This window comes from Streptomyces auratus, assembly GCF_050433025.1.
Classification (GTDB): Bacteria; Actinomycetota; Actinomycetes; order Streptomycetales; family Streptomycetaceae; genus Streptomyces; species Streptomyces sioyaensis.
Genome location: NZ_JBNGCB010000001.1, coordinates 4,078,676 through 4,192,316, shown reverse-complemented (window position 1 = coordinate 4,192,316; position 113,641 = coordinate 4,078,676). Strand labels below are relative to the sequence as shown.

The following is a 113,641-nucleotide window of genomic DNA, read 5'->3' as shown; positions in this document are numbered from 1 at the left end:
CGCCGTCGCACAGCACCGCATTGGCCGCCGGGTTGCCGCCCGAGCCGTGGAAGTCCGAGAACGCCGCGGTCTGGTTCACATAGACCCCGCCGGTCAGATTCAGCGACAGCTGGGCGCACTCCTCCAGACAGGCCTCCTCCACCAGCTGCTCGACCTCGGCGGAGGTGGTGTACGCGCCGACCGTCATGGCGCCCTTGTCGCGGACCGTGCGCCGCAGCAGATCCACCGCGTCGGCCGCGGAATCGACGGCCACCGCGAAGGACACCGGGCCGAAGCACTCCGACAGATAGGCCGCCTCGTCATCCGGCTTGGCCCCGTCCAGCTTGACGATCACCGGGGTGCGGACCGTGGCCCCGGGGAATTCGGGGTTGGCCACCTCGCGGGAGGCCAGCGCCACCTCCCCGATCCCGGCCGCCGCATCGATCCGCTCCTTGACCTGCGGATTGACGAGGGCGCCCAGCAGGGCGTTGGCCCGCGCATCATCGCCCAGCAGTCCGCTCACCGCGGCCGCGAGATCGCTGACGACCTCGTCGTACGACTTGGGCCCGGAGTCCGTGGTGATGCCCTCGCGCGGGATCAGCAGATTCTGCGGGGTGGTGCACATCTGGCCGCTGTAGAGCGACAGCGAGAAGGCGAGGTTGCCGAGCATGCCCTTGTAGTCGTCGGTGGAGTCGATGACGACGGTGTTGACGCCGGCCTTCTCCGTGAAGACCTGCGCCTGCCGGGCATGCGTCTCCAGCCACTCGCCGAAGGCGGTCGAACCGGTGTAGTCGATGATGCGGACCTCGGGGCGGACGGCCAGGGTCTTGGCCAGGCCCTCCCCCGGCTTGTCCACGGCCAGGCACACCAGATCGGCGGGGAAGCCGGCGTCTTCGAGCACCTCGCGGGCCACCTTGACGGTCAACGCCAGCGGCAGCACGGCCCGCGGATGGGGCTTGACCAGCACCGGGTTGCCGGTGGCCAGGGAGGCGAACAGGCCCGGATAGCCGTTCCACGTCGGGAAGGTGTTGCAGCCGATCACCAGGGCGACGCCGCGCGGCACGGGCGTGAAGCTCTTGCTCAGCTCCAGCGGATCGCGCTTGCCCTGCGGCTTGGACCACGGCGCCTGCTGCGGGGTGCGGACCTGCTCGGCGTACGCATACGCCACCGCCTCCAGGCCGCGGTCCTGGGCATGCGGCCCGCCCGCCTGGAACGCCATCATGAAGGCCTGCCCGCTGGTGTGCATCACGGCCTGGGCGAACTCATGGGTGCGCGCGCTGATCCGGGCCAGGATCTCCAGGCACACCGCCGCCCGCGCCTCGGGGCCGGCGTCCCGCCAGACCGGGAGCGCGGCGCGCATGGCCGGCAGCAGGACCTCCGCATCCGGATGCGGATAGGTGATGCCCAGCTCCGGTCCGTACGGGGAGACCTCCCCGCCCGTCCAGTCGTCGGTGCCGGGCTGGTCGAGCTCGAACCGCTTGCCGCGCAGCGCCTCGAAGGCGGCCAGCCCGTCGGGTGCGGCGGTCTCGCCGTACGCCTTCGGGTGCTCGGGGTGCGGGGACCAGTACGCGCGGGTGCTGATCGCTTCCAGCGTCCGGTCGAGGGTCGGGCGGTGCTTCTCGATCAACTGCGCTGCGGTCATTTCGGCGGCCATCGAAGACCAACTCCTCGTCGAGCCGGGCGGAGAGTGGACAGGGGCTGGGTGCGCACAGGGCAACGGAGTTAGAGTAACCGAACGATCGGTCGGGGCAAGAGGGCCCGGCCCGCCTGTGGAAAAGTCGGTCGGGGAGGATCAGCTGGCATGACGGCAATCGGGACCAGCAACACCGTGGCAGTGGTGGGTACCGGCACCATGGGACAGGGAATTGCGCAGGTGGCGCTGGTCGCCGGCCATCGCGTACGGCTCTATGACACGGCCCCTGGGCGCGCCGGGCAGGCCGCCGGGGCGATCGTGCGGCGGCTGGACCGCCTCGTCGAAAAGGGCCGGATCTCTGCGGCCGGCCGGGACGCCGCCGCCGGCCGGCTCTCCCCCGCCGCGGAGCTCGCGGAACTGGCCGACGCGTCGCTGGTCATCGAGGCGATCCTGGAACAACTCCCCGCCAAACAGGAGCTGTTCACCGCCCTGGAGGGCATCGTGGCGGTGGACTGCCTGCTGGCCACCAACACCTCCTCGCTGTCCGTGACGGCCGTCGCGGGACGGCTGCGCCACCCCGGCCGCTGCGTGGGGCTGCACTTCTTCAACCCCGCGCCGCTGCTGCCCCTGGTCGAGGTGGTCAGCGGCTTCGCCACCGACGAGACGGCCGCCGCCACCGCGTACGACACCGCCGCGGCCTGGGGAAAGAAGCCGGTGCGCTGCGCCGACACCCCGGGGTTCCTCGTCAACCGCATCGCCCGCCCCTTCTACGCCGAGGCCCTGCGTGCCTACGAGGAGCGGACCGCCGACCCCGCCACCGTCGATGCGGTGCTGCGCGACGGCACCGGTTTCAAGATGGGGCCCTTCGAGCTGACCGACCTCATCGGGCAGGACGTGAACGAGGCGGTCACCCACTCCGTGTGGAACGCCTTCTTCCAGGACCCGAAGTTCGCGCCCTCGCTGGCGCAGCGCCGACTGGTGGAGTCCGGACTGCACGGCCGCAAGTCGGGGCGCGGCTGGTTCGACTACGCCGAGGGCGCCCGCCGGCCCGCGCCGCAGACCGCCGGCCCCTGCCCGGCACCGGGGTCCGTCGCCCTGCACGCGACGCTGCCCGGCCCGGCGGCGGTGCTGCCGGAGCTGATCGAGGAAGCGGGCATCAAGATCACCCGGGACGGCGCGCTGTCCGGGCCGGAGGGCGTGATCGGGCTGCCCGGCGGAGCCTGTCTGGCGCTCACCAACGGTCGTCCGGCGACGACCCGGGCCGACGGCAGGTACATCCGCTTCGATCTGTCGCTCGACTACCGGGCCGCGACCTGGATCGCCCTGGCCGCCTCGGCGGACGCCTCCGAGGCGGACCTCGCGGAGGCCGTGGGGCTCTTCCAGGCGCTCGGCAAACAGGTCAGCGTGATCGACGACGTGCCCGGCATGATCGCCGCGCGGACGATCGCAATGATCATCGACTTCGCCGTGGACGCGGCGGCCCGGGGGGTGGCGACCTCCGAGGACATCGACACCGCCATGCGGTTGGGCGTGAACTATCCCGGCGGCCCTCTGGAGTGGGCCGAGCGGCTTGGCGCCCGGTGGGTGTGGGATCTGCTGGACGCGATGTATCACCACAACGCCGGCGGACGCTATGCACCGTCCTGGGCGCTGAGGCGCCGTGCGGACCTCGAGGAGTAGGTGCTCTAATCATGACCATGGCCAAGCGCGACACCTATACGCCCGATTCGCTGCTCGCGGTCGCCGTCGAGGTGTTCATCGAGCGCGGCTACGACGGCACCTCCATGGAGCACCTCTCCAAGGCGGCCGGCATCTCGAAGTCCTCGATCTACCACCATGTGCGCAGCAAGGAAGAGCTGCTGCGCCGCGCCATAAGCCGCGCCCTGGACGGGCTCTTCGGTGTGCTGGAGGAGCCGGGCGCGCTCCAGGGGCGGGCGATCGAGCGGCTGGAGCACGTCACCCGGCGGGTGGCCGAGGTGCTGATGGACGAACTCCCCTATGTGACGCTGCTGTTGCGGGTGCGGGGAAATACGGACACCGAGCGGTGGGCCATGGAACGCCGCCGGGAGTTCGACCACGAGGTGTCCGATCTGCTCAAGCGGGCCGCCGCCGACGGCGACCTGCGGGACGACGTGGACATCCGGCTGGCCACCAGGCTGCTCTTCGGCATGATCAACTCGATTGTGGAGTGGTACCGGCCGGGGCGCGGCGGCGCGGCGAGTCGTGACGAGGTCGCCGACGCCGTGGTGCGTACGGCTTTCGCGGGGCTGCGCAAGCCCTGAGGCGCCCGCCGGGCCTCCCCCGGCCCGCCGGGCAGGCCCCCGGCGGGGTCAGTCTCCCTCGGGCCCGAGGTCGGTCTCCTCGAAGACCAGCAGCGTGCGGGTGCTGAGCACTTCCGGGATCGACTGGATCCGGGTGAGAACAAGCTCCCGCAGTTCACGGTTGTCCTTGGTGTGGACCAGCAGCAGTACATCGAAATCGCCGCTGACCAGCGCGATGTGGGTGGCTCCGGGCAGCGCGGTGAGCTGCTTGCGCACGGTGCGCCAGGAGTTCTGCACGATCTTCAGCGTGATGTACGCGGAGGCGCCCTGACCTGCGCGTTCCTGGTCGACCAGGGCGCTGAAGCCGCGGATCACGCCGTCGTCCAGCAGCCGGTTGATCCGTGCGTAGGCGTTGGCGCGCGAGACATGCACCCGCTCGGCCACGGAGCGTATCGAGGCGCGTCCATCGGTCTGCAGCATGCGCAGGATCGAGCGGTCGATGGTGTCCAGTGGGCGCGCGGGCGGGACGGGCGCGGCGCCGTCCGTCGGCGGCTGCCCGCCGGACGGTGTCTGCGCACCGGAATTGGCCATCTGTTCGTCCGGCATGTGCTCCCGCCTCCCCTTTGTGGACGCCCTGCCTTCATCTCAAGCTGTGGAGAACCGTTTGTCCACAGGCTGAACCCACCCGTAGCCAAAATGCATCAGCGACCGAACAATCGGTAGGGCAGGGTGAACCCGCCCTGACCGAATGCATCCTGCCCACCCGCCGTGTGCCCACCACCCCCATGAGGCGCATCGCGCCACCCCTTCGATCCGAGGAGGTGCTCGACATGACGGTCCTTGAGCAGCCCGGCAGCAGCAGGAACACGAGCAGCCTGGCCGGCCCGCCGCCTTCCTGGCGGCCGCGCACCGACCCCGCGCCTCTCCTGCCCGACGCGGAGCCGTACCGCCTCCTGGGGACGGACGCCGCCGCCCGGCTCGACTCCGGACTGCTGACCCGGCTGTACGCCCAGCTGGTGCGCGGCCGCCGGTACAACGCGCAGGCCACGGCCCTGACCCGGCAGGGACGCCTGGCGGTTTATCCGTCCTCCACGGGACAGGAGGCCTGCGAGGTCGCCGCGGCGCTGGCCCTCGAAGAGCGGGACTGGCTCTTCCCGAGCTACCGCGACACCCTCGCCGCAGTGGTCCGCGGCCTCGACCCCGTCCAGGCGCTGACCCTGCTGCGCGGCGACTGGCACAGCGGCTACGACCCGCACGAACACCGCATCGCCCCCCTGTGCACCCCGCTCGCCACCCAGCTCCCGCACGCCGTGGGCCTGGCGCACGCCGCCCGGCTCAAGGGCGACGAGGTGGTGGCGCTGGCGATGGTCGGCGACGGCGGCACGAGCGAGGGCGACTTCCACGAGGCGCTGAATTTCGCGGCCCTCTGGCAGGCGCCGGTGGTCTTCCTCGTCCAGAACAACGGCTTCGCGATCTCCGTGCCGCTCGCCAAGCAGACCGCCGCACCGTCCCTCGCCCACAAGGCGGTCGGCTACGGCATGCCGGGCCGCCTGGTCGACGGCAATGACGCACCCGCGATGCACGAGGTGCTCACCGAGGCCGTGCAGCGGGCCCGCCGGGGCGGCGGCCCCACCCTGGTCGAGGCCGTCACCTACCGCATCGAGGCGCACACCAACGCCGACGACGCCACCCGCTACCGCAGCGAGGCCGAGGTCGAGACCTGGCGGGCACACGACCCGATAGCCCTCCTGGAGCGTGAGCTCGCATCCCGCGATCTGCTGACCGACGCATTCGTCGGCGACACCCGGGAGAGCGCCGAGCAGCTGGCGGCCGATCTCCGGGAGCGGATGAACGCCGACCCGGAGCTGGACCCGATGGACCTGTTCACCCACGTATTCGCCGAGCAGACCAGCCAACTGCGTGCCCAGGCCGCCCAGTTGCGCGCCGAGCTGGACGCCGAGGGCGCCGGACACACCGAGGACGCGGCGGGTGCCGGCGGCGGTGCCGAGGAGGCCAGGCCATGACGACCACCGTTCCGGCGATCACGCGCAAGCCCGCCACCATGGCGCAGGCGCTGACCCGCGCCATGCGCGACGCGATGGCCGACGATCCGTCCGTCCACGTCATGGGCGAGGACGTCGGCACCCTGGGCGGCGTCTTCCGGGTCACCGACGGCCTCGCTAAGGAATTCGGCGAGGACCGCTGCACGGACACCGCGCTCGCCGAGGCCGGCATCCTGGGCACCGCCGTCGGCATGGCGATGTACGGGCTGCGGCCGGTCGTCGAGATGCAGTTCGACGCGTTCGCCTACCCGGCGTTCGAGCAGCTGATCAGCCATGTCGCCCGGATGCGCAACCGCACCCGCGGGGCCCTGACGATGCCGCTGACCATCCGCGTCCCTTACGGCGGCGGGATCGGCGGGGTCGAGCACCACAGCGACTCCTCCGAGGCGTACTACCTCGCCACTCCGGGCCTCCAGGTCGTCACGCCGGCGACCGTCGAGGACGCTTACGGGTTGCTGCGGGCCGCCATCGCCTCCGACGACCCCGTCGTCTTCCTGGAGCCCAAGCGGCTGTATTGGTCGAAGGCCGACTGGTCGCCCGATGCACCCACCGAGGTCGCCCCGCTGGGGCGCGCCGCGGTCCGGCGCCGCGGCAGCAGCGCCACCCTCATCACGTACGGCCCGTCGCTCCCGGTCTGCATGGAGGCCGCCGAGGCTGCCCGGGCCGAGGGCTGGGACCTGGAAGTGGTCGATCTGCGCTCGCTGATGCCGTTCGACGACGACACCGTCTGCGCCTCGGTGCGGCGCACCGGGCGGGCCGTGGTCGTCCATGAGTCCAACGGGTTCGGCGGTCCCGGCGGGGAGATCGCCGCACGGATCACCGAGCGCTGTTTCCACCACCTGGAGGCGCCGGTGCTGCGCGTCGCCGGGTTCGACATCCCCTATCCGCCCCCCATGCTGGAGCGGCACCATCTGCCGGGCGTGGACCGGATCCTGGACACCGTCGCCCGCCTCCAGTGGGAGTCGGACTGGACCGCCGGAGGTGGTGAGTGATGGCCGTGGTCCGTGAATTCACCCTGCCCGACCTGGGGGAGGGCCTCACCGAGGCGACGATCGTCCACTGGCTGGTCGAGGTCGGCGAGGTGGTGGCCATCGACCAGCCGGTGGTGGAGGTCGAGACCGCCAAGGCGATGGTGGAGGTGCCCTGCCCCTACGGAGGGGTGGTGACCGCCCGCTTCGGCGAGGAGGGGGCGGAAGTCCCGGTGGGCGCACCGCTGGTGACGGTCGCGGTGGGGGCGGTTCCGGACGATCTGGCGGGAGCCGTCCCCGGTGCGGAGCCGGGCTCCGGGACGGGTGCCCAGGGCGGTGCGCCCGAGGCGGCCGCGACGCCCGCTTCGTCCGCGGAGGAGGCGGATTCCGGGTCCGGGAACGTGCTCGTCGGGTACGGCACCGGCGCGGCGGCGGCGCGGCGGCGCCGGATCCGTCCTGGGGGAGCGAGCCCCATGGGCGGAGCGCAGCGGCCGCCCGGAGGGGCGGCGAACGGACCGGCCGGGGCCGCAGCGGCCGATCATGCGCCAGGTGGCTCGGGCGGGGCGCACGCCGAGCCGGCCGCCGTGGGAGCGGCCGGTACCACCGGCGCGGACGGGGCCGCCGGAGCCGGGGCGGAGGAGGCCGGCAGCCGTACGGTGGCCGTCATCTCCCCGCTTGTGCGCCGGATAGCGCGGGAAAACGGTCTGGATCTGAGTGAGGTGACGGGCTCCGGACGCGATGGGCTGATTCTGCGTACGGATGTGGAGTGCGCGATCCGGGAGCTGCGGGAGCGGGAGCTGCCGCGGGTCGTGCCCCTCCCCGGGGCTGTGCCGCCTGCCGTGCCCACCCCCGGGGCCGCGAGGCCCACCGGGGCGGCGGCCGGGGCCGGTGCCCTGCCGGAGGAGGAGCGGATCCCGCTGAAGGGGATGGTCGGTGCGGCCGCGGAGAAGTTCAGCCGCAGCCGCCGGGAGATCCCCGAGGCGACCTGCTGGGTGGACGCCGATGCCACCGAACTCCTCGCCGCCCGCAGGGCGATGAATGTGCCGGGCGCCCCCAAGGTGTCGCTGCTCGCCCTGCTGGCCCGGATCTGTACGGCCGCCCTCGCGCGCTTTCCCCAGCTCAACGCCACTGTCGACACCAAGGCCCAGGAGATCGTGCGGCTGCCCGCCGTCCATCTGGGCTTCGCGGCGCAGACCGAGCGCGGCCTGGTGGTGCCGGTGGTACGGGACGCGCATGCCCGTACGGTCGAGGATTTGTCCGCGGAGATCGCCCGGCTCACCGAAACCGCCCGGGCAGGCGGACTCTCCCTGGCCGAGCTGACACACGGCACCTTCACCCTCAACAACTACGGCGTCTTCGGCGTCGACGGCTCCACGCCGATCATCAATCACCCGGAGGCGGCGATGCTCGGCGTCGGCCGGATAGCCGCCAAACCCTGGGTGCACGAAGGCGAGTTGGCTGTCCGGCAGGTCGTGCAGCTCTCGCTCACCTTCGATCACCGGGTGTGCGACGGCGGCACGGCAGGCGGCTTCCTGCGGTTCGTGGCCGACTGCGTGGAACAGCCCGCACTGCTGATACGGACGTTGTGACCGGCGCGCGGCCGGCGAGGGCGAGCCGGCCGGCAACGGCGGGACCCGGTGGCAACGGCGGGACCGGTGGCAACGGCGGGACTGCCGACACCCGCGAGCTTGCCGGCACCCGCGAGCTTGCCCGCAACCACGAGCTTGCCCGCAACCACGAGCCGACCCGCAACGGCGAGCCCACCGCCAGCCGCCGCTGTGGCACAGCCGACACCCGCCGCAGCCCCGGCAGCGGTGTGATCCCCGTAGCCCTGGCGATACTCAAGGGGTGAACGACCACACCGACTACGACGCCATCGTGCTGGCCGGAGGTGCGGCCCGGCGGCTCGGCGGGGCGGACAAGCCCGCGCTGTCCGTCGGTGGCCGGCCCCTCCTGGACCGGGTGCTCGCGGCCTGCTCCGATGCGGCGAGCACCGTCGTCGTCGGCCCCGGCCGCCCGACCGCGCGGCCCGTCGTCCATGCCCTGGAGGACCCGCCCGGCGGCGGTCCGCTCGCCGCGCTGGAAGCCGGACTGCGGCACACCACCGCCCCGGTGGTGCTGGTCCTCTCCGCCGACCTCCCCTTCCTGACCGCAGCGACCGTGCACCGCCTCCTGGCGGCGGTGACGGCAGGCGGCCCCGGGCCGGGCGGGGGTGCCGCGCCGCGCGACGGGGCGATGCTCCGGGACGCCTCGGGGCGGGACCAGCCGCTGGTGGCGGCCTATCGGTCCGGGCCGCTGCGCCGGGAGCTGGCGCGGTTGCGGGCCGTGCACGGCACCCCGGCCGGTCTGCCGCTGCGTGCGCTGGGGGCCGAGTTGGTGCTCGAACGGGTCCCGGACGCCCGGTCCACGGCCTCCTTCGACTGCGACACCTGGGAAGACATCAACGCGGCACGCGCCCGTATCAGGGAGCATGGCACCGTGCTGGACGAATGGATCACCGCAGTCAAGGCCGAACTGGGCATCGAGCTCGATGTCGACACGGCAGCGCTTCTCGACCTCGCGCGGGACGCGGCGCACGGCGTCGCCCGCCCGGCCGCCCCGCTGACGACCTTTCTGATCGGCTATGCGGCGGGCCAACAGGGCCGGGACGTGCAGGAGCTGATGGACCGGGCCGCCGCTCTGGCGAACCGCTGGGCGGCGGAGGCCGAGGAGTCCGGGGGCGCGGCCCGGTCCGGCGGTGCCACCGGTGACGACGCGAAGCCCGCGGAATGAACGACGGACAGCCGGGCGGCACGGGGGGCGAGCCGGCGGGCGCCACCCCGGACGAGGGGCGCGGCCGCAGCGGCGACGCCTTCGACGATGCGCTCGCGCTGGTCAACGGCCCCGGGCAGCCGCGCGTACGCCCCGGCGCCGAGGCCGCGACCGTCCGGGCGCCGTACGCCGCCCGCGGGGCCGCGGCCGGCGAAGGCGGTGACGCCCCCTACACGCCCGGCGACCCCTACACGCCCGGCGACCCCTACACGCCCGACGACCCGTTCGTGCCCGGCGACCCCTTCGCCTCCGACGGCCCGGGTGCGCCCGGAAACCGCTCCGGCCCCACCGGCCCGGCCGGCGCCGACGATCCTCCGCCGACCCCGGCGCCCGGCCCCCGCCCCACCCCGGCCGCCGTCCCCTGGCACGTCGCCAGGGACATCGCCCGGCGCGCCGTGACCGAGCCGCCCGCGCCCCTGACCTCGGCGCTCGGCACCGCGCTCGGCCGTACGCTCGCCGCCCCGCTCACCGCACTGACCGACCTGCCGTCCTTCGACACCTCGGCGATGGACGGCTGGGCGGTCGCCGGCCCCGGCCCCTGGCGCCTCGACCACCCCGCCGACACCCCCGAGGCCGGCTCCCCGCCCGGCATCCTCGCCGGTCACGCCTCCACCGACGTGCTCCTCGACGGCCACGCGGTCGCGATCGCCACCGGCGCACGCATCCCGTCCGGCGCCACCGCCGTCCTGCGCAGCGAACACGGCGAGGTCCGTGCGCCGAGCGGCGGCGGGCGGCGGCTGTACGCACCGCAGCCGGTGCCGCCCGGTCAGGACATCCGTCCGCGCGGCCAGGAGTGCCGCCGCGGCGACCAGCTGCTGCCGGCCGGCGCCCTGGTGACCCCCGCCGTCCTCGGCCTGGCCGCGGCGGCCGGCTATGACGAGCTGACCGCCCGTCCCCGTCCGCGCGCCGAAGTCTTCGTCCTGGGCGACGAGTTGCTGGACCACGGACTGCCCCAGGAGGGCCGGATCCGTGATGCGCTCGGCCCGATGCTCGTCCCCTGGCTGCATGCGCTGGGCGTCGAGACGCCCGCGGCGCGCCATCTGGCCGATGACGCCGACACCTTGTACGCCGCTCTCGCGGATTCCACCGCCGACGTGGTGATCACCACCGGCGGCACCGCGTCGGGCCCCGTCGACCATGTGCACCCCACCTTGCGCGGGCTGGGCGCCGAGGTGCTGGTGGACGGTGTGGAGGTGCGCCCCGGGCATCCCATGCTGCTCGCCCGTCTGGCCCCGGGCCGGCACCTCGTCGGTCTGCCGGGCAACCCCCTCGCGGCGGTTTCCGGGCTGTGCACGCTCGCCGAGCCGCTGCTGTGCGCGCTTGCCGGCCGCCGCCCCGCCCCGCCGTACCGCGTGCCGCTGGCCGCTCCCGTCCACGGGCATCCGCACGACACCCGGCTCGTTCCGGTGGCCTACCGCGACGACGAACGGCAGGGCCTGATGGCGGCGCCGCTCCACTTCCGCGGCCCTGCCATGCTGCGCGGGATCGCCGCCGCTGATGCGCTGGCGGTCGTTCCGCCCGGCGGTGCGAAGCGCGGCAACGAGCTCGAACTCCTGGAACTGCCCTGGCCGGCGGGCTGGTCGGCGGGCTGGGCACCGGATGCGCCGACGGACTGGAGCGCCTCGGGGGAGCTGTAGGCCCGCCGCCACCGCGGGCCGCGGATGCGCCCGCGTCGTCCGGCCCGGCGGGTCAGTCGCTCGGCACCGCCTGCCGGATGGTGATCACGCGGTCGGTGAGCTCCAGCGTTGCGGCCTGCGGGTCGGTGTAATCCAGCAGCCGGTGCCCCCGTACGACCGCAAGCGAAGGAGCGGGAATCTGCCGGCCCTGCGGCGCGGTTGCTGCTCGTCGCTCATCCGACCGTCTCTTCCTGAACGGCCCGATCTGCGGCGGTCTGTGAGGGGGACATGGCTCCCATGCTCCGTGCTGCGGAGGACCGTGCGCACACTGCGGACACCGGAGCGGCGGCGGACGAGGGCGCTGCGCGGCCGGGGGTGCCCGATGTGCCGGACGCGGACCGGACCGGGCTCTGTGCAGGTGGGAAGCCCGGCCCGGTGGTGATCCGCGGGCCCCGCACCGTCGCCCCGTGCGCGGACGGCGAGTAGCCTCGCGCCCATGCGAGCGATCACTATCCCGGAGCCCGGTGGCCCCGAAGCACTTGTTCGGGCGGACGTGCCCGATCCGCAGCCCGCTGAGGGCGAGGTCCTGATCGAGGTCGCGGCCAGCGCCGTGAACCGCGCGGACCTGCTCCAGCGTCAGGGCTTCTACGACCCGCCGCCCGGCTCCTCCCCGTACCCCGGCCTGGAGTGCTCGGGGCGGATCACCGCGCTCGGCCCCGGTGTGCACGGCTGGGCCGTCGGCGACGAGGTGTGCGCGCTGCTCGCGGGCGGCGGATACGCCGAGCAGGTCGCCGTCCCGGCCGGGCAGGTGCTGCCGGTGCCGGCCGGCCTGGATCTGGTCACGGCCGCCGCGCTGCCCGAGGTGACCTGCACGGTCTGGTCGAACGTCTTCATGATCGCGCACCTGCGGCCCGGCGAGACCCTGCTGGTCCACGGCGGCGCCAGCGGCATCGGCACGATGGCGATCCAGCTGGCCAAGGCCGTCGGCGCACGGGTCGCGGTCACCGCGGGCGGCCCCGAAAAGCTGGCGCGCTGCGCCGAGTTGGGCGCCGACATCCTCATCGACTACCGCGAGCAGGACTTCGTCCAGGAGATCCGCAAGGCCACCGACGGCGCGGGCGCGGATGTCATCCTCGACATCATCGGCGCGAAGTATCTGCAGCGGAACGTCAAGGCGCTGGCGGTCAGCGGACGGCTGGCGATCATCGGGCTGCAGGGCGGGGTGAAGGCGGAGCTGAATCTCGCCGCTCTGATGGCCAAGCGCGCCGCGATCACCGGCGCCGGGCTGCGTGCCCGCCCGCTGAACGAGAAGGCGGCCATCGTCGCCGCCGTACGGGAGCATGTCTGGCCGCTGATCGCCAACGGTCAGGTCCGGCCGATCGTGGACCGCACGCTCCCGATGGCGGAGGCCGCCGAGGCGCACCGCATCGTGGAGGCGAGTGCGCATGTCGGCAAGGTCGTGCTGACCGTCTGAGTCTCCCGGCCCCCGCGCTCGGCCCTCCGGCAGCCGCCCGGCCTGCGCCCGCCCCTCCCGCATGCCCGACGAGTAACCCGCCTGATATGTCTGAGATGCCGTGAATCTCATCACATGTGACGCTGGACGGGTCACTCGACGGCTCGGCACGGGAGGGGCACCGTGGTCGCTCCAGGATTCCGTTCGCGCATTGCCACCGGTCTGTTGGTGGCTTCCGTCGTCCTGCCCGTTCCCTTGGGCGCCACCTCCGCGGTGGCTGCGGACCGACGGGCCACTCCGGTCGACCGCCCGTCGAATCTCGCCCGCCCGGACGATCAACGCGACGACTACGGCCGGGACGACTACGGAACCGGCGACTTCGGGCTGGACGATTACGGCGCCGACGATCTGACACCCGGCTCCTCGCCGGCCGACGGGCGGGGTACGGGCCGGGCGCACCCCGGGCACTCCGGGGCGGCCGCGCGGGTCCCCGGGCTGCCGGACCGCTTCCCGGGCCCGCCGTACGCCCTTCCGGGCTTCCCGCACCGGCCTCCGCATCATCACTTCGGTGGACATCGCGGGCACGGAGAGTGGCGCCACCACCACCATCACAGGTTCGGCCCCGATTTCATCGGGCAGATCCCGCCGTTCGGCCTCCCGGGCCCCGAGGGCAGGGGCAGGGATTTCCACTGGCGGGGGCATCATGGGCCGCCCGGTCCGGGAGGTCCGCCCGGTGCCGACCGTGGGCACTCCCTGCCCGGCCGGCACTCGGCGCGGAAGCATTCCAAGCCCGCGGGGTCCGCATCCCATGCGGGAGCCATCCCGGCAGGATCGTCCGCCTCGCACCGCCACAACGTCGCAGATCGGCGGGCCGTGCGCTCCTATGACGTACTGCCGCCGCTTCCGTCCGCCGCCCCGAAGAAGGACGGTTCCGTACCGGACGGCGCGGACGGCGAAGCGACGGAGCGCCCCTACGCCATGGAAACGCCAGCAGCCCCGGTGGAGCGGGTCCTGCCGATGGGTGCCGGTCTTGCGCTCACCGGTCTGGGGCTGGCCTTCTTCGCCCTTCGGCTGCGCCGCAGCTGAAGTCCGACGGTTTCACGTGAAACAGCCGGGAATCCCTTGTTTCACGTGAAACCGCGGCAGCAGGATCCCCCCGGAAGGGTGGATCACGTTCTTCAGGGGGCACCACCGTTCATAACCCCTGGTGCGAGAGAATGGCGGCATGGATATGCCGATGAACGAACGGTCGCAGGAGAACCCGCACGTCCTGGTTGTCGGCCCGGACGGCATGGCGCTCGGCAGCGCCGGCTCCAGTGGCGGGGACAACGACGAAGAGTCCCGCGAGACGCCGGTGACGGACATGGTCGAACAGCCTGCGAAGGTCATGCGCATCGGCAGCATGATCAAGCAGCTGCTGGAAGAGGTGAAGGCCGCGCCTCTCGACGAGGCGAGCCGGGTCCGTCTCAAGGAGATCCACTCCAGCTCGGTCAAGGAGCTGGAGGACGGGTTGGCGCCCGAGCTGGTCGAGGAGCTGGAGCGGCTGTCGCTGCCCTTCACCAATGAGTCGGTGCCGACGGATGCGGAGTTGCGGATCGCCCAGGCTCAGCTGGTGGGCTGGCTGGAGGGCCTCTTCCACGGCATCCAGACCGCGCTGTTCGCCCAGCAGATGGCGGCTCGTGCCCAGCTGGAGTCGATGCGCCGTGCGCTGCCGCCCGGTGTCTCGGCGATGGACGGCGAGGAGGGCCACCCCGGTCAGGGCAGCGCCCGCTCGGGTCCGTATCTCTAGGGAATTCCCAGAATCGTCGGCCGGGTCGCCGGCGCACCGCATACACAGACAGAAGGGGCCGGCACGCACTGCGCGTGCCGGCCCCTCTGTCAGGTACTCGAGGCCCGTGGGCCGGTTGTCGTCAGCCGCTGCGGCCGGTCGAGACGGTCAGATCGATGGTCTCGCTCTTGCTCGGGTACCACCAGCTGATGGCGGCCGGGCTCTGATCCGTGACGGTGTTCTTGCCCCAGATCGAGCTGTCCTCTTCCTTGACGATCTTGTATTTCCAGCCGGCCGCCTCGATGCACTTCTTCACCGAGTCCAGGTTCTTGAAGCGGAACGACGGGACGAGGATCTTGCCCTTGTCGCTGTAGCTCTTGGTCGGGCTGGTGCACTCGGACGTCAGGATCGTCGCCGTCTTGTCCTCGGGCCGGACGCTCTCGGTGGGCGAGGAGTACGACGAGTACGTCGGGGTCGGGGTCACGTCCCCGCCGTTGTCGTCGCTGGAGCCGGCGCTCAGACCGATACCGATCGCGATCGCGGTGACCACGACCACTCCGGTGATCGCCGAGACGACGATCACCGCGGAGTTGCCCTTCCGGCCGCCGGGACCGCCGGCCGACTGCATCGAGGCCGTGACGGGCGGGGGCGGAGGCGGCGGGGTGTACGCCTGCGGGGGCGGGAACCCGCCCGCGTTGAACGGTGCCGGGCCGGGAGCAGGCGTGGGCGTCGGATAGGCGTTGTTCGGCGGCGGCGGGGGTGTCGACGGCCCGAACCCGGCCGCCTGGGTCGGCTGATACGGCTGCTGCACGCTCGGCGGGGCCGGAGTGTGCGGGGCGCCGGAAGCGGTGGGGAAGACCGCGGAGGAGACCGACGAGCCGCTGGTGCGCGCCGCCGGGCCCCCGCTGATGATCAGCGGCGTCGCGCCGGACTGCCCGGACCCGACGATGCGCAGGCATTCGTCCCGCATCGCCTCTGCGGTGGGGAACCGCTCATTGGGGTTCTTCTTCAGCGCTCGGGCCACCAGCGCGTCCACGGCCGCCGGCAGCGAGCTGTTGATGCTCGACGGGACCGGGGGCTCTTCCTGGACGTGCGCGTAGGCGATGGCGAGCGGGGAGTCCGCGTCGAAGGGCAGCTGGCCGGTCACCAGCTCGAAGAGCATGATGCCGACCGAGTAGAGGTCGGAGCGGGCGTCCACACCGCGGCCCAGCGCCTGCTCGGGCGAGAGGTACTGCGGGGTGCCGACGACCATGCCGGTCTGCGTCATCGACGTCACGCCGGACTGCATGGCCCGGGCGATGCCGAAGTCCATGACCTTGACGACACCGCGCTTGTTCAGCATCACGTTGCCGGGCTTGATGTCCCGGTGGACCAGGCCCATCTCGTGGCTGACCTCGAGCGCGGCCAGCACATCGGCCGTGATCTTCAGGGCTTTTTCCGTCGGCATCGCGCCATGTTGCGCAACGTCGGTGTCCAGGTCGGAGCGCAGCGGCTGACCTGCGACGTACTCCATGACGATGTACGGCACCATGCCGCCGTCGAGCTCGTCCTCACCGGAGTCGAAGACCGAAACGATGTTGGTGTGCGTGAGCTTCGCCACGGACTGGGCCTCACGGCGGAAGCGCTCACGGAAGGCCTGCTCGCGGCCGAGCTCGGTGTGCAGGGTCTTGATCGCGACCTCGCGGTCGAGCACGCTGTCGTAGGCGAGGTGCACGGAGGCCATGCCGCCCGCACCGAGAAGATCACGAAGCTGGTAACGTCCCCCGCCGACCGAACGGCCCTCGTATTGGCCCTGAGCGCCGTCCTGGCTCATCGTTCCGCTTCCCCCTACGCGCGCACTATCCCGTACGGATAGTGATCAAAATCTGGAATTCCGCAGCCAAGTCTGCCGCAGGCCCTGGACACGTCAAGCTGTGTGCCCGTTCCGTGACCAGATACGCAAGATCGCGTCACAGCCCACAGACGATTTCGGCACCGGATCGTCCCTGGTGAACTTGCCCCCATTGGCTTCCGGCAGGTTTGCTGGTCGGTCCACGACGGACCGGTGGGTGCCGCGGAACCTGTAGCGTGCTCTAGCGAAGACCGATGACCTTACCGCTCTCATGCGGATCGATTCGACGGCGAGGACCGATGGCACCGACGCAGAGCCCCCAGGGCCCGTCCGATCCTGACGCCACCGGCTCCAATATCCCCGACGCACCGGAGATGTGGGGCAACGGCGGGCTGGTCGGCGACGGCCGCTACCGGCTCACGCGACGGCTCGGCCGCGGCGGTATGGCGGAGGTGTTCGCGGCCGAGGACGTACGGCTCGGCCGCACCGTCGCCGTGAAGCTGCTGCGCGCAGACCTCGCCGAGGACCCGGTCTCCAAGGCCCGCTTCACGCGGGAGGCACAGTCCGTGGCCGGGCTGAACCACCACGCGGTGGTCGCGGTCTACGACTCGGGTGAGGATCTGGTCGGCGGCAACACCGTGCCGTACATCGTGATGGAGCTGGTCGAGGGCCACACCATCCGCGATCTGCTGCTCAACGCCGACGCCCCGCCGGCCGACCAGGCGCTGATCATCGTCTCGGGGGTGCTGGAGGCGCTGGCCTACAGCCACCAGCACGGCATCGTGCACCGTGACATCAAGCCCGCGAACGTGATCATCACCAACAGCGGCGCCGTCAAGGTCATGGACTTCGGCATCGCCCGTGCCCTGCACGGCGCCCAGTCCACGATGACCCAGACCGGCATGGTCATGGGGACGCCCCAGTACCTCTCCCCGGAGCAGGCGCTCGGCAAGACCGTCGACACCCGCTCCGACCTCTACGCCACCGGCTGTCTGCTCTACGAGCTCCTCACGCTGCGGCCGCCGTTCACCGGCGAGACCCCGCTGTCGGTGGTCTACCAGCATGTGCAGGACATGCCGGTGGCGCCGTCCGAGGTCGCCGACGCGGTGCCGCCGGAGCTGGACGGCCTGGTGATGCGGTCGCTGGCCAAGGACCCCGACGACCGGTTCCAGTCTGCCGAGGAGATGCGCGGCCTGGTCCAGTACTCGCTGCAGATGCTGCACGAGCAGGGCGGTCACACGGGCACCTGGAACACCGGCCCGGTCGGCATGCACGAGGGCGGTCTCGGCCCGGCCATGGGCACCGCGGCCACCACGGCGCTGCCGCACCCCGACGCCGGCCAGACCACGGCGCAGCCGATCCTCACGTCCGGTAGGCGCGACGACGACGGCGGCTTCGACGGCGGCCCCCGTCCGGCCAGGGGCGGCCGCGGCAAGATCTGGCTGATCGCGGCGCTCGCGGTGATCGCGATCGCGGTGGGTGTGGCCTTCGCGCTGCAGAACACCAGCGGCCAGGACAAGAAGAAGGACACCCCGACGACGCAGTCCCCGTCGCCGTCCAAGGACGACAAGACGAGCGAGCCGCCGACGGAGGAGCCGAGCACGCCGCAGACCGAGCCCGGCACCACGGGCGGTGACGGCGGCACGTACAGCGAGCCGCCGACCCAGGAGCCCAGCACGCCGGAGACGTCCGAGCCGCCCACCTCCGAGCCGCCGACGTCGGAGCCGCCCACCTCCGAGCCGCCCACAGACTCCACCGGCGGGACGGCGGACGGCGGGACCGCCAATGGCGGGACCGCGGACGGCGGCACCACCGACGGGGGTACCACCGACGGTGGAACGACCACCGGAACGGACAGCGGGACTACGGCCGGCAGCGGCACGGACGCCGGCTCGACGCTCGGCCCGGCCGGCTGACGGGCCCCGCCGCGGTTCAGCGGGTGAACGCGTTCCGTACGGCCCGGTACTCGCGGGTCCACCACACGGCCAGTGCGGCCGCCGCCGGGAACTGGGCATCGGTGCGGCGGTCGCCGAGCTGGTAGCGCCAGGTGAGCATCCAGAAGTCGTTCAGCCGCTCCCACCACACCCGGTGGACGGCAGCGGCGAGCTCCTCGGCGCCGGCCCCGCAGGCGCTGCGGTAGGCGCCCGCGTACGCCGCCACCTTGGCCAGGTCCAGCGTCCCGCAGGGGCGTACGAAGAAGATCGCGGCGGCGCGTACCGCCTCTTCGGCGCGTGGCTGCACGCCCAGCCGGTCCCAGTCGACGATCGCGGTCGGCTCCGCGCCGCGGTAGAGGACGTTCAGCGGATGGAAGTCGCCGTGCACCCAGCCCGTCGGGGGCTCCGCGCCGGGCGCCGGGCGGTGGTGTGCCTGCTCGGCCAGCAGCGCCCGGCGCTCCAGCAGACGGTGTTCGGCGAGTTCGTCGAAGCTGGTGCGCGGACGGGCGCCGCGGGCCAGGGCCAGCAGCTCCTCGATCGTCTCGAAGGTCCGCTCCGGGTCGGCGCCGGCGTCCGCGCAGGGCAGCCGGGGCGGATGCGGTTCGTCGGCCATGGCCTGCTCCAGGGCGGTGTGGACCAGCCCGAGCAGCGAGCCCAGCCGCCAGGACTGGCCGCGGGTCAGCGCCGCGCCGCCGAGGTGCCGGCCCTCGACCCAGGGGTGCAGGGCGTAGCAGCGGCCGTCGAGGACGGTGACGGTGCGGCCGTCCGCGTCGGCGAGGGGCGGGACGACCGGCAGGCCGAGCGCGGCGAGCCGGCGGGTGGCGCGGTGCTGACGGGTGAGGGCGGCGCGGTCGCCGTCGAGGTGGTGCTTCAGGAAGTAGCGGCCGCGGGTGGTGGCGAGGAAGTAGCCGTGGTTGAGCAGGCCCTCGGCGACGGGCTCACAGGACAGCGGCGCGCCGGCGTCGGTGTAGTGGCGGAGCAGGGCTCCGAGGGTGTCTTTGTCGGGCGTCGCCGCCGTCCGGACTACAGATGAGCGCAGCACCCGCCAGATGTTAGATCAACTGCGTGCGTCGCAGTGTGCGCGGCGGAGAGCCTCACACAGAGTGCGCACCTCGGAAGGCCGGCACATCGGTGAGGTAGTGCATGGTCACGAACTCCGGCTCGATGCGCAGGAAGACGGGGGCGTAGGGGGCGCCGTCGGCCAGCCGGGGGGAGCGCCCGAAGAGTTCCCGCTCGACGGGGGTGGGCTCGACGACCCGGGCGGTGCCGGTGAACTGCACCGACCAGGTGTCGTCCTCGCCGCTGTTGACGTTGTCGGCCTCGTAGGCGACCACGCTGCCGTCCAGGGCCTGGTGGTAGTCGTAGCCCTGGTGCAGCCGCAGCACCAGCCGTCCGTCGAGGACGAGGTGCCGGGCGACGGTGGTGAAGGGCAGTGCCCGCCGACTGGCAGAGACGCGCCCGTACGGCGTGCGGCTCAGCAGCTCGATGGCACGGTAGTTGTCGGTGGGCATGGCACCACCTTGCCGGGCGGATCCGGTCGGCACGTAGGGGCCAGCAGCCCCGGGCCGCGGGGCCGATGGTCCTGAATCACCATGAGCCGGGCGGGGCGTATCCGCCACCCCCTTGGCCGCTCAGTGTCGTTCGGCCTGCATCCGCGCGACATAGGCGGCGGCCTGGGAACGCCGTTCCATGCCGAGCTTGGACAGCAGGCTGGAGACATAATTCTTGATCGTTTTCTCGGCGAGGTGCAGCCTTTCGCCGATGGCGCGATTGGTCAGGCCTTCGCCGATCAGATCGAGAATCCGGCGTTCCTGGTCGGTGAGGTTCGCCAGCCGGTCGTCACCCTTGGTGGCGGTGCCGTCGCGCAGCCGCTCCAGTACCCGGGCGGTGGCCACCGGGTCGAGCAGGGACTTGCCGGCCGCCACGTCGCGCACCGCGGAGAGGAGTTCGTTGCCCCGAATGGCCTTGAGGACATATCCGGCCGCACCGGCCATGATCGCATCGAAAAGGGCTTCATCGTCCGCGAAGGAGGTGAGCATCAGGCATTTGATGTCCTCATCCTGTGAACGGATCTCGCGGCAGACCTCGACACCGCTCCCGTCGGGCAGCCGGACATCGAGCACCGCCACGTCCGGGCGGGTCGCAGGGATCCTGACCAGGGCATCTGCGGCGGTACCGGCCTCGCCGACCACCTCGATGTCGTCCTCGACCGAGAGCATTTCGTGGACGCCACGCCGGACAACTTCGTGGTCATCGAGCAGGAATACCGTGATTTTTCCGTCTTCGCGCACCTTCCCAGTCTCACACATCAACTCTTCCCGTGCTCCAGGTCACCGATATAACGTGCCGTTGTCCCGGCGGCCTGCAACGCTGTGACCAGGAGTTGTTCCAAGCCTTAGTGATTTACTTGGAAATCCAAGCAAAATCGCAGGTCAGCGCCGTTTCCACTTCGGCTTTGACAATGGGTAACGTGCAATGAGCAGGCCACTGTCCGGGAGCTTTGTTCCACCCGGATCCGGCCGCGATCGCACACACCCCGTGCGCCGTATCGGATACCGGGTGAGCCGCAATACGGCCACCGGCGGACCCCGGGGGCCGGACAGACGGAGGAGCAGCACGTGACCGTGGAAGGCACTGCGCAGCGGAAAAACACCCGCGGCAGCAGCAAGCGCACCACCGCCGCAAAGGCGACGTCGGCCAAGAAGGCGTCCCCGGCCAAGGCCCGGAACTCCGGCCGGCCCGAGCAGGCGGAGCAGGATCAGCTCGTACAACTGCTGACCCCCGAAGGGAAGCGGGTCGAGCACCCCGATTACTCGATCGACCTGTCCCCCGACGAGCTGCGCGGGCTCTACCGCGACATGGTGCTGACGCGAAAGTTCGACGCCGAGGCGACCACCCTCCAGCGCCAGGGCGAACTGGGCCTGTGGGCCTCGCTGCTGGGCCAGGAGGCCGCTCAGATCGGCTCCGGGCGCGCGCTGCGCGACGACGACTATGTCTTCCCGACCTACCGGGAGCACGGCGTGGCATGGTGCCGCGGCGTCGACCCGACGAATCTGCTGGGTATGTTCCGGGGCGTCAATCACGGCGGCTGGGATCCCAGCACCAACAACTTCCACCTCTACACCATCGTCATCGGTTCGCAGACGCTGCACGCGACCGGCTATGCGATGGGGGTGCAGAAGGACGGCGCGGATTCCGCGGTCATTGCGTATTTCGGTGACGGTGCCTCCAGCCAGGGCGATGTCGCGGAATCCTTCACCTTCTCCGCGGTCTACAACGCCCCGGTCGTGTTCTTCTGCCAGAACAACCAGTGGGCGATTTCCGAGCCCACCGAGAAGCAGACCCGGGTGCCGCTCTACCAGCGCGCCCGCGGCTTCGGATTCCCCGGCGTACGGGTCGACGGCAATGACGTCCTGGCCTGTCTGGCGGTGACCCGGGCGGCGCTGGAGCGGGCGCGCACCGGCCAGGGCCCGATGCTCATCGAGGCGTTCACCTACCGCATGGGCGCGCACACCACCTCCGACGACCCGACGAAGTACCGGGCGGACGAGGAGCGGGCGGCCTGGGAGGCCAAGGACCCGATCCTGCGGCTGCGGACGTACCTGGAGGCCGAGGGCATCGTCGACGAGGCGTACCTCGCCTCGATCGACGAGGAGCGCGAGGCCCTGGGCAAGCGGGTCCGCGACGCCGTCCGTGCCATGCCCGACCCGGACGACATGGCGATCTTCGAGAATGTCTATGCCGATGGGCATGCGCTCGTCGATGAGGAGCGCGCACAGTTCGCCGCCTACCAGGCGTCGTTCGTCGATGCCGACGCCGCGGAGGGGAACTGATCATGGCCGTCTTCGAGAAGATCACCATTGCCAAGGCGATCAATGAATCGCTGCGCGCCTCCATGGAGGCCGACCCCAAGGTCCTCGTCATGGGCGAGGACGTCGGCAAGCTCGGCGGCGTCTTCCGCGTCACCGACGGCCTGCAGAAGGACTTCGGCGAGGACCGGGTGATCGACACCCCGCTCGCCGAGTCCGGCATCGTCGGCACCGCGATCGGCATGGCACTGCGCGGCTATCGCCCGGTCGTCGAGATCCAGTTCGACGGCTTCGTCTTCCCCGCCTACGACCAGATCGTCACCCAGCTCGCGAAGATGCACGCCCGCGCGCTGGGCAAGGTCAAGGTGCCGGTCGTCATCCGCATCCCGTACGCGGGCGGCATCGGCGCGGTCGAGCACCACTCCGAGTCCCCCGAGGCGCTGTTCGCGCATGTCGCGGGCCTCAAGATCGTCACCCCCTCGAACTCCTCCGATGCCTACTGGATGCTTCAGCAGGCCATCGCGGGCGACGACCCGGTCATCTACTTCGAGCCCAAGCGCCGCTACCACGACAAGTCGCGGCTGGACACCGAGTCGATCCCGGACCCGCTGCACAAGGCCCGGGTCGCCCAGAACGGTTCCGACCTCACGCTGGCCGCCTACGGCCCGATGGTGAAGGTCTGCCTGGACGTCGCCAAGGTCGCGGCCGAGGAGGGCAGGTCGGTCGAGGTCGTCGACCTGCGCTCGCTCTCCCCGATCGACTTCGACACCGTGCAGTCGTCGGTGCAGAAGACCGGCCGGCTGGTCGTCGTCCACGAGGCCCCGGTCTTCTTCGGCGCAGGTGCCGAGATCGCCGCCCGGATCACCGAGCGGTGCTTCTACCACCTGGAGGCTCCGGTCCTGCGGGTCGGCGGTTTCCACTCCCCGTACCCGCCCTCCCGTCTGGAGGACGAGTACCTTCCGGGGCTGGACCGGGTGCTCGACGCCGTTGACCGTGCGTTGGCGTACTAAGGGTTTGAGGAGAGTTCGTGACCATGACTGCAAGTCCAGCCCGCGCTCAGCGCTTCCGCGAGTTCAAGATGCCCGACGTGGGCGAGGGGCTCACCGAGGCCGAGATCCTCAAGTGGTACGTCCAGCCGGGCGACACCGTCACCGACGGCCAGGTCGTCTGTGAGGTCGAGACCGCCAAGGCCGCCGTCGAACTGCCCATTCCCTACGACGGGGTGGTGCACGAGCTGAACTTCGGCGAGGGCGTCACCGTCGACGTCGGCACCGTCATCATCTCGGTGGACACCGACCCCGGAGCCGGGCCCGCCGCGGCGCCGTCGGCAGGCGCGCCGCAGGAAGCCGCCCCGGCCGCCGAGGAGGAGGCCGAGCCGCAGGGCCGTCAGGCGGTGCTGGTCGGCTACGGTGCCGCGCCGTCCTCGACCAAGCGCCGGGCCCGCAAGCCGCAACCCGCGGTGCCGGCCCAGCCGGAGTCCGCGAGCGCCGCGCTCCAGGCGGAGCTGAACGGGCGGGCCACGCCCACGCCGATGATCACCCCGGTGCCCGTGCCCGCCGCGCCTGCCGCCCCCGTGGCTGCTGCGACCGCCGGCCGTCCGCTGGCCAAGCCGCCAGTGCGCAAGCTCGCCAAGGACCTCGGCATCGACCTGGCGACGATCGCCCCGACCGGGCCGGACGGCATCATCACCCGCGAGGACGTGCATGCGGCGGCCGCTCCGGCAGCGGCGGCGGCCCCGGTCGGCGCCCCGGTGCCGGTGGCCGCGGCCCCGGCGGAGCCCGGCACCGTCGACACCGCCGCACGCGAGCGGCGGGTACCGGTCAAGGGCGTACGCAAGGCCACCGCGCAGGCCATGGTCGCCAGCGCCTTCACCGCGCCGCACGTCACGGAGTTCATCACCGTCGATGTGACCCGCACGATGAAGCTCGTCCAGGAGCTCAAGCAGGATCCGGACATGGCGGGGCTGCGGGTCAACCCCCTGCTGCTCGTCGCCAAGGCCTTCCTGGTCGCCCTCAGGCGCCACCCGGAGGTCAATGCGGCCTGGGACGAGGCGCATCAGGAGATCGTCTACAAGGACTACGTCAACCTCGGGATCGCGGCGGCCACCCCGCGCGGGCTGATCGTCCCGAACATCAAGGACGCCGGGTCCAAGACGCTTCCCCAACTCGCCGCGGACCTGGGCGAGCTGATCGCCACCGCCCGTGAGGGCAAGACCTCCCCGGCGGCGATGTCCGGCGGCACGGTCACCATCACCAACGTCGGCGTCTTCGGCGTCGACACCGGTACGCCGATCCTCAATCCGGGGGAGTCGGCGATCCTCGCCTTCGGCGCGGTCAAGCTCCAGCCGTGGGTCCACAAGGGCAAGGTGAAGGCGCGACAGGTCACCACCCTCGCGCTGTCCTTCGACCACCGCCTCATCGACGGTGAGCTGGGCTCCAAGCTGCTCGCGGATGTGGCGGCGGTGCTGGAACGGCCCAAGCGGCTGATCACCTGGGGATGACCCGGGATGCGGAGCCGGGCGGTGCGAGGCGGCGTTTCACGTGAAACGCCGCCTCGCACCCGCCCCGGCCCCGTGGACGAACGTCCGCTCGCGGTCCCCGCACCCCCGCTCCGGCCGTACGTCAGCGGGTACGCCGGATACCGGCAGGCCGGGCTGCCGCCGGGCCGGCACCGTGGGCTCCCCTCGCCCCGGCTGACCCTGATCTTCACTCTCGATGAGCCGCTCACGCTGGCCGGCCACCCCGACCCGGCGCAGGCACCGGGCACCTACGGCGCCCTCCTGGGCGGTCTGCACACCCGCCCTGCGCTGATCACCCACGAGGGCCGTCAGTCCGGCATCCAACTCGGCCTGCACCCGCTGGGCGCCCGCGCCGTGCTGGGGCTGCCGGCCGGCGAGCTGGCGGACATCGACCTTCCCGCGGAAGCGGTCCTCGGACGGCAGGGCGTGGAGGTGGGCGAGCGGCTGCGGGCGGCCCGCAGCTGGCCGGAGCGGTTCGCGCTGCTGGACACGTATCTGCTCGGCCGGCTGTCCCCGGAGGCGGGCGGCTCCGGTCCCGGGCCGGCTCCCGAGGTCGTCCGTGCCTGGCGGCTGCTGGCGCGGTCAGGGGGCGCCGCACCGGTGGCGACGCTCGCCACCGAGGTCGGCTGGAGCACCCGCCATCTGACCGCGCGCTTCCGGCAGGAGACCGGTCTGACGCCCAAGGCCGCCGCCCGGGTCCTCCGGTTCGACCGGGCGCGCCGGCTGCTCGGTGCTGCCGCCGACCGGGGTACCCCACCGCTGCTGGCCGATCTGGCCATCCGCTGCGGTTACTTCGACCAGGCCCATCTGGCCCGGGAGTTCCGTGCGCTGGCCGGCTGTCCGCCCAGCCAATGGCTCGCCGAGGAGTTCCGAAACGTCCAAGCCCCGGGGGAAGCGTTCGAGGAAGGCTGAGGTCAGCGGCCCGCCGGGGGCCGCCCACCCGATCCAGGAGGTCTGGCGATCATGTCCGACACCACACCCGCACCCCAGGTATGGCCGACGCTGCGGGCCCGCGATGCCCGTGCGCTGATCCGGTTCCTGGCCGATGCGTTCGGTTTCGAGGAGACCGTGGTCATCCCTGGGGAGGGCGGGCGCGTCGAGCACGCCCAGCTCTCCTGGCCGGAAGGCGGCGGCATCATGCTCGGCTCCGTCAGGGACGAGAAGGAGGATCGCTGGCCGCTGCAGCCGGGAACCTTCGGGGCCTATGTCGTCACCGACCGGCCCGACGAGCTGTATGCCCGCGCCACGGCGGCCGGCGCGGAGATCACCGATGAGCTGACCGTCACGGACTACGGCTCACGGGGCTTCGGCGCCCGCGATCCCGAGGGCAACCGCTGGTCGTTCGGTACCTATCGCGGCGAGCCGCGGGCGGTGTAGCGAGCGGTACGGGCCGGTGGTCAGCCGCGGATGAGCTGCACCGCGCGGCTGAAGTGCCCTACCGGGCCGTCCTGGCCGGAATCGTCGGCGCGCGCGGCACCGCGGGTCAGGGCGACACCGGCCCACAGGCCGGCCACGATCAATGCCACGACGACGGTGTTCCGCGTGCGGCGGCCGGCGTTCGTCCTGGGCTGCATGGTCCACTCCCCTTGGCTGTCGGAGCCTCCCCGGCTCTCCTCTATTCACCCATGGAATGCGGGCCGATCCGTACGCGGCAGGTACGGACTCTCGTCAGTCTTTAGGTGGACCCGACATCCGCCTGAGGTCGGTCCTCAGGTCGGCTCCGGGCCGCCGTCCGGCAGGCTCCGAGCCTGCCGGGGGGAGACCCCTCCCGTCCGGCGGCCGCGGGTGTGCCGTCCGCCTCGGCGCAGATAACGCTCTTATCAGGGCATTTGGAGCCGACCATGTCCGTATCGCGGACCGAGGTGTCGCACGTATACCTGTTGTATCTATCCTGTGCGCATGCCCTCCGCATCCACACCCACCGCCCCTGCCCGGGAGTCCGCCACCAGACAGCCGCCCGCCGCCGAGCGCGTCTATGCGCATATCAAGGACGCCGTCCTGGACCGCCGCTACGAGGGCGGGATGCTGCTCACCGAGGGCGAGCTGGCCGAGGCCGTGGGGGTGTCACGGACGCCGGTGCGGGAGGCGCTGCTGCGGCTGGAGGTCGAGGGGCTGATCAAGCTCTACCCGAAGAAGGGCGCGCTGGTGCTGCCGGTCTCCGCGCAGGAGATCGCCGATGTCGTCGAGACCCGGCTGCTGGTCGAGAAGCACGCCGCGGCCAAGGCGGTGCCCGCGACCGAGGCACTGATCGGCGAGCTGACCGAGCTGCTGGAGACGATGCGGGAGCAGGCGGCGTCCGGCGATCTGGCCGCCGTCTCCGTCACCGACCGCGCCTTCCACGCCGCCATCGTGCGCAGCGCCGGCAACCAGATCCTGGACCGTCTCTACGACCAACTGCGCGACCGTCAGCTGCGGATGGGTGTCGCGGTGATGCATGCCCACCCGGACCGGATCGCCAAGAACATCGCCGAGCACGGGGAGATCCTCGAAGCGCTGCGGGCCGGGGACGCGGATGCCGCGACCGACGTCGTGCAGCGCCACGTCAGCTGGGTCCGTCACCTCGCACAGGGCGAGGCGCGGTGAGCGCCGGACCGGGACGTGCGGACGGCGGCGGCAGCTCTGGCATAGGTGGCGGCTGCGCCCGGCTGCTGCCCACCGACCCGCCCGGCGGTCCCAAGGCGATGGCCGTCTGGGGTATCGGCGTCGCGGTCTACTTCGTCGCCATCACCTACCGCACCAGCCTCGGGGTGGCCGGCCTGGACGCCGCCGAGCGCTTCCACATCAACGCCTCGGCGCTGTCGACCTTCTCCCTCCTGCAGCTGCTGGTGTATGCGGGGATGCAGATCCCCGTCGGCCTGCTGGTCGACCGGCTCGGGCCCAAGAAGGTGCTGACCCTCGGGGTGGTGCTCTACACCGTCGGCCAGTTCGGCTTCGCGCTCTCCTCGTCGTACGGCATGGCGCTCGGCTCCCGTGCGCTGCTCGGCTGCGGGGATGCGATGACGTTCATCAGCGTGCTGCGGCTGGGCTCCCAGTGGTTCCCGGCCCGCCGCGGCCCGATGATCGCGCAGATCGCCGCGCTGGTCGGTATGGCGGGCAACCTGGTCTCGACCCTCGTGCTCGCCCGGTTCCTGCACAGCTTCGGCTGGACCCCGACCTTCGTCGCCAGCGCCGCCGGCGGCATCGTCGTGCTGATCGTGCTGCTGCTCTTCCTCAAGGACCGCCCCGAGGGCTTCGCCTCGCCGCCCCCTTCCGCCCAGCACACCGGCCCGGGGTTCGTCCGCCGGCAGATCGTCGAGTCCTGGCGCGAGCCCGGCACCCGGCTGGGCATGTGGGTGCACTTCACCACCCAGTTCCCCGCGATGGTGTTCCTGCTGCTCTGGGGCCTGCCGTTCCTCGTCGAGGCACAGGGGCTGTCCCGTGGCACCGCCGGTGAACTGCTCACCCTGGTGGTGCTCTCCAACATGGCGGTGGGCCTGATCTACGGCCAGGTCATCGCCCGCCACCACGCGGCCCGTACGCCACTGGCTCTGGGCACGGTCCTCGCCACGGCGCTGATGTGGGCGATCGTCCTGTGCTGGCCGGGCGCTCATGCGCCGATGGGGCTGCTGATCGTGCTGTGCGCGGTGCTGGGTGCCTGCGGTCCCGCCTCGATGATCGGCTTTGACTTCGCGCGCCCCGCCAATCCGCCCGAGCGTCTGGGCACCGCCTCCGGCATCGTCAACATGGGCGGCTTCACCGCCTCGATGACGACCCTGTTCGCCATCGGGGTCCTGCTGGACGCCACCGGTGACAACTACCGGATCGCCTTTGCCTCGATCTTCGTCGTGGAGGCGCTCGGTGTCTCGCAGATGCTGCGGCTGCGCCGGCGGGCGGTACGACGCGAGCGCGAACGGCTGGTGGTCAGCCGGGTGGAGGCGGTGCACGTTCCGGCGTGACGCCGGGCGCCCAACTGGCCGTCGGGCGGGCCCGTTTCACGTGAAACGGACAGCGCAGTTTCACGTGAAACGGCTCACTCCGGGATCCACTCCCCGTTCGCCGACCGGGCGGGGTGAGGGGGTCGGCCGGGTTTTTGCCCGGCCCGTCGCCGCTACGGCGTGACGGCGAAGTTGTCCAGGATCGCCTCGGCCAGCTCACGGTCACCGTCGATCTTGACCTGCTCGGCGATGGCCGCCGCACGGACCCGGCCACAGGCCAGCTGGTGGAAGGCGTCCCAGTCCAGGGCGAACGTCACGGTCGGGCCGAGCGAGACGCTGCCGTCGATCGTGGCGTTGCCCTGGGCGTCGATACGGACCGTGCGCAGAAACTCCAGCGGTCCGCTGACGTCGAAGACCACCGCCGCATCGGCCGGAGCCTGGGCCCTCTTCGCGACGATGCCGGGCAGTGCTTTCACCAGCAGATCGCGTGTCACATGCGCGCCGGGGGAGTCGAGGTTGCCGGGCTTGCCGAGGGCCCGGCGCAGGTCCTGCTCATGCACCCAGACATCGAACGCCCGCTGCTGCAGCACGAATTCCAGCGAACGGTCCTCACCGAGCGGGCTGTGCACCACGGCGTCCGGCTGACGGGACTCGTTGCGCAGCTGCCGGGAGCGGCGGATGACGGTGTATTCGAGCTCGCTGAGCATCTCCGGCGCGGTGTGGTGCCGGCGGACGTCGACCTGCACCTCCATACGCCGCGCCGACTCGCTGCGTACGTGGTAGAGGTCGCGCGGCAGTGTGTGGATCGGCCGCGGGTCGCCCAGCATTTCGCATTCCAGGCCGATGACATGGGAGACGACATCGCGCACGGACCATCCTGGCAGGCCCGTCGCCCTGCTCCACTCGCCCTCGACGAGCGGAGTCACCAGCTCGGTTATCGCTTCTATGGAGTGAGTCCAGGCATCGATGGAGGACTGAAGGCTGGGATGGACGGTCACGGGACCCCTCGGACGGTTCGTACGCGGGCTGCTGTCTGTGCAGTTAAGTTACGCTGCGCACGGGCACCCCGGCAGTGCTTTCGGGTGACCATCGTAGGCCGATGTCTCCCGGCCGCAGAGGGGTGTGGCGCGGGGGCGGAACGCCCGCTTCTCAGTCCTCGCCGCGCTCCCGCTCCGCCAGCCGGATCACGCAGACCGCCACGGCGATGAGCAGCGCCGGATCCGCATCCTCCCGCACGACGTTGACCGCATAGGTGTCGCGCACGGTCAGCCAGCGCCGTGAGATCTCGGCGAGCAGCTCCCCCTCGTACTCGACCGCGAACTCCCGGTCGAGGATCTTTCCGCTGACGTCCAGTTCGGTGCCGTCCACCAGCTCGACGCGATAGTGGTTGCGCAGCAGCGAGAGCCGCTTGCGCCTGATCGTGGCCAGCGCCTTGTCGTCCCGCTCGATGGTCATCGTGTCGCGCAGGCTGAGCATCTTCTTGCGGATGGTGATCAGCACGCGCCGCTCCGGGTCCTTCAGCTCGAAGGTTTCCCGCAGCCGCAGCGCCTTCCCGTCCACGAGAAAGGCGTGCCGCCCGTGCTCGTCCTCGATCCAGTAGTCGTCACCGATGCCGAAAATGCGGTCACGGACCAGGTACTTACGCGAGTGCGGGGCCGGCTCCCCGGGAGATTGCAGCATGGGTGACGTGTTCCCCCCGGGACCTGCGGAATGTGCACGCACCGGAGTGACGTTGAATGTCCACATGGCTTCACGTGCACGCGTTCGCGCCCCCGAGCTGATCGGCAAGGGCGGCTGGCTGAACACCGGCAACAAGGATCTGACCCTCTCCGACCTGCGCGGACGCATTGTCGTCCTGGATTTCTGGACCTTTTGCTGTGTGAACTGTCTGCATGTCCTGGACGAGCTGCGGGCGCTGGAGGAGCGCCACCGCGACACGGTCGTGATCGTCGGGGTGCACTCCCCGAAGTTCGTGCACGAGGCCGAGCATCAGGCGGTCGTGGACGCCGTGGAGCGCTATGGCGTGGAGCACCCGGTCCTCGATGACCCCGAGCTCGCCACGTGGAAGCAGTACGCGGTCAGGGCCTGGCCGACGCTCGTGGTGATCGACCCCGAGGGTTATGTCGTCGCCCAGCATGCCGGCGAGGGCCATGCGCACGCGATCGAGAAACTGGTCGAGGAGCTGGAGGCCGAGCACGCGGCGAAGGGCACGCTGCGCCGCGGCGACGGCCCGTACGTACCGCCGGAACCGGTCGCCACCGATCTGCGCTTCCCCGGCAAGGCGGTCCGGCTGCCGCACGGCAGCTTCCTGGTCTCGGACACCACGCGCCATCAGCTGGTGGAGCTGGCGGCGGACGGTGAGCAGGTGCTGCGCCGCATCGGATCCGGGGAGCGCGGGCTGACCCCGGACTCCTTCAACGAGCCGCAGGGACTGGCGCTGCTGCCCGACGGCACGGTGGCCGTGGCGGACACGGTCAACCACGCCATCCGGGTCTTCGACCCCGAGAGCGGCGCGCTGGAGACGGTGGCCGGCACCGGCACGCAGTGGTGGCAGGGCTCGCCGACCTCGGGCCCGGCCCGCGAGGTGGCGCTCTCCTCGCCGTGGGACCTCGCCTGGTGGCAGGACCGGCTGTGGATCGCGATGGCCGGCGTGCACCAGCTGTGGACCTACGACCCGGCCACCGGCACGGTCGAGGTGGCGGCCGGCACCACCAACGAGGGCCTGGTGGACGGCCCGGCCGCCGAGGCCTGGTTCGCCCAGCCGTCCGGGCTCGCGGCGGCCGGCGAGCGGCTGTGGCTGGCCGACTCCGAGACCAGCGCGGTCCGCTGGGTGGAGCCCGACGGGACGGGCGACGGCTACGTCGTCCGTACCGCCGTCGGCACCGGCCTCTTCGACTTCGGGCACCGCGACGGCGCCGCCGGGCAGGCGCTGCTCCAGCACCCGCTGGGCGTGACCGCGCTGCCCGACGGCTCGGTGGCCATCGCGGACACCTACAACCACGCGCTGCGCCGCTTCGACCCCGCGAGCGGTGAGGTGACGACGCTGGCGACGGATCTGCGGGAGCCGTCCGCAGCGGTGCTCGTCGACGACGACATCGTGGTCGTGGAGTCGGCCCGGCACCGGCTGACCCGGCTGCGGCTGCCCGAGGAGGCGGTCCGGGTCGAGGCGGTGGCGCACCACACCCAGCGCGCGGCCACCCGGGTCGCCCCGGGCGCACTGCGGCTGGAGGTGGTCTTCCAGGCTCCCGCGGGTCAGAAGCTCGACACCCGCTACGGCCCGTCGACGCGGCTGCTGGTCAGCGCGACGCCGCCGGAGCTGCTCGCCGAGGGCGCGGGCGCGGGCACTGACCTCGCCCGTGACCTGGTGCTCGCGGACGGCGTGAGCGAGGGGGTGCTGCATGTCTCGGCGATGGCCGCGTCCTGCGACGACGCCCCGGACATCGAGTACCCCGCCTGCCATGTGCACCAGCAGGACTGGGGCGTTCCGGTCGAGATCGCCGAGGGTGGGGCGGCCCGGCTCGGGCTGGTCCTCGCGGGGCTGGACGCGGAGTAGACGCAGGAGCGCCCGGGCCCGGTGGACGGGCCCGGGCGCTCTGCCGGTCGCTGTGGTGCCGGGCTACTTCCCGACGCCGGCTGCCAGTTGAGCCCCGTGGATGCTCGACGTCCAGTTGGTGACCTTGGTCTTGCCGACGGAGAGGTGCAGCCGCTTCTCCGCGAAGTTGACGGTGACCGGCCCGTGGGTGACGGAGCTCGCCGAGACGCCCATGAAGTCGATGGCCACCGACTTCTGCTCGGTGCCCTTGGTGGCCGCGGAGTTGGTGGGGATGACCGCGTAGGCGTAGCCGTGGGCGGGCACGGTGAGGCGGGTGCCGTCGAGGTGACCGGGCGTGCCCTGCAGCAGCGGCAGCGGGCTCTTGGCGTTGTTGAAGCGCAGCAGCGGGGCGTTGTACAGCTTGCAGTCGCGGCTGGTGGTGTTCTTGAACTTCACCGTGACATGGCTGTCGGGGCCGCTCTGCTGGGAGAACGTGACCTTGTACGTGCTCGGGAAGCAGTCGGGCACCCGCCGCGATGCCGCCGCCCCCGCTCCCGCCGCGGCCGCACCGCCACCGATGATCCTGCGCTTCTTGCTCTTGGAAGACGAGGAGGACGACTTCTTCGATGTCTTCGACTTCTTCGACGAGTGGCTGTTGCAGCCGGTCAGCGCGAGCGAACCGGCCAGTCCGAGCGCCAGTGCGGCATACGCGGCGGAGCGGTGGCGGGAGCGGCGTGCGGTCATGGGTGGTTCCCCCAGTGGATTGCTGCAGTGTCAGCGAGGCGCGTGTGTCATGGCACGGCCACGATATCCACTGCCGGGGGATGCGCCAGGGCCGGTTCGTCGGCCGCCCGGGCGATCTGGCGCCATAGCAGGTCAGATGGGGCGCCGACGGTGTGAAAAGGCCTCGAAGAGGGGGTGAAGATCAGCGGGGAGCACGGACCGGGCGGAGTCCGTGCGGCACAGGTGGCTTCGCCCCTGGACAGCGAGACGCCCAGCCTTGGCGACCAGAGGAACCATGGTGAGCGGCACCGCTGGTCGCCAGGGCCGAGGCCGTTACCTGAGATAGATCCGCAGGCCGAAGTCGTTGCCTCGGTGCCAGCCGGTGCTGATCTTCGGGCTGCCGTGGGTCTCGTTGCCCCAGCCGTAGAAGTGCTCCCAGGTCACGTCGTCGCCGTACCAGTGGTTGTAGTCGGTCTCCGCGTACGCCTGGACGGCCTTGCCGTCGTGCTTGGTGTCCCACAGGTAAAAGGCGCCGGAGGCGTAGGACTTGCCGTTGACCTTCCTCGTGCACTCCATGTACTTGGCAGCGCCGCCGGTGATGTGGATCTCCTTCCAGCGGGAGCAGTGGTTGGCCGTGGTTCCCACGTTCCCGACGGACGGTGCCGACGGGGAGGCCGGTGCGGCGGTCGCGGCCGGTACGGCGGCAAGGCTGCCCGCCAGGGCCAGGCCGGCGGCTGCGAGGGCGATGCGCTTGCGTGACAGCACGGTGAGTCCTTTCCGTCGCGGCCGGCGGGCGGTCCCCCCGTTGGGTCCCCGTGGTCCGTCGGCGCAACACCACGGTGCCCGGCCGCCCCGGCCTGCCCCAACGTTCTCCGGGCAAGTGACGTCCTCCTGGGATCCCACCCCGGTGACCTGCTAAGACGTCGCCAAGGGTGGGACAGGGCGGGACGGCTCCGCGGGATGTTCCGGTGTCAGGCGCGCGCGTGCAAGGCCACTTGGCTCACATGCCTGAAACCTCGGAGGCACCTGAGATGACCGAGTTCGCCATGAACGCGGGCAATGCGGCCGCGAACTCGTGCGCGCGAGGGGCACTTCCGCTCCCCTGCGGCGGAAGTGCCCCTCGCGTCACGAACCGGGTGGGACCGGATCAGCCGGTGGCGTTTCACGTGAAACGCCGGGACGCCGCGTGGGATTCCGGCCCGGAGGTTCTTTGCCCGCTGAGGTGCTCCTGGCCTTTGGGCGTGGGTGATCTGCGACGGCGTGAGGAATCCGGGAGGGGACGGGCCGCCGGTCGAGACATGACGGAACGGCGAACGCAGGAAGGGCGCCCGCTGGGGGATGCGGGCGCCCTGGTTCAGGGACGGCTCACCGGAGGGTGGTTCCTCAACGGCGGCTCATCAACGGTGGTTCAACGGCGGCTCACCAGGCCGTTGCCTCGCGCACGTCCGACTGCCAGTACGTCACCCATGCGCTGTCGTCGACGTACGCCGCGCCGCCGGGGAGCGCCACGGCCGCCGAGCCGCCGATGCTGCCCTTGCCGTCGCGTCCGGGGAGGCTGACGGAGAGGGAGGTCATGGTGCGGCCGTGGCGGCCGGAGCCGGCGGCGGACGAGGCCAGCACGCCCGCGTAGCCGGTCTCGCCGGGGGCAAGCGTGACCACGGCCGGCGGCTTGCTGGCCGACAGCTCGGGGAGCGGCGACTGTGCGTCGTCGAAGCGGAGGTCGGGGGCGAAGTGGAGGTCGCAGGGGGTGCCGGAGGTGTTGGTGGCGGCCAGCAGCAGATGGTTGACCGGACGGGTCAGCAGCTTGGCGACGATCCGGACCTTCGCGGCGCCGCAGGCGGTGTGCCGGACGAGGGCGTCGCCGTTCCCGCCCGCACTGCGCGTGCCGACCGTGACGCCGTCCGTCCCGGCCTCCGTGCCGCTGCCGGTGCCGCCGTGCCCCGCGGATGTCTGCTCCGCCCGTCCGCCGTCGGTCTGCAGGCCGCCCGGTGCGGCAGCACCGCCGTCTCCGGACACCGGGACGCCGACCTGCTGGGACTGCGGGTGGAACGGCTTGGCGGCGCTGGTCTGGAGCGGGTTGTCCTGGCCGCCACAGGCGGTGAGGGTGAGCGCAGCGACGGCGGTCAGCCCGGCCGCGGAGATCCGCAGCGTATGGCGGCGGACGGTCCGTCCCGTGGCAGGGCCACCGGTACCGGCCCTGGCGCCGGTCTCGAGGACGGGCTCGGAGCGGATGTGGCTGCGCGGCATGTCGGTCTCCCCCGGGTTCAGGTGGCCCGCACCGCGTCTGCGGTACGCCCTGCGGTCCGGCCTGAGGTCTCCCCTGCGGCCTGATCACCAGACTGCCGCCCGCCACTGCCGTGCCACTAACGTGCGCCTAACGTTCCCGCGCGGAGTGGACGCGGGAACGGCTCATCAGCGCCCGTCGCTCCCCCCGTCACCCGTACTGCTCCCGCCCGCTTCCCCGCTTTCGCCGCGCTCGTCCCGTGCGAACAGCTGCGTCAGCGTGCTGATGGTGTAGACGTCGGTGGCCTCTTCGTCCACCAGGTGCATCTCCGCGAGCCGGTCCAGGGCGTCCTGGGTGCGCTCCTGGTCGTACCCGGCGAGCGCCGCCGCCGCCGAGGCGTTGAGGTGCCCGTCCGAGGTCGTCGCGAGCGCGCTGAGCAGCCGGGCGTCATCCGCCGACAGCCGGGCGACGGACATCCGCAGCGCCGCCGCGACCCCGGTGTCCTCCGCCGACAGCAGCGCCAGCCGGCGCCGTTCGTCGTGCAGCGCCGCGGCCAGCCGGGCCAGCCGCCAGCGCGGCCGGGCGGTCAGCTGGGCGGCCGCGGCCCGCAGCGCCAGCGGCAGCCCGTCGCACAGGTCGACCAACTCCCGTGCGGCGGCCGGGTCCTCGGCGACCCGCTCCGGGCCGAGCATGGCGCCGAGCAGCGCCGCGCCCTCCTCATGGCCGAGCGCCTGGAGGCCGACCGGCCGGGCGCAGTCGGTGGCGACCAGACCGTCGAGGCGGCTGCGGCTGGTGACGACCGTGGCGCAGTGCGGGCCACCGGGCAGCAGCGGCCGTACCTGCGCCGAACTGCGCGCATTGTCGAGGACGACCAGTAGCCGGCGCTCGGCGACCAGCGAGCGGAACAGCGCCGAGGCGGCCTGGGCGGAGCCGGGCAGGCGCTCCGGCGGGGTACCCAACGCCAGCAGGAAGTCGCGCAGGATCTCGGCCGGCGGCGCCTCATCGCCCTCGCCGAAGCCGCGCAGATCGGCGAAGAGCTGGCCGTCGGGGAAGGCCCCGGCGTGCAGATGCGCCCACTGCACGGCGCAGGCCGTCTTGCCGACACCCGCCGGCCCCGCCACGACCGCGAGCGGGCTCTCGCCGGTCGTACGGTCCGTCAAGGCCCCGGTCAGGGAGGTGAGTTGACGCTCCCGGCCCAGGAAGCGGGCCGGCGGTCGGGGCAGCAGCCTTGGGGCACCGGCCCGCGCGGGGCCGGATCCGCCCGTCGCGCCCGCCCTCGGACCGCTCTTTGCCGCTGCGGCAGCTCCGCCGTGCGTTGCCGCACCGGTGCTCCCCTGGACCGGCGGCTGCGGCTCGCCCGTGGCGGGAGGTGCCCCTCCGCCACGCGGCCCTCCGGCGGGCTCCCCGCCGGAAGCGCCCGAGGGCTTGGCCGCGGCCTTCCGCCCCTGCCCGGCCGCCTCCGCCCGCAGGATCTCCTCGTATGCGCCGCGCAAACGCTCGCCGGGGTCGACGCCCAGCTCCTCGTTGAGCAGCCGCCGGGTGCGGTGGAACCACTCCAGCGCATCGGACTGCCGTCCCGTACGGAACAGCGCCCGCATCAGCCCGGCGATCAGGCCTTCCCGCAAAGGGTGGTTGACGGCCGCGGAGTACAGGATCGCGGCCGCCTGCTCGTGTTCGCCGAGCGCGCCGTACGCCCGCCCGAGCGCCTCCACGGCCGTCAGCCGGCGCTCCTCCAGCGCATGCGCGGCGGCGGCGAAGGGCGGGCTGGTGACCGTGCCGGTCAGGGCGGGACCCCGCCACAGTCCCAGCGCCTCGCGCAGCAGGGGTACGGCATCGGCCGGCGCCGCCTCGGGCCGCGCCAGGGTCACCAGCTCACCGAACCGGTGGGCGTCGATCAGCTCCTCCGGCAGCCGCAGCAGATAGGCGGAGCCGTGCGTGGCCAGCTCGATGCCGTACGCCTCCGCACCGCCCTCGGCGAGCGTGGCGCGCAGCCGCGAGACGTGCCCCTGGACGACCGTGCGGGCATGCTCCGGCGGCTCGTCCTCCCACAGGGAGTCGATCAACTGCTCCAGGGGAACGGTGGTGTTGGGTTGCAGCAACAGCAGCGCGAGCACACTGCGCCGTTTGGCGGGCCCGAGCGACAGCTCCGCGGAGCCGGTCGTCACGGCGATCGGGCCGAGCAGCGAGAAGTCCAACTCAGCCCTCCAGGAAGGCCGTCAGGGCGTTCGCCAGCAGATACGGGTCCTTGGCACCGCACAGCTCACGCGCCGAGTGCATGGACAGGATCGCCACACCGATGTCGACCGTCGCGATGCCGTGCCGGGCCGCGGTGATCGGCCCGATGGTGGTCCCGCACGGCATCGAGTTGTTGGACACGAAGCTCTGCCACGGCACACCGGCCCGCTCGCAGGCCGCCGCGAAGACGGCCCGTCCGCTGCCGTCCGTCGCATAGCGCTGATTCACGTTGACCTTGAGGATCGGCCCGCCGTTGGGCATCGGGTGGTGCCCTGGCTCATGCCGCTCGCTGTAGTTGGGGTGCACGGCGTGCCCGGTGTCGGACGACAGGCACAGGGTGCCGGCGAAGGCCCGGGCCCGGTCCTCGTAAGAACCGCCGCGGGCGAAGACCGAGCGCTCCAGCACCGTGCCGAGCAGCGGGCCGTCCGCGCCGGTGTCGGACTGGCTGCCGTTCTCCTCGTGGTCGAAGGCGGCCAGCACCGGAATGCCGGGCAGCTCGCGCCCGCCGGTCGCCGCGGCGGCGAGCGCGGCCGTACCGGCGTGCACGGACAGCAGGTTGTCCATCCGCGGACCGGCCAGCAGCTCCTGGTCGCGGCCCAGATAGGCGGGTGCCTCGATGCTGTGCACCATCAGGTCCCAGCCCTTGATGTCACCGGCCGGGATGCCGGTCTCCTCGGCGACGAAGGCGATCAGATCGCCCTCGGCCACCTCACCCAGGCCCCAGATCGGCGTCATGTGGCGCTGCTTGTCGAGCTTGAGGCCGTCGGCGTTCACCGAGCGGTCGAGGTGCACGGCCAGCTGCGGCACCCGTAGCAGCGCCCGGTCGACATGGACGAGCCGGTGGCTGCCGTCCGCCAGCGTCACCCGCCCGCTGAGTCCCAGATCGCGGTCGAGCCAGGTATTGAGCAGCGTGCCGCCGTAGATCTCGACGGCGATCTGCCGCCAGCCGCGGGCACCGGTGTCCGGAATCGGTTTGACCCGCAGATTGGGAGAGTCGGTGTGAGCCCCGACAATTCGGTACGGAGTCGACGGGCTCACGCCCTCGGGCACGTACCAGGCGATGATCGCTCCGCCGCGCAGCACATACTTCCCGCCGCTCGTACCGTCCCATTCGTCGACCTCGGCGACCTGGTGGAAACCCGCCTTCTCCAGCCGTTCCGCCGCATTTGCCACCGCGTGGTAGGGCGACGGACTGGTGGTGAGGAAGGACATCAGGTCGTCGGTATGGCCGCGATCGAAGCGGGCGGAGTTGGTCATGGATTCAGCATAAGGAGCCGGACCCCGCATTCCTCGTGCGCATGCCTTGTGACTCCGTTCCCTTCCGGCCACGATTTCTGCGTTTCGGATCCGGATCTGCACTGGAATGAAGAATTCCGCGTTTACCTCGCGCTCGCCGGGTAGACGAGCGGCTTACCGGCGGTACGGCGGCGGGCTGCGGCCGGCCAGGAGGCCGGACAGGACGAAGCCCGCCTCTCCGGGGGAAGAGAGACGGGCCACGCCAGTCTGGACGGTCAGTCTGAGAATCCCGTAAGAACGCCGCAGCGGGCTGCGGACGGCGTTCCTAGAACGCGGCCTCGTCGAGCTCCATCAGCGACTGGTCGACGCTCTCGGCCAGACCGCGCTGGATGCCGACGCCCGGCAGGATGTTGTGCGCGAAGAACTTCGCCGCGGCTACCTTGCCGGTGTAGAACGGCTTGTCCTTCGCGGAGGCGCCGGCCAGCTTCCCGGCGGCCACGGCCGCACCCTTGAGCAGCAGGTAGCCGATGACGACATCGCCGGAGGCCATGAGCACGCGGGTGGTGTTCAGCCCGACCTTGTAGATGGACTTGACGTCCTTCTCGGTCGCCGCGAGGTCGGTCAGCATGGTGCCGACGATCGCCTCCAGGTCGGCAGCGGCCTTGGCCAGCTCGCCGCGGGCCTCGGCCAGCTCCTCGCCACCGGTGTTGTCCGCGAGGAACTGCTTGATCTCCTCGGACAGGGCGGTGAGCGCCTGACCCTGGTCGCGGACGATCTTCCGGAAGAAGAAGTCCTGGCCCTGGATCGCGGTGGTGCCCTCGTAGAGGGTGTCGATCTTGGCGTCCCGGATGTACTGCTCGATCGGGTACTCCTGCAGGTAGCCGGAGCCGCCGAAGATCTGCAGGGACTGGGCAAGCTGCTCGTAGGACCGCTCCGAGCCGTAGCCCTTGACGATCGGCAGGAGCAGGTCGTTGAGGCGGGTCGCGGCGCTCGCGTCCTCGCCCGCGGCCTCCTTGATGAGGATCTCGTCCTGGACCGAGGCGGTGTAGAGCACCAGGGCGCGCATGCCCTCGGTGTACGCCTTCTGCGTCATCAGCGAGCGGCGCACATCGGGGTGGTGGGTGATGGTGACGCGCGGCGCGGTCTTGTCGGTGAAGGCGGCCAGGTCCGGGCCCTGCACCCGCTCCTTGGCGTACTCCAGCGCGTTGAGGTAGCCGGTGGAGAGGGTGGCGATGGCCTTCGTGCCGACCATCATCCGCGCGAACTCGATGATCTTGAACATCTGGCGGATGCCGTCGTGCTTCTCGCCGAGCAGCCAGCCCTTGGCCGGGTGGTTGGCGCCGAAGGTCATCTCGCAGGTGTTGGAGGCCTTCAGGCCCATCTTGTGCTCGACGTTGGTGGCGTAGGCGCCGTTGCGCTCGCCCAGCTCGCCGGTCTCCCAGTCGAAGTCGTACTTCGGCACGATGAACAGCGACAGGCCCTTGGTGCCCGGACCGGCGCCCTCGGGGCGGGCGAGGACGAAGTGCACGATGTTCTCGGACATGTCGTGCTCACCGGAGGTGATGAAGCGCTTGACGCCCTCGATGTGCCAGGAGCCGTCCGCCTGCTGCACGGCCTTGGTGCGGCCGGCGCCGACGTCCGAACCGGCGTCCGGCTCGGTGAGCACCATGGTGGAGCCCCACTGCTTGTCCACCATCAGCTGGGCTATGCGGTGCTGCTCCTCGGTGCCCTCGTCGAAGAGCACGCCGGCGAAGGCGGGGCCGGACGCGTACATCCACACGGCCGGGTTGGCGCCCAGGATCGTCTCGGCGAAGCCCCAGAGGAGGGAGCGGGGCGCGGTGGTGCCGCCGAGCTCCTCCGGGATGCCCAGACGCCACCACTCGGCGTCCATGAAGGCCTGGTAGCTCTTCTTGAAGGTGTCCGGCACCGGCGCGGTGTTGGTGTCCGGGTCGAAGACCGGGGGGTTGCGGTCGGTGTCGGCGAAGGACTCGGCCAGCTCGTTCTCGGACAGCCGGGCGATCTCGGACAGCACGCTCTTGGCGGTGTCGACATCCATCTCCGCGAACGGTCCGGTGCCGTACACGCTGTCGCGGCCGAGGACCTCGAAGAGGTTGAACTCGATGTCGCGGAGATTCGACTTGTAGTGGCCCATGGGTACGGCTCCGTAAAGGGTTCGGGAGAGGGCCCCAAGGGAGGGACCTCAGACGCAATACCAGCTAGTAGCTAAATGATGCTACCCACGGGTAATAAGAATCAACCCCTTCGGCGCATCTGTGACGAGCGTCCCCCGGTGCGCCGCCGACTCAGTACGCTGTGCCGCATGTACGGCTACGACCAGAACGCGGGTGCCGGGCAGCAGCAGTACGGTGCGCCGCCCCCGCCGCAGCAACCGGCCCCCGGGGGTTACGGCGAGCAGCCGCTCTACCCCGAGCCGTCCCCGCCTTCCCTGGCTGATGCGGTGCGCGCCTTCACCACCGGCTCGACGTCGGCCGAGGACTTCCAGGGCATCTTCTCCACGTCCAAGATCTACTGCCCGCGCGGTGACAATCCTGGCTTCCTGGCGCTGCACAACACCCAGCAGCCGGTGATCCCGATGTTCACCTCGCTCAAGGAGCTGCGGCGGTACGCGGGCAAGGAGTCCAAGTACTTCGTGATCACCGGCGCCGAGGTCCTCGACCTGCTGCCGACCGGCTACGGCTTCGTCCTCGACATGGAGGGCGACCACCGGATGGTCTTCGACGCGAAGGCCGTGGAGCAGATGGTCGACTTCGCGATGCGGCGGATGTACGGATAGCGGCTGTACGGCGGGCGGGGCCGGGCAGGCCCCGGCCGTCGTTGGTGTGCGAGGGGTCGGTCCCGGGAGGGGGCCGGCCCCTCGGTCGTGTACCGGGTCGTGTGCCGGTCCGTGTGCCGGACTGTGTGCCGGTCTGTCTCGGCCCGTGCCGGCCCCCCGCGCCGGGACCTCCTCGTACCTCCTTTGACCTGCGCATATGTAGGCGGGAATATCGCGCCCCTTGCCAGTTGTTCACTATTCAACTAAGTTGAATGCGACCGAGGAGGCACTGATGCCCGCAGTGACCGTAGAGAACCCGCTGACCCTGCCGCGTGTGGCGGCGCCCGTCGCGGCCCAGGCCCGTCCCGCGCTGGCCGTTGCGACCGCTCCGAGTGGATTCGAGGGCGAGGGCTTTCCGGTGCGCCGGGCGTTCGCCGGCATCGACTACAAGCACCTCGACCCGTTCATCATGATGGATCAGATGGGCGAGGTGGAGTACGCGCCCGGAGAGCCCAAGGGCACGCCCTGGCACCCGCACCGCGGCTTCGAGACCGTGACGTATCTGATCGACGGCACCTTCGTGCACCGTGACTCGCACGGGGGCGGCGGCGTCATCAACGACGGCGACACCCAGTGGATGACGGCCGGGTCGGGGCTGCTGCACATCGAGGCGCCGCCGGAGTCGCTCGTCCTGTCCGGCGGGCTCTTCCACGGCCTCCAGCTGTGGGTGAACCTGCCGAAGAGCGACAAGATGATGGCCCCGCGCTACCAGGACATCGGTGGCGGCAACGTCAAGCTGCTGACCTCCGCCGACGGCGGCGCCCTGCTGCGGTTGATCGCCGGTGATCTCGACGGCCACCAGGGCCCGGGCATCACCCACACGCCGATCACGATGATGCATGTGACGGTGAACCCGGGGGCCGAGCTGACCCTGCCCTGGCGCAAGGACTTCAACGCCCTCGCCTATGCCCTGGCCGGACGGGGCTCGGCCGGTGCGGAGGGGCGCCCGTTCCGTATGGGGCAGGCGGTCGTGTTCGGCGCCGGAGACTCGATCACGATCCGGGCGGACGAGTCCCAGGAGTCGCGCAGCCCGAACTTCGAGGTGGTGCTGCTGGGCGGGCTGCCGATCCGCGAGCCGATGATGCATTACGGCCCGTTCGTGATGAACACCCACGCCGAACTTGCCCAGGCCTTCGAGGACTTCCAGGCCGGCCGGCTCGGCACCATCCCCGCCGGCGAGCACTGACGGCGCGTCGGCAGCACGGCGTGACGGGGCGGCGTTTCACGTGAAACGCCGCCCCGGCCCGTTTCGGGGCCCGTACCTGGGCCTTCGGCCGTGGTGGACTGTCCGGGTGCGAAACGATTCGGACGAAAACCGGCCCGGCGCCGAGCGTGAACGGCCGTGGCCCCCGGAGCCGTTGCTGCCTGTCGAGGCCCGCCGCGCCGCGGCCTGGTGTCTGGTGACGCTGCTGATCGCGACCGTGGTGGCCCTGGGAGTGTGGCTGTGCGTCGAACTGAGCACGGCGGTCACCCCCCTCCTGCTGGCGCTGCTGGGCAGCGGGCTGCTCGGGCCGCTCTACCGGCGGCTGGTGGCGATGCGGCTCAACCGTTCCCTGGCGGCCGGACTGACCTGTGCCGTGCTCGTCGTGGTGGTCGGTGGCGCCGGATACATCGTCGTCAGCGCGCTGGTCGACACCGGGGACCAGATCATCGCCTCGCTCAGGAGCGCGGCCAAGAGCCTTTCGGAGCACTTCGGCGCGGCCGGCACGTCGCTCGACGACCTCGCCTCCCGGTCCAAGCAGCTGATCACCAAGTTCGGCGGCAGTGCGGCCTCCGGGCTGCTGGCGGGCGTCAGCGTCGTCGGCCAGTTCCTCGCCGCGTCGGTCCTGGCCCTGCTGCTGACCTTCTTCTTCCTGCGCGACTCCGACAAGGCCGTACGGGCGCTGAACGACTGGGCACCGGGTAGCTCCGGGCCGCAGCTGGAGCGGATGGCCCGCCGGGGCTTCCAGGGCATCGAGGGCTTTATGCGCGGCACCACCTTCATCGCGCTGATCGATGCCCTCTGCATCACCGTCGGACTGCTGATCCTCAGGGTGCCGGGCGCCGTCGGCCTGGGCGCGCTGGTCTTCGTCGGCGCCTATATCCCCTACCTCGGTGCCTTCATCTCGGGCGCCGTGGCGGTCCTGGTGGCGCTGGCCGACCGCGGCTTCGTGATCGCGCTGTGGGCGCTGGGCGTCGTGCTGGCCGTGCAGATCCTGGAGGGGCATGTGCTGCAGCCGATGATTCAGAGCCGTACCGTCCAGATGCACCCGGCGACCGTGCTGCTGGCGATCACCGCGGGAGCCGGCGTCGCCGGAATCCTCGGCATGCTGCTGTCCGTCCCCCTGGTCGCCGCCGTCTCCGGCGTGCTCCACGAGCTACGGGTGCACTACGCCGCGGGCTCGGACTCCGGCGACAGCGGTCCGACCGCCTCGCCGGCGTCCTCGTAGAGCTCGAACCACGTCGACTTGCCGTCGCCGCGCGGATCCACGCCCCACGCGCCGGCGAGCAGTTCCAGCAGCACCAGACCGCGGCCCGACGACGCCAGCTCACCGGGGCGGCGCCGGTGCGGCAACTCGTCGCTGCTGTCGGCGACATCGACGCGGACGCGCCGGGCACCGCGCTCACCGCTGATCTCGGCGACCAGCAGGGCATCCCCGTCGGTGTGCAGCAGCACATTGGTGACCACCTCGGAGACCATCAGCACCGCCGAGTCCACCTGATCCGGATCGGCCCAGTCGTGCAGCACCGCACGGACCTGGCGGCGCGCCTCGGCTATGCGCTCCGGCTCGGCCTGCGCGACGGTGAGCACGGTGCGCCGGACGGGCCGGGCCGGCAGTGCGCCGGTGCCGATCCCGCAGCCGGCGCCGTCGCGGCGCAGCAGGAGTACGGCGATGTCGTCCTCGCGGCGGTCCACCAGCGGTCCGGTGGTGTGGTGGGAGGGCGGTCCGTGCACGGCCTGGACCAGGGCGTCGGCGAGCCGCTCCAGGCTCTCGTCGATGTCGCCGGGCTCATGAGCCTCGATGGTGTCGCGCAGCCGCGCCCAGCCGGTGTCCAGATCATGGCCGCCGGTCTCGATCAGCCCGTCGGTGCACACCATCATCGTCTCGCCGGGCTCCAGGACGAGCCGGGTGGTGGGGTAGTCGGCGTCCGGGACGATGCCCAGCGGCAGCCCGCCCGCGGTGGGCCGGACCAGCACCGTGCCGTCATCCAGCAGGATCGCCGGGTCGGGGTGCCCGGCCCGGGCGATGTCCAGCAGCCCGGTCGCCGGATCCACCTCGATGTAGAGGCAGGTCGCGAAGCGCTGGTCCTCGCCGTGGCCACCGAGTTCGGTCGCATTGATCCCGGCCAGGAACCGGGAGGCACGGGAGAGCACCGCATCGGGGTGGTGCCCCTCGGAGGCGTAGGCCCGCAGCGCGATCCGCAGCTGCCCCATCAGGCCCGCGGCCCGTACGTCATGCCCCTGGACGTCCCCGATGACCAGGGCGAGACGGCCGGACGGCAGCGGGATCATGTCGTACCAGTCGCCACCGACCTCCAGCCCGCCGCCGGTCGGGACATAGCGCGCCGCGACCGTCATCCCGGGGACGTCCGGCTGCACCGTCGGCATCATGCTGCGCTGCAGTCCCAGCGCCAGCTCCTGCTGCTCCTCCTGCATCCCGGCCCTGGCCAGCGCCTGGGCCAGCATCCGGGCGACGGTGGTCAGCACCGAGCGCTCATCGGGCGTGAAGGCCACCGGCTGGGTGAACGCCGCCATCCAGGCGCCGATCGTCCGGCCCGCGTTCACCAGGGGCACGAACGCCCAGGACGTACGCCGGAAGGGCGCGGCCACCGGCCATGCGGTGGGGTAACGGCGGCTGTACTCCTCGGGGGTGGGCAGATAGAGGGCCCGGCCGGTGCGGACGACCTCGGCGGCCGGATGGTCGTCGGCCAGCGCCGTGCCGGCGGACGGCCGTTCCTCTTCGCCGTGGGGACCGTGGTGGCCGATGACCGACAGCCGGTCGCCCTCGATGCCGAAGACCGCCAGCCCGTCCGGCATGAACCCGGGCATGGACAGCCCCGCCGCGACCCGCAGCACCTCGGCGGTGGACCGGGCCTCGGCCAGCGCCCGGCCCGCGTCCAGCAGGAATGCCTCGCGGGAACGCCGCCAGTCGCCGGTGATCGGGGTGTGCGCGGCCGAGGTCCCGGGCTGCGGCTCCGGCACCTCCTGGAGGGTTCCGACCAGCTCGAAGCCGCCGTCGACGACCCGGGGACGGGAGCGGGAGCGGACGATGCGCTGCACCCGCCCGCGTTCGTCGACGATGCGCAGCCGAGCCTCGGCCAGCGTCTCCTCGGCGACCGCGAGCTGCACGACCCCGTTGATCTCGGCGAAGTCGACGGGATGGAAACGCGAACGCGCCGCGGCCTCGGACAGCTCCACAGGGACGGGGGGCAGCCCCAGCAGCCGGGCAGCTTCGGCGTCGAGGGTCACCCGTCCCGATGCGTTGTCCCAGCGCCACAGGCCGGTCGCGATGGCGGCCAGGAGATCCTCGGTGCGCATTGCCTCACTTTATGGGCGTTTGGCGCGGCCCGACCAGTGAGCTGGACGTGACCATCGTCCCAGTCGGGGCGCCCGCTCCCGGGCCGCGTGGCGCTGATGCGTATATGTCAACGAAGGCGCGCGGACCGGGACGGTAACCTGGAGCGGTTATGTCAATCCTGGGGTGGCCTTTCGGGTGATCCACGGGGAGAGCGACCGGGCATCCGCGCCCGTACTCCTTTTCCTCTCCCTCTCCCAACTCCTCACCTCGACCTCGCGACGACTTGGATGAGCGATGCATCGGTACCGGTCCCACAACTGCGGCGAGCTCCGAGCCGCGGACGTCGACACCGACGTCCGCCTCAGCGGCTGGCTGCACAATCGACGTGACCTGGGCGGCATCCTCTTCATCGATCTGCGCGACCACTACGGTCTGGTCCAGCTCGTCGCCCGCCCCGGCACCCCGGCCAACGAGGCCCTCGGCTCCCTGACCAAGGAGACCGTCGTCCGGATCGACGGCAAGGTCAGCGCGCGCGGCGCCGACAACATCAACCCCGAGCTGCCGACGGGCGAGATCGAGATCGAGGTCTCCGAGGTCGAGGTGCTCGGCGCCGCCGAGCAGATCCCCTTCACGATCAACGCGGACGACGGCGTCAACGAAGAGCGCCGCCTGGAGTACCGCTTCCTCGACCTGCGCCGCGAGCGGATGCACCGCAACATCATGCTGCGCACCGCGGTCATCTCCGCCATCCGTCACAAGATGGTGGCCCTCGGCTTCAACGAGATGGCGACCCCGATCCTGTCCGCGACGTCCCCCGAGGGCGCCCGCGACTTCCTGGTCCCCTCCCGCCTGCACGCCGGCAAGTTCTATGCGCTGCCGCAGGCCCCCCAGCAGTTCAAGCAGCTGCTGATGATCGCCGGCTTCGACCGCTACTTCCAGATCGCGCCCTGCTTCCGCGACGAGGACGCCCGTGCGGACCGCTCGCCGGGCGAGTTCTACCAGCTCGACGTCGAGATGAGCTTCGTCGAGCAGGAAGATGTCTTCCAGCCCGTCGAGCAGCTGATGACCGAGCTGTTCACCGAGTTCGGCAACGGCCGCACGGTCACCTCGCCCTTCCCGCGCATCCCGTTCCGCGAGGCGATGCTCAAGTACGGCTCCGACAAGCCGGACCTGCGCGCCGAGCTGGAGCTGGTGGATGTCTCCGACGTCTTCGAGGGCTCCGGCTTCAAGGCCTTCGCCGGCAAGCACGTCCGCGCCCTGGCCGTGCCGGACACCGGCGACCAGCCGCGCAAGTTCTTCGACCAGCTGGGCGACTTCGCCGTCCAGCAGGGCGCCAAGGGCCTGGCCTGGGTCCGCGTCGGTGAGGACAACGCCCTCACCGGCCCGATCGCCAAGTTCCTCACCGAGGACGACATCAAGTCGCTGGTCGTCGCCCTGGACCTCAAGCCCGGCCACGCCGTCTTCTTCGGCGCCGGTGAGTTCGACGAGGTCTCCAAGATCATGGGCGCGGTGCGGGTCGAGGCCGCCAAGCGCGCCGGCCACTTCGTCGAGGGCGAGTTCCGCTTCTGCTGGATCGTCGACTTCCCGATGTTCGAGAAGGACGAGGACACCGGCAAGATCGAGTTCTCGCACAACCCCTTCTCCATGCCGCAGGGCGGCCTGGAGGCGCTGGAGACCAAGGACCCGCTGGACATCCTGGCCTGGCAGTACGACATCGTCTGCAACGGCACCGAGCTGTCCTCCGGCGCGATCCGTAACCACGAGCCCGAGGTCATGTACAAGGCCTTCTCGATCGCCGGTTACGACAAGGAGACCGTCGAGGCCGAGTTCGGCGGCATGCTCCGCGCCTTCAAGTTCGGCGCCCCGCCGCACGGTGGCATCGCCCCCGGCGTCGACCGCATCGTGATGCTGCTGGCCGATGAGCCCAACATCCGCGAGACCATCGCCTTCCCGCTCAACGGCAACGCCCAGGACCTGCTCATGGGCGCTCCGAGCGAGGTCGAGGAGGCGCGCCTCAAGGAGCTGCACCTCTCGATCCGCAAGCCGCAGGTGAAGTAGGCACGACCCGGGGCAGAGACCCCCGGCAGGCTCAGGGGCGGCGTTTCACGTGAAACGCCGCCCCTCGCCTGTGCAAGGCCCCGTGGCGCGTGCGGGCGGGCGACCACGGACAGGGCAGACGACGGACGGTGCGGGCGGGCCTGCGGCGCGGGCCGGGTGCCCCCACGGCTCCGCCCGGGTGCCCCCACGGCTCCGCCCGGGTGCCCCGACCGCTCCACCCGTGTGGCCGGGCCCCGGCGCCGCCCGCAGTCTGGTGCCCATGCAGCAAGCCAGCCTCCTCTCCGCGATGTCCGGCCTGGAGCCGAGAGCCCGTGCGGTGCGCTCCGGCCCGGCCCGTGACCTGTGGTGGCTCGCCGCCGTCGCCGTCGTCTTCACCGCCTGCCTGCTCTACTCGGCCCTCGCCACCCCCGGCCTGGGATGGGACGAGGCGGTCTACGTCAGCCAGGTCGACCCCCACCGGCCGGCCGCGTTCTTCAGTGCCCCGCGGGCCCGGGGGGTCTCCTTCCTGCTCGCCCCGGCCGCCACCTTGACGACCTCGGCACCCGTGCTGCACTGCTATCTGGCGGTGCTCTCCGGCGCCGGACTGCTGCTCAGCCTGTGCGTCTGGCGGCGCCTGCTGCCCGCCCCTGTACCGGCCCTGGGCGGCGCGCTCTTCGCCGGTCTGTGGGTCACGCTCTTCTACGGCCCGCAGGCGATGCCCAACCTGTGGGTCGCCTATGCCGCGCTCGCCGCCACCGGCTGCTTCCTGCGGGCCGTACGGAAGCCGTCCCGCCAACTGGCGCCCCGTGCCGGGCGGGGCGCGGCGGTGGGGATGGCCGCCGCGGTGGCGCTGGCCGCGCTGATGCGCCCCACCGACGCCGTGTGGCTGGTCGTGCCGCTGTTCGCCGCGGCGCTGTGCGTACCGACATGGCGGCGCCCCACCGTGCTGGTGGGGCTGTTGGCCGGTCTGGCTCTGGGGTGCGCGGAGTGGGTCGCGGAGGCATATCTGTCCTACGGCGGGCTCCTCGCCCGGCTGCGGCAGGCCGCGCGGATCCAGGGCGGCCTCGGCTGGCATCTGTCCTTCGACGACCATGCCCGGGCGCTCCAGGGAAAGACGCTCTGCCGCCCCTGCCATCTGGCGTGGGACCACCCGCTGGCCGCGGTGTGGTGGTTCGTGCTGCCGCTGGCGGTCATCGGAGCCGTCTGGGCGGCGCTGCGCGCCCGCGACTCCGGCGGCGCGCTGCTCGGCTACGGGCCGGTGTGGCCGCCCGCGCGCCGCGACGACCGGCACCCGCTCGGACTGGCCCCCGTCCCGCCGGCCGGACTCCGGGGACCCACCGTCCCGGCCGACGGCTCCGGTTCGGCCGAGGCGCTGTACCGCTGCCGTCCGGCGTGGGCCGGGGTGCGTCTGCGCGACTCCGCCGGTCCTGTGCACCGGTACGGACCGGCCCCGCTCGTCATGGCGGCGCTGGCCGGCCTCTGCCTCGCCGCCCCCTACCTCCTGACGGTGGACTACGCCGCTCCGCGCTTCCTGCTGCCGGCCTACGCCCTGCTGCTGATGCCAGCCGCCTGGTTCCTGTACTGGCTGACCCGGCTGCCGCGCCGCGGGCACGCCTGGGCGGTGGCCGCCCTCGTTCTCGTGCTGCTCGGCCATGAGGCGGTGCAGCTGGTGATCGTGCACAAGATGGTGCAGAGCACCGCGCGGGCACAGGCCGGTATCGGCCGGATCGCCGGGATGCTGCGCGCGGCCGGGCTACGGCCGCCGTGTGTGGTCAGCGGCGAGGAGGCGGTACGGGTGGCGTATCAGGTGGGCTGTGCGTCCCGTCAGCCGTACGGCCATGACGCCGGCATCAGCCCCGCCGCACTGGCCCGGCTGGGGGCACACCGCCCGGCCGCCGTCCTGGTGCGCACCGGTGACAAGCCGCCCGCCTACGCCCGTGGCTGGCGGCCGCTGCCGTTGCGGCGGGTGCCGGGCGTGGAGCCGCTGAGCGTGTATGTGTCACCGCCGACCCGGCCGTGAGCCGGGGCGGGCTCGCCGGCCCTTGCGGCCGTACATGCAGGCGCCCGCCCGGCCGCAAGGGCCGGACGGGCGCAGGTGCTCGGGTGCGGGGAGGCCTACTGCTCCGCGCCGCCGAAGCGTGCGCGGTAGGACTCCAGGTCCTCCTCGGTGATCTTCGCGAAGAGCACCGGCGGGACGGTGAAGGGCGTCCCGGCCGGTACCGAGGCCAGTGCCTCGGCCTCCTGCGGGGAGACCCACACCGCGGTGTCGTTCTCCAGGGCGAACGCGTCCCGCATCGCCTTGGCCGAGGCCGGAATGAACGGCTCGGAGACCACCGCGTACAGATGGATCAGGTTCATCGCCGTCCGCAGCGTCAGCGCCGCCGCGTCCTTGTCCGTCTTGATCTCCAGCCACGGGGCCTTCTCCTCCAGGTAGGAGTTGCCCGCGCTCCACAGGGCACGCAGCGAGGCCGAGGCCTTGCGGAACTGGAGGGCGTCCATGTGGCCCTCGTACTCCGCCAGCAGTCCGGCGATCTCCGCGCCCAGCTTCTGCTCGGCGGCACCGGCCTCGGCGCCCGCGGGCACCTCGTCGCCGAACCGCTTCCGCGAGAACGACAGCACACGGTTGACGAAGTTGCCGAGGGTGTCCGCCAGGTCCTTGTTGACCGACGACGAGAACAGCTCCCAGGTGAAGGAGGTGTCGTCGGACTCCGGGGCGTTGGCGATCAGGAAGTAGCGCCAGTAGTCGGCCGGCAGCAGCTCCAGTGCCGCGTCGGTGAAGATGCCGCGCCGCTGGGAGGTGGAGAACTTCCCGCCGTAGTAGTTCAGCCAGTTGAAGGCCTTGAGGAAGTCGACCTTCTTCCACGGCTCGCGGGTGCCCAGCTGCGTCGCCGGGAACATCACGGAGTGGAACGGCACATTGTCCTTGGCCATGAACTCCGTGTACCGGACGTCGTCGGCCTCGTACCACCACGACTTCCAGTCGCGGCTGTCGTCGGAGACGGCGTCCGCCCACTCCTTCGTCGCCCCGATGTACTCGATCGGCGCGTCGAACCACACGTAGAAGACCTTGCCCTCGGCCGCCAGCTCGGGCCACACATCGGCCGGCACCGGAACGCCCCAGTCCAGGTCGCGGGTGATCGCCCGGTCCTGCAGGCCCTCGGTCAGCCACTTGTGCGCGATGGAGGAGGCCAGCGTCGGCCACTCCTTGCTGCCGTTGCCGTCCAGCCAGCCCTCGACCTCGTGCTGCAGCTTCGACTGGAGCAGGAAGAGGTGCTTGGTCTCCCGCACCTCCAGCTCGCCGCTGCCGCTGATCGCCGAGCGGGCGTCGATCAGATCGGTCGGGTCGAGCACCCGGGTGCAGTTCTCGCACTGGTCGCCGCGCGCCTTGTCGTAGCCGCAGTGCGGGCAGGTGCCGACGATGTAGCGGTCCGGCAGGAAGCGGTCGTCGGTGACGGAGAAGACCTGGCGGATCGCCCGCTCCTCGATGAAGCCGTTCTCGTGGAGCTTGCGCGCGAAGTGCTGCGTGAGCTCCACGTTCTCCCGGGAGGAGCTCCGGCCGAAGTAGTCGAAGTCGAGCCCGAAGCCCTCGTAGATCGCCTTCTGCTTGTCGTGCTGCTCGGCACAGAAGGCGTCGACCGACTGCCCCGCGTCCTTCGCCGCCAGCTCGGCGGGGGTCCCGTGCTCGTCCGTCGCGCAGATGTAGAGCACGTCGTGCCCGCGCTGCCGCATATAGCGGGAGTACACATCGGCCGGGAGCATGGACCCCACCATGTTGCCCAGGTGCTTGATCCCGTTGATATACGGAAGGGCGCTGGTGATGAGGTGTCGAGCCATTGCCGGCTGCTCCCAAGTCGCTACGGTGAGTGAGGATTTGCTTTACGGAACGTCAATATCGTACTGGACGGGGTGGGGGTGCCCGCGCGGGCTTTTCCGGGGCCGATGAGCCTTCGCCGGCGTCGCGCCGCGGCCGGCGCTCAGCGGGCAGTCGCACCGTCCGGCGGGCCCCCGCCCGGTCGGCCCCGGCGCTGCCGGGCCCCGCCCTCACACCGCGGCGTCCGCCGACTCCGCGCTGTCCGCCGCCGGCATCGGGCCCTGCTTCGGGGCCCGGCCGTTGACCATCAGCCCGGCGACGAGGGCGGCCAGCAGCATGATGGCCGAACCCACCCCGATGGCGACGGTGAACCCGTGCACCACCCCGCTCTTCACGATCCCGTCGCGCACCGCCGGGGTGAGCCCGGGGCCGGTGGTCCGGCGGGCCGCGGCCGCCAGCCGGCTCGCGATGAAGGTCGCACTTGTCGAGGTCGCGATGGTGTTCAGCAGCGCCGTCCCGATCGAACCGCCCACCTGCTGCGCGGTGTTGACCGTCGCGGAGGTGACACCGGAGTCGTGCGGCGCCACCCCGGAGGTGGCCGTCGCCATCACCGGCATGAAGGTCAGACCCATGCCGAGACCGACGAGAAGCATGGCCGGCAGCACATGCGAGACATAGGCGGGCGCGGCCGTCAGGAACCTCAGCGTGAAGAGCCCCACGGCGGCCAGCAGCGCCCCCGGGACCATCAGGAACCGCGGCGGGATGCGATGCAGCAGCCGCGCCGATATCTGCGTCGAACCGACGACGATCGCCGCCACCATCGGCAGGAAGGCCAGTCCGGTCTTCACCGGGGAGTACCCGAGCACGGTCTGCAGGTAGTAGGTCATGAACAGGAACATCCCGAACAGCGCGATGACCGCCAGGCCCATGGTCAGGAAGGCGCCCCCGCGATTCCGGTTGCGCACGATGTGCAAGGGCAACAGGGGATGGCGGGCCCGGGTCTGCCACCACGCGAAGACGCTCAGCAGCAGCACGCCGCCGGCCAGCAGCCCGACGACCAGCCCGTCACCCCAGCCCCGCGGCTGCGCCTCGCTGCATGCGTAGACGATCGCGACCAGGCCGCCGCAGCCCAGCATCGCACCGGGAACGTCCAGGTGGACGCGGTCCCGCTCGGGCTTGTCGCGCAGGAACACGGCAGCGCCGGCAAAGGCGATCACCGCGACCGGCACGTTCACATACAGGCACCAGCGCCAGGTCAGGTACTCGGTCAGCAGCCCGCCGGCCATCAGCCCGATGGCCGCGCCGCCGCCCGCGATGGCCCCGTAGATACCGAAGGCCTTGCTGCGTTCCTTCCCGATGGTGAACGTCGTGGTCAGCAACGACAGTGCGGACGGCGCCAGCAACGCCGCGAAGGCGCCCTGCAGCGCCCGCGCCCCGAACAGCAGCCCGGCGCCGGTGGCCGCACCGCCCAGCCCGGACGCGACCGCGAACCCGACCAGACCGATCATGAACGTCCGCTTCCGCCCCACCAGGTCGGCGATCCGCCCGCCGAGCAGCAGCAGCCCGCCAAACGCGAGCGTGTACGCCGTGATCACCCACTGCCGGTTCGCGTCCGATATCCCCAGGTCCCGCTGGGCCGACGGCAGCGCGATGTTCACGATCGTGGCGTCCAGCACCACCATGAGCTGCGCAATCGCGATCACCACCAGCCCCCACCAGCGCCGCGGATCGGGCGGTGCCGGCACCGCCCAGCTGGGAGTACTGGGCCCGGGAGCACCGGCGGCGGCTCCCTCTTGGCTCGCGTCACGCATCACGACCGGCCTCGCTCGGCTGTAGGGCCACCCCGACCACCTCGCCGCCCACACCGGAGCAACCGGATCACACGGGGCTTGTCACCCATTCAGCGTAGGTAGCGGGGCGGGGGCTCGCCTCTCGTGCGGCCGCGGAGCCGGGGCGAGGGGGTGGGCTCATGACAGCGGCCGCGGCCGGGCCGGGGGGCCCGGCCGCGGCCGGTGAGGTGTCGTGAGCGGAGCGCGGGCGTCAGCTGTCCTTGAGGATGCCGGCGCCGCGGGCCTCGGCGAGCCACTCGGGGAACTCGACCATGAGCTGCTGGTAGAGCTCGTCGTGGGAGAGGCTGCGGGGATCGCGGCCGGCGTGGAAGAAGCCGGCGTTGTCGACGGCCCGCCGCTCCGGGACGGTCAGGTCGTCGAGCTTCCGGAGGAAGTCGAAGCCCTTGGCGTCCGGGTCACCGAAGCCGAGGAACTGCCAGAAGATGGGGAGCCCGGCCGCCTCGCAGAGCGCCTTCTCGGCGGCCGGCTTGGAGGTCGGGGCGCCGTCGGTCTGGAAGATGACGAAGGCCGGCGCGGTGGAGCCGGACTTCTTGTAGTGCTCGACCACGGCGTTGATGGCCCAGTGGTAGTTCGTACGGCCCATGTGGCCGAGGCCGGCGTGCAGCTCCGCGATGCGCCCCTCGTAGTTCGTGAGGTCGAGGTCGGCGGTGCCGTCGATGTCGGTGGAGAAGAAGGTGACGGGGACCGTGGCGGCCTCGTCGAACCGGGCGGAGAGGCCGAGGGCCTGCTCGGCGAGGTTCTGGACGGTGCCGTCCTTGTAGTAGTTGCGCATCGAGCCGGAGCGGTCGAGGACCAGGTAGACGACGGCGCGCTGGGTGGTGAGGCCGTGCTTGTCCAGCACGGCGGCCGCGGACCTGACGAGGCCGTCGAGAGCGGGGGGCGTGGCGGGGGCCTTTGTGTCGGCGGCCTTTGTGTCGGTCGCCGCGGCGGCTACGGGGGCCGGCTTCGCCTCGGGGGCGGGGGCGGTTTCAGCCGTTGCCTCGGGCTCGGGCTCCGGCTCTGCGACGGCCGTTGCTGCGGGCTCGGGCTCGGACTCGGTGACGATCTTCGTCTTGGGCGCGCTCGCGGGCTCCGGCTCGGCGGCCGCGGCGACCGGCTCCGGCTCGGCGGCCGCGGCGACCGGCTCGGGCTCGGCCTCCGCTGCTACGGGCTCCGGCTCCGCTTCCGCCGCTGCCTCCGCGGCCTCGGCCTCCGCCTCAGCCGTCGGTGCGGCGGTGTCGGTGGCCTCGGCGGTCGGCTCGGCGGCCACCGCCGGCGCCGGGTTGTCGAAGGCCTGGCTCACGAGGTCGGCGACGGTGTCCGAGGAGGAGTCGGAGGACGCGTCAGCGGCTTCGACCGCCTCCACGGCAGCCGGCTCGGCCGTCGCGAGGGACTCCGCCGCAGGCTCGTCCCGCACCTCGGCCCGGGCCCGCACCTCGGCCTCGTCCCGTACGGCGGACTCCTCCCGTGCCGCGGAGGTCTCCGCCGCGCGCTCCGCCACATCGGGCCGGGTGCCCTGGGCCGGCAGCGTCGGGGTCGCCGGAGCCGGGTCGGTGGCCGGGGGCTCCGTGGGAGCCGTCCGGGCGGCCGGGACCTCGGCCTCCGGGGCCGGGGTGGCAGGAGCCGGGGTGGACTCCTCGCGGGCCTCGGGGATGGTCGCGGACTCCGGTTTGGCGGCGCCGCTCGGGGCCGCGCCGGTTTCTTCGCGGGTCGCCTTGGAGCGACCGAAAGCGTTGCGCAGCAGACTCCGAATGCCCATCGGCGAACCTCTCTTGCGTGTGGTGGGTGCGGCGTTTGTCCGTGAAGCACAGACATGTCCCTGACCAGGACGGATACGTAAGAGTAGCGGCCGGGACCGGCCTCGTCGTGGGACCCCGCGCCTTGTGTGGTGGGCCATCCGGGGGTGTTGCGGGGGCGACTGGTTTCGGCCAGTGGGTCGTCGCCGCGTTCGCCCTGCGTACGGGGTTGCCCGGTCGGACGGACGAGCCGTTCGGCAGTCCTGACGGGCCGTCTTGGCCTGCCCCGAATTGTTCCTTCGCCGTTCATCACGGGTGCCGGATGCCACGTGAAGCCCCCCGATCCCGAGCTGTTCGCAAATGGGGTGTCATGCGGCCTAACTGCCCTTTGGTGCCACGACGGACCGCCATGTGTGGCCAAGGGCCGTAGGGGGAAGGGGAATTGATTCGGCCAAGTGTGAAGTGGCGGGATTTGCAGGGGTGGGAGCGGTCGCCCGGTCCGTGCGCGTCCGTGCCACGGCGTCCGTGCCACGGCCCCGAACCACCCGCTGACCTGGGCTCTTCGTTGTCCCCGCACCCTGCGCGCGGCTCACCCGCTCCGGCGTCGCGGGCACCGTCGTCCCTCTCCCCACATCACGCCGCGGAAACGATGTGGCAAGAGCGAGGTAAGAACTGGGTCGTTCACGTATCCGATGCGCAGGTGTGCCCATCTTCTCCGGTGACCATTGTCCTGAGCCGCACGTTGTGCCTAAGGCGGCCGGAAGAAGGCAAGAACCCTTTCGCGGGTGACGGGAGATGTGGGCGCATGGGGCTGACCAGTCAGTCGCTCGAGTACACGGTGATCGTGCTGGCGGTGGCGAGTGTGGCCGCCACGGTGTGGCTCTGGCCCCGGTTGTCGCGGCGCGGGGTGGGCCCCGTCCTGGGCAGACTCGGAGCCATCGCGGTCACCCAGCTGTCGATCGTGTGCGCGCTCGCCCTCGCCGTGAACACGAACTTCGAGTTCTACGGCAACTGGGACGAGCTGCTGGGCAACAATGACAAGGCCCCGGTGTCCGTGAGCCAGGGAGGCGGTCAGTACGCCTCGGTCGGCAACATGAAGGGCGGGCTGATCCAGCCCGCAGGTCCGCAGGGCCTCGACCGCGTGTCCGGACTCCCCAAGGGGCCCGCGAACCAGGTGGGCAAGGTCGAGTCCGTACGGATCATCGGCCGCCGCACGCGGGCCATCAACCCCGGCTTCGTCTATCTGCCGCCGCAGTACTTCCAGCAGCAGTACCGCCGTCAGCGGTTCCCCGTCATGGTCGTCATCAGCGGCTACCCCGGCGGAATCATGAACCTCGCCCAGCACCTCCAGGTGCCGCAGAACGCGGGCAAGCTGATTTCGCAGGGCCGGATGCAGCCGACGGTGATCGTGATGGTCCGGCCGACGATCGCGCCGCCGCGGGACACCGAGTGTGTGGACGTGCCGGGCGGGCCGCAGGCCGAGACCTTCTTCACCAAGGACCTGCCGGACGCCATGAAGGCGACCTACCGGGTGGGCCACGACCCCAGTGCCTGGGGCGCGTTCGGGTACTCGTCCGGCGGCACCTGCTCGCTCCAGCTGGCGATGCGCAACCCGAAGGTCTACACCTCGGCGGTCTCGCTCTCGGGTGACTACGCGATCAAGGACGACCTGACCACCGGCAGCCTCTTCGGCCCGGGTCCGGAGGGCGCCAAGCGCGAGCGCGAGCACGATCTGCTGTGGCGGATGAAGCACCTGCCCACCCCGCAGATCTCCGCGCTGGTGGCCAGCAGCCGCAAGGGCGAGGCGGATTACGGCGCCACGATGAACTTCCTCCATGCGGCCAAGTCGCCGATGACGGTCGACTCGATCATCCTGCCGCAGGGCAGCCACCAGTTCACGACCTGGCGGCGCGAGGTCGTACCGGCCCTGGAGTGGCAGAGCCAGCAGCTGACGTTCCCGCAGGACACCCAGGCCGTCTCCCCGCCGCGCAAGCCGGCAGCGGGCAAGGGCGGTGCCGCGGGGCCGCAGACCGGGCCGTCCAAGTCACCGGCCCCGACCGACGACAAGGGACGCCGGCGGGTGGAGGCGGAGCGCCCGCGGGGGTGAGCCGCAGGTGTGCTGAGCGCCTGCCTAGCGCAGGGACCTGAGCAGGGGCGCCGGAGTGATCCGGCGCCCCTGCTGTGCGTGGTGGCGCCGCCGCATGATCGACCCTGCCGCGGGTACCCGCGCTTCCCGTCGGGGCGCATGGCCCGTGTCGCACACCAGGGAGCGACCTCATGGCGCGTACGCAACAGGGGCACGGGGCGGAGTGGTCACCGGTGGCCGGGCGGGCTCTGGTGGCCCAACGGCTGCGCGACACAAGGCCGGTGGGGCGGACCGGCGCGGCCGGGGCCGGGACGCAGTGACCGGCGGCGGCTCATCGGCGTCGGCCGTGCGCGGCGGGGCGGGCATCGCGACGCGAGCCCCCTGCCGTGCACTACGGCCGGTAGACCATCCCCGGCTGCGGCTTCGCCGGGGAGAGCAGCTGGGAGACCGTGACCACCGTGTAGCCGCGCTTCTTCAGCTCCTTGAGGATGCCGGGGACGGCGGGCACGGTCCCGCGGTAGATGTCGTGCAGCAGGATGATGCCGTCGCGCTCGGTCTGTTCCAGCACCCGCTTGGTGATCAGCGCCGAGTCGTTGGTCTCGTAGTCCTTGGCGGTCACGCTCCACAGGACCTGGGCCACGCCGAGTTCTTTGCTGATCTTGGAGACATTCTTGTCGGTCCTGCCCTGCGGCGGGCGCATCAGCCGGGGCGACTTGCCGGTGATCTTGCGGACCGCCTCCTGGACGCGGGAGATCTCGCGCCAGGCCGTTTCGGGCTTGATGTCGGTGAGGATCTGGTGCGACCAGGTGTGGTTGGCCAGCTCATGGCCCTCGGCGTCGATCCGCTTCACCTCGGCGGGGCGCTTTTCGATGTGGTTCTTGCCGAGCATGAAGAACGTCGCATGCACCTTCTCCCGCTTGAGGATGTCCAGCAGGCGGCTGGTGTTCTCGCTGGGGCCCGCATCGAAGGTGAGGGCGACGCACTTGGCCTTGCGGCAGTCGACCTCGTCGCCGCCCGCGTCCGCGGTCTTCCGGCCGCTCTTCGCGCCGTTTCGGTGCTTCGCGTCCCCGGCCGCGGCGAGCCGGGCGTCCTTCGCTTTCCCCTCGGCCGCCGGCGCCTCGGCGCGGGCGTCGGCCGGGGCGGTGACGTCGTAGGAGGCGCAGCCGCTGAGGGCCAGGACCAGGGACGTGGCCGTCAGCAGCCCGGCTATGGACGTGCGGCGGGCCGCGGAATTCTGCTTCGGCATGCGGGTCTCTCCTCGGGTGCGGACGGCGGCCGGCGAGCCCGTGACCTGCGTTCCGGGCAGGGCGAAGCCGGCGCGTACGGGCACGGCCGCGCCGCGCCGACCCGCGCTCACGGCGGTCGAAGGGACTCGCAGGCGACTATACATAGGCAGTACACACGCGGTGTATACGTGGGGTGTGTACGCGAGGTGAGGAGGCGAGGGGGACGGGCTGTGCGCCGGGCGGCGGCGGTCGTCCGCGGCCACCCCGATCGGACGCGTCCGCCGCGACACTCCGCGCCCGCCGGGGTGGACTCGTACCGTGACCGCACCGCCTCCGGACGACTGCCTGGCCCGAAACGACTGGATCTGCGGCGACTATCTGCGTACCCGTCGGCAGATCCTGCTCGACGCGGTCGCCCAGCATCTCCAGCTGACGGTGGTCTCGGTGGCGCTCGGGCTGGTGATCGCGGTCCCGCTGGCGCTGCTGGCCCGGCGTCGGCGCTGGACGGCCGGGCCGGTGCTCGGCATCACCACGGTGATCTACACGATCCCGTCGCTGGCGATGTTCTCGCTGCTGCTGCCGGTCTACGGGCTGTCCGCCACCCTCGTCGTGGTCGGTCTCGCCCTGTACTCCCTGACGCTGCTGGTCCGGAACATCCTGGCGGGGCTGGAGGGCGTCCCCGCCGAGGCCAGGGAAGCCGCCCGCGGTATGGGCTACGGGCCGATGCGCCAACTGCTGACCGTGGAGCTGCCGCTGGCCGTGCCGGCCGCGATGGCCGGGCTGCGGATCGCCACGGTCTCCGCGGTCGCGCTCACCACCGTCGGTGCGATCGTCGGGTACGGCGGGCTGGGCAACCTCATCTACGCCGGCATGAATTCCTTCTTCAAGGCGCAGGTGCTCACCGCGTCCGTGCTCTGCGTGCTCATCGCGGTCGTCCTGGATCTGCTGCTGCTCGGTGCGGAACGGCTGCTCACGCCGTGGCGCCGGGCGAGCCGGCGGGGGCGGGTGCGGAGCCGGGCCACCACGGGAGGCACCCGGCCGGCCGCGGCCGTCGGGCGGCGGACATGAACACCCTCGCGGCGGTCTGGGCCTGGCTGACCACCGCCGCCCACTGGTCCGGCGAGAACGGCGTCTGGCACCGCCTCGAACAGCACCTGGTGCTCACCTTCGCTTGCCTGGTCATCAGCGCCCTGATCGCGCTGCCGGTCGCGCTGACCCTCGGTCACCTCGGGCGCGGCGGCGCGCTGGCCGTCAATCTGGCCAACGTCGGCCGAGCGGTGCCGACCTTCGCCGTTCTGGTCCTGCTGCTGCTCACCCCGCTCGGACGGTACGGTCAGTGGCCGACGATCATCGCGCTGGTGCTGTTCGCCATTCCGCCGCTGCTCACCAATGCGTACGTCGGGATGCGGGAGGTGGACCAGAGCGTGGTGCGGGCCGCGCGCGGCATGGGGATGACCGGCGTGCAGCTGGTACGGCGGGTCGAGGTGCCGCTCGCCTTTCCCCTCGTCCTGACCGGCATCCGGATCGCCGCGGTCCAGCTGGTGGCCACGGCCACGCTCGCCGCGCTGGTCGGCGGCGGTGGGCTGGGCCGGATCATCACCGCCGGGTTCAACCTGGCCAGCACCCCGCAGGTGGTCGCCGGTGCGGTGCTGGTGGCGGTGTTCGCCCTGCTGATGGAGGCGGCCTTCGAGCTGGTGCAGCGGTGCGCGCCGGGGTGGGTGCGGGGGCGGGCCCGGTGAGGGCCGCCGCGACGGTCCTCGGGGTCCTCACCGCCTTCGGTATCACCGCCTTCGGTCTCGCGGCCTGCACCAGCGGGCCCTCCCTGGAGACCCGGTCCGCGATCACCGCCTCCCCCGGCGACAGCCATGACCTGGCCATCGGCTCGGCCGGCTTCACCGAGAGCGAGCTGCTCGCGCAGATGTACGCGGCCCTGCTCAACCACGCCGGCTACCGCACCCATCTCGTCACCGTCGGCAACCGTGAGCTGTACGAACCCGCCCTGGAGGCCGGGCAGATCGATGTCGTCCCCGAGTACGCCGCGACCTTCGCGGACTGGCTCAACGCCAAGAACAAGGGCTCCAAGGCGGCCCCGGTCGCCTCGCCCGACCTCGGCGTCACCATGGCCGCGCTGCGCCGGCTCGCCGGCGCCCGCGGTCTGACGGCGCTCTCGCCCGGCCGGGCCGTCGACCAGAACGCCTTCGCGGTGAGCGCCGCCTACGCCCGCAAGCACCATCTCAAGACCCTCAGCGACCTGGGCCGGTCCACACTGCCGGTGCGTCTTGCGGCGGGCGACGAGTGCGTCCAGCGGCCGTTCTGTGCGCCGGGGCTGAAGAAGACGTACGGGATCGACATCGCCGCCATCGACCCGAAGGGCGTCGGCACCACGCCCGCCAAGCAGGCCGTCCAGAACGGGCAGGACCAGATGGTGCTGACCACCAGCACCGATGCCACCCTCGACCAGTTCGGTCTGGTGCTGCTCACCGACGACAAGAAGCTGCAGAACGCCGACTACGTCCTCCCGGTCGTCAACCGCTCCCGCGCGGGCAGCGCCCGTGCGGCCGCCGCGCTCAACCGCCTCAGCAAGGTCCTCACCACCGCCGATCTGGCGTACCTCAACGAGCAGGTGGACAGCTGGCGGCGGCTGCCGGCGGACGTGGCCCGCAACTACCTTGAGTCCAAGGGGTTGTTGCCGAAGGGCTGACCGGGGGGCGGCTTACGGGGGCGGCGACACGGCATGGCATGGCGGGGACGGCGGAGCACGGCGCGGCACGTTTCACGTGAAACGACCGGTCCTTCCCGGGCTCCTCCTCCCACGGCTCCCGCCGCGCCCCTCATTGCGTAGGCACCGAATCCACCTCGTCCCGCTCCCGCGGGACGCCTCGTCCGCCCCTGCCGATGGTGCGGCGCAGCGCCTCATGGAGCGTGGTCGGGGTGAGGACGCCCAGGAAGCGGTGGCCGTCCAGGACCGCGATCCAGCCGGCGTCGTGCTGGAGCATCTCGCTGAAGGCATCCTTGAGGGTGCCGGTCACCGGCACCCAGGCCTCCATCCGGCGGGCGTGGCCGGCGACCGTGCCGGCCGCTCCCACCAGCTCCTCCGTGCCCACCCAGCCGTGCAGTTCGCCCTCCTCGTCGAGCACCACCGCCCAGCGGGCGCCCTCGGTCCGCAGCCGGGTCATGGCCTCCGCGGCGGGTTCGCCGAGCCGGGCGAACGGCGGACGTTCGAGGTCGGCGCGGTCGATGGCGGTGACCGAGAGCTGCTTCAACGCACGGTCGGTGCCGACGAATTCGGCGACGTAGGGGGTGGCGGGGGCGCCGAGGACGCCGGCGGGGGTGTCGTACTGCTCGATCCGGCCCGCCCCGTAGACCGCGATCCGGTCGCCGAGCCGGATGGCCTCCTCGATGTCATGGGTGACCAGCAGCACCGTCTTGTGCATGGTCGCCTGGAGCCGCAGGAACTCCTTCTGCAGCCGGTCGCGGACGACCGGGTCGACCGCGCCGAACGGCTCGTCCATCAGCAGCACCGGAGGGTCGGCGGCGAGCGCACGGGCCACCCCGACCCGCTGGCGCTGGCCGCCGGAGAGCTGCTCGGGGTAGCGCGAGCCGTAGACGCCGGGGTCCAGGCCGACCAGGTCCAGGAGTTCGGCGGCCCGCTCGCGTGCCTTGGCCTTCTTCCAGCCGGTCAGAAAGGGCACGGTGGCGGTGTTGTCGAGGACGGTGCGATGCGGGAAGAGACCGGTCTGCTGGATGACGTAGCCCATCCGGCGGCGCAGCTGGACCGGGTCGACGCCGGCGATGTCGGCACCGTCGACGCTGATCCGGCCGTGGGTGGGGTCGATCAGCCGGTTGACCATCATCATGGTCGTCGTCTTGCCGCAGCCGGACGGCCCGACCAGCGTCACCAGCTCACCCTCGCCGACCTCGAAGGAGAGGCCGTCAACGGCGGTGGTCCCGTCGGGGTAGCGCTTGGTGACGGAGTCGAACCGGATCATTGCGCCATTGAATCCCGGGGTCCGTGCCCCTACCCGTCATGCGCGCAATCGGGTGGGGACGGGGGCCGGACCGCTGGCCGGGGCCGGGGTACGGACCGTCAGCGGGGGCGGGGAGCCGGACCGTCAGCGGGGAGCGGGGCACCGGCTCAGCCGCGGGCGCCCGCCGTCGGTTCGGGCTCCCCTCCGCCGCCCGGTTCCGCTCCGTCGCCCATCCGGTATCCCGCGCCCGGTACGGCCTCGATCACCGGCGGGTCGCCGAGTTTGGCGCGCAGGGTGCCGAGCGTGACGCGTACGGCGTTGGTGCGGTAGCTGGGGTGCTCCTCCCACACCTCCTCGATCAGCTCGTCGCCGGTGACCACCGTGCCCTGGGCGCGCAGCAGCACCTCCAGCACGCCGAATTCATTGCGGGACAGCGCCAGCGGGCGGCCGTCGCGGAGGGCCAGCCGGCGCCCGGTGTCGACGCGGACTCCGGCCCGCTCGATCACCGGCGGTCGGTCGGAGCGGGCGCGCCGGCCCAGCGCCAGCACCCGGTCGCGCAGCGCCTCGTACGCGAAGGGCTTGGTCAGCCGGTCGTCGGCGCCGGGCTCGTGGCGCCCATCGGGGCCGGGCGCCGGGCAGGCTGCGGTGAGCTGCAACACCCGCGTCGGCAGCCCCTGTTCCACCACGTAGCGGAAGATCTCGTCGCCGTGCAGGCCGGGCAGATCGCGGTCCAGGACGAGCACGTCGTAGGCGTCGCGCCGCAGCCTGTCCAGCGCCGCACGGCTGTTGTGGGCGATGTCCACCGTGAGCTCCGCACGGCGCAGCCCCGAGACGATCATGTCCGCGAGGAACTCCTCGTCCTCCACCACCAGAACGCGCATGGCGTCATGTGTACCCGAGCTGCCGGGTCCGGCTGCCGGAACCTCCGTCGCCGCGACCTCGCGGGCCGGGGAATTCACCACGCTGGGTCCGCCCGGCGGCCCGTCGGGCCCCGGCGCCGGCCGCGGGCGCGCCCCCGGACCGGCCGCCCGGACCGGGCGGGGCGGGCCTCGGCGCCGCCGGTCGTCGGGCCCGGGGCCAGGCGGCCCCTGCCCGGGGGGCCGTAAGAGTTGCTTCCGCCGCACCGCCTCCCCTCCTGCCGCATCCGGCCCCACCGGCGTGCTTACGATCCACTTCGGCCACCGGTCGGAAGGGTGGAAGGGAACGCCACATGAGAGCCGTAGCAGTCAGCGCATTCGGTGAACAGCCGCAGCTCATGGATCTGCCACAGCCCGACCCAGGGCCCGGTGAGGTCCTGGTGCGGCTGGCCGCCGCCGGACTCAACCCCATCGACTGGAAGATCGCCGACGGGATGTTCGGGGACGCCCTGCCGGTCTCCTTCCCGCTGGTCATGGGCACGGACGGGGCGGGCGAGGTGCTCGCGATCGGCGCCGGGGTACGGCGGTTCACCATCGGCGACGCGGTGTTCGGCCAGTTCCAGCGGCCGGAGCGGGGCGGCGGTTCGTACTGCGAACTCGCCCTCGCCGACGAGGACCGCATCGCCCACGCCGCCCGCAGCGTCACCTATGCCACCTCCGCGGCGCTGCCGACGGCCGGCATGACCGCCTACAACCTGGTGGAGGAGACCCGGATCGGCGAGGGCAGACGGGTGCTGATCGTCGGCGCGACCGGCGGCGTCGGCACCTTCGCCACCCAGATCGCGGCCGGCCGCGGCGCCGAGGTGATCGCCACCGCGCGCCCGGCCAAGGCGGAGCTGATGCGCACGCTGGGCGCCGCGGAGACCGTCGACCACACCGCGGGGTCGGTCGCCGACCAGGTGCTGGCGGCCCATCCGGACGGCGTCGACGTGCTGATCGACATGACCGGTGGCCCCGAGGAGTTCGCCAAGCTGACCCGGACCGTACGCGACGGGGGCATCGCGGTCTCGCTGATCGGCTCGGCCGACGCGGACGAGCTGACCGACCACAACCTCCGCGGCTTCAACTTCGTCAACCGCCCCTCCCCGCAGCTGCTGGAGATCCTCGCCGGCCAGGTCGACGCGGGCCGGCTGACGGTCCTGGTGGGCCGCGAGGTCCCTCTGGAGGAGGCGCCGGAAGCCCTGGCGGTCAGCCGCAGCGGGCGGGCCCAGGGCAAGACGGTGCTGGCGATCTGAGCGCGGGTCAGCACACCTAGACGACACGGGCGGCCGGCCGCCGTGCGCGCAGTGCCCGGGCCGCCGGCGGTCCGCCCGCGGCCAGTGCGGCGGTCAGGGCGCCCGCGCCGATGAGCAGCCAGACCCCGGTGAGCAGCGGATCGGTGAGGGCATCGGCGTAGGCGCCCGCGGCGGGCCGGGAGACCATGGCGGGCAGCGCGTCCAGGGTGCGGCGGCGGAGCAGCGCCAGCGCCACGGCCAGCAGCGCGGCGGCCGCCGCACAGCCCGCCCCGGCACCGATCAGCGCCCGCCGGCGGCGCCGGACGAGCACCAGCCCGCCGGCCAGAAACAGCGCCGCAGCCGGCGGCAGCAGCCGCGCCCCGGTGTGCACCAGGTCGTAGGCCGCCCGGACCCGCGGCACGTCCGGGGCCTTCAACAGCACGATCTGCACCCCGGCCCGCGGCACCTGGCGCACGAGGTCGAGCCCCACGCCGTTGTGGGACAGCTGATGTCTGACCCGCTCCACGACGGGCGTGAGATCGAGCGTGACCGCGGAGCGGCCGGGCGCGGTCAGACTGCCGTCCAGGGTCCGGTGGGCGGTGCGGTGCACCCCGTTCCACATCGCCGGGAAGCCGCGGCCGGTGACGACCTGCCGCACCTGCCGGGTCACGTACTCGCGGATGCCGCGGGTGAAGTGGCGGCGCACCGCCGGGCGTTCGGCACGGGGTACGGCCTTCAGCAGCCCGTCGAGCCGGACATGCGCCATCACGCCGTCGGTCACATCGCCGACGACCGCCTCCTGGACGGCGGCGTTCCCGGCCAGTGGCGCCACCGCCGCCACATAGCCGTCGGTCTCGGTCAGCTCGGCGCGCGCCCGGACGGCGGCCAGCCCCAGCGGCAGCAGCAGCACCCCCACCAGCAGCAGCACCCCGCCCGCCAGGCCCCGCCAGGGCGTCCGCGGCCCGCGCGGTGGCGGCTCCCCCGCCGGCACCCGCCCGCCCGGGCGTACGGGTGCGCTCGCTGACATCGGTGCGGTCCTTCCTGGCGGCAATCCGGTCTGCGTCCCCTGGCTCGGCCGGGCCCCCGGCGCGCCCCGCGGCCTGCTCCCAGGCAAGTGCGAACTCCCGCCGTCCGCGAGCGGGGCCGGTGCCAACGGGTGACCGGGCGCGCGGCCCGCGCTCAGTGCCGGGCCGCGGCCCGCCGCCGTACCGCCCGCACCACACCCGGCCCGAGCAGCGCGACGGCCACGGCGCCCACCGCCCACCACACCCAGCCGTCGCCGTCTCCACGCTCCGGGTGCGTCTCCGGCAGGTCGTCGAGATCGCCCGAACAGGCCGTGGGCGCGAAGGATTCGCCGACGTAGACACAGACCGTCGCGGCGGCCCGCATGCTGCCGGGGGCCGCGGTGGTGGTGAGATCGGTGCGGTCGCCGAGCACGGCGGTGGCGGTGAACACCTGGATGTCGTGCGCGGGCAGATCGGAGCGCCAGATCACCTTCTGCTCGCCGGTGCCCCGTCCTTCGACGGTGCCGCCGGGTGCGGTGGCGGAGGTCGTGGTGGCCGGCATCTCCTGCTCGATGCGGGCCCGGTGGACGTCGGTGGGCCCCAGGTTGTGCACCGTGATGCGGTAGTCGAGCCGTTTGCCGGCCTCGGTGTCGTCGACGCCGTCGGTCACCGCGACCGACACCGAGACGGCGGGCGGCGGTGCCTGCGGGGCCGATGCGGCGGCGGACGGTCCGAGGAGCGTGGCGGCGCACAGCAGCGCGCAGACAACGGCGGTTCTCATGCCGTCATCGGAGCATCGCGGCCGCCGCCACCGGCGGCAGGCGGCCCCCTCCCCGGGCCGGGTTCACCCGAGTGAGGGGCGGCAGCGGGGCACCGTCCGGGACACGCGGCCCGTACGACCGGGCGCTCCGTGCTCCTTCAGCGCTCCCTCAGTGCTCGTGCGGCCCCGGCCGGTGCACCGGGCCGTGGGCGTCCGCGCAGTGTTCGCCCTGCTGTTCCGGGGCGGGGCCGGGTCGCGGGCCGAGCGTCAGGACGTCGTCGGGCGCGCCCTGTTCGCCGACGTGATCGACCTGGAGGGTGGCATGGGCGATGCCGTACTCCCCGCTCAGCAGCTCCTGCAGACTGCGGCGGACCTTGTGGCAGTCGCCACCCGGCTCCACCAGGATGTGCGCGGACAGCGCCGGCTGCCCGGACGTGATCTGCCAGATGTGCAGATCGTGCACCTCGACGACCTGGTCCGCGGCGCACAGGTGATCGCCCAGCGCGTCCGGGTCGACGCCGGCCGGTGCGGCCTCCAGGAAGATCCGGCCGGACTCGCGCACCAGGCTCGTACCGGCCCGCAGCATCAGCGCCACGACCACCAGCGAGGCGATCGCGTCCGCCTGCCGGAAGCCCGTCGTCAGCACGATCAGACCGGAGACGGCGGTGGCGACGAACCCGAACAGGTCGGTGAGGATGTGCTGGTAGGCGCCCTCGACGTTCAGGCTGGAGCGGTTGGCCTTGGACAGCATCCAGGTGCAGATCAGGTTGATCACGATCCCGGCCAGCGCGGTGACCAGCACCAGCCCGCCGGTCACCGCGGGCGGCGTGATCAGCCGCTGGACCGCCTCGTACCCCAGCCAGACCGACAGCAGCAGCAGGGTGATGCCGTTGGCCTGCGCGGAGAGGATCTCGGCGCGCTTGAGCCCGTAGGTGTACCCGCCACGGGCCGGGCGCGCGGCCAGCCGCATCGCGATCAGGGCGAGCACGATCGAGACCGCGTCGGTGAGCATATGCGCGGCGTCCGCGATCAGCGCCAGGGACTGCGCCACGACACCGATGACGACCTCGATCGCCAGATAGCCGGTGAGCAGGAAGAGCGCGCCGCGCAGCCAGCGCCGGTCGGCGTCCGCCGAGACACCGTGCGCATGGCTGTGGTCGTGCCCCTGGGCGTGGGCGTGCTGGGTCATGGACGCCTCCTTCCTGGCTGCTGACACCTGGCTCCTGCTGGGAAGCAAACAACACTTCGGCGAAAGATCCAAAGGCTGCACCGGTGACCGTTGTCATTACCGTCGAACGACTGATCGTGCCTGGTCAGAGCGGTGCGCGAGGCGGGGGAGGGAGAGCGGGAAACGGAGGCCGTCCGCCCGGTATCGTCCGGCGTGGGCAACGGCCGCGGCCCGGCCGGCGCGGGTAGCATCCGGCGGCATGAGCGCTACGGGGGAGACCCGGCGGCCCGCGCCCGGCAGGGGCCAGATCATGGCGGTGCTCGGTCTGCTGGCCGCCGTCGCCATCCTGTACACCCACCACGACGGCCTGCCCTTCTGGCTGGGCGCCCTGACCGGCGTGCTCGCCGTCCTCGGCCATCTGGTCTGCTTCGACGCCCCGCGCGGCATCTGGCAGTGGCTGCCGGCGGTCGTCGGCTTCTGCGCGTCGTTCCTGTTCGCGGGGCAGTTCCTGTTCACGCTGCTGACATGAGGCGGCAGGGAATGTGTGGGGCGGCCGCCCGGGGGTGACGGCCGCCTGGGGGCGCGGGCGTCAGCCGTGGGCCTTGGTCGGTATGCAGATCGTTTCCGCCTCGGCGGCACCGGGCGCCGCCATCGTCTGCGGTGCCCTCGCCCGCTCTGCCGCTGCCGCCGGTGTGGCGGCGAGGGCCTGCAGGCTCACGAGCGCCACGGCGCCCGCCGCGATCGCTGCCGCGGCCCTTTTGTCCTTCGGAGTTCTGGTCAACCTGATTCCTCTGTGCACGAGTTCTGCAAGGGGAATGATTGGACCATGATGAGCCGGATCAGCAAAATTCACGGCCGGCAAAGTGTACAAAGGTGGGGCGCCTTGCCATTCGCCTCAGGAGGTCCGCCGATGGGATCGGTTGCGGGCTTCGGATGCCTCGATGGCGGCAAGTCTGGCGGAGATCCTGGAGGCCTCCTGGGCATCGCGCTTTTGGCATATGCCAAAAGAACATTCCAACAGCATGCGGGCCTTCCCCGGGTCGCCTTCCTGAAGGTGGATTTCGGCGAGTGCGCACATCGCATGCGCCTTCTGTTCCAGTGCCTGGATCCGGTCGGCGAGCGCGCTGGCCTCCTCCAGGTGGCCGGTGGCGCGGCCCGGGTCGCCCAGTGCGGCCTCCGTGGCGCCGAGACGGTACAGGGCCTGCGCTTCTTCATGGGCGGCGCCGATGTCGCGGGCGAGCTCCAGGGCCTTGCAGAGATGGTCGGCCGCCTCGGTGTAACGGCCGAGATTGTGCTGGGCGAGGCCCAGGCCGAGCTGAGCATTCGCCTCGTTCCGGCGGTCACCGAGTCGTCGGAAGGTGACGAGGCATTCCTGGTGCATATCCAGTCCGCAGGTGATGTCTTCGGGGTCTTCCGAGGTGATGAGGAGACCGGCGAGATTTGCCTGGGCGGTAATCTGGTCGGCGAGGCTTCCCAGGGATTTTGCGATGTCCAGGGACTCCTCGTAGTAATGGCGCGCAATGTCGATGTGTCCCATGCGCATATGCAATTCACCGAGGTTGTTGATGCATTTTCCGGCGCTGCGGCGGTCGTCGGCCAGTCGGAAATTCTTGATGGCGCTGGTGAAATGCTTCAGGGCGTCCGGATGCTCCCCGAGGTACAGCAGGAAAATGCCGAGGTTGTTCTCGCAGCGGGCGCGTGCCCAGGTGTCCCCCGAGCGGAGATGGAGCGGGAGGGTCTCCCGGTGGAGGGCGAGCGCTTCCTGGTAGCGGCCCAGATGCCATTGCAGGATTCCCAGGGTCCGCAGGGCATCGGCCTCCGCGTCCGCGGCGCCCACCGCACGGGCCAGGCCGAGTGCCCGCCGGGCGGCGTCCTCGGCCTCGGGGTAGCGCGAGGTGTTCGCGTGGGTCGTGCCGAGGTCGAGCAGCGCCAGACACTGCGCGTGCCGGTCGCCCGCCCGCTCCCAGTGGCCGACGGCGTGCCGCTGCATGCGATCGGTGTCCGTCCAGTGGCATTCGGCGTCCAGGAAGCCGGCCAGGACGTGACTCAGCAGCGGGGCGCGGTCGGCCGGCCCGTGCGCGCGGGCATGGCGCTCGGTGGTCAGGAGGTTGGTGCGCTCCACCGTGAGCCATTCCTTGGCGGCGTCCGCGTCCGCCAGGGCGGGCAGCGGAGCCGGCGAGGCGGGGCCCGCCCACGGCCGCCGCAGACGGCGGGGACAGAGCAGACGGTCGGCCGCCGCCGCCGCGCACAGATAGAAGTCCACCAGCCGGCGCAGCGCGCCATTTCGCTCGTCCTCGGTGTCCTCGGCGCACGCCAGAGTGCGGGCGAACTCCGCCACAAGATCATGGAAGCGATAGCGGTGCGGGGTCGGCTCCTGGAGCAGGTGGCAGTGCAGAAGGGTTTCCAGCAGCCGTTCGGTTTCCGCCAGCGGAAGGTCGACCAGCGCCGATGCCGCGTAGGGACCGAATTCGGCTCCGAGGTGGAGCGCGAGCCGGCGGAACACGGTCCGTTGCCGGGTGGTCAGGGTCTGATACGACATCTCGAATGCGCGCGCTATCTCCGAGTAGCCGTCACGGAGTTCGCCCAGCCGGCCGGGTCCGCGGGAGAGCAGTTCACGCAGCGTGGACAGGGTCCAGGACGGCCGGGCGTTGAACCGATTGGCGGCGATCTCGATCGCCAGCGGTAAATAGCCGCATTGCCGCACGATGTGGTGGACGGCGTCGGCGTCCTGGGTGCGCTCCTCGCCCGCGAACTTCCGGAACAGCGCGGTCGCGTCGTCCGGGGGCAGCACATCGAGGGCCAGCCAGTGGGCTCCGGGGAGACCGGCCAGATGGCGGCGGCTGGTGATGATGACGAGCGAGGGCGAACCGCTGTCGGGGAGCAAGGGCCGTACCTGCTCGGTGCCCGCGGCATCGTCCAGGATGACGACCGCCCGCTTCTCGGTCAGGAGGGTGCGCCACAGGGCCGTACGTTCCTCGACGTCGGCGGGAACGGCGTCGGGCGCGACACCCAGGAGACGGAGGAGGACGGCCAACGCGGCCCCCGCGGGCAACGGGTCCTGGACGCGGGCGTGTGCGCGCAGATCCAGGTAGAGCTGACCGTCGGGAAACCGCGGGCCGAGCCGGTCGGCGGCATCGACCGCCACCGCCGTCTTGCCGACGCCGGCCATGCCGGAGATCGCTTCCAGGGCGATGACGGCCGGTGCCGGTCCGGCCGGGGAAGCCGCTTCGGCACCGGTGGCCCCGGCGGCGCCGGCGACGGCTGCACAGAGCCTGCGCATCTCCGTACGGCGGCCGACGAGGGAGGTGTGGCGCGGCAGATTGCGCGGTGCGGCGCGGGTCGGTTCTCCGTGCGGGCAGGGGCCCGCGGGGGACGGAATCAGCTCCGGTAGCGGGGCACGACGCAGGATGCGCTGATGCACCCGGGTGAGCTGATCGCTGGGGTCGGCACCGAGTTCCTCGCGCAGCCGGCGGCGCGCTTCCTGATAGACCCGCAGGGCATCGGCGTGCCGGCCGCAGCCGTAGTAGGCCAGCATGAGGTATTCCAGCAGCATTTCGTCGTGCGGATGGTGCGCGAGGAGTGACGACAGCGGGCCGAGGGCACTGTGGAAACGCCGTAGCCGGAGTTCCGCCGCGATCCGGGCCATGGCGGCGCCCAGGCGTTCCTCCGCCAGCCGGGCCCGCATCCGCTCCGGCCAGATACCGGGGAGACCCGCCAGGGCCTCCTCGTCCCACAGCGCCTCCGCCTCGTGCAGCAGAGCGGCCGCGGCGGAGTCGTCGCCCTCCTGGGACCGGGACTTCGCCTGCGCGGCCAGGTGCTTGAAGCGGAGCCAGTCGATCTGCTCCGGGGCGATGGCCAGGGTGTAGGTGTGCGCATGCTGGGTGATGGCCGGTGTCTCGTCCGGGGGCCGGCGCGACGGTGCGCCGGCGGTGGCGGCCGCCCGGAGCGCTTTGCGTACGCGGGAGACGTAGGCGTGGACGGACTGGCGGGCCTTGGCCGGCGGGCCGTTGTCCCACAGCCGGTCGATGAGGGTCTCCAGCGCCACGGGGCGGCTCGCCGACAGGGCCAGCGAGGCCAGCACGCACCGTTCCTTGTCGGAGCCGAGGCCGACGCTGCGGTCCGGCGTGCCGAGACGAACGGGCCCGAGTACATAGATCTCCACCAGCGCCTCCCCCCTGATCGGCGCATCATCCGCTCCAGCGAGCATGGCACTCACCGGTGGCGGAGAACAGACAGCCTCAAAGGGGCCGTTGGCCGGATCGAGGCGGTCCAGGTCCGGAAAGGGACTCCCGCTCCTCTCGACGGGGAATGCTGCATCGATCCATGACATACCGGGACAGGGGCTGCGGATGCACTGGAACTCCATCGGGGGCTCGGCGAGGATCAACGGGCCCAGCGTCCAGGCCGGCCAGATCCACGGGGGCGTGCATTTCCATACGCGCGCTCCGACCGGGCCCTCGGTGCCACCGCCGGTTCCCAGACAACTTCTCCCGGTGTCGGCGCACTTCACGGATCGGGTGCCCGACCTCGCGATGCTGAACGGGCTCCTCGCCCGGCGTCAGGAGGAGTCCACGCCGCTGGTCGTGGTGTCCGGGCCGGCCGGGATCGGCAAGACCTCCCTGGTGACCCGGTGGCTGCGGAACACCGCCGAGGAATTTCCCGACGGCCAGCTGTACGCGGACCTGCGCGGCCACTCCTTCGACGGTCCCGCCAGCCCGTCCGACATACTCGGGCAGTTCTTGCGCGCCCTGGGGACCGGCCCGATACCGGCGAGCCTGGCGGAGCAGACCGCGCTGTGGCGTTCGGTCACCGCAGGACTGCGGATCTCCGTGATGCTGGACAACGCCTTCTCGGCCGCTCAGGTGCGGCCCCTGCTGCCCGGCGGCCACAGCGGCCTGATCGTGGCCACCAGCCGGCACCGGCTGACCGGTCTGCGGGCGGACGGCGCGCTCTACCACCAGTTGGGGCTGCTCGACGCGGACGCCGCGGAAGAGGTGCTCTCCCGGGGTGTCGGTGCGGAGCGGGTACGCAGCGAGGCCCGGGAGACCCGCGAGCTGATCGATCTGTGCGGCGGTCTCCCGTTGGCGCTGTGCCTGGCGTCGGCCCGGCTCGCGTCCCGCCCTCGGCAGCCGATGCGCTCGCTGGTGGAGGCGCTCACCCAGGGCCAGGGCCGGCTGGCCGCGTTGACGATCGAAGGGGAGTCCTCGGTGAACCATGCGCTGGACGAGTCCTATGCGGTGCTGGCCGACGACGCGGCACGGCTCTACCGTCGGCTGGCGCTGCTGCCGGCCCGCTCGATGGAGTCCCGGGTGGCCGCGGTGGCCTGTGTCATCCCGCTGGCGGAGGCGGAGCGGCTGCTGGACGTGCTGGTCGAGGCCAATCTCGTGGAGGACATCGGCCCGGACAGCTACCGCTTCCACGACCTCGTCCGGCTGCACGCCCAGGGGCGGGGACAGGACGAGGAGCGGCCGGAGGTCCGCGCGGAGGTGTTACGGCGCGTCTGCGACTGGTATCTGGCGACCGCGACGCAGGCCCAGCAGTGCCTGTCGCCGATCCAGTTGACGCTCCGGCGGAACTACGAGTTCCGGCCGGAACTGCCCGGCCCGTTCACCGAGGCGTCCGGCGCACTGACCTGGCTGGAAACGCGCCGGCTGGATCTGCTGGCGGCGGTGCGGGCCGCGTACGACGAGGGCTGGGACGACCTGTCCTGGCAACTCGTCGACGCCCTGTGGCCGTTGTTCCACCGGCTGCGCTATCACGACCTGTGGCTGGAGGCCCACGAGATCGGTCTGCGCGCCGCCCGGCGCAGCGGGGACCGGGCCGCGGAACGCCAGATGCTCAACTCGGGAGCCATCGGATTCGGTGTCGCCGGCCGGGCCGACGACGCGATCACGTGGTTCTCCTGGTCGCTGGACGCCGCGCGGGAGGCCGGGGACGCCCGGGACGAGGGGCAGGCACTGCACGGCCTCGGCTCCGCGCACCGGCAGGCGGGCCGGTTGCGGGTGGCCGGCGACTTCCTCCACCGGGCCATCGACACGTGGGAGAAGGCCGGATATCTGCGCGGGGCCGCCCTGTCGCGCATCGTGCTGGGCGAGATGGCGCTGGAGAGCGAGGGCGAGAGGTGGGACGACCGGCGCGCGGCGGAGTTCTTCGAGCGGGCCCGCAGCACACTTCTCGACGTCGGTGATCCGTACGACGCCGCCCGCGCGCTCGCCTTCCATGGACGGGCGCGCGTGTTGGAGGGCGCCTACGAGGCCGGGACGCGGGAGCTCCGGGAGGCGCTGGTGGTGTTCGAGGACGCCGGCGCCACCCCCTGGCAGGCCCGCGTCTGGGAGATGCTCGGAAGAAGCGCCGTGGAGCACGCGGAGGTGCCGGTGGCCCGCGACTGCCTGGTGCGGGCCCAGGAGTTGTACGCCCGGCAGAGCCCGGCCGATGCCGCACGGATGGAGGTTCTGCTGGTCGGCCTTCCGGCGAAGCCAGCAGAACCTCGGGACGGGAGCGCGGCCGAGTAGGCAGCGGCCCGGCGGGAGTGCGGGTCCGGCGAGACGGCGTCAGCCGAGCGACAGCACGGTGAGGGGCAGCAGCTCCTCCAGGGAGTACCCGGTCGCGACGAGTCCGTGCAGACACGACGCCATCAGGGAGTACTCCCAGGCCGCCCGGGTGCGCTCGGGGCGCGGCGGGGAGGACCGGAGGAACGCCGACCGGATCAACCGGCAGTTGTCGAGGCGCTCCGCGACGGCCCAGCCGCCGCCGATCAGCGGCAGCCCGGCGAGTCGGCAGCCCGTGTAGCGGGTGAGCAGGTCACGCACCCAGCCCACGGCGCTCTCGGCGGGCCACGGCCGGCTGCCGTGCAGCACATCGGCGCAGGCGAGCCACCGACCGTCGGTGCAGGCCTCGGCATCCAGCGCGAAGTGCTCGTCGGTGTCGGCGGGCAGGGCGCCGCAGCCGACGGCGCGCGCTCCGCAGAACAGCGCGCAGGCCGGTACGGAGGCGGCCGGTGCCCGGCCCTCCTCCGCAAAGACCGAGACGGCGATCGAGGCACCGCCCCCGGCTGCCCGGCCGGGCAGCACCCGTACCCGCCGTCGCCCCCGGACGTTCCAGAGTGCGGCAGTTGCTGCGGCCGTCATGCCGAGGCCCCCGTTCCTGTGTCGTACCGCCCGTGCGGCGCGGTGGACCAGCGGGTCAGTGGCGGTGGCAGCGGCAGCGGCGGGGTGTGCGCCGGGTGCGCGGGCTGGCCGAGGCCCAGCAGCCGGTAGAGCAGGCGGCGCATGTTCCGGCTGAAGCGGCCGGGCTCGGAGGTGATGCGCGCGGCGATGGCTCCGTACTCCTCCCGCTGATGACCGTGGTACTCGGCCGCGGCGTAGGCCAGTTGGCTCGACAGGGAGTGGGCCGGCGACAGGGCCGGAGCCGTCCGGGCGAGCTCGGCGGCCGGTGAGGCGGGGTTGATCTCCTGTTCCGGAGAGGCGGCCAGCAGGATCGGCGCACCCGTCAGCGTCCCGTACAGGGTCACCGAACCGTGGTCCCCGATGATCGTGTCCGCCGCGATCAGCAGGGGCCGCCAGTCCGCCTCCGGGGGCACGATCGCGATGCCGCGCCGTGCGCACTGCGCCAGCCAGGCTCGCACCTGCCAGGCGCCGTGCCCCGACCAGACGTTGGGGTGGACCAGGACCGCCACCCTGCGGTGCTGCCCCACCAGTTCCAGCAGCCGGGGCAGCAGCGTTTCGATCGCTCCGAAGGACGAGCGGGTCCCCCAGGTGGAGACGACGGCGATGAACTGCTGGCCCTTGCCGAGCCCGAGCGCCCGGCGGTAGGCACGGCGGCGGGGCAGGCTGGCCACCATCCGGTCGTGCACGGGGTCGCCGACGACCGAGGCCCGCGGCAGCGCTTCCGGACAGGTGTGCGCCAGGCAGTCGAGGTCGTCCCGGTGCGGCAGGACCACGGCGGCGGGCAGCGCCCGGCCCTGCGGGGTGAGGTCCTGCCGTCCGAGTCCCGCCACCCGGGTCTCGGCCCCCTCGGTGACCCGCTTGAGGAAGTTGGCCCCGTGGGGCAGCAGGACCAGCGGGGCCCGGACCTTTTCCACCCCGCGCGGCCCGGCGGCCAGCGCGAGGTCGAAATCCATCCGGACCGCTTCGTCCCAGGGCAGTACGGCGCTTCCGAGCCGCTCCAGAAGCTGCGTCACCCCGTCGCTGAACGGGTGCGGCGGGGCGGTGAACACCACCTGGATCCGCAGATCGGATTCCAGCAGCGAAAAGACCTCCTGCAGCCGCTTTCCGTAGGGCACCGTGTGCACGACCACCAGGATCTTCTTGCGTCCGGTGAGTGTCAGCCATTCCCTGGACCGCTGTGGTCCGTCGTCGCACGCCCGCAATGCCGTCATGGCATCCCCCATGTCTGCTCGTTGTCGACGCTGTCCGGCCCCTCACGGATGACAGGCCGTCAGCTGGGGGATGCCCGAGGGGCCCGAGGAAAGCTTGCGGCACCCTTGCGGAAACCTTGTGCCCGGTGCGCCGCGCCCGGGCGCCGCACACCGCAGCCACCCTCCGCCCCACCGGATGCGGCGCCGCGTACTCCGGCGGTGCCGACGGATCGACCGAGACGTCCAGCGGGGCCGGTGCGGCGCCCGACCGGACGATGGCCGGGCCGCCGGGGGACGGCAGCCCGAGGACCCGGCCCGGCGGCCCATATGGGGCAGATTGTGCAAGTGCGACCTAGGCGCATGAAGGGCGGGGCGGTTCGGTGGAGGCTCCCCGCGGGCGGGGGCGGGCCGACCGGTCAGTAGAGTTTCGGCTCCCGTCCCCCTCGGACCGGATCCCGTCCGATCCCGTCCCCTCCCGACCCCTGAGGTACCCGGCAGTGAGCCCCGCATCATCCGCCCCGGCCGCTCCCGATCCGCTGTCCGTCGTCGGTATCGGGGCCGACGGCTGGGACGGGCTGCCCGCCGCCTCCCGCCAGGCCCTGTGCGCGGCCGAGGTGCTGATCGGCGGCGCCCGCCAGCTGGCGCTGCTGCCCGCGGAGTGCGCCGGCGAGCGCGTCCCGTGGCCGTCCCCGCTGCGTCCCGCCGTCCGCGGCCTGCTCGCCGCGTACGCCGGACGCCGGATCTGCGTGCTGGCCAGCGGCGACCCGATGTTCTACGGGATCGGGCGGACGCTGAGCGAGGTGCTGGCGGAGCAGGCGGGCCGCGCACCGGCGGACGCGCCGGGAGCCCCGGTCGCCGGCCACCGGCCGCTGCGCATCCTCCCGCACCCCTCCTCCGTCTCCTACGCCTGCGCCCGCCTCGGCTGGCCGCTGGAGGACACCGAGGTCGTCACGCTCGTCGGACGGCCCGCCGAGAACCTTCTCCGGGCGCTCTACGACGGCCGCCGGGTGCTGGTGCTGTCCGCGGGCGCCCACACCCCCGCCGAGGTCGCCGCGCTGCTGCGTACCCACGGCTTCGGCCCGACCCGGATGCGCGTACTGGAGCAGCTCGGCGGCGCCCGCGAGCGGATGGTCGAGGGGGTGGCCGACGACTGGGACCGCCCGCCCGGCGACGCCCTCAACGTCCTCGCGCTCGACTGCGTCCGCGCGCCCGGCACCCCGCACCTGTCCACCGTCCCCGGTCTGCCCGACGCCGCCTACGAGCACGACGGGCAGCTGACCAAGCGTCATGTCCGGGCCGCCACCCTGGCCGCGCTGGCGCCCGCCCCCGGCGAACTCCTGTGGGACATCGGCGGCGGCTCCGGCTCCATCGCCGTCGAATGGCTGCGGGCGCACCGCAGTTGCCGCGCCGTCAGCGTCGAGCGGGACCCGGTACGCGCCGAGCGCATCGGCCGGAACGCGCGGACGCTCGGCGTACCGGGGCTGCGCGTGGTCACCGGCTCCGCGCCCGCCGCGCTGGAGGGGCTGCCGGTGCCGGACGCGGTGTTCATCGGCGGCGGACTGACCGCCCCCGGCCTGCTCGACGCCTGCTGGGCGGCGCTGCCTGCCGGCGGCCGCCTCGTCGCCAATACGGTGACCCTGGAATCCGAGGCGCTGCTCGCCGACCGCCACCGCCGCCACGGCGGCGAACTGGTCCGGCTCGCGGTCTCCCACGCGGTGCCGGTCGGCGGCTTCACCGGCTGGCGGCAGGCGATGCCGGTCACCCAGTGGTCGGCGGTCAAGCCCCCGTCCGCCGCCTCGCCCGCCTCCCCTCCCTCCGCCCCTCCGGCCCCGTCCTCGCAGGAGAACCGACAGCCATGACCGTCCACTTCATCGGTGCGGGCCCCGGCGCCGCCGACCTGATCACCGTGCGCGGCGCCCGGACGCTCGCCTCCTGCGGGGTGTGTCTGTACGCCGGCAGCCTGGTGCCGCGTGAGCTGCTCGCCGAATGCCCGCCCGGCGCCCGGCTCATCGACACCGCCCAGCTGGACCTGGACACCATCACCGCCGAGATGGTCCGCGCGCACGAGGAGGGCCACGACGTCGCCCGGCTGCACTCCGGCGATCCGTCCGTCTTCAGCGCGGTCGCCGAGCAGATGCGCCGGCTGGACGCGGCCGGTGTGCCCTACGACGTGGTGCCGGGCGTCCCCGCGTTCGCCGCGGCGGCCGCCGCCCTCAAGCGCGAGCTGACCGTCCCCACCGTCGGCCAGACCGTCATCCTCACCCGCGTCGCCCAGCGCGCCACCCCCATGCCCGAGGGCGAGGACCTCGCCACCCTCGGGCGCAGCGGCGCGCTGCTGGTGCTGCATCTGGCGGCCATGTACGTCGACCGGGTCGTCGCCGAACTCCTGCCCCACTACGGCGCCGACTGCCCGGCCGCCGTCGTCGCCATGGCCTCCCGCCCCGACGAACTCGTACTGCGCGGCACCCTCGCCGATATCGCCGGCCAGGTGAAGGACGCGGGCGTGGTGCGGACGGCCGTCATCCTCGTCGGCCGCACCCTGGGCGCCGCGCAGTTCCGCGACAGCCACCTCTACTCGACGGACCGGGAGCGCCCGCATGCGCCGTGCGCCGCGCCGCAGCCGGAACCGGAACCGACGGACACGCCGTAGGGCAGAGGAACCGACGGGCGCGCGGTAGGGCAGAGGTGCCGACGGACACGCCGTAGGGCAGCGGTGCCGACGGACGCGCGGTAGGGCAGATGCCGGCCGACACGCCGCAGGGCGGGCGCCGGCAGACACGCCGAAGGGGCAGGTGCCGTCGGGACCGTCCGGTGGGTGATCTCACCGCATCGGGGTGAATGTCCGTTTCCTGGCTCCCGGGGGCCGGTAAGGAAGCTGCGACACCCAAGGGGGGCCGAGCAAAGGAGTACGCCACGATGCGTACCAAACTCGCCGCCGGCCTGGTAGGCGCCGCAACCGTGCTGACGCTCGTCGGCGGCCCCGTCGCCGTCGCGGACGGCAAGGACAACCCCACGATGGCGGCGGACACCCCGGCGCAGACCGACGACACCTCGCCGTGGATGCACGACACTCCGAGCCGTACCTACGACACGCCGAGCCGGTTCAACGACCGCCGGGACCGGCGGCACGACCGCCGGAACGGGCGCAACGAGGCTCAGGGACGGCACCGCAACAACCCGCTCCGGCTGACGGCCTGTGCCCTGAAGACGGCCCTGGGTGTGCTCACCGGCAGAACGGGCCACTGCGGTCTGGACCGGTTCGCTCGCGGCGGCTACCGCAACAACAACTTCGGTCGCAACAACAACTTCGATCGCGGCTACCGCAACTTCTGACCGCCGAGGCGGGGAGGCCCCTCACCCGAGGGGCCCTCCACGGCCGGTGTCCCCGGGGCCCCGCGGCTCCGCCCGCCCCACCACCATCCCCGCCCGGTCGATGCAGATGACGTCGACCGCGACGGGCGCCCCCCGCAGCACGGCCAGCGACTCCTCGCGCGCCCGCGCCGCCACCAGATCACCCAGCGGCACGCCCGCCGCGGCACACCACTGCAGTGCCGCCAGACCCGTGTTGGCCTCGGCCACCGCAGCCGCCAGCGCCTCGTGGGCCCCGCCCTGCCGGGCCAGTTCCGCCAGGAACCCCTTGTCCACCTGTGAGCGCGCGGAGTGCAGATCCAGATGCCCCGCCGCCAGCTTGGACAGCTTGGCGAAGCCGCCGCAGACCGTCAGCCGGTCCACCGGATGCCGTCGCAGGTACTTCAGCACCGCGCCGGCGAAGTCGCCCATGTCCAGCAGGGCGTCCTCCGGCAGGTGGTGCAGGGCGACGGCGACCTTCTCCGAGGTCGATCCCGTACACCCGGCCACATGCCGCCGCCCCGCGGCCCGCGCCACATCCACGCCCCGCCGGATGGAGTCGATCCAGGCCGAGCAGGAGTACGGCACCACGATCCCGGTGGTCCCCAGGATCGACAGCCCGCCCAGGATCCCCAGCCGCGGATTCCAGGTGCTCCGGGCGATCTCCTCCCCGTGATCGACCGAGATCTCCACCTCGACGTCCGGTGCCGCGTCCGCCCCCGCGCCGCCGTACCGTCCCGCGACCTGGGTCAGATGCTCCCGCATCAGCTGCCGCGGTACGGGGTTGATCGCCGGTTCGCCGACGTCCAGCGGCAGCCCCGGCCGGGTCACCGTCCCGACCCCCGGCCCCGCCCGGAAGACGATGCCGGACCCGGCGGGCAGCGGACGAACCGTGGCGCGCACGAGCGCCCCGTGCGTGACATCCGGATCGTCGCCCGCGTCCTTGACGACCCCCGCCATCGCGGAGGCCCGGCCCGCCGCCAGCTCCTCCACCGCCAGGGCGAAGGACGGCGTCTGCCCCTTCGGCAGCGTGATCGTCACCGGATCCGGGAACTCACCGCTCAGCAGCGCCGTGTACGCGGCCGTGCTCGCCGCCGTCGCACAGGCACCGGTCGTCCAGCCGTGCCGCAGCCCGGTGTGCGCGAGCTGCGCACTGCGGCCGCCCGCGGCCTTCCCCGTACCCTGCGGCCCCGTACCCTGCGGTTGCGCTTCAGCCACGGAGGAACCCACATCCCATGAACGACGCAGCCCGCCCGGTGCGCCACGTCCTGATTCTCGGCGGTACGACCGAGGCCCGCCGCCTGGCCGGCCTCCTCGTGCCGGACCCGTCCCTGCGGGTGACGAGCTCGCTCGCCGGCCGGGTCGCCGCGCCCCGGCTGCCCGCCGGGGAGATCCGCATCGGCGGGTTCGGCGGCCCCGAGGGCCTCGCCCGCTGGCTGCGGGAGCACGCGGTGGACGCGCTCATCGATGCCACCCATCCCTTCGCCGACACGATCAGTCGGAACGCGGCCCTGGCGGCCGCCACCGCCCATGTTCCCCTGCTGGCGCTGCGCCGTCCCGGCTGGGTACCGGGACCCGGCGACCGCTGGCACCAGGTCACCTCCCTGGACGAGGCCGCCGCCGCCCTCCCGGCCCTCGGCAGCCGCATCTTCCTCACCACGGGCCGCATGGGCCTCGCCCACTTCGCCCACCTCGCCGACCTCTGGTTCCTCGTCCGCTCCGTCGACGCCCCCGAGCCCCCCTACCCGCCCCGGATGACGCCCCTCCTGGACCGCGGCCCCTTCACATTGGAGGGCGAACGGGCCCTGCTGCGGGACCACCGCATCGACGTCGTCGTCACGAAGGACAGCGGCGCGGCCGCCACCGCCGCCAAGCTGACGGCGGCCCGCGAGGCGGAGGTGCCGGTGGTCGTGGTCCGGCGGCCGCCCGTGCCGGAGGGGGTGCCGGTGGCGGCGGGGCCGGAGGGGGCGGTGGAATGGCTGGGGGGAATTCTCAGCGGGGCCGGTTCCGACTGAGGTGCGGCCAAAGCCCAGGGCGTTGCCTTCGACCTGGTCCGCCAGAAGGGCAGCCACCAGATCTGGGTGTGCGGCAGTATCCGCGTCGTGCTCCCCAAGCACACCGAAGTCAACGAACTCACTGGCCAGGGCATCTGCAAGACGCTTGAGCCGGAACTCGGGGGAAGGGTGGTGGCGATGACTTCGTACCGTGTCACAGCGCGCCGCGCGGGTGAATGGTGGGCCCTGGAGGTCCCGGACCTCCCGGGGGTGTTCAGCCAGGCCAAGCGCCTCGACAAGGCAGATGAGGCGGCCCGGGAAGCCATTGCCGTCATGCTCGACGTCGAAACCGAGGACGTCGAGGTGACGGTCGAGCCGGTGCTGCCGCGGGAGGCAGTACGGGCCATCAAGGCTGCGGAGAAGGCCGAGAAGGCTGCCGAGGACGCGAGGAAGGCCGCGCAGAAGGCAATGCAGGCTGCCGCGGCCACCCTGACCGAGTCACTGAGTCAGCGGGACGCCGGTCGTGTCCTCGGGGTTTCCTTCCAACGCGTATCGCAGCTCCTACAGGCCCGGCCGACCACGGCGTCGCCGAAGACTGCAGTCAAGGTGACGAAGGCCGGACGGCCCCGCCCCGGCCACGACGAGCGTTCCGGTAGGCAGAAGCGTCCGCAGCGGGGCAGGGAACTGTCCGGGTAACCCTGCGAGGTCAGTTCTCCGGATACCTCCGAGGAGTCCACACGATCTCCGTGCCGTCGGCCCGTCGGGCCACCTCGGTCTGGGAGGAGCCGATCAGCAGGATCGTGCGCATGTCGACCTGGTGCGGGTCGAGGTCGGCGAGGCGGACGGTGTGGAGGGATTCCTCGGGGCCGCCGATGTCGCGGGCGAGGATGACCGGGGTGTCGGGGGCGCGGTGTTCCAGGAGGAGTTCGCGGGCCTTGCCGACCTGCCAGGTGCGGGTGCGGGAGCCGGGGTTGTAGAGGGCCAGGGCCAGATCGGCGCCGGCGGCCGCGTGCAGGCGTTCGGCGATGACCTCCCAGGGCTTGAGGCGGTCGGAGAGGGAGATGACCGCGTAGTCGTGGCCGAGGGGGGCGCCGGCGCGGGCGGCGGCCGCGTTGGCGGCGGTGACGCCCGGGAGGACGCGTACGGGGATGGCGCGGTACGGGTCCTGGGCGGCGACCTCCAGGACGGCGGTGGCCATCGCGAAGATGCCGGGGTCGCCGCCGGAGACCACGGCCACCCGGTGGCCGCGCCGGGCCAGGTCCAGGGCGAGTTCGGCGCGTTCGGACTCGACCTTGTTGTCGGAGGCGTGGCGGCGCTGGCCGGGGCGCCGCGGGACGCGGTCGAGGTAGGTGGTGTAGCCGACCAGGTCCTCGGCGGCGGCCAGGGCGCCACGGGACTCGGGGGTCAGCCAGAGCGGGCCGGCCGGGCCGGTGCCGACGACCACCACCTCACCGGTGCCGGGCGGGGGAGCGGCCTCGGGCGGCGGGCTCGCGAGGCGGCTGGGGACGACGGTGACGGAGAAGTACGGGACCGTTTCCGCGTCGATGTCGGCCAGTTTTTCGGTGCGTTCACCGGACATGGTGGCGCGTTCGACGTAGTGGGCCTCCGGCAGGCGGCCGGAGCGTTCCATGGCGCGGCGCACGGTGGGGAAGGTGCGGCCGAGCTTCATGACGACGGCGGCGTCGGTCGAGGCCAGCCGGGCGGTCAGCTCCTCCTCCGGCAGGGTGCCGGGGAGGATCGTCAGGACCTCGTCGGCCTCGGCGAGCGGCCTGCCCAGGCGGGCCGCGGCGGCGCTGATGGAGGTGACGCCCGGGATGACCTCGGTCGGGTAGCGGTCGGCCAGCCGCTTGTGCATGTGCTGGTAGGAGCCGTAGAAGAGCGGGTCGCCCTCGGAGATGACGGCGACGGTGCGGCCGGCGTCGAGGTGCGCGGCGAGGCGGGCCGCCGCGGCCTCGTAGAACTCGTCCAGCGCGCCCCGGTATCCGCCGGGGTGGTCGGTCGACTCGGTGGTGACCGGGTAGACCAGCGCCTCCTCGATGTGGTCGGCGCGCAGGTGTTCGGCGGCGATGGCGCGCGCGATGGAGCGTCCGTGCCGGGCGCTGTGGTACGCGATGACGTCGGCCTCGCCGATGACCTGTACGGCCCGCACGGTCATCAGGGACGGGTCGCCGGGGCCGAGCCCGACGCCGTAGAGACGGCCGGGGGCGGCCGCCCGCGGGGTGCCGTCGTTGCCGGGTGCCTGCTGCTCGCTCACGCTCATTCTTCCTCGCTCGCCAGGGCGTTGATCGCGGCGGCGGCCATGGCGCTGCCGCCCCGGCGCCCGCGCACCACCAGGTGGTCCAGCTTCGACGGATGGGCGATCAGCGCGTCCTTGGACTCCGCGGCGCCGATGAAGCCGACGGGTATGCCGATGACGGCGGCCGGGCGGGGCGCCGCTTCCTCGATCATCTCCAGGAACCGGAAGAGGGCGGTGGGGGCGTTGCCGAACGCCACCACGGCGCCGTCCATCCGGTCCCGCCACAGCTCCAGGGCGGCTGCGCTGCGGGTCGTGCCCATCCGGGCGGCCAGGTCCGGGACCGACGGGTCGGCGAGGGTGCACAGCACCTCGTTGTCCGCCGGCAGCCGCCTGCGGGTGACGCCGCTGGCGACCATGTTGGCGTCGCAGAGGATCGGGGCGCCGGCGCGCAGCGCCGTGCGGGCGGCGGCCACCACGCCGGGGGTGAAGGCCAGATCGCGTACCAGGTCGACCATGCCGCAGGCGTGGATCATGCGGACCGTGACCTGGCTGACGTCGGCGGGCAGCCCGCCGAGGTCCGCCTCGGCGCGGATGGTGGCGAAGGACTGGCGGTAGATCGCCGCACCGTCCTTCTCGTAGTCGAACGCGGTCACTGTGGCCTCGGGGTTGTCGGTTGTGGGCTGGCTCATGGGGTGTGGCTTCGGGCGGGTGGGGCCGGGTGGTGCGGGGGTGGTGCCGGGGGCGCGGGGGCGTCGTCGGCGGGCGGTGCGGTGTCCGGGCGGACGACCGCCACCCGGTAGCCCTCCCCCGTTGCCCGCACATCCACCCATGCGCCGTGGGGGTGGCCGCAGCGGCGTTCGCAGCCGGACCAGTGGACGGGCAGGCCGTCCGGTACGGCGGTGGTGTCGGGGACGCGGGCGCCCGCGGCGACGGCGGCCGCGGCGTCGGTGCGGACGTCGGTGCGGGACTTGGCGCAGCCGGGGCGGCCGGTGCAGGCGCCGAGGCGGTGCCAGGGGGAGTCCGGGTCGGTGATCAGGCCGGCGGCCGCCAGCGCGGACAGCCGGGCGGCGGCGGTGCCGGCCGGAAGCCCGGGGAGGACGATGCCGCGCCAGGGAGTCAGCCGCAGCGCGCCGCAGCCGTCGTCGGCGGCGACGGCGGTCAGCAGACGCCACTGGGCGAGCGTCAGCCGGCCCAGCGGCGCCAGGACGCAGAGCGCTGCCGTGCCGTCGGGGCCTTCGATGATTCCGGGGGCCGCGGAGTGGGGGGAGGGCGAGGAAGCGGGCGCTGGTGCCTGCGTCACATATGTGGGGGTGATGCCGGTTTCGTGGAGGTGTGCCGCCACTTGCCGGGCCGTCAGCCGCTGTTCGGCGGGGAGTTCGCGGACCCGCCAGGCGCCGCTGCCGCTCGCCTCGGCGGCGGTCAGGAAGGTCTCGGCGGCGGCGAGCGCGGCACGCGGTGCGTCCGGGCCGGCGATCCGCAGCGCCGCCGGATCGTCGCCGACCCGCAGCAGCGCGGTGCCCCCGGACCCGGCGGACTCCCCGGCTCGGTCCGCTTCTGCGACCAAGCTCACATCCCCGCCGAGCGTCGCTACGTCACCCCGGCCGTCGTCCAGGACGAAGAGGAAACGGCCCGACAGTGCGGCCGCCCGTTCGCTCGCGCAGAGGAGTTCGTCCAGCTCGCGGGCCCACCGGCGGACATCGGCAGGGGAGTTGCGGTCCAGTCCGGCCAGCGGGGAGGCGAGGATGTTGCGGATGCGTTCGTGGTGTGCGGAGGGCAGCAGTCCGGCGTCGCGCAGCAGGGCGGCCAGCTCGGTGCCGCAGCCGTCGGGCAGGCCGCGGAGCTCCGCGTTGCCGCGTGAGGTGAGGGAGAGGTGGCCGTCGCCGAGCCGGTCGGCGGCGTCGGCCAGCGCCCGTGCCTGACGCACCGTCAAGTCCCCGGCGGGCAGCCGCACTCGGGCCAGCTGTCCGTCGGCGGCGGAGTGCAGCCGCAGCGCTCCCGGGCAGGCGTCACCGCGGTCCCGTATGGGCGGTTCGGCCCCTTGGGGGCGTATCGAGGGGGAGGGCGGCATGGCGGCGAGCATACCTACGACGGTGCACGCCGGAACCGTGCCCCGGACCCCCTCGCGGCCACCCCGGGCCGCCCGTCGCAAAGGCCCGCTTACCTCCCCCGGGTCCAGCCCTTACTATGCAGGTCGGTGGGTCGGCTGATCCGCCGGACGCCAGCGACGGCGTGGGGTCGTACGACCCCGGGGAGGAAGCCCGGTGCAAATCCGGCGCGGTCCCGCCACTGTGAACCCGGCAGATGCCGGGTGAGTCAGGAACTCCCGCCGTCCATACGACCACCCGGGGCGCGGACACCCCGAGGAAGGCCTGCGCTCGCATGCTTCTGCTGCTGTCGACCTCCGACACCGATCTGCTCAGCGCCCGCGCGGCCACGGGCCCGGTGCCGTACCGTCTCGCCAACCCCGCCCGCCTCGACGTCGCCGAGCTGCCGGCTCTGCTGGAGGGCGTGGACCTCGTCGTCGTACGCCTCCTGGGCGGCATCCGCGCCTGGCAGGAGGGCCTGGACCTGCTGCTCGCCGAGGACCAGCACCGGCCCGTCGTCGTGCTCACCGGTGAACAGGCCCCCGACGCTCAGCTCATGGAGCAGTCCACGGTCCCGGTCGGCATCGCGGCCGAGGCGCACGCCTACCTCGCGCACGGCGGCCCCGCCAACCTCGACCAGCTCGCCCGCTTCCTCTCCGACACGGTGCTGCTGACCGGCCACGGCTTCGAGCCGCCGGCGCCCGCCCCCTCCTGGGGGCCGCTGGAGTGGGGCGCCCGCAACGACAGCGGCCCGCTGATCGCGGTGCTCTACTACCGCGCCCACCACATGAGCGGCAACACCGGCTTCGTCCGCACCCTGTGCGAGCAGATCGAGGCGGCCGGGGGCCGGGCGCTGCCGCTCTTCGTCGCCTCGCTACGCGCCCCCGAGCCGGAGCTGATCGAGGCGCTGGGGGCCGCCGACGCCCTGGTCACCACGGTCCTCGCGGCGGGCGGCAGCAAGCCGGCGGACGCCTCGGCCGGCGGCGACGACGAGACCTGGGACGCCGGTGCGCTGGCCGCGCTCGACGTCCCGATCCTCCAAGCCCTGTGCCTGACCGGGCCGCGCAGCGCCTGGGAGGAGAACGACGAGGGGCTCTCGCCGCTGGACGCCGCCTCGCAGATCGCGGTCCCCGAGTTCGACGGCCGGCTGATCACCGTCCCGTTCTCCTTCAAGGAGGTCGACGAGGACGGTCTGCCGGTGTACGTCGCCGACCCCGAGCGCGCGGCCCGGGTCGCCGGGATCGCCGTCCGCCATGCCCGGCTGCGCCACATCCCGGCCGCCGAGAAGCGCCTCGCGCTGGTGCTGTCCGCGTACCCGACCAAGCACTCCCGGATCGGCAACGCGGTCGGCCTGGACACCCCGGCCAGCGCCGTCGCGCTGCTGCGCCGGCTGCAGGCCGACGGCTACGACTTCGGCACCGAAGAGGTCCCCGGCCTGGTGTCCGGCGACGGCGACGAGCTGATCTACGCCCTCATCGAGGCCGGCGGCCACGACCAGGAGTGGCTCACCGAGGAGCAGCTGGCCCGCAACCCGGTCCGGATTCCGGCTGCCGACTACCGGCGCTGGTACGCCACGCTCCCGCAGGAACTCCGCGACTCCGTCGAGCAGCACTGGGGGCCGCCGCCCGGCGAGATGTTCGTCGACCGCAGCCGCAACCCCGAGGGCGACATCGTGCTGGCCGCCCTGCGCCGCGGCAATCTGCTGATCCTCATCCAGCCGCCGCGCGGCTTCGGCGAGAACCCGATCGCGATCTACCACGACCCCGATCTGCCGCCCTCGCACCACTACTTGGCGGCCTACCGCTGGATCGCGGCCTCCGCCGACGACGGCGGTTTCGGCGCGGACGCCATGGTCCATCTGGGCAAGCACGGCAACCTGGAGTGGCTGCCCGGCAAGAACGCCGGGCTGTCCGCCGCCTGCGGCCCGGACGCCGCCCTCGGCGACCTCCCCCTCGTCTACCCCTTCCTGGTCAACGACCCCGGTGAGGGCACCCAGGCCAAGCGCCGGGTGCACGCCACCCTCGTCGACCACCTCGTCCCGCCGATGGCCCGCGCCGAGTCCTACGGCGACATCGCGCGCCTGGAGCAGCTGCTCGACGAGTACGCGGCCATCTCCGCCATGGACCCGGCCAAGCTGCCCGCGATCCGCGCCCAGATCTGGACGCTGATCCAGGCCGCCAAGCTCGACCACGACCTGGGCCTGGACGAACGCCCCGACGACGACGGCTTCGACGACTTCCTGCTGCACGTCGACGGCTGGCTGTGCGAGGTCAAGGACGCCCAGATCCGCGACGGACTGCACGTCCTGGGCGGGGCGCCGACCGGCGAGGCGCGGGTGAACCTCGTGCTGTCGATCCTGCGCGCCCGGCAGATCTGGGGTGGCCGGTCCGCGCTGCCCGGTCTGCGCGAGGCGCTCGGCTTGGACGAGTCCGCGGCCACCCGTACGACCGCCGACGCGGCCGAGGACACCGCCCGCGGCCTGGTGCAGGCGATGGAGGACGCGGACTGGGACCCGGCGGCGGTGGCCGGTGTGGCCGCGGGCCACTCGTCCGCGGTCGCCGACATCCTCGACTTCGCCGCCCGCGAGGTCGTGCCGCGGCTGGCCGCCACCACCGATGAGATCGACCATGCGGTGCACGCGCTGAACGGCGGTTTCGTGCCGGCCGGCCCGTCCGGCTCCCCGCTGCGCGGCCTGGTCAACGTGCTGCCGACGGGCCGCAACTTCTACTCCGTCGACCCGAAGGCCGTCCCCTCCCGCCTCGCCTGGGAGACCGGCCAGGCCCTCGCCGACTCCCTGCTGGAGCGCTACCGGAGCGACAACGGCGACTGGCCGCAGTCGGTCGGTCTGTCCCTGTGGGGCACCAGCGCGATGCGCACCAGCGGCGACGACGTGGCCGAGGCCCTCGCGCTGCTGGGTGTCCGCCCCGTCTGGGACGACGCCTCGCGCCGGGTGGGCGGCCTGGAGCCGATCCCGCTCGCCGAGCTGGGCCGTCCCCGTGTGGACGTCACGCTGCGCATCTCGGGCTTCTTCCGCGATGCCTTCCCGCACGTCATCGGCCTCCTCGACGACGCGGTACGGCTCGTCGCCGGTCTGGACGAGCCCGCGGAGTCCAACTTCGTCCGCGCCCACGCCCAGGCCGACCTGGCCGCGCACGGCGACGAGCGGCGCGCCACCACCCGCATCTTCGGCTCCCGCCCGGGGACGTACGGCGCGGGCCTGCTCCAGCTGATCGACTCCCGCGACTGGCGCACCGACGCCGACCTCGCCGAGGTGTACACCGTCTGGGGCGGCTACGCCTACGGCCGCGGCCTCGAAGGCCGCCCGGCCCGGGAGGAGATGGAGACCGCCTACAAGCGCATCGCGGTCGCCGCCAAGAACACCGACACCCGCGAGCACGACATCGCGGACTCCGACGACTACTTCCAGTACCACGGCGGGATGGTCGCCACCGTCAAGGCGCTCAGGGGCAAGGCGCCCGAGGCGTACATCGGTGACTCGACCCGGCCCGAGACGGTCCGCACCCGCACCCTGGTCGAGGAGACCTCGCGGGTCTTCCGCGCCCGGGTGGTCAACCCCCGCTGGATCGAGGCGATGCGCCGCCACGGCTACAAGGGCGCCTTCGAACTCGCCGCCACCGTGGACTACTTGTTCGGCTACGACGCCACCACGGGCGTGGTCGCCGACTGGATGTACGACAAGCTCGCCCAGGCCTACGTCCTGGACCCGGAGAACCGCGCGTTCCTCCAGGAGGCCAACCCCTGGGCCCTGCACGGTATCGCTGAGCGCCTCCTGGAGGCCGAGTCCCGCGGGATGTGGGAGAAGCCGGACGCCGCGACGCTGGCGGCGCTGCGGGAGGCGTTCCTGGAGACCGAAGGGGAGCTGGAGGGCGAGGACTGACCCGGGCGCGGGGCCGCCCCGGCCGGGGGGCCGGGGCGACCCCGTACCCGCCCGCCGGCCCGACGGCCCCGGTGTCAGGCGGACTTCGCGGTGATGTCCCCGTTGCTGGTGGTCAGGTCCAGGCGATAGCGCCCCGCCGGGTCCTGGACGACGCCGAGGTGCTTGTCGCCGTTGCTGGTCTCCGCGGACACGCGGTAGTGGGCCTTCGGCACCGTCACCGTGATGCTGCCGTTGGACGTCTTCGCCCGGACGCTCTGAGCGGTGGCCGGGGTGAGGTCGATCGCCCCGTTGGAGGTCTCGGCGGCGATCTGCCGGCCGGACAGTCCGCGTCCGGTGATCGCGCCGTCGGTCGTCGTGGCGTCGACCGGGCCGGTGACGCCGTCCAGGTCGATCCCCCCGTTGCTGGTGGTCACCTTCACCGCGCCGACGGCGGACAGATCCAGCGCCCCGTCCGCGGTCTCCCCGCTCACCGGGAGGCCCGCCGGCACCTGGACCGTGTAGTCCACCGAGCAGTTCTCGCCGCAGCCGCCGAGCACCAACACCCCGTCCTCGATCCGGTGGGTGGCGCCCTGCGGCCGGTCGCCGTGGTACGTCACCGAGCGGTGCACCGACACCGCGCCGCCGCCCTTGCCGCCGTGGACGGTGAGGCTCCCCGAGGTGTTGTCCAGCCGGATGGACGTGATCTTCTTCGCGACCTCGGCGTCGTCCCGGAAGGTCTTGCCGGGCACCAGTCCGCAGGCGCCAAGGCCGCACATCCCGATGGCGGCCGTCGCGACGACGGCGGTGAAGCGGACCCGCTTGCGCATGAATTCCCCCGGAAGTGGTCGGTGATCGGTCCGGCGGGCGATGCGCCCGTCGAGTGCCCGACGTGAGGCTAGGGCGCCGGGGCACGCCCCCACCATGGGGAAAACCCCCTGATCATGGTGCGGATGGCCCCCGTGTTGCCCCAGGTATCGCCCCAGGTGCGGCCGGTGGTGGCCGGTGCGACGATTTGTGTGGGGGCGGTTCATGTGCTGCTTGGGGGGCGTACGAGGAGGCTTCCGGTGACCGGCACGAAGACATGGAACGCCGAGATCAGCATCACCGAGATCGACAGCGAGGTCCGGGCCGAGGCCCGGCTGCGGGGCAAGGAGGGCGGCCAGCTCGTCGGCCAGGGGTCGGCACGCTGCAATCCCGCCGATGAGAACGTCCCCGACATCGGCGACGAGCTGGCGGTGGCACGGGCGATGTCCGACCTCAGCCATCAGCTGTTGCAGCGGGCCGCACACGACATCGAGGTGCACACGGCCCGGCCGGTGGAGCGGCTGCGCGGCTGAGGGACGGCGGCGCGCCCGCTGCCCGGCGGACCGGACCGCGACCGCGGCCCGGTCCGCCGGACGCCCGCTACTCCTGCGCCCGGAAGTCCGGCCCGATCGTCAGCGTCACCGCGCCCGGGGCCGCCTGGGCCGACTCCGCGGCCTTGGTCCCGGGAAGGCGGGCGGCGAGCACCTCGCTCTGTGCCTTGAGCGCGGCCGGGTAGCTGAGGGTGGTCTTGTCCGTCGACGGCGCGTTGCCGGTGGCGATGACCGTGAAGCCGAGCTTGCGCAGCTGGTCGGCGGCGGAGGCGGCCCGGCCCGGGATGCCGGTGCCGTTGAGGACGCGGACCTGCACGGAGTGGGCGGTCACCGGGTTCTTGGCGGCCTCGGCGAGCTTCTTCTTCCCGGCGGCGCCGAGCTCCCGGTCGTGCGCGATGTCGCTGAACAGCTGGCTGGCCTGGGGGTATTGCCAGACCACATTGGCCTTGTCGGTGGGGACGTCGGCCTCGCGGTAGTAGTTGGGGACGGTCACGAAGGTGAGCCGGTCGGAGGGGATGTCCTTGACGGTCGAGGCCAGGTCGTAGAGCGGCTTGATGCCGTCCAGGCCCTTGTCGGTGGTGAGGGACTTGGTGGCCGAGTCCAGGAAGTCGTAGAGCTCGCCGGGGCTGGTGAGCTTGGACTGCGCCTTGGCGCCCAGGGCCTTCATGAATTCCTGCTGGCGGCCGATCCGGCCGAGGTCGGAGCCGTCGCCGACGCTGTAGCGGGTGCGGACGTAGCCGAGCGCCTTCTCGTCCCGGACGTTCTGGCAGCCCGCGTCCATGTCGAGATGGGCCTTCTTGTCGTGGATGGCGTGCTTGGGGCAGACCTCTATGCCGCCCAGGGCGTTGACCATGCCCTTGAAGCCCTGGAAGTCGACCGAGGTGAAGTGGTCGATGCGCAGCCCGGTGTTCTTCTCGACGGTCTTGATGGTGCAGGCCGCGGCCTTGCGGATGTCGCCGGAGTCACCGCCGATCGAGAACGCCTCGTTGATCTTGAAGTGGTGCGGGGACGACTTCGAGCCGTTGCCTCGGGTGCAGGCGGGGATCTGCACCCAGGAGTCCCGGGGGAAGGACAGCGCGGTCGCCCACTTCCGGTCGGCGGCGATGTGCACGAGCATCAGCGTGTCCGACTGCATGGTCGTCAGGCCGCGGCCGTATTTGGCATTGGCGCCGGCCCGGCTGTCCGAGCCGACGACCAGGATGTTCTTGGAGCCGGGGCTGAGATTGACCGGCCGGGCGCCGTCGATCCCGATGTCCACGCCGTGGATGTTGCCGTCCAGGTGCTGATAGACCCACGCCCCGACGCCGGCGGTGCCGAGCAGCACCACGCCGAGCACGCCGCCGGTCCAGACGACGATGCGGCCGCGGCGGGTCATCCGTACCTTGTCCGGCCGGCCCGCTCTCCGGGAGCCGGCGCGGGATCCGTCGGCCGAGCCGGCCGGCTTACGGCGCGAGGAGGCGCCGGACGCACGGGAGTTGCCGGGCCCGCGGGAGCCGTCACCGGCGGCAGGGGGCGCGCCGGGGGCGCCGCTGGTGCCCCGCCGGGCCGTCTGCTGGTGCCTCTGCCTGTCATGCACGCCGGTGGCCCTTCTGGTCCTTCTGATGCTGCTGATGCGGGTGATGCCGTACGGGGGAGGGGGCGCTCGCGGTGGCCGGACGGGCCGGCGGGGCGGGCAGGGAGGAGCGGGTCAGAGGCCGGTGCTGGGCAGGAGCAGGATCGACTCGGGGTCGTAGCGCAGCCACTGCGGGCACGCACCGCCGGGCAGGGTCCGCAGCCGGCACCACAACTCGCCCGCCCCGTCCGTCCACCAGGCGTTGATCCGGCCCAATGTCCATCCGCCGTCCGGGTATTGGACCTCCACCGGCTGATAGACCCATCGCACCTCCGCCTCCGGAGGCGGGCAGTCCCAGGTCAGGAGTCCGCACCTCGTCGCCATCTCCCCCTTTGGACGCGCCTGTTGCGCAGTGCGCGCAACTCTACCGGGAAGTTCTACAGTCGTGTAGAAGTTGCCGGGTACGGGGCGGCTCACCGCGCTGTGCGCCGTACCTGCCCGGTACAGGTCATGGGTCAGTGTGCACTCAGAGCGGCGTTGCCGCCTTCAGAACAACGAACAGCGCGACGGCTGCGTTGAGCGCGCAGAGCGCGGAGGCGGCGGTGCCGGCCGCGGCGACCAGGGCCGCCAGACCCGCCGGGGTCAGCGCCGGCGGCCAGGGGCGGGCCGGCGGCACGGGCCCGAGCAGCGCCGCCACCCGGCGCGGCACCGGCCCCGGTTCGGGCCCGGCGAAGTGCGCCAGCTCCGGATGCGGTGCGGGCCGCGCGACCAGCGCCGCCCGGCCCACCGCCCGGGCGGTCAGCCGCCGGTCACCCACCACCCGCGCGGCCTCCTCGTCCGCCCAGCGCTCGGTGGCGAAGGCGACCGCCGAACGCAGCGGCAGCAGCAGCGGGTTGACGCAGCCGGCCAGGCGTACGGCGAGCAGTGCACGATGGTGATGGCAGGTCAGGTGGGCGCGCTCATGGGCGAACAGCGCGCGTACCTCGTCGTCGTCCAGGCTGCGCAGCATCCCGCGGGAGACCGCGATCCGGCCGGGCCTGGCGGGGCGCCCGGGCCGGGCGGGGGCGCCGGGCACGGCATAGGCGTACGGATCGTCGTCCGGCAGCACCGCGGGGTCGGCGCCGGCCGGCAGCGCGTCCAGGGCGTGGTGAACGCGGGCCCGGATGCGGTGGTGCCGGCGCAGCGCGGTGCCGCACACGGTGAGCGCGGCGGTCAGCAGCGGGATCGCGGCGGTGCCGGCGACCTCGGCGAACGGGACCGCGGCCCGCACCTCCGGGTCCGACCAGCCGTCGGGCAGCGGATTGCCGGGCAGCTGGGCGGTGCCGACCACCACCAGCAGTCCCAGGCACAGGGTGCTGCACAGCCCGAGGACCGCGGCGAGCAGGGTCAGCAGCCGGGTGGTGGCCCGCGGATGGAGATGCTGTTCCGCGAGCCGGGCGATCGGCAGTGCGGTGAGCGGCAGGACGAGCGGCAGGAACACGAAGACGCCCACCGGTCAGCCTCCGCGTGCTTCGTCCGAGGGGTGGTGCCGAGGCCCCGGGGCCGCGCCGGGCCCCGCGGAAGCGGCCGGGGCGTCGTCCGCGACGGAGGCCCGGGCCGTGGCGGGGGCTTCTTCCGCGGCTTCCGCGGCGCGGTCGAGGAGGGTGCGCAGCAGCTGCTCGTCCTGCGCGGAGAGGGTGGAGACGAAGCTGGTCAGGACGGCGTCCCGGTCCGGTTCGCCGTCCAGGACGCGGCGCATCCGCAGGGCGGCGAGACCGGCCTCGTCGGCGGCCGGACTCCAGAGGTAGGCGCGGCCGGACCGCTCGCGGGTGACGGCCTGCTTGGCGTGCAGCCGGGACAGGATCGTCATCACGGTCGTGTACGCGAGGTCGCCGCCGAGCCGTTCCTGCACCCAGGCGGCGCCGGCGGGGCCCGGCGCACGGTGCAGCGCGGCCAGCACCTGCGCCTCCAGCTGGCCCTGCCCGCGACGGCGGGCGCGCTCGCGTCCACCGTCGAACTCCTCCGGTTCCGGCGCTGCCCGGCCGGGGTTCCCCCCACCGCCCGGCGGCCTTCCGAAGGACTTCCCGCCCATGCCGTCGCCTCCCGTCGCGCCGGATGTCCCGAGGGCCGGGACGCCGCAGCATCCTACTGAGCGGCCGGATCTTGGGCCGGGTGGCGCCGCCCGGCCCGGAGCCCGCCGCGGCCGGTCCCCTCAGCGTACTTCTACACCCCTGTAGATTCTTCCGGACCGACCGGAATGCAGGCCATACCTGTCGATAGCCGCCCAGAGCTGCCCATAGGTGCCCGTACAGGGATTCACTGCGCCCACTCGGGGTACCGTGAAAGCACCGGACCACCGAAAGATGCCGCGGGTGACCGAGGTATTCGGCGAGGTGAGCACCATGCAGACGCTGTGGACCGTCGTCGTGCTGCTGGCGCTGGTCGCGCTGGGAGTGCTGTTCCTCGCCCGCCTCAATGCGCAGAACACCGGGCGGATGGCCCACCACCGGTACGCGGACTGGAAGCGGTCGAGGAGGCTGCGCAGACAGCTCAGGCAGGGCGGTGCTCCCCCTCCCGGAGCGCACCTCGCCGGTCCACCGCCGCCCTCCGGCAAGGCGGGAAGCGACCTGTGACCACCGCCCGCGGTCTCCCGCCGGCTCGCGACTACGACGGGACCTCGCCGTTCCCCGACAGCGGCGCCGAGTCCCCACCGAGCAGCGGCCGCAGGATGTACGTCACGGTGACCGGCATCATCGTCGTCGCCCCCTTCGTCGGCCTGGCCGTCGGCATCCCCCTCCTGTGGGGCAGCGTCGTCCACCTCACCGACCTCGTGCTGCTGGTGGTCTTCTACGTCATCAGCGGTCTGGGCGTCACCGTCGGCTTCCACCGCGGCCTCACCCACGGCAGTTACACCGCCGCCCCCGCGCTGCGGATCGCCCTGGCCCTCGCCGGCTCGCTCAGCTTCCAGGGCGATGTCATCGACTGGGTCGCCACCCACCGTCGCCACCACGCCTACACCGACCGTCCCGGCGATCCGCACTCCCCGTACCGCTACGGCACCAGCCTGCGCGGTCAGCTGCGCGGACTGGTGCACTCGCACATCGGCTGGCTCTTCGGCGACGACCCCACCTCGCACCGCCGCTTCGCGCCCGATCTGCTCGCCGACCCCGGGATCCGGGCGGTGGACCGGGCGTTCCCCGTGCTGTGCCTGCTCACCCTCGGCCTGCCCTTCGCGCTCGGCTGGGCGCTCGGCGGCACCTGGGTCACCGCGCTGACCGCCCTGCTGTGGGCGGGGTTCATCCGGATCGCGCTGCTGCACCATGTGACCTGGAGCGTCAATTCGCTCTGCCATGTCATCGGTGAGCGGCCGTTCCGCACCCGCCGCCACGACCGGGCAACCAATCTGTGGCCGCTGGCCCTGCTGTCGTTCGGCGAGAGCTGGCACAACCTGCACCACGCCGACCCGACCTGCGCCCGGCACGGCGTCGACCGCGGGCAGGTCGATGTGTCCGCCGCCGTCATCCGGCTCTTCGAGCGCCTCGGCTGGGTCCGGGACGTGCGCTGGCCCGACCCCGCACGGATGGCGGCCCGCCGCATCGGGAGCACCACATGACCGCCGTCGCCGGAGACCACCCCCACCCGGCCCCGCACCAGCACCACGCGCCCCCGCCCGTCGCCCGCCTGACCTTCGCCCCGCACACCGATACGGCGCGGCGCATCGACGGTGTCTGGTGGCCGCACTCGGCCGATCTGCTGGCCGAACTCCCCGAGCTGCTGACCGCGTTGCCCTTCGACTGGCCCCGCATCACCCACGCCACGGTGAACGGCAAGGCCTGGCCCGCGCTCCCCGCCCACATCCTCGTCGAGGGCCATGTGGTCCGCCTCCGCAGAACCACCGGCCGTCCCGGCCCGGACACCGTCTGCCTGGTCTCGATGGGCCACGGCCGCTGGGACCTGCTGATCATCCCGCCCGGCATCCCCGAGCCGGCGGGCGTGCGGATGATGGCGCAGATGGCGCGCACGGGCGAGCTGACACCGGCCTGAGCCCGGGCCCTACCGCAGGGATCCGCGCGGCGCACCCGCCGGCACCTCGGCCGGCGCTGCGAAGAGGCCGAAACCCCGGCCTGCGGGGGCCCGTGACCTGCTGCCCCTCGCCCCGCCACGGCCGTGGCTACTGCGTACGGGTGGTGTTCATCAGAAGAACGCCGATCCGGGGGCGTCGGTCCGTGAATCCTCCCATTGCGTACTCATCATAAGAAAACGCAACAGAAGCGACGCCATCTGAGCGGTGCACCGGAAGCGGCGCCTCTGGAGCGATGCACCACAGCACGAAGGAAGCAGACGCAACGGATCTCTCGGGGAGATCCTGACCGAAAGTGAGGGGCCATGGCTGCGACCAAGGTCATGAAGTTCTGGGCGGTGTGCCTTGCCGTGCTCGGCAAGCTGCTGGCATCACTGGGTGTCTCCGCGGCCGCCTCGGCGGCACGCCGGGACGCCGCACTGTACGAGCGGACCCTGGGCAAGGAGAGCGCGGGCACCGAGGCCCCGGGCGCCGAGGTCCCTAAGGCGGTGGGCTGCGGCGCACCGGACCGCGGTCCAGGAGCGGGGTCGCCCTCCGTGCCCGCTCCGCGCGGTGTACCGCTGTACGGCCAGGCCGGCTACGCACGGCGGAGATTCCCGCGGCCCGAACTGCCGCCGACGATCAAGCAGCGCATCCTTGCCGAGGCACACGGCACCTCACCCGGCATGCGCAGCCGGCGCACCTACACCGCCGCGCCACTGACGGCCGACGCCTGCGCCGAGCAGGACGGGACCGTGACGGCCACCGCGACCGCCACCGCGAGCGCCACCGCGAGCGCTGCTGGTGCCGACGCGCGGGGCGCGGCCATTCCGGCGGCCCGCAATCGTGCGCACACCGCTGGCGTCATCTGAACCCAGCGACAACAGCTCTTGACGCGAGATTTCGCCGCTCTGACGGCTCTGACGGCTCTGACCGCCTGACGCCCTGACGCCCTGGCAAGGGACGGGCAAGGCAACTGGTGCAGACACAGGCGCAGGAACTGACACCGACGCAGGAACTGACACCGACGCAGACATGTTCCACGTGAAACATCCGCAGACGCTGATCCCTCCGGAACAGCCGGTCCGCAGGCAGACCTGAACTACCCGTACCACGCCCGGAGTTCTACGGCCCAGCCCCTCGGGGCGCCGGTCCCGGACCTCTCCCAGCTCCAGCCCGAGAACCGCACGCAGCGCATGCGTAGCGGGATTTCCGTGGGTGGTGAGCGGGAAATGGTCGACGGTATGACCGCGCAGGGCTGTGCGGACTCCGCCAGTGCGCGGTGAGCCGCCGCCGTCAGGTGACGAGGCGGTGCTCTCGACGCACGCGTGAAGTGCGGTGCGGGATACCGAGGTTGAGCCTCGGCGTACCTCGCTACCGTTGCGCCCGACGGGTCCACGACGGGTCCACGACGGGTCTACGACGGTGCCGTCGCGGCGCTCGATGCCCGGCCGTATGCCGGGCCGCCGCACCCCGTACGAGACGCCGTCCGCGCGCGGTGCTCCGGCTGCTCGCCTGCCGCCCGCCGAACCGGGTCCGTGCGTGGCCACCCGGGTGAAACACGTGCATGTCGCGCTCCTTCAGCACGCCAAAAGCCATATTGCCGGGTTTGTTGGTGCGTGCCCACCGGTCGTGGCGAGTCACTCCGCCACGGCGTTGCCGGAGCACAGCGGAGGAAACCGCCATGCCGTCGCACCTTGCCAAACGGTCCGTCGAAACGCTGCTGTCCGTGCTGCTGGTCATGCTGGGCGTCCTCGGCCTCGCCGGCCGGGGCGTCGCGGTGACCCGCGCGCCCGCCGGTCCACCGGCGCCCGACTGGGAGCGCATCGCCGCCTGCGAGAGCAGCGGCCGCTGGCACATCAACACCGGCAACGGCTACCACGGCGGGCTGCAGATCGACCTCCCCACCTGGCGTGCGTACGGCGGCGAGCGCTTCGCCCCGCGTGCCGACCTCGCCACCCGCGCCCAGCAGATCGCCGTCGGCGAGCGCATCGTCCGCGACCGCGGCCTGTCCGCCTGGCCGAACTGTGCCCGGGTGACCTCGGGCGACGACCGCACCGACGGCGGCTCGGCCACCGCCGGCCAGGAATCCGCCCCGTCCGCGCGGGCCCGCCAACGGGCCACCCCGGCCCGCAGCCTCCGGTCCGTCGCCGGCCCCGCGGCACCCAGCTACGTGGTGCGCCCCGGTGACTGCCTTTCCGTCATCGCCGCACGCACCCACGCGCCGGGCGGCACCAAGGCGCTGTACGAGCTGAACAAGGACACCCTCGGGAAGGGCCCGGACCTCATCTATCCAGACCAGCGGCTGTGGCTGCCGGTCTGACGGCAGGGCCCCCGGCGTCCGTTGGTGTGCCCTCCCAGGGCCGTCACGGTGAATCCGGTGATCGGTCAGAGTGAATGCGCGGGACGGGCCGTTGCACAGGCTTGGTGGATGGGGGCAGGGCCGATAGCAAGACCGCGGGGTACCAACCGCGAGGTGCAGGAGCACACAGTGAAGAACATGGCACGGGTCAATTTCGTGATTGCGGGAGCGTGCGGTCTGCTCCTGGCCGTCGGCGGGGCATCGCCCGCCCAGGCATGGGACGGGCCGTTCGACGACGGGGGCGGCGTGTGGAACAGCGACACCTTTGCCAGCTTCCACGCCGGGTTCAACTGCTCGCACCGCGCCAGAATCTGCATCAACGGGCCGCTGAACAGCGGAAACGTTCGGAACTCGCAGAACGTCCACCTGTCGGGCAACCAAAGCAACAGCGGTAGCCCGACCAACGTCAACGGCAACACCAACGACGACGCGGGCGGCACGACCGGAGCCGAGAACAAGACCAGCAACAACCAGCAGCACATCGGTCACGGCGGCAAGCAGCGGCTGTGATCCGACGCTGATCCGCCACACCCTCCGGCCCCGGCTCGTCCGGGGCCGGAGTCGATTTCCGGCGGACCGTGCGCGCGAGGGCTTCCGGGGCCGGAAAGGGCGATCGCCCGGCGAAGGCCGCCGGGCGATCGGGGGCGGCTCGCGAAGGCCGCGGGCCATGGCCGGGCCGGGGCCCGGTCCGGGTCAGTGGAGTTTGAGGATGCGCTGCAGGTTGTTGCCGCTGCCCTTCGACGCGCCGGTGACGCTGTCGCCGCTGTTGGTGGACCCGTTGGTGTTTTTGAGATTGCCGCTGTTGTTGGGGTTCCCGTGGTTGATGAAGTTGCCGCTGTTCAGGCTGTTGCCGCTGTGTACCGGGCCGTTGATGCAGGGGTGCGGTGAGCGGAACACCGGCGACTTGTAGTTGAAGTCGGCGAGGCGGTTGTTGCAGATCACTCCGGAGATCATGCCGGCCACGGTGCCGACGTCGGCCCCTGCCACGGCCGACAGCAGGGACTCACCCGGAACGGACACGGCCTGGGCGACCCCGCCACCGAGCATCACCAGTCCGCATGCCCCGACGATGCTCCCTGCCTGCGCAATTCTTCTCACGTCGCTCCTCGCCTCCGCGTCCGTCCGATGCCAGACGTATCGTCCTGCCGTTGCCGTCCCGCACCGTCGTTCAACCCGCGGGGAACAAAACGCTCGGCGGCCACAATCAGCCGGGTGGCCCAAAGACGTGCGGACGCCATCCGACGGCCGTCCGGCGGCGTGCCCGGAGCACGAGCCGCGACGGCCGTCCGGCGGCGTGCTCAGAGGACGAGCCGCTCGGGCATGGGCTGCTCCACGCCGTCCAGCTCCAGCGTGCACCGGGGCATGGAGGGGACGAGATGCGGCTGGCGCAGCAGGACCCGGAAGGGGTGGACGGGCTCCTCGGGGAGTTCGCCGGTCAGGACGTTCATCCCGGCGCTGTGGTCCTTCTGGTAGGCGACCACCTTGCCGTCGACCAGGAGCTCGACCTCCCCGGACCGGCCGGGACCGACGTTCACGGTGATCGAGTGGTCACCCTGATCCAGGTGGAAGTGGTGGCTGTGCCCCATGTCGCACCTCCCGCGGTGATGTGCCGGCGGACGGGGCCGCCGTCCGCACGGCCGGCCATGCTTCCGTCTCTCCAGCGTAGGTTCCGCGCGCGACAATGGTGAGGTGAGGGCCGGGCGGCCGCTCCCCGGAGCGCAGGCCGACGAGGCCTGCCCCGCGGGGGCCGGGCGCCGGGCCGGCAGGAGACGACGATGAACGGCTCGGTCCGGGTGGGACGTGTGGTCGGGGTTCCGCTGCGCATGCACTGGAGCGTGCCGCTGCTGGTGGGCCTGTTCGCGTACGGACTCGGCCGGCAGGGCCTGCCCGTCTGGACGCCGGGGCGCTCGGACGCCGTCTACGCCCTCGCCGGGGTCGTCGGGGCCGCGCTGCTCATGGGCAGCCTGCTGCTGCACGAAACGGCGCATGCCGCGGTCGCCCTGCGGAAGAAGATCTCCGTCGAGGACGTGACGCTGTGGGCGCTGGGCGGCACCACCCGGATGGGGCGGCCGCAGAGCGCGGCGGCGGCCTTCGCGGTGGCGGTCAGCGGGCCGCTCACCAGCCTGGTCATCGGCGGCATCGCGCTCGGCGCCGGATTCGGGCTGCACGGGCTGTCCGGCTGGGCGGTGCCCTCCGTCGTCCTGGCGTGGCTGGGCTGGGCGAATGTGTTCCTGGGCGTCTTCAATCTGCTGCCGGCCGTGCCGCTGGACGGCGGCCGGGTGGTGCAGGCCGTGCTGTGGTGGCGCACCGGGGACCGTGACCGTGCGGACCTGGCGGCGTCCCGCGGCGGGCAGATCATGGGGCTGCTGCTGGTGGCCGCCGGCTGGATCTCCGTGCTGCGGGGCGCGCCGGGCGGGCTGTGGATCGTCTTCGTCGGCCTGTTCATCATGGTCGTCGCCGGCGCGGAACGACGCCGTGCCGCGCTGCACACCGCGCTGCGCGGGGTACGGGTGGCCGAGGCGATGTCCAGCCCGGTGACGACCGGCGCCGACTGGCTGACCGTCCAGCGCTTCATCGACGAGGTCGCCGTGCACTCCCGCCACTCCGCGCTGCCGCTGGTCGACTTCGACGGCCGCCCCAGCGGCGTCGTGCAGCTGCGCCGGCTGGCGTCGGTCCCGGCCGCGAGCCGGGAGAGCCTGCGGGTGCGGGAGGTGGCGATCCCGCTGTCCCAGTGCGCGGTCGCCGCTCCGGACGAGCCGCTGAGCACGGCGCTCGACCGGATCGGCCTGCGGACCGGGGCGCGCATCCTCGTGGTGGAGGACGGGCGGCTGGTGGGGATCGCCACCGGCAAGGACGTCTCCCGGCTGATGCAGCGCTCCACCTTGAGCGGCAAGGACACCCGCTGACCGGCGGGTGACGGCGCAGCGCGCGGGGGGCCGGGCGGCGGCGCGACAATGGGGGCACGGCATGCCACGGGCCCGCCGTGGCGGAGCACCGGAGTCGGGACGCGTCCATGCAGTACGTCACCGTGACCGCGCTGAGCCACACCGGACTGGTCCGCGAGCACAACGAGGACAGCCTGGTGGCCGGCCCCTGGACGCTCTGCGGCACGGTGACCGAGAACCCGCAGACCCTGGTGTTCCCGCTCGGCACCCCGCTGGTCGTCGCGGTCGCCGACGGCATCGGCGGCCAGCCGGCCGGCGAGGTGGCCAGCGCCCTGACCGTGCGGCAACTGGCGGCGTTCGGCCCGTCACTGGACAGCGAGGAGGCCGTCCGTGACGCCCTGAACCTCTGCAACCACGCGGTGTATGCGGCCGCCGACCGGGACCCGGAGCTGCGCACCATGGGGACCACGGTCGCCGGCGCCGTCGTCCGGGACGATGCGGTGCTGGTGTTCAACGTCGGCGACAGCCGGGTGCTGGACGCGACCGCGGACGGCCTGTGCCAGGTGAGCGTGGACGACAGCCCGGCGCCGGCGCCGGGCCGGACCACCACCTCCCTCGTCACCCAGGCGCTCGGCGGGGCACGGGAGTTCAGCCCCGTGATCCCGCACGTCGCGACCGCGCCGCTCGCCCCGGGCGCCCGCTATCTGGTGTGCACCGACGGTCTGACCGACCATGTCCCCCAGGACGAGGTCGAGGAGCTGCTGCGGCGGCACACCGGCGGCCGGGCCGCCTTCGAACTGTGGAAGTCCGCCATCGAGGCGGGCGGGCCCGACAACATCACGCTGGCGCTGATCGGCATCGGCGAGTGACGCGGCCGCGGAGCGCCGCCACCGCGCGGGCCTTCGTCCGGCGCGCCCTGGGGTCAGCCCCACCCTGGGAGCTGAGGACTGCCGGATGGGCAGGGGGGAAGGGGGCAACCACCCTTGCCCCATGACGACTTACGCCCCCAGGGCACGGGTGCTCGCGCTCTGTCTCGCGGCTCTCGCCGCCACCGTGACCACCGCACAGCCGGCCGGCGCCGCCGGGGCCCGTACCCCCGCGCTTCAGTGGCGGCCGTGTGCCGGGCCGCACGACCCGGCCGGCAAGGAGTGCGCCACCCTGCCCGTCCCGCTCGACTACCGCGACCCCGACGGCCCGCAGCTCGGCCTCGCCGTGACCCGGGTGCGCAGCGAGCGGCCCGCGGTGCGCCGGGGCACGCTGCTGGTCGTCCCCGGCGGGCCGGGCGGATCCGGGCTGCGCCGGATGACGGAGAAGGGCGCGGCGCTGAGCACGGCGATGGCGGGGGCCTACGACCTGGTCAGCTTCGATCCGCGTGGGGTGGGCGGCAGTTCGCGGGCGAGCTGCCGGCTCGACCCGGAGGACCGGCAGCTGGTCACCCTCCGGTCCTGGCCGCGGGCGGACGGCGACATCACGGAGAACGTCGCCCGGTCCCGGCGGATCGCGGAGGCGTGCCACCGGCACGGCGGGGCCGTGCTGCGCAGCATCACCACGGCCAACGAGGTGCGGGACATCGACCGCCTCCGCCGGGCCCTGGGCGAGCAGAAGCTGTCGGCCTGGGGCTCCTCGTACGGGTCCTATGTGGCGGCGGTGTATGCGCAGAAGTACCCGCAGCACACCGACCGTTGGGTGCTGGACAGCACCGGCGACCCCGATCCGTCCCGGGTGGCGCGGGGGTGGCTGGCGAACACGTCGGCCGGCGCGGACGACCGGTTCCCGGACTTCGCGGCCTGGGCGGCGGACCCGGCCCGCAAGGAACTGCGACTGGCCCGGCGGGCCGAGGACGTCCGGCCGCTGTTCCTCGCGCTGGCGGCGAAGCTGGACCGCGCGCCGAAGCAGTCCACCACGCCGGGCGTCCCGCTGACCGGCAACCGGCTGCGGCAGGCGATGCAGAACGCCCTCGCGGGCAACGACCTCTTCGAGGAGGTCGCCCGGCTCGTCCGGGCGGCCCGCAACCCGGCCGCCGAGCCGGTGCTGCCCGCCGCCCTCGCCGGGCCGCTGCCGGACCAGGACGCGTCCGGCGTGATGGCGGCCACCTGCAACGACGTGCGCTGGCCGGCGTCGGTCCCCGCCTACCGGCGCGCGGTGGCCGCCGACCGTGCCCGGCACCCGCTCACGGCCGGGATGCCGGCGAACGTCTCGGCCTGCTCCTTCTGGAAGGACGCGCCGGCCGGGAAGCCCACGCGGATCACCGCGGACGGCCCCGCCAACCTCCTGATGATCCAGAACCTCCGGGACCCCTACACCCCCTACGCCGGTGCCCTGAAGATGCGTCAGGCGCTCGGCGGCCGGGCCCGTCTGGTCACCGTCGGCCACGGTGGCCACGGTGCCTACCTGGGCAACGGCAACGTGTGCGGCGACCGCGCCGTGACCGCGTTCCTGACGACGGGCCGGCGCCCGCAGCAGGACACCTACTGCGCGGACTGACCCGCTGCGCACGGGGGGCGTCCGACCGCTGCGGCGTCCGGCCTCGAAGCTCTCCCCCGCCCCCTCCCCCTCCTCCCCCTTCGGGGGAGGGGGCGGGGGTGGGTTCGGGGGTGGGGGGCGCCCTGTCCGGCGCGGCAGCCACGAACTCGCCCTCGGACGGGCGACCTGCCCGGCCGGGTGCGCCGCCGCGGCTCCCGCTCCGCTCTAAGTTGGCGGGATGAGCGTGGCAGGGATCACCGTCCGGGGAAGCGTGCTCCTGGGCGCGTTGGGGTCCGTGCTGCTGGGGGCCGGCGCCTGGGCGGCCGGGGCGCTGCCGCCGGGAGTGCCGGACGGGGTGTGGGGCCGGCGCGGGGAGTCGCTCACCTGGGTGTGCATGGCCGCCTCCTACGCCGGGCTGGTGCTGCTGCTCACCGCCTGGTGGCAATGGGGCCGCCGCCTCGCGTCCGGTGCGGTCGTCGAGCGGCGGCAATTACGGGCGGCGCTGTGGTGCTGGGCGCTGCCGCTGGTGCCGGGGCCGCTGGTGGGCAGCAGCGATGCCTACAGCTATCTCGCCCAGGGCGCGTTGGCGGGCCGCGGCCTGGATGTGTACGCGCTGGGCCCGGCGGCGCTGGGCGGTCGGCTCGCGGCCAACGTCCCGGGGATGTGGCACCAGTCGCCGGCGCCGTACGGACCGCTGTCCGTCGCGGCGGCCCGCGCCGTGGTGGCGGTCACCGGTGAACAGCACGTGGTGGCCGCGGTGCTGGGGCTGCGGCTGGTGGCGCTGGCCGGAGTGGGTCTGATGGTGTGGGCCCTGGGGCGGCTGGCGGACACCCTGGGTCCGGGGGCGGCCGGCGCGCTGTGGGCCGGGGCGCTCAACCCGCTGGTGCTGCTGCATCTGGTGGGCGGGGCGCACAACGATGCGCTGATGCTCGGGCTGGTGCTGGCCGGGCTGCTGGCGTTCCGCCGTGGTCGCTGGTGTCTGGGGACCGTCGTCCTGACCGCGGCGTTGCTGGTGAAGGCCCCCGCCGTGGTGGCGCTGCTGTGTGCGGCCGCGGTGACGGTGGCCGGGCGGGACGGGCCGCGGCAGCGGTGGCGGCAGGCGGCGCAGCTCGCCGGGGTGGCGGCCGGCGCGCTGGTGGCGGGGGTGGCGGTGTGCGGCCAGGGGTGGGGATGGCTCTGGACCCTGCGGACGCCCGCCGCGGTGCACACGATGCTGTCCCTGAGCACCGACGCCGGCCATCTGCTGGGGTGGCTCGCCGAGGGGCTGGGGTGGGGCACGGCGGGCGGGGCGATGACGGCCGCGCGGCTGGCCGGACTCCTGGGGGGCCTGGCCGCGGTGGGCTACTGGGTGTGGCGCGCCCGGCATGTCGGGGCCGAACGGGCCGCGGGGGCCGGGCTGTTGGCGCTGGTGGTCGCCGCACCGGTGGCGCAGCCCTGGTATGTGCTGTGGGCGCTGGTGCCGCTGGCGGCGGCCGACTGGCGGCGGCTGGCGCGGCCCGCCGCGAAGGCGGCGGTGGTGGCGCTGACGCTGGTGGTGATGCCCTCGGGGCAGGGGCCCACCTGGGCGAGCGGCTGCGCGGCCGCCGTCGGGGCGGGGTTGGCGCTGGCCGTGGTGACGACAGGACTCAGGGTGCGGCCGGTGCGGGCGCCGGCCGCCGTCCTGACGGGCCCAGCAGCCAGAGTGCGCCGGTGAGCGCGCCCAGGGGGATCTCCAGCAGATGGGTGAACGCGGCGAACAGCAGCATCGCCGAGGCCACCGCGGCGGGGGCGCCGCCGAGGGCGACGAGCGCGACGGCGGCGGCGCACTCGGTGACGCCGATCCCGCCCGGCGTCACCGCGATCTGGGTCAGCAGCCGGCTGGCGGCGAACACCGCGAGGGCGTCCCCCGCCCCCGTACGGGCGCCCGCCGCCTGCAGACAGACCAGGAACAGCACGCCCTGCGCCGCCAGCGTGGCGGCCATCGCGCACACCAACTGCGGCCAGGACCGGCGCAGCACGTCCCGGCCGGCGCGTACGCCGGCCGCCAGTCGCCGGGCGTGCGCGGCGATCCGGCGCCGCGGCGCGCCGAGCGGTGCGCCCGGCCGGCGGACCCGGTGCGCCCGGCGGCGTACGACAGGCCGGACGGCGGCGTACGCCGCGGGCAGCACGAGGACCACTGCGCCGGCGGCCGCCGCCCAGCCGATGCCGGGCACCGCGGTCCGGGCCAACAACAGTGCGCCCACCGCCGACAGGAACAGCCGGGCGGCCACGTTGCACACCCCGGTGAGCGCCACGCACACCGCCACGGCGCGCGGCGGGTGCCCCCAGCGGCGCGTCATGGCGTAGGTGACCGCGACCCCCGCCCCGCCGCCGAGCGGCAGCAGATTGCTGACGGCGCTGCCGGTGCAGTGCACCAGCAGCGCCTGACGCCGCGTCAGTCCGGGGAGCGCGGCGGTGAGGACGTAGGTGTAGCTCCACAGCGTGGCGGCCGCCGAGGCGCACATCAGCGCCAGTTCGGGGCCGCTGAGGTGTCCGAGCTGGCCCCGGACGGCGGCCCAGTCGGTGCCCGCCGCCTTCGGCACGGCCAGCGCCAGCAGCACGAGGCCGGTGGCGGAGGAGAGCAGGCCCAGCAGCCGCACGGCGAGCGTCGGCAGGCGTACGGCCCGCCGCCTCATCGGTGCGCTGCCGTCGGCGCGGTGCCCGCCAGTGTGGCCAGCGGATCGCGCAGCACGGGCCCGGCGGGCAGCCCGCGCTGGATGTACCACTCGGTGCCCAGCACCTGGCGGAAGGCCGGTCCGGGCAGCCGGCCCAGGGCGGCCAGGGTGCGTTCGGAGTCACCGCCCTGCGCCTGGCTGAGGTGCGCGGCGAGGCTGGCGCGCTTGGCCCGCCAGTACCGCTTGACCGGAATCCGGTGGGTGATGTCGGCGCGGGCGCCGTACGCCTGCCGGAAGGAGTCCCGGTCGAACTGGGGCGGGAAGCGGTGGACCCAGGAGGCCGCCCGCAGTCCGCGCAGCAGCAGGGTCCGGTCGACGGTGGCCTCCAGGACCACCGGGGTGCCCGCCAGTTGGGCGGCGCGGTAGCCGACGCGGTGCACCTGGACGTGGTCCGGATGGCCGTAGCCGCCGGCCGGGTCGTAGACGGTCAGCAGGTCGGCGTGCTCCTCGGCGAGCAGGGCGGCCAGCCGGCCGGCCGCTTCGCCGACGTCGGCCGAGGCGAACGGCTGCGCGCCGCCGGGGGCGGGGGCGGCCGGGGTGCCCACGTGCCCGGAATCGGCGTACCCGAGGAAGGCGACCCGCGCGCAGCCCAGGATCCGGGCGGAGGCGTGGGCCTCCGCGCGGCGCACCCCGCCCAGGCCGCTGTCCTGCAGGGCGGTCGAGGTCAGGCCGCGTTCGCCCGCCGTGGCCAGGACCAGCACCACGCGGTGGCCCCGGCGGGCCAGGCCCGCCATGGTGCCGGCGGTCAGCAGTGCCTCGTCGTCCGGATGGGCGTGGAAGAACAAACACGTATGTCGCACGAAGCATGATGTACCACCCCATACTGGTGGACTTCACGCCAGATTTCGGAAGTGCAGCCATGATCCTTCACATTTCAGACTGCTTTGCGCCGCGGACAGGAGGTATCGAGATCCAGGTCGCCGCCCTGGCCGCCGCGCAGCACCGGGCGGGTCTGGCCACCGAGGTCGCCACCGCGACGCCCGCCGCCTCGGGGGACCCGGAGGCGCCATGGCCGTTTCCCGTGCACAGGCTCTCCGCGCGGCTGCCCGGGCAGCTGCCCGTTCACCCCAGGGCGGGACAGGCGATCGACCGGCTGTTGACGAGGCGTCACCCACGGGTGGTGCATGTGCACCTGGGCGCGGCCTCCCCGTTCGCCTGGGCGGCGCTGGCCTGCGCTCGGCGGCGGGGCATCCCGGCCGTGGCCACCATCCACAGCATGTGGGATCCCGTGGTGCGGTGCATGTACCGCCTGCTGAGCCGGACCGGGCACGGCCCCGCCGCTCCGGTCGCCGTGACGACGGTGAGCAGATCGGCGGCCCGGCTGGTCCGGCAGGCGCTTCCGGACCTCGCCCCGCGGGTCGTTCCCAACGGGATCGACGCCGCGTGGTGGCGCACCCGCGCCGAGGTGGAGCGGCAGGACGGCCGGGTGCACGTGGTCGCCGTCGGCCGGCTCGTCCCGCGCAAGGAACCCATGGAGCTGCTGGCGGCGCTGCACTCCGCGCACACCCGGATGTCCCGGCAGGGCACGGGGCTGCGGGCCACCATCGCCGGTGCCGGGCCGAGCCTCAGGCCGATACAGCGCTATCTGCGCCGCCACGGGATGGACGGCTGGATCCGCCTGGTGGGCCGTCTGCAGCCCCGGGAGGTCCGGGAGCTGCTGTCCGAGGCGGACCTGTTCGTCAACGCGTCCTGCCGGGAGTCCTTCGGGATCGCTGCCCTGGAGGCGCGCACCAGCGGGATCCCGGTCCTCGCCCGGGAGCACACCGGGGTCGCCGACTTCGTACGGCACAACCGTGAGGGCGCCCTGTGCGGTCACTCGGCCTTCGCCCTCGCCGACGAGGTGCTCTGGCTGGCCCGTACGCCGGGGGCACGGCGCAGCCTGGCCGCCCACAACTGGGAGACCGAGCCGGTGCACTGCACCTGGCCGGTGGTCACCGACGCTTTCGCCCACGCCTACGACGACGTCACCCGCTGACGCGCCGAGCTGCCCCCTACGCCCGGCGGCCGCCGGGGAGCGCGGCCACCGCACCGGCCGGAAGGTTTTCATGCACCGGGTCCTCGACCGCTGTCACCGCACGCTCTTCGCCGCGCTCTCCCTCCTCGGCGTCCGCGGCCAGGGACGGCTGCTGCACTGGTACTTCGACTGGTGGCACCGGCGGCCGGACCCGTGGGGGCTGGCCGTGGACGACTACGAGCAGTTCAAGTACGCGACGACCCTGGGGCAGCTTCCCGCGCGTCCCTACCGGCGGATCCTGGACGTGGGGTGCAGCGAGGGCGCCTTCACCCATCGCCTCGCGGCGGCCTACCCGCACGCCGACGTCACCGGCGCGGACATCTCGGAACGGGCCCTCGCCCGGGCCCGCACGCCCGTCCCCGGCCCCGGCCCCCGGTTCGTGCGCCTGAACATCGTCACCGCGCCGCCGGCGGACCGCTTCGACCTCGTCTTCTGCGCCGAGCTGCTGTACTACCTGGGCCGGCCCCGGCCACTGCGGCGGGCCTGCGCCCATCTGGCCGCGGCCGTGGCGCCCGGCGGGCTGCTGGTCCTGGTGCACCCCTGGCCGGAGGCCCGCAGATTCTGTGCCTACCTGGAGGCGGCCGCGGACCTGCGCCGCGTCACCGAGCACGTGGAACGGGGCACCGGTCGGCCCTTCGCCGTCAGCGTCTACGAGGCGGCCGCGACGGCGGGCCACGGTGCGGCGGACCGCCTCGCACAGCCCGGCCGGCAGACGGGCCGGGGAGCGTGAGCCGCGCGGTCCGCGTCCCTCCGGGCGGGGCGGGCGACGTGCGCACGGCACCGGGCCGGCGCCGTATCGAGGCGGCGCGGAATCTGCTCGCCCGCCGTCCGGGCGCGGTGCTGCTGCTGTCCGCCACGGCGCTGCTGCTGCTGATGTGGATCCCGGCGTGCCTGCGGACGGGCATGGTGGATCTGCGGGTCTACCGGGCCGCGGCCCCGCATCTGGGCACCGGCGATCTGTACGCCTTCCGCCTCCATCTGCCCGGCCCCGATCTGTTCCCGCTGCCGTTCACCTATCCGCCCTTCGCCGCACTGCTCTTCCTCCCGCTCGGCCGGGTCGCCTGGCCGGTGGCGAGCGGCGTGTGGACGGCGGTTTCGATGGCGGCGCTGTGCGGGCTGGTCCACTGCTGTCTGCGGCTGGCCGACCCGGCCGCGCCCGCCGCCCGGCACCGCCGCCGGGTGCTGCTGTGGAGCGCCGCCCTGTTGTGGACCGAACCGGTCGCCGTCACGTTCGCGTTCGGGCAGATCAATCTGCTGCTGGCGGCGCTGGTCGGCTACGCGGTCCGGCGGCGTACCGCGGCGACGGCGGGCCTTTGCATCGGCCTCGCCGCGGGCATCAAGCTGGTCCCCGCGGTCACCGGCCTCTATTTCCTGGCGCACCGGCGCTGGTCGGCGGTGTGGTGGTCGGTCGCGGTGTTCCTCGCCACGGTCGCGGCCGGCTGGTGGGCGGCCCCGCGGTCCGCCACCGACTTCTGGCTCCATGAGGTCGGCGCGGCCGCACGCGTCGGCCCGGTCGGCTCGGTGCTGAACCAGTCGCTGCGCGGGGCCCTGTCGCGCACGCTCGGCCATGACGTCGGCTGGTCCGCCCCCTGGTGGGCGTGTGCCGTCCCGGCGGCGCTGCTGGCGCTGACGGCCGTGGTGCGCACGGTCCGCCGCGGCGACCGGCTGGGCGCGCTGCTCGCCGTCCAGTTCTCCGGCCTGCTGCTGTGCCCCATCTCCTGGTGCCATCACTGGGTCTGGGCCGCCGCGGCCGTGCTGTGGCTGGCCCACACCCCGCTCCGGACAGCCGCGCACACTGCGGCCCTGCTGGCCTGGTGCACCGTCCTCGCCGGGTACCCCATCCACTGGCTGGAGCTGGCCCAGCCGGACATCACGCAGTTCGGCCGGCCCTGGTACCTCGCCACGCTCGGCTGGTGCTATCCCGTGTGCGCGGTGCTCACCCTCGTCGCGCTGTGCGCGGGCGCCGGCGGCTATGCGCTCAGGCGGATTCCCTTGACGGCATTGTCGAAGACCGGCCGGTACTGATTCCACTGCGTGTCCGGCGCGGAGAGGTAGATGACGTACTGGGTGCCGTCGGTGCCGCTGAACGCCAGCTCCACCGCCCGGTAGCCGCGCGCCCGGCCCTGGAAGGTGAACTCCCAGTACCCCGCGGGCCGCCCGCGGAAGGTCGTGGCATCCATCCGTACCCGCTCATAGCCCGGGTTGTCCCGGGCGGTCTGCGCCTCCTCGGTCTCCCGCCAGTGCCGGACCGGATCGGACCCGGCGAACTCCGCGACGTTGATCCGCAGTCCCACCAGCCTGGTCGGGTCCACGTAGGCGATCTCACCGCCGGGCGGGTCCTGGCGGGCCCAGCCGTTCCGTACGGGGAGGGAGAAGCCCGTGCCCGCCTTCTCGAAGTGGTATCCCGCGGGCAACGGCGGCGGGGAGAAGCTGGGGCTCGGCGAGCTGCTGGCGGAACCGGTCCCGGACGGCCGGCCGTCGGTGGCGCCGGCACCGCCCCAGGGCCACAGCAGCACCCCGCCCGTCGCACAGGCGGCGGCCGCCACCACCGCAGCGCCCCACAGCCCCGCCCGCCGGCCGCGGCTGCCCTTCCGGGCCGGGGCGGGGTCCTGGGCCCGGTGGGGCCGGGTGGCCGGCTCGGAGGACGACTCGGAGGACGACAGGGTGGATGGGGTGGGCAGGGAGGACGGCCGGGTGTGGTCCGTCCGGGCGGGCGAGGAACCGGTGGCCGGCGCGGTGGCCATCTGACCGAGGAGGCGCTCGGCCTCGTGTGCGGCCATGCGCTCCCCGGGGTCCTTCACCAGCAGGCCCTCGATCACCGGGGTCAGGCCGCCGGCGTGGCGCGGGGGATCGTGGGCCTCGACGACCGTGGCGTAGGCCATCTCGATCGCGGTGTCCCGCCGGAACGGGGGACGGCCCTCGACGGCCTCGTACAGCGTGGCGCCGAGCGACCACAGGTCGCAGGCCGGGCCGGGCTCGGCGGTCCCGCTGCGCAGGCGCTCCGGCGCGAGGTACGGGATCGACCCGACCAGCTCACCGGTCCTGGTCAGCGAGGGCGTGCCGGACTGCACGGCGATCCCGAAGTCGGTGAGGACGATCCGCCCCGCGCTCCCGAGCAGCACATTCGCGGGCTTGACGTCCCGGTGCAGCACCCCGGCGTCGTGCGCGGCGCGCAGTGCGGCGGCCATCCCGCAGCCGATCCGGGCCGCCTCGCCGGGCGGCAGCGCACCGTCGCGCTTCAGCAGATCGCCCAGCGTGACCGAGGGGATGTACTCCATGACGATGCACGGCAGGCCTTCGTCGTCGACGACGTCGTGCACCACGATCACATTGGGGTGGGTGATCCGGGCGGCGCTGCGGGCCTCGCGGCGCGTGCGCTCATGCAGCGTGCGCACCTCGTCGTCGTCGAGGTGGGGCGGTACATGCAGTTTTTTCACGGCGACGAGCCGGCCGAGCACCTCGTCCTCGGCCCGCCACACCGTCCCCATGCCGCCGCGGCCCACGCGCTCCACGAGCCGGTACCGGTCGGCCACGAGTCGTCCCAGATCGGACACCGCGGGTCTCCTTCACCGCACCGGAACAGATTGCGGCACACCATAGCTCGTACACACGAACGAGCCGAGGGGTGGGGTTCCCGGGTGTCGGGCCCGCGAGGGGTGTCCGGTGTGCACTGCCGCTCCGCTCTCATGGCGCCACGTATGTGCCATGAGAGCTTGAAGTGGCGCCATGATGGTGCCACTATGGCGTTATGGGCCTCGCGCCTTACGTCGACCGTCTCCGGCGCGACTGACCACGTCCCACGGCGACGTCCACTCACCCCACCTCACCTCGCACCGGAGGACGCCATGCAGTACGAACCGCAGGCACCGTTACCCGAGCGCACACCGGGGGAGGCGGCACCCCTCCCCGACCCGGTCTCGCTGCCGCTGACCCGCCCCGCGGGCTGCCCCTTCGATCCGCCCGCCGAGCTCGCGCAGCTCCGCGAGCAACGGCCGCTCAGCCGGCTGCACTACGCCGACGGACACGTCGGCTGGCTCGCCACCAGCCACTCCGCGGTCCGGGCGATAGCGGCCGACACCCGCTTCAGCTCCCGCTACGAGCTCATGCACTACCCGCTCCTCGAAGGCGGGCCCGGCGGCGCGCTGCCCCCGGCCCCGGTCGGCGACCTCACCGGGATCGACCCGCCCGAGCACACCCGCTACCGGCGGCTGCTCGCCGGCAAGTTCACCGTCCGCCGGATGCGCGCCCTCACCGCCCGCGTCGAGCAGATCACCGCCGAGCACCTCGACGCCATGGAGCGCCAGGGACCGACGGTGGACCTGGTGGCGGCGTACGCCCACCCCGTACCGGCGCTGATGATCTGTGAACTGCTGGGGGTGGCGGAGGCCGACCGGGAGGCCTTCCAGCGGCATGCCGCGGCGGTGAGCGATGCGGACGCGACGGTGGCGGACCAGCTCGCCGCCTTCGAAGCCCTCGGCGACTTCGTCCGGGAACTGGTCCGGGCCAAGCGCGCCCGCCCCACCGACGATCTGCTCAGCGATCTGACCACCACCGACCTCAGCGACGCCGAACTCGCCGGCATCGGCAGCTTTCTGCTGGCCGCCGGCCTCGACACCACCGCGAACATGCTCGGGCTCGGCACCTTCGCCCTGCTGCAACACCCCGCGCAGGCCGCCGCGCTGCGCGCCGACCCCGGCCTCGCCGACCAAGCGGTCGAGGAGCTGATGCGCTATCTGAGCATCGCCCACACCGGGGCACGGGCAGCGCTGGAGGACGTCGAGGTGGAC

General features: G+C 72.6%; 96 protein-coding genes and 1 riboswitch (2 of these 97 cut by a window edge). Of the genes, 53 read left to right on the top strand and 43 right to left on the bottom strand.

The genetic code is table 11. The annotated features are described in order from the left end of the window. Positions 1-1,633: the 5' portion of a phenylacetic acid degradation protein PaaN gene (gene paaN, locus BKA18_RS18235; RefSeq protein WP_366047950.1), read on the bottom strand. 50 nt of this gene lie to the left of the window's left edge; only the first 1,633 of its 1,683 coding nucleotides appear in the window; it begins with the start codon at positions 1,631-1,633; its stop codon lies off the left edge, out of view. Between the two features lie 147 nt (positions 1,634-1,780). On the opposite strand from paaN, the gene BKA18_RS18230 reads away from it, so the two are divergent. Together BKA18_RS18230 and BKA18_RS18225 are read left to right on the top strand one after the other, a co-directional pair. Then, positions 1,781-3,292 carry a 3-hydroxyacyl-CoA dehydrogenase gene (locus BKA18_RS18230; protein WP_366047951.1) on the top strand — a complete coding sequence of 504 codons (1,512 nt, stop codon included), beginning with the start codon at positions 1,781-1,783 and terminating at the stop codon, positions 3,290-3,292. 11 nt (positions 3,293-3,303) lie between these two features. Continuing rightward, a complete protein-coding gene (locus tag BKA18_RS18225; RefSeq protein WP_006604478.1) occupies positions 3,304-3,894 on the top strand; it encodes a TetR/AcrR family transcriptional regulator in 591 nt (196 codons plus the stop codon). A 48-nt stretch (positions 3,895-3,942) separates the two neighbouring features. Here the strand turns inward: BKA18_RS18225 and BKA18_RS18220 are convergent, their stop codons facing one another. Next, positions 3,943-4,479 carry an Lrp/AsnC family transcriptional regulator gene (locus BKA18_RS18220; protein ID WP_006604479.1) on the bottom strand — a complete coding sequence of 179 codons (537 nt, stop codon included), beginning with the start codon at positions 4,477-4,479 and terminating at the stop codon, positions 3,943-3,945. Positions 4,480-4,703: 224 nt separating this feature from the next. On the opposite strand from BKA18_RS18220, the gene pdhA (BKA18_RS18215) reads away from it, so the two are divergent. The 8 genes from pdhA (BKA18_RS18215) to BKA18_RS18180 all read left to right on the top strand — a co-directional run bounded on the left by pdhA (BKA18_RS18215) (position 4,704) and on the right by BKA18_RS18180 (position 14,573). After that, entirely contained in the window at positions 4,704-5,897 is a 1,194-nt protein-coding gene (pdhA, locus tag BKA18_RS18215) for a pyruvate dehydrogenase (acetyl-transferring) E1 component subunit alpha (RefSeq protein ID WP_366047952.1), read from the top strand. Then, positions 5,894-6,928, top strand: coding sequence for an alpha-ketoacid dehydrogenase subunit beta (locus BKA18_RS18210; RefSeq protein ID WP_366047953.1), 1,035 nt, complete (start codon positions 5,894-5,896; stop codon positions 6,926-6,928). Before pdhA (BKA18_RS18215) ends, BKA18_RS18210 begins: the two co-directional genes overlap by 4 nt. After that, the gene (locus tag BKA18_RS18205; protein ID WP_366047954.1) at positions 6,928-8,493 is read left to right on the top strand and encodes a dihydrolipoamide acetyltransferase family protein; all 1,566 of its coding nucleotides are present in this window, start codon (positions 6,928-6,930) and stop codon (positions 8,491-8,493) included. The genes BKA18_RS18210 and BKA18_RS18205 overlap by 1 nt, the downstream gene beginning before the upstream one ends. A 259-nt stretch (positions 8,494-8,752) precedes the next feature. Next, positions 8,753-9,676 (top strand): NTP transferase domain-containing protein, encoded by a 924-nt coding sequence (locus tag BKA18_RS18200; protein WP_366047955.1) that lies wholly within the window; start codon positions 8,753-8,755, stop codon positions 9,674-9,676. Then, positions 9,673-11,352: a molybdopterin molybdotransferase MoeA gene (locus BKA18_RS18195; RefSeq protein ID WP_366047956.1), complete on the top strand. Its 1,680-nt coding sequence runs from the start codon at positions 9,673-9,675 to the stop codon at positions 11,350-11,352. The genes BKA18_RS18200 and BKA18_RS18195 overlap by 4 nt, the downstream gene beginning before the upstream one ends. A 475-nt stretch (positions 11,353-11,827) precedes the next feature. Then, positions 11,828-12,805: an NAD(P)H-quinone oxidoreductase gene (locus BKA18_RS18190; RefSeq protein WP_006604486.1), complete on the top strand. Its 978-nt coding sequence runs from the start codon at positions 11,828-11,830 to the stop codon at positions 12,803-12,805. Positions 12,806-13,012: 207 nt separating this feature from the next. Next, entirely contained in the window at positions 13,013-13,870 is an 858-nt protein-coding gene (locus BKA18_RS18185; RefSeq protein WP_366047957.1) for a hypothetical protein, read from the top strand. 139 nt (positions 13,871-14,009) lie between these two features. After that, positions 14,010-14,573 carry a bacterial proteasome activator family protein gene (locus BKA18_RS18180; RefSeq protein WP_366047958.1) on the top strand — a complete coding sequence of 188 codons (564 nt, stop codon included), beginning with the start codon at positions 14,010-14,012 and terminating at the stop codon, positions 14,571-14,573. Positions 14,574-14,694: 121 nt separating this feature from the next. Here BKA18_RS18180 and BKA18_RS18175 read toward each other — a convergent pair whose 3' ends face one another. After that, positions 14,695-16,365, bottom strand: coding sequence for a protein kinase domain-containing protein (locus BKA18_RS18175; RefSeq protein WP_366047959.1), 1,671 nt, complete (start codon positions 16,363-16,365; stop codon positions 14,695-14,697). A 317-nt stretch (positions 16,366-16,682) separates the two neighbouring features. Here BKA18_RS18175 and BKA18_RS18170 point away from each other — a divergent pair, with 317 nt between their 5' ends. Next, the gene (locus BKA18_RS18170) at positions 16,683-18,299 is read left to right on the top strand and encodes a protein kinase domain-containing protein (protein ID WP_366047960.1); all 1,617 of its coding nucleotides are present in this window, start codon (positions 16,683-16,685) and stop codon (positions 18,297-18,299) included. Between the two features lie 16 nt (positions 18,300-18,315). On the opposite strand, the gene BKA18_RS18165 is transcribed toward BKA18_RS18170, so the two are convergent. The 3 genes from BKA18_RS18165 to BKA18_RS18155 all read right to left on the bottom strand — a co-directional run bounded on the left by BKA18_RS18165 (position 18,316) and on the right by BKA18_RS18155 (position 20,608). Then, positions 18,316-19,359 (bottom strand): phosphotransferase, encoded by a 1,044-nt coding sequence (locus BKA18_RS18165; RefSeq protein ID WP_366047961.1) that lies wholly within the window; start codon positions 19,357-19,359, stop codon positions 18,316-18,318. A 52-nt stretch (positions 19,360-19,411) separates the two neighbouring features. After that, positions 19,412-19,828: a pyridoxamine 5'-phosphate oxidase family protein gene (locus BKA18_RS18160; RefSeq protein WP_358916571.1), complete on the bottom strand. Its 417-nt coding sequence runs from the start codon at positions 19,826-19,828 to the stop codon at positions 19,412-19,414. Positions 19,829-19,948: 120 nt separating this feature from the next. Further along, positions 19,949-20,608, bottom strand: coding sequence for a response regulator (locus BKA18_RS18155; RefSeq protein ID WP_040898877.1), 660 nt, complete (start codon positions 20,606-20,608; stop codon positions 19,949-19,951). A 327-nt stretch (positions 20,609-20,935) separates the two neighbouring features. On the opposite strand from BKA18_RS18155, the gene pdhA (BKA18_RS18150) reads away from it, so the two are divergent. From pdhA (BKA18_RS18150) to BKA18_RS18130, 5 genes are all read left to right on the top strand, one after another. Beyond that, positions 20,936-22,150: a pyruvate dehydrogenase (acetyl-transferring) E1 component subunit alpha gene (gene pdhA, locus BKA18_RS18150; protein WP_093484108.1), complete on the top strand. Its 1,215-nt coding sequence runs from the start codon at positions 20,936-20,938 to the stop codon at positions 22,148-22,150. A gap of 2 nt (positions 22,151-22,152) precedes the next feature. Beyond that, the gene (locus BKA18_RS18145) at positions 22,153-23,136 is read left to right on the top strand and encodes an alpha-ketoacid dehydrogenase subunit beta (RefSeq protein ID WP_366047962.1); all 984 of its coding nucleotides are present in this window, start codon (positions 22,153-22,155) and stop codon (positions 23,134-23,136) included. Positions 23,137-23,159: 23 nt separating this feature from the next. Continuing rightward, a complete protein-coding gene (locus tag BKA18_RS18140) occupies positions 23,160-24,626 on the top strand; it encodes a dihydrolipoamide acetyltransferase family protein (protein ID WP_366047963.1) in 1,467 nt (488 codons plus the stop codon). A 72-nt stretch (positions 24,627-24,698) separates the two neighbouring features. Beyond that, positions 24,699-25,556, top strand: a complete 858-nt coding sequence (locus BKA18_RS18135; protein ID WP_366048725.1) for an AraC family transcriptional regulator — start codon at positions 24,699-24,701, stop codon at positions 25,554-25,556. A 51-nt stretch (positions 25,557-25,607) separates the two neighbouring features. Further along, positions 25,608-26,021 (top strand): VOC family protein, encoded by a 414-nt coding sequence (locus BKA18_RS18130; protein ID WP_366048710.1) that lies wholly within the window; start codon positions 25,608-25,610, stop codon positions 26,019-26,021. 20 nt (positions 26,022-26,041) lie between these two features. Here BKA18_RS18130 and BKA18_RS18125 read toward each other — a convergent pair whose 3' ends face one another. Then, entirely contained in the window at positions 26,042-26,218 is a 177-nt protein-coding gene (locus BKA18_RS18125; RefSeq protein WP_235446545.1) for a hypothetical protein, read from the bottom strand. Positions 26,219-26,543: 325 nt separating this feature from the next. Between BKA18_RS18125 and BKA18_RS18120 the strand changes: the two genes are divergently transcribed. Then, on the top strand, positions 26,544-27,227 hold the full coding sequence (locus BKA18_RS18120; RefSeq protein ID WP_006604499.1) for a GntR family transcriptional regulator: 684 nt from the start codon (positions 26,544-26,546) through the stop codon (positions 27,225-27,227). Between the two features lie 98 nt (positions 27,228-27,325). Continuing rightward, complete coding sequence (locus tag BKA18_RS18115) at positions 27,326-28,579, top strand: MFS transporter (protein WP_366048726.1); 1,254 nt, start codon at positions 27,326-27,328, stop codon at positions 28,577-28,579. A 152-nt stretch (positions 28,580-28,731) separates the two neighbouring features. On the opposite strand, the gene BKA18_RS18110 is transcribed toward BKA18_RS18115, so the two are convergent. Together BKA18_RS18110 and BKA18_RS18105 are read right to left on the bottom strand one after the other, a co-directional pair. Continuing rightward, positions 28,732-29,556: a maleylpyruvate isomerase family mycothiol-dependent enzyme gene (locus BKA18_RS18110; RefSeq protein WP_366048711.1), complete on the bottom strand. Its 825-nt coding sequence runs from the start codon at positions 29,554-29,556 to the stop codon at positions 28,732-28,734. A 151-nt stretch (positions 29,557-29,707) separates the two neighbouring features. Continuing rightward, positions 29,708-30,238 (bottom strand): LURP-one-related/scramblase family protein, encoded by a 531-nt coding sequence (locus BKA18_RS18105; protein ID WP_006604502.1) that lies wholly within the window; start codon positions 30,236-30,238, stop codon positions 29,708-29,710. Positions 30,239-30,302: 64 nt separating this feature from the next. Between BKA18_RS18105 and BKA18_RS18100 the strand changes: the two genes are divergently transcribed. After that, a complete protein-coding gene (locus BKA18_RS18100; protein WP_366048712.1) occupies positions 30,303-32,111 on the top strand; it encodes an NHL domain-containing thioredoxin family protein in 1,809 nt (602 codons plus the stop codon). Between the two features lie 63 nt (positions 32,112-32,174). On the opposite strand, the gene BKA18_RS18095 is transcribed toward BKA18_RS18100, so the two are convergent. The 6 genes from BKA18_RS18095 to BKA18_RS18070 form a co-directional block, all read right to left on the bottom strand. Next, positions 32,175-32,834 carry a DUF4232 domain-containing protein gene (locus tag BKA18_RS18095; RefSeq protein ID WP_366048713.1) on the bottom strand — a complete coding sequence of 220 codons (660 nt, stop codon included), beginning with the start codon at positions 32,832-32,834 and terminating at the stop codon, positions 32,175-32,177. Positions 32,835-33,146: 312 nt separating this feature from the next. Continuing rightward, the gene (locus BKA18_RS18090) at positions 33,147-33,578 is read right to left on the bottom strand and encodes a hypothetical protein (RefSeq protein ID WP_366048714.1); all 432 of its coding nucleotides are present in this window, start codon (positions 33,576-33,578) and stop codon (positions 33,147-33,149) included. A 654-nt stretch (positions 33,579-34,232) separates the two neighbouring features. Next, a complete protein-coding gene (locus BKA18_RS18085) occupies positions 34,233-35,060 on the bottom strand; it encodes a DUF4232 domain-containing protein (RefSeq protein WP_366048715.1) in 828 nt (275 codons plus the stop codon). Positions 35,061-35,225: 165 nt separating this feature from the next. Beyond that, complete coding sequence (locus BKA18_RS18080) at positions 35,226-37,232, bottom strand: AfsR/SARP family transcriptional regulator (protein ID WP_366048716.1); 2,007 nt, start codon at positions 37,230-37,232, stop codon at positions 35,226-35,228. Position 37,233: 1 nt separating this feature from the next. Further along, complete coding sequence (locus BKA18_RS18075; protein WP_366048717.1) at positions 37,234-38,529, bottom strand: M18 family aminopeptidase; 1,296 nt, start codon at positions 38,527-38,529, stop codon at positions 37,234-37,236. 304 nt (positions 38,530-38,833) lie between these two features. Further along, entirely contained in the window at positions 38,834-40,660 is a 1,827-nt protein-coding gene (locus tag BKA18_RS18070; RefSeq protein ID WP_211823463.1) for an acyl-CoA dehydrogenase, read from the bottom strand. Positions 40,661-40,828: 168 nt separating this feature from the next. Here BKA18_RS18070 and BKA18_RS18065 point away from each other — a divergent pair, with 168 nt between their 5' ends. The 3 genes from BKA18_RS18065 to BKA18_RS18055 all read left to right on the top strand — a co-directional run bounded on the left by BKA18_RS18065 (position 40,829) and on the right by BKA18_RS18055 (position 43,770). Beyond that, the gene (locus tag BKA18_RS18065; RefSeq protein WP_006604511.1) at positions 40,829-41,302 is read left to right on the top strand and encodes an SseB family protein; all 474 of its coding nucleotides are present in this window, start codon (positions 40,829-40,831) and stop codon (positions 41,300-41,302) included. 271 nt (positions 41,303-41,573) lie between these two features. Continuing rightward, positions 41,574-42,527, top strand: coding sequence for a pirin family protein (locus BKA18_RS18060; RefSeq protein ID WP_366048718.1), 954 nt, complete (start codon positions 41,574-41,576; stop codon positions 42,525-42,527). Positions 42,528-42,633: 106 nt separating this feature from the next. After that, positions 42,634-43,770: an AI-2E family transporter gene (locus BKA18_RS18055; protein WP_366048720.1), complete on the top strand. Its 1,137-nt coding sequence runs from the start codon at positions 42,634-42,636 to the stop codon at positions 43,768-43,770. Here the strand turns inward: BKA18_RS18055 and BKA18_RS18050 are convergent. Beyond that, positions 43,710-45,860 carry an ATP-binding SpoIIE family protein phosphatase gene (locus BKA18_RS18050; RefSeq protein WP_366048721.1) on the bottom strand — a complete coding sequence of 717 codons (2,151 nt, stop codon included), beginning with the start codon at positions 45,858-45,860 and terminating at the stop codon, positions 43,710-43,712. The genes BKA18_RS18055 and BKA18_RS18050 overlap by 61 nt on opposite strands. Before the next feature lie 274 nt (positions 45,861-46,134). On the opposite strand from BKA18_RS18050, the gene aspS reads away from it, so the two are divergent. Both aspS and BKA18_RS18040 read left to right on the top strand, forming a co-directional pair. Then, a complete protein-coding gene (gene aspS / locus BKA18_RS18045) occupies positions 46,135-47,898 on the top strand; it encodes an aspartate--tRNA ligase (protein WP_006604514.1) in 1,764 nt (587 codons plus the stop codon). Positions 47,899-48,157: 259 nt separating this feature from the next. Then, on the top strand, positions 48,158-49,897 hold the full coding sequence (locus BKA18_RS18040; RefSeq protein ID WP_366048722.1) for a hypothetical protein: 1,740 nt from the start codon (positions 48,158-48,160) through the stop codon (positions 49,895-49,897). A 95-nt stretch (positions 49,898-49,992) separates the two neighbouring features. On the opposite strand, the gene metG is transcribed toward BKA18_RS18040, so the two are convergent. The 3 genes from metG to BKA18_RS18025 all read right to left on the bottom strand — a co-directional run bounded on the left by metG (position 49,993) and on the right by BKA18_RS18025 (position 55,276). Next, a complete protein-coding gene (gene metG, locus BKA18_RS18035) occupies positions 49,993-51,711 on the bottom strand; it encodes a methionine--tRNA ligase (protein WP_366048723.1) in 1,719 nt (572 codons plus the stop codon). A 207-nt stretch (positions 51,712-51,918) separates the two neighbouring features. After that, positions 51,919-53,499, bottom strand: a complete 1,581-nt coding sequence (locus BKA18_RS18030; RefSeq protein WP_366048724.1) for an MFS transporter — start codon at positions 53,497-53,499, stop codon at positions 51,919-51,921. A 229-nt stretch (positions 53,500-53,728) separates the two neighbouring features. Further along, entirely contained in the window at positions 53,729-55,276 is a 1,548-nt protein-coding gene (locus BKA18_RS18025) for a vWA domain-containing protein (protein ID WP_366048447.1), read from the bottom strand. A gap of 782 nt (positions 55,277-56,058) precedes the next feature. On the opposite strand from BKA18_RS18025, the gene BKA18_RS18020 reads away from it, so the two are divergent. Further along, a complete protein-coding gene (locus tag BKA18_RS18020) occupies positions 56,059-57,360 on the top strand; it encodes an alpha/beta hydrolase (RefSeq protein ID WP_366048446.1) in 1,302 nt (433 codons plus the stop codon). 170 nt (positions 57,361-57,530) lie between these two features. Beyond that, the gene (locus BKA18_RS18015) at positions 57,531-57,659 is read left to right on the top strand and encodes a hypothetical protein (protein ID WP_366048445.1); all 129 of its coding nucleotides are present in this window, start codon (positions 57,531-57,533) and stop codon (positions 57,657-57,659) included. A gap of 71 nt (positions 57,660-57,730) precedes the next feature. Here the strand turns inward: BKA18_RS18015 and BKA18_RS18010 are convergent, their stop codons facing one another. After that, positions 57,731-58,585, bottom strand: a complete 855-nt coding sequence (locus tag BKA18_RS18010) for a polysaccharide deacetylase family protein (RefSeq protein ID WP_366048444.1) — start codon at positions 58,583-58,585, stop codon at positions 57,731-57,733. A gap of 298 nt (positions 58,586-58,883) precedes the next feature. Here BKA18_RS18010 and BKA18_RS18005 point away from each other — a divergent pair, with 298 nt between their 5' ends. Genes BKA18_RS18005 through BKA18_RS17995 form a run of 3 tightly spaced genes read left to right on the top strand, consistent with a single transcriptional unit; the run spans position 58,884 to position 61,266 of the window. Then, positions 58,884-59,633, top strand: coding sequence for an ABC transporter permease (locus tag BKA18_RS18005; protein WP_006604521.1), 750 nt, complete (start codon positions 58,884-58,886; stop codon positions 59,631-59,633). Beyond that, positions 59,630-60,304 (top strand): ABC transporter permease, encoded by a 675-nt coding sequence (locus BKA18_RS18000; protein WP_366048443.1) that lies wholly within the window; start codon positions 59,630-59,632, stop codon positions 60,302-60,304. Before BKA18_RS18005 ends, BKA18_RS18000 begins: the two co-directional genes overlap by 4 nt. Beyond that, complete coding sequence (locus BKA18_RS17995; RefSeq protein WP_429638344.1) at positions 60,301-61,266, top strand: ABC transporter substrate-binding protein; 966 nt, start codon at positions 60,301-60,303, stop codon at positions 61,264-61,266. The genes BKA18_RS18000 and BKA18_RS17995 overlap by 4 nt, the downstream gene beginning before the upstream one ends. Before the next feature lie 130 nt (positions 61,267-61,396). Here BKA18_RS17995 and BKA18_RS17990 read toward each other — a convergent pair whose 3' ends face one another. Together BKA18_RS17990 and BKA18_RS17985 are read right to left on the bottom strand one after the other, a co-directional pair. Beyond that, the gene (locus tag BKA18_RS17990) at positions 61,397-62,554 is read right to left on the bottom strand and encodes a betaine/proline/choline family ABC transporter ATP-binding protein (protein ID WP_366048442.1); all 1,158 of its coding nucleotides are present in this window, start codon (positions 62,552-62,554) and stop codon (positions 61,397-61,399) included. A gap of 146 nt (positions 62,555-62,700) precedes the next feature. Continuing rightward, positions 62,701-63,414, bottom strand: a complete 714-nt coding sequence (locus BKA18_RS17985) for a response regulator transcription factor (RefSeq protein ID WP_366048441.1) — start codon at positions 63,412-63,414, stop codon at positions 62,701-62,703. Positions 63,415-63,743: 329 nt separating this feature from the next. On the opposite strand from BKA18_RS17985, the gene BKA18_RS17980 reads away from it, so the two are divergent. Beyond that, positions 63,744-64,685 carry an NADP-dependent oxidoreductase gene (locus tag BKA18_RS17980; protein WP_366048440.1) on the top strand — a complete coding sequence of 314 codons (942 nt, stop codon included), beginning with the start codon at positions 63,744-63,746 and terminating at the stop codon, positions 64,683-64,685. Positions 64,686-64,701: 16 nt separating this feature from the next. Here BKA18_RS17980 and BKA18_RS17975 read toward each other — a convergent pair whose 3' ends face one another. From BKA18_RS17975 to BKA18_RS17965, 3 genes are all read right to left on the bottom strand, one after another. Then, positions 64,702-65,691, bottom strand: a complete 990-nt coding sequence (locus tag BKA18_RS17975) for a hypothetical protein (RefSeq protein WP_366048439.1) — start codon at positions 65,689-65,691, stop codon at positions 64,702-64,704. Positions 65,692-65,843: 152 nt separating this feature from the next. Further along, positions 65,844-66,449, bottom strand: coding sequence for a hypothetical protein (locus BKA18_RS17970; protein WP_366048438.1), 606 nt, complete (start codon positions 66,447-66,449; stop codon positions 65,844-65,846). A gap of 148 nt (positions 66,450-66,597) precedes the next feature. Then, positions 66,598-67,617, bottom strand: coding sequence for a cation diffusion facilitator family transporter (locus BKA18_RS17965; protein ID WP_366048436.1), 1,020 nt, complete (start codon positions 67,615-67,617; stop codon positions 66,598-66,600). Between the two features lie 238 nt (positions 67,618-67,855). On the opposite strand from BKA18_RS17965, the gene BKA18_RS17960 reads away from it, so the two are divergent. Continuing rightward, on the top strand, positions 67,856-68,125 hold the full coding sequence (locus tag BKA18_RS17960) for a hypothetical protein (RefSeq protein WP_366048435.1): 270 nt from the start codon (positions 67,856-67,858) through the stop codon (positions 68,123-68,125). Between the two features lie 60 nt (positions 68,126-68,185). Here BKA18_RS17960 and BKA18_RS17955 read toward each other — a convergent pair whose 3' ends face one another. Both BKA18_RS17955 and BKA18_RS17950 read right to left on the bottom strand, forming a co-directional pair. Then, positions 68,186-68,377 carry a hypothetical protein gene (locus BKA18_RS17955; RefSeq protein ID WP_366048434.1) on the bottom strand — a complete coding sequence of 64 codons (192 nt, stop codon included), beginning with the start codon at positions 68,375-68,377 and terminating at the stop codon, positions 68,186-68,188. A 114-nt stretch (positions 68,378-68,491) separates the two neighbouring features. Then, a complete protein-coding gene (locus BKA18_RS17950; RefSeq protein ID WP_366048433.1) occupies positions 68,492-71,758 on the bottom strand; it encodes an AfsR/SARP family transcriptional regulator in 3,267 nt (1,088 codons plus the stop codon). 331 nt (positions 71,759-72,089) lie between these two features. On the opposite strand from BKA18_RS17950, the gene BKA18_RS17945 reads away from it, so the two are divergent. After that, positions 72,090-74,108, top strand: a complete 2,019-nt coding sequence (locus BKA18_RS17945; RefSeq protein WP_366048432.1) for an AAA family ATPase — start codon at positions 72,090-72,092, stop codon at positions 74,106-74,108. A gap of 39 nt (positions 74,109-74,147) precedes the next feature. On the opposite strand, the gene BKA18_RS17940 is transcribed toward BKA18_RS17945, so the two are convergent. Both BKA18_RS17940 and BKA18_RS17935 read right to left on the bottom strand, forming a co-directional pair. Beyond that, entirely contained in the window at positions 74,148-74,723 is a 576-nt protein-coding gene (locus tag BKA18_RS17940) for a hypothetical protein (RefSeq protein ID WP_366048431.1), read from the bottom strand. Continuing rightward, positions 74,720-75,985: a hypothetical protein gene (locus BKA18_RS17935; RefSeq protein WP_366048430.1), complete on the bottom strand. Its 1,266-nt coding sequence runs from the start codon at positions 75,983-75,985 to the stop codon at positions 74,720-74,722. The genes BKA18_RS17940 and BKA18_RS17935 overlap by 4 nt, the downstream gene beginning before the upstream one ends. A 464-nt stretch (positions 75,986-76,449) precedes the next feature. On the opposite strand from BKA18_RS17935, the gene cbiE reads away from it, so the two are divergent. The 3 genes from cbiE (at position 76,450) to BKA18_RS17920 (ending at position 79,285) form a co-directional block, all read left to right on the top strand. Then, positions 76,450-77,811, top strand: a complete 1,362-nt coding sequence (gene cbiE, locus BKA18_RS17930; protein ID WP_366048429.1) for a precorrin-6y C5,15-methyltransferase (decarboxylating) subunit CbiE — start codon at positions 76,450-76,452, stop codon at positions 77,809-77,811. Then, entirely contained in the window at positions 77,808-78,602 is a 795-nt protein-coding gene (gene cobM, locus BKA18_RS17925; RefSeq protein WP_366048428.1) for a precorrin-4 C(11)-methyltransferase, read from the top strand. The genes cbiE and cobM overlap by 4 nt, the downstream gene beginning before the upstream one ends. Positions 78,603-78,868: 266 nt before the next feature. After that, positions 78,869-79,285 carry a hypothetical protein gene (locus BKA18_RS17920; RefSeq protein WP_366048427.1) on the top strand — a complete coding sequence of 139 codons (417 nt, stop codon included), beginning with the start codon at positions 78,869-78,871 and terminating at the stop codon, positions 79,283-79,285. A gap of 21 nt (positions 79,286-79,306) precedes the next feature. On the opposite strand, the gene BKA18_RS17915 is transcribed toward BKA18_RS17920, so the two are convergent. After that, positions 79,307-80,518, bottom strand: coding sequence for a cobalt-precorrin-5B (C(1))-methyltransferase (locus tag BKA18_RS17915; protein WP_366048426.1), 1,212 nt, complete (start codon positions 80,516-80,518; stop codon positions 79,307-79,309). Positions 80,519-80,535: 17 nt separating this feature from the next. Between BKA18_RS17915 and BKA18_RS17910 the strand changes: the two genes are divergently transcribed. Continuing rightward, positions 80,536-81,315: a cobalt-precorrin-6A reductase gene (locus BKA18_RS17910; RefSeq protein ID WP_366048425.1), complete on the top strand. Its 780-nt coding sequence runs from the start codon at positions 80,536-80,538 to the stop codon at positions 81,313-81,315. Positions 81,316-81,402: 87 nt separating this feature from the next. Next, positions 81,403-81,990 (top strand): type II toxin-antitoxin system HicB family antitoxin, encoded by a 588-nt coding sequence (locus BKA18_RS17905; RefSeq protein ID WP_366048424.1) that lies wholly within the window; start codon positions 81,403-81,405, stop codon positions 81,988-81,990. A gap of 10 nt (positions 81,991-82,000) precedes the next feature. Here the strand turns inward: BKA18_RS17905 and BKA18_RS17900 are convergent, their stop codons facing one another. The 3 genes from BKA18_RS17900 to cobG are packed head-to-tail and all read right to left on the bottom strand — an operon-like array spanning position 82,001 to position 85,598. Next, positions 82,001-83,554, bottom strand: a complete 1,554-nt coding sequence (locus BKA18_RS17900; RefSeq protein WP_366048423.1) for a precorrin-2 C(20)-methyltransferase — start codon at positions 83,552-83,554, stop codon at positions 82,001-82,003. Beyond that, positions 83,551-84,219 carry a precorrin-8X methylmutase gene (locus BKA18_RS17895; protein ID WP_366048422.1) on the bottom strand — a complete coding sequence of 223 codons (669 nt, stop codon included), beginning with the start codon at positions 84,217-84,219 and terminating at the stop codon, positions 83,551-83,553. Before BKA18_RS17895 ends, BKA18_RS17900 begins: the two co-directional genes overlap by 4 nt. Then, complete coding sequence (gene cobG, locus BKA18_RS17890) at positions 84,216-85,598, bottom strand: precorrin-3B synthase (protein ID WP_366048421.1); 1,383 nt, start codon at positions 85,596-85,598, stop codon at positions 84,216-84,218. The genes BKA18_RS17895 and cobG overlap by 4 nt, the downstream gene beginning before the upstream one ends. 142 nt (positions 85,599-85,740) lie before the next feature. Beyond that, positions 85,741-85,873: riboswitch (cobalamin riboswitch) on the top strand. Between the two features lie 36 nt (positions 85,874-85,909). Between cobG and cobN the strand changes: the two genes are divergently transcribed. Next, positions 85,910-89,512, top strand: a complete 3,603-nt coding sequence (cobN, locus tag BKA18_RS17885) for a cobaltochelatase subunit CobN (protein ID WP_366048420.1) — start codon at positions 85,910-85,912, stop codon at positions 89,510-89,512. Between the two features lie 74 nt (positions 89,513-89,586). On the opposite strand, the gene BKA18_RS17880 is transcribed toward cobN, so the two are convergent. Then, on the bottom strand, positions 89,587-90,318 hold the full coding sequence (locus BKA18_RS17880; protein ID WP_366048419.1) for a DUF4097 family beta strand repeat-containing protein: 732 nt from the start codon (positions 90,316-90,318) through the stop codon (positions 89,587-89,589). Positions 90,319-90,555: 237 nt separating this feature from the next. Between BKA18_RS17880 and BKA18_RS17875 the strand changes: the two genes are divergently transcribed. Then, positions 90,556-90,828: a DUF1876 domain-containing protein gene (locus tag BKA18_RS17875; protein WP_366048418.1), complete on the top strand. Its 273-nt coding sequence runs from the start codon at positions 90,556-90,558 to the stop codon at positions 90,826-90,828. Between the two features lie 67 nt (positions 90,829-90,895). On the opposite strand, the gene BKA18_RS17870 is transcribed toward BKA18_RS17875, so the two are convergent. The 4 genes from BKA18_RS17870 to BKA18_RS17855 all read right to left on the bottom strand — a co-directional run bounded on the left by BKA18_RS17870 (position 90,896) and on the right by BKA18_RS17855 (position 94,469). Next, the gene (locus BKA18_RS17870) at positions 90,896-92,221 is read right to left on the bottom strand and encodes an LCP family protein (protein ID WP_366048449.1); all 1,326 of its coding nucleotides are present in this window, start codon (positions 92,219-92,221) and stop codon (positions 90,896-90,898) included. Between the two features lie 312 nt (positions 92,222-92,533). Beyond that, the gene (locus BKA18_RS17865; RefSeq protein ID WP_040900439.1) at positions 92,534-92,728 is read right to left on the bottom strand and encodes a hypothetical protein; all 195 of its coding nucleotides are present in this window, start codon (positions 92,726-92,728) and stop codon (positions 92,534-92,536) included. A gap of 196 nt (positions 92,729-92,924) precedes the next feature. Further along, the gene (locus BKA18_RS17860) at positions 92,925-93,890 is read right to left on the bottom strand and encodes a M56 family metallopeptidase (RefSeq protein WP_366048417.1); all 966 of its coding nucleotides are present in this window, start codon (positions 93,888-93,890) and stop codon (positions 92,925-92,927) included. 3 nt (positions 93,891-93,893) lie between these two features. Then, the gene (locus tag BKA18_RS17855; RefSeq protein WP_366048416.1) at positions 93,894-94,469 is read right to left on the bottom strand and encodes a BlaI/MecI/CopY family transcriptional regulator; all 576 of its coding nucleotides are present in this window, start codon (positions 94,467-94,469) and stop codon (positions 93,894-93,896) included. 271 nt (positions 94,470-94,740) lie between these two features. On the opposite strand from BKA18_RS17855, the gene BKA18_RS17850 reads away from it, so the two are divergent. From BKA18_RS17850 to BKA18_RS17825, 6 genes are all read left to right on the top strand, one after another. Next, the gene (locus tag BKA18_RS17850; RefSeq protein ID WP_006604557.1) at positions 94,741-95,010 is read left to right on the top strand and encodes a hypothetical protein; all 270 of its coding nucleotides are present in this window, start codon (positions 94,741-94,743) and stop codon (positions 95,008-95,010) included. A 107-nt stretch (positions 95,011-95,117) separates the two neighbouring features. Further along, the gene (locus BKA18_RS17845; protein WP_006604558.1) at positions 95,118-95,990 is read left to right on the top strand and encodes an acyl-CoA desaturase; all 873 of its coding nucleotides are present in this window, start codon (positions 95,118-95,120) and stop codon (positions 95,988-95,990) included. Next, positions 95,987-96,421 (top strand): DUF5994 family protein, encoded by a 435-nt coding sequence (locus BKA18_RS17840; RefSeq protein ID WP_006604559.1) that lies wholly within the window; start codon positions 95,987-95,989, stop codon positions 96,419-96,421. Before BKA18_RS17845 ends, BKA18_RS17840 begins: the two co-directional genes overlap by 4 nt. 342 nt (positions 96,422-96,763) lie before the next feature. Continuing rightward, complete coding sequence (locus tag BKA18_RS17835) at positions 96,764-97,309, top strand: DUF6344 domain-containing protein (protein WP_366048414.1); 546 nt, start codon at positions 96,764-96,766, stop codon at positions 97,307-97,309. Positions 97,310-98,121: 812 nt separating this feature from the next. Next, positions 98,122-98,760 carry a transglycosylase family protein gene (locus tag BKA18_RS17830; protein WP_366048413.1) on the top strand — a complete coding sequence of 213 codons (639 nt, stop codon included), beginning with the start codon at positions 98,122-98,124 and terminating at the stop codon, positions 98,758-98,760. A 168-nt stretch (positions 98,761-98,928) separates the two neighbouring features. After that, complete coding sequence (locus tag BKA18_RS17825; RefSeq protein ID WP_006604562.1) at positions 98,929-99,309, top strand: hypothetical protein; 381 nt, start codon at positions 98,929-98,931, stop codon at positions 99,307-99,309. Between the two features lie 183 nt (positions 99,310-99,492). On the opposite strand, the gene BKA18_RS17820 is transcribed toward BKA18_RS17825, so the two are convergent. After that, complete coding sequence (locus BKA18_RS17820) at positions 99,493-99,846, bottom strand: hypothetical protein (protein WP_366048448.1); 354 nt, start codon at positions 99,844-99,846, stop codon at positions 99,493-99,495. Between the two features lie 251 nt (positions 99,847-100,097). Continuing rightward, entirely contained in the window at positions 100,098-100,385 is a 288-nt protein-coding gene (locus BKA18_RS17815; protein ID WP_366048411.1) for a hypothetical protein, read from the bottom strand. A 189-nt stretch (positions 100,386-100,574) separates the two neighbouring features. Between BKA18_RS17815 and BKA18_RS17810 the strand changes: the two genes are divergently transcribed. The 4 genes from BKA18_RS17810 to mptB all read left to right on the top strand — a co-directional run bounded on the left by BKA18_RS17810 (position 100,575) and on the right by mptB (position 105,840). Continuing rightward, entirely contained in the window at positions 100,575-101,705 is a 1,131-nt protein-coding gene (locus BKA18_RS17810; protein WP_366048410.1) for a site-2 protease family protein, read from the top strand. Between the two features lie 107 nt (positions 101,706-101,812). Continuing rightward, on the top strand, positions 101,813-102,553 hold the full coding sequence (locus BKA18_RS17805; protein ID WP_235450155.1) for a PP2C family protein-serine/threonine phosphatase: 741 nt from the start codon (positions 101,813-101,815) through the stop codon (positions 102,551-102,553). Positions 102,554-102,674: 121 nt separating this feature from the next. Next, the gene (locus BKA18_RS17800) at positions 102,675-104,168 is read left to right on the top strand and encodes an alpha/beta hydrolase (protein ID WP_366048409.1); all 1,494 of its coding nucleotides are present in this window, start codon (positions 102,675-102,677) and stop codon (positions 104,166-104,168) included. A gap of 217 nt (positions 104,169-104,385) precedes the next feature. Next, entirely contained in the window at positions 104,386-105,840 is a 1,455-nt protein-coding gene (mptB, locus tag BKA18_RS17795) for a polyprenol phosphomannose-dependent alpha 1,6 mannosyltransferase MptB (protein ID WP_366046931.1), read from the top strand. On the opposite strand, the gene BKA18_RS17790 is transcribed toward mptB, so the two are convergent. Both BKA18_RS17790 and BKA18_RS17785 read right to left on the bottom strand, forming a co-directional pair. Next, the gene (locus BKA18_RS17790; RefSeq protein ID WP_366046932.1) at positions 105,773-106,801 is read right to left on the bottom strand and encodes a lysylphosphatidylglycerol synthase domain-containing protein; all 1,029 of its coding nucleotides are present in this window, start codon (positions 106,799-106,801) and stop codon (positions 105,773-105,775) included. The two genes, mptB and BKA18_RS17790, sit on opposite strands and share 68 nt — an antisense overlap. After that, positions 106,798-107,640, bottom strand: a complete 843-nt coding sequence (locus BKA18_RS17785) for a PIG-L family deacetylase (protein WP_366046933.1) — start codon at positions 107,638-107,640, stop codon at positions 106,798-106,800. The genes BKA18_RS17790 and BKA18_RS17785 overlap by 4 nt, the downstream gene beginning before the upstream one ends. A 59-nt stretch (positions 107,641-107,699) precedes the next feature. On the opposite strand from BKA18_RS17785, the gene BKA18_RS17780 reads away from it, so the two are divergent. From BKA18_RS17780 to BKA18_RS17770, 3 genes are all read left to right on the top strand, one after another. Further along, on the top strand, positions 107,700-108,815 hold the full coding sequence (locus BKA18_RS17780) for a glycosyltransferase family 4 protein (protein WP_366046934.1): 1,116 nt from the start codon (positions 107,700-107,702) through the stop codon (positions 108,813-108,815). Between the two features lie 70 nt (positions 108,816-108,885). Next, a complete protein-coding gene (locus BKA18_RS17775; protein WP_366046935.1) occupies positions 108,886-109,584 on the top strand; it encodes a class I SAM-dependent methyltransferase in 699 nt (232 codons plus the stop codon). Positions 109,585-109,622: 38 nt separating this feature from the next. After that, positions 109,623-110,879: a glycosyltransferase 87 family protein gene (locus BKA18_RS17770; protein ID WP_366046936.1), complete on the top strand. Its 1,257-nt coding sequence runs from the start codon at positions 109,623-109,625 to the stop codon at positions 110,877-110,879. On the opposite strand, the gene BKA18_RS17765 is transcribed toward BKA18_RS17770, so the two are convergent. After that, a complete protein-coding gene (locus tag BKA18_RS17765; RefSeq protein WP_366046937.1) occupies positions 110,825-112,408 on the bottom strand; it encodes a serine/threonine-protein kinase in 1,584 nt (527 codons plus the stop codon). The genes BKA18_RS17770 and BKA18_RS17765 overlap by 55 nt on opposite strands. 291 nt (positions 112,409-112,699) lie before the next feature. On the opposite strand from BKA18_RS17765, the gene BKA18_RS17760 reads away from it, so the two are divergent. After that, a protein-coding gene (locus BKA18_RS17760) for a cytochrome P450 (RefSeq protein WP_366046938.1) crosses the window boundary here: on the top strand, positions 112,700-113,641 show its 5' portion. The gene runs 312 nt beyond the window's last position; 942 of the gene's 1,254 nt are visible here — the first part of the coding sequence; the start codon lies at positions 112,700-112,702; its stop codon lies beyond the right edge, outside the window.

Excerpts from the sequence above, each read along its gene's own strand:
- BKA18_RS18230 (WP_366047951.1), top strand. The coding sequence starts at position 1,781 with ATGACGGCAATCGGGACCAGCAACACCGTGGCAGTGGTGGGTACCGGC.
- BKA18_RS18225 (WP_006604478.1), top strand. The coding sequence starts at position 3,304 with ATGACCATGGCCAAGCGCGACACCTATACGCCCGATTCGCTGCTCGCG.
- BKA18_RS18220 (WP_006604479.1), bottom strand. The coding sequence starts at position 4,479 with ATGCCGGACGAACAGATGGCCAATTCCGGTGCGCAGACACCGTCCGGC.
- pdhA (WP_366047952.1), top strand. The coding sequence starts at position 4,704 with ATGACGGTCCTTGAGCAGCCCGGCAGCAGCAGGAACACGAGCAGCCTG.
- BKA18_RS18210 (WP_366047953.1), top strand. The coding sequence starts at position 5,894 with ATGACGACCACCGTTCCGGCGATCACGCGCAAGCCCGCCACCATGGCG.
- BKA18_RS18205 (WP_366047954.1), top strand. The coding sequence starts at position 6,928 with ATGGCCGTGGTCCGTGAATTCACCCTGCCCGACCTGGGGGAGGGCCTC.
- BKA18_RS18195 (WP_366047956.1), top strand. The coding sequence starts at position 9,673 with ATGAACGACGGACAGCCGGGCGGCACGGGGGGCGAGCCGGCGGGCGCC.
- BKA18_RS18190 (WP_006604486.1), top strand. The coding sequence starts at position 11,828 with ATGCGAGCGATCACTATCCCGGAGCCCGGTGGCCCCGAAGCACTTGTT.
- BKA18_RS18180 (WP_366047958.1), top strand. The coding sequence starts at position 14,010 with ATGGATATGCCGATGAACGAACGGTCGCAGGAGAACCCGCACGTCCTG.
- BKA18_RS18175 (WP_366047959.1), bottom strand. The coding sequence starts at position 16,365 with ATGAGCCAGGACGGCGCTCAGGGCCAATACGAGGGCCGTTCGGTCGGC.
- BKA18_RS18170 (WP_366047960.1), top strand. The coding sequence starts at position 16,683 with ATGGCACCGACGCAGAGCCCCCAGGGCCCGTCCGATCCTGACGCCACC.
- BKA18_RS18160 (WP_358916571.1), bottom strand. The coding sequence starts at position 19,828 with ATGCCCACCGACAACTACCGTGCCATCGAGCTGCTGAGCCGCACGCCG.
- BKA18_RS18145 (WP_366047962.1), top strand. The coding sequence starts at position 22,153 with ATGGCCGTCTTCGAGAAGATCACCATTGCCAAGGCGATCAATGAATCG.
- BKA18_RS18140 (WP_366047963.1), top strand. The coding sequence starts at position 23,160 with ATGACTGCAAGTCCAGCCCGCGCTCAGCGCTTCCGCGAGTTCAAGATG.
- BKA18_RS18130 (WP_366048710.1), top strand. The coding sequence starts at position 25,608 with ATGTCCGACACCACACCCGCACCCCAGGTATGGCCGACGCTGCGGGCC.
- BKA18_RS18125 (WP_235446545.1), bottom strand. The coding sequence starts at position 26,218 with ATGCAGCCCAGGACGAACGCCGGCCGCCGCACGCGGAACACCGTCGTC.
- BKA18_RS18120 (WP_006604499.1), top strand. The coding sequence starts at position 26,544 with ATGCCCTCCGCATCCACACCCACCGCCCCTGCCCGGGAGTCCGCCACC.
- BKA18_RS18115 (WP_366048726.1), top strand. The coding sequence starts at position 27,326 with ATGGCCGTCTGGGGTATCGGCGTCGCGGTCTACTTCGTCGCCATCACC.
- BKA18_RS18105 (WP_006604502.1), bottom strand. The coding sequence starts at position 30,238 with ATGCTGCAATCTCCCGGGGAGCCGGCCCCGCACTCGCGTAAGTACCTG.
- BKA18_RS18100 (WP_366048712.1), top strand. The coding sequence starts at position 30,303 with ATGGCTTCACGTGCACGCGTTCGCGCCCCCGAGCTGATCGGCAAGGGC.
- BKA18_RS18095 (WP_366048713.1), bottom strand. The coding sequence starts at position 32,834 with ATGACCGCACGCCGCTCCCGCCACCGCTCCGCCGCGTATGCCGCACTG.
- BKA18_RS18085 (WP_366048715.1), bottom strand. The coding sequence starts at position 35,060 with ATGCCGCGCAGCCACATCCGCTCCGAGCCCGTCCTCGAGACCGGCGCC.
- BKA18_RS18075 (WP_366048717.1), bottom strand. The coding sequence starts at position 38,529 with ATGACCAACTCCGCCCGCTTCGATCGCGGCCATACCGACGACCTGATG.
- BKA18_RS18070 (WP_211823463.1), bottom strand. The coding sequence starts at position 40,660 with ATGGGCCACTACAAGTCGAATCTCCGCGACATCGAGTTCAACCTCTTC.
- BKA18_RS18065 (WP_006604511.1), top strand. The coding sequence starts at position 40,829 with ATGTACGGCTACGACCAGAACGCGGGTGCCGGGCAGCAGCAGTACGGT.
- BKA18_RS18060 (WP_366048718.1), top strand. The coding sequence starts at position 41,574 with ATGCCCGCAGTGACCGTAGAGAACCCGCTGACCCTGCCGCGTGTGGCG.
- BKA18_RS18050 (WP_366048721.1), bottom strand. The coding sequence starts at position 45,860 with ATGCGCACCGAGGATCTCCTGGCCGCCATCGCGACCGGCCTGTGGCGC.
- aspS (WP_006604514.1), top strand. The coding sequence starts at position 46,135 with ATGCATCGGTACCGGTCCCACAACTGCGGCGAGCTCCGAGCCGCGGAC.
- BKA18_RS18040 (WP_366048722.1), top strand. The coding sequence starts at position 48,158 with ATGCAGCAAGCCAGCCTCCTCTCCGCGATGTCCGGCCTGGAGCCGAGA.
- metG (WP_366048723.1), bottom strand. The coding sequence starts at position 51,711 with ATGGCTCGACACCTCATCACCAGCGCCCTTCCGTATATCAACGGGATC.
- BKA18_RS18030 (WP_366048724.1), bottom strand. The coding sequence starts at position 53,499 with ATGCGTGACGCGAGCCAAGAGGGAGCCGCCGCCGGTGCTCCCGGGCCC.
- BKA18_RS18025 (WP_366048447.1), bottom strand. The coding sequence starts at position 55,276 with ATGGGCATTCGGAGTCTGCTGCGCAACGCTTTCGGTCGCTCCAAGGCG.
- BKA18_RS18020 (WP_366048446.1), top strand. The coding sequence starts at position 56,059 with ATGGGGCTGACCAGTCAGTCGCTCGAGTACACGGTGATCGTGCTGGCG.
- BKA18_RS18015 (WP_366048445.1), top strand. The coding sequence starts at position 57,531 with ATGGCGCGTACGCAACAGGGGCACGGGGCGGAGTGGTCACCGGTGGCC.
- BKA18_RS18010 (WP_366048444.1), bottom strand. The coding sequence starts at position 58,585 with ATGCCGAAGCAGAATTCCGCGGCCCGCCGCACGTCCATAGCCGGGCTG.
- BKA18_RS18000 (WP_366048443.1), top strand. The coding sequence starts at position 59,630 with ATGAACACCCTCGCGGCGGTCTGGGCCTGGCTGACCACCGCCGCCCAC.
- BKA18_RS17990 (WP_366048442.1), bottom strand. The coding sequence starts at position 62,554 with ATGATCCGGTTCGACTCCGTCACCAAGCGCTACCCCGACGGGACCACC.
- BKA18_RS17985 (WP_366048441.1), bottom strand. The coding sequence starts at position 63,414 with ATGCGCGTTCTGGTGGTGGAGGACGAGGAGTTCCTCGCGGACATGATC.
- BKA18_RS17980 (WP_366048440.1), top strand. The coding sequence starts at position 63,744 with ATGAGAGCCGTAGCAGTCAGCGCATTCGGTGAACAGCCGCAGCTCATG.
- BKA18_RS17975 (WP_366048439.1), bottom strand. The coding sequence starts at position 65,691 with ATGTCAGCGAGCGCACCCGTACGCCCGGGCGGGCGGGTGCCGGCGGGG.
- BKA18_RS17970 (WP_366048438.1), bottom strand. The coding sequence starts at position 66,449 with ATGAGAACCGCCGTTGTCTGCGCGCTGCTGTGCGCCGCCACGCTCCTC.
- BKA18_RS17965 (WP_366048436.1), bottom strand. The coding sequence starts at position 67,617 with ATGACCCAGCACGCCCACGCCCAGGGGCACGACCACAGCCATGCGCAC.
- BKA18_RS17960 (WP_366048435.1), top strand. The coding sequence starts at position 67,856 with ATGAGCGCTACGGGGGAGACCCGGCGGCCCGCGCCCGGCAGGGGCCAG.
- BKA18_RS17940 (WP_366048431.1), bottom strand. The coding sequence starts at position 74,723 with ATGACGGCCGCAGCAACTGCCGCACTCTGGAACGTCCGGGGGCGACGG.
- BKA18_RS17935 (WP_366048430.1), bottom strand. The coding sequence starts at position 75,985 with ATGGGGGATGCCATGACGGCATTGCGGGCGTGCGACGACGGACCACAG.
- cobM (WP_366048428.1), top strand. The coding sequence starts at position 77,808 with ATGACCGTCCACTTCATCGGTGCGGGCCCCGGCGCCGCCGACCTGATC.
- BKA18_RS17920 (WP_366048427.1), top strand. The coding sequence starts at position 78,869 with ATGCGTACCAAACTCGCCGCCGGCCTGGTAGGCGCCGCAACCGTGCTG.
- BKA18_RS17910 (WP_366048425.1), top strand. The coding sequence starts at position 80,536 with ATGAACGACGCAGCCCGCCCGGTGCGCCACGTCCTGATTCTCGGCGGT.
- BKA18_RS17900 (WP_366048423.1), bottom strand. The coding sequence starts at position 83,554 with ATGAGCGTGAGCGAGCAGCAGGCACCCGGCAACGACGGCACCCCGCGG.
- BKA18_RS17895 (WP_366048422.1), bottom strand. The coding sequence starts at position 84,219 with ATGAGCCAGCCCACAACCGACAACCCCGAGGCCACAGTGACCGCGTTC.
- cobG (WP_366048421.1), bottom strand. The coding sequence starts at position 85,598 with ATGCCGCCCTCCCCCTCGATACGCCCCCAAGGGGCCGAACCGCCCATA.
- cobN (WP_366048420.1), top strand. The coding sequence starts at position 85,910 with ATGCTTCTGCTGCTGTCGACCTCCGACACCGATCTGCTCAGCGCCCGC.
- BKA18_RS17880 (WP_366048419.1), bottom strand. The coding sequence starts at position 90,318 with ATGCGCAAGCGGGTCCGCTTCACCGCCGTCGTCGCGACGGCCGCCATC.
- BKA18_RS17870 (WP_366048449.1), bottom strand. The coding sequence starts at position 92,221 with ATGACCCGCCGCGGCCGCATCGTCGTCTGGACCGGCGGCGTGCTCGGC.
- BKA18_RS17855 (WP_366048416.1), bottom strand. The coding sequence starts at position 94,469 with ATGGGCGGGAAGTCCTTCGGAAGGCCGCCGGGCGGTGGGGGGAACCCC.
- BKA18_RS17850 (WP_006604557.1), top strand. The coding sequence starts at position 94,741 with ATGCCGCGGGTGACCGAGGTATTCGGCGAGGTGAGCACCATGCAGACG.
- BKA18_RS17840 (WP_006604559.1), top strand. The coding sequence starts at position 95,987 with ATGACCGCCGTCGCCGGAGACCACCCCCACCCGGCCCCGCACCAGCAC.
- BKA18_RS17835 (WP_366048414.1), top strand. The coding sequence starts at position 96,764 with ATGGCTGCGACCAAGGTCATGAAGTTCTGGGCGGTGTGCCTTGCCGTG.
- BKA18_RS17830 (WP_366048413.1), top strand. The coding sequence starts at position 98,122 with ATGCCGTCGCACCTTGCCAAACGGTCCGTCGAAACGCTGCTGTCCGTG.
- BKA18_RS17820 (WP_366048448.1), bottom strand. The coding sequence starts at position 99,846 with ATGCTCGGTGGCGGGGTCGCCCAGGCCGTGTCCGTTCCGGGTGAGTCC.
- BKA18_RS17815 (WP_366048411.1), bottom strand. The coding sequence starts at position 100,385 with ATGGGGCACAGCCACCACTTCCACCTGGATCAGGGTGACCACTCGATC.
- BKA18_RS17810 (WP_366048410.1), top strand. The coding sequence starts at position 100,575 with ATGAACGGCTCGGTCCGGGTGGGACGTGTGGTCGGGGTTCCGCTGCGC.
- BKA18_RS17805 (WP_235450155.1), top strand. The coding sequence starts at position 101,813 with ATGCAGTACGTCACCGTGACCGCGCTGAGCCACACCGGACTGGTCCGC.
- BKA18_RS17800 (WP_366048409.1), top strand. The coding sequence starts at position 102,675 with ATGACGACTTACGCCCCCAGGGCACGGGTGCTCGCGCTCTGTCTCGCG.
- mptB (WP_366046931.1), top strand. The coding sequence starts at position 104,386 with ATGAGCGTGGCAGGGATCACCGTCCGGGGAAGCGTGCTCCTGGGCGCG.
- BKA18_RS17790 (WP_366046932.1), bottom strand. The coding sequence starts at position 106,801 with ATGAGGCGGCGGGCCGTACGCCTGCCGACGCTCGCCGTGCGGCTGCTG.
- BKA18_RS17780 (WP_366046934.1), top strand. The coding sequence starts at position 107,700 with ATGATCCTTCACATTTCAGACTGCTTTGCGCCGCGGACAGGAGGTATC.
- BKA18_RS17775 (WP_366046935.1), top strand. The coding sequence starts at position 108,886 with ATGCACCGGGTCCTCGACCGCTGTCACCGCACGCTCTTCGCCGCGCTC.